This is a genomic window from Allobosea eneae (genome assembly GCF_042657265.1).
In the GTDB taxonomy this organism is placed as follows: Bacteria; Pseudomonadota; Alphaproteobacteria; order Rhizobiales; family Beijerinckiaceae; genus Allobosea; species Allobosea eneae.
The window spans coordinates 54,935-168,222 of record NZ_JBHSLW010000005.1; the positions used below are offsets into that span (position 1 = coordinate 54,935).

101 protein-coding genes (2 of these 101 running past the window's edge) are annotated in these 113,288 nt (G+C 66.9%); 51 read left to right on the plus strand and 50 right to left on the minus strand.

Annotation, left to right across the window (positions count from 1 at the left end; translation table 11 throughout):
* Both ACFPOB_RS01670 and ACFPOB_RS01675 read left to right on the plus strand, forming a co-directional pair.
* Positions 1-337 carry the 3' portion of a LysR family transcriptional regulator gene (locus ACFPOB_RS01670; protein ID WP_377795402.1) on the plus strand. The gene continues 554 nt to the left of window position 1, outside the view, so 337 of the gene's 891 nt are visible here — the last part of the coding sequence; its start codon lies off the left edge, out of view; its stop codon occupies positions 335-337.
* Positions 338-409: 72 nt separating this feature from the next.
* Positions 410-1,243, plus strand: a complete 834-nt coding sequence (locus tag ACFPOB_RS01675) for an AraC family transcriptional regulator (protein ID WP_377795403.1) — start codon at positions 410-412, stop codon at positions 1,241-1,243.
* Between the two features lies 1 nt (position 1,244).
* Here the strand turns inward: ACFPOB_RS01675 and ACFPOB_RS01680 are convergent, their stop codons facing one another.
* Entirely contained in the window at positions 1,245-1,925 is a 681-nt protein-coding gene (locus tag ACFPOB_RS01680) for a DUF502 domain-containing protein (RefSeq protein WP_377795404.1), read from the minus strand.
* A gap of 127 nt (positions 1,926-2,052) precedes the next feature.
* Between ACFPOB_RS01680 and ACFPOB_RS01685 the strand changes: the two genes are divergently transcribed.
* The gene (locus tag ACFPOB_RS01685) at positions 2,053-2,463 is read left to right on the plus strand and encodes a YbaN family protein (RefSeq protein WP_377795405.1); all 411 of its coding nucleotides are present in this window, start codon (positions 2,053-2,055) and stop codon (positions 2,461-2,463) included.
* On the opposite strand, the gene glmS is transcribed toward ACFPOB_RS01685, so the two are convergent.
* Positions 2,450-4,276 carry a glutamine--fructose-6-phosphate transaminase (isomerizing) gene (glmS, locus tag ACFPOB_RS01690; protein ID WP_377795406.1) on the minus strand — a complete coding sequence of 609 codons (1,827 nt, stop codon included), beginning with the start codon at positions 4,274-4,276 and terminating at the stop codon, positions 2,450-2,452. The two genes, ACFPOB_RS01685 and glmS, sit on opposite strands and share 14 nt — an antisense overlap.
* 111 nt (positions 4,277-4,387) lie before the next feature.
* On the minus strand, positions 4,388-5,740 hold the full coding sequence (gene glmU / locus ACFPOB_RS01695; protein WP_377795408.1) for a bifunctional UDP-N-acetylglucosamine diphosphorylase/glucosamine-1-phosphate N-acetyltransferase GlmU: 1,353 nt from the start codon (positions 5,738-5,740) through the stop codon (positions 4,388-4,390).
* Positions 5,741-6,082: 342 nt separating this feature from the next.
* Here glmU and ACFPOB_RS01700 point away from each other — a divergent pair, with 342 nt between their 5' ends.
* Positions 6,083-7,615 carry an OpgD/OpgG family glucan biosynthesis protein gene (locus ACFPOB_RS01700; protein ID WP_377795410.1) on the plus strand — a complete coding sequence of 511 codons (1,533 nt, stop codon included), beginning with the start codon at positions 6,083-6,085 and terminating at the stop codon, positions 7,613-7,615.
* A gap of 92 nt (positions 7,616-7,707) precedes the next feature.
* Entirely contained in the window at positions 7,708-9,810 is a 2,103-nt protein-coding gene (mdoH, locus tag ACFPOB_RS01705) for a glucans biosynthesis glucosyltransferase MdoH (RefSeq protein WP_377796038.1), read from the plus strand.
* Between the two features lie 8 nt (positions 9,811-9,818).
* Here mdoH and ACFPOB_RS01710 read toward each other — a convergent pair whose 3' ends face one another.
* The 7 genes from ACFPOB_RS01710 to tpiA form a co-directional block, all read right to left on the minus strand.
* Positions 9,819-10,694, minus strand: coding sequence for a VOC family protein (locus ACFPOB_RS01710; protein ID WP_377795411.1), 876 nt, complete (start codon positions 10,692-10,694; stop codon positions 9,819-9,821).
* 23 nt (positions 10,695-10,717) lie between these two features.
* Complete coding sequence (locus tag ACFPOB_RS01715; protein WP_377795413.1) at positions 10,718-11,884, minus strand: glutathionylspermidine synthase family protein; 1,167 nt, start codon at positions 11,882-11,884, stop codon at positions 10,718-10,720.
* A gap of 2 nt (positions 11,885-11,886) precedes the next feature.
* The gene (locus ACFPOB_RS01720; RefSeq protein ID WP_377795414.1) at positions 11,887-12,519 is read right to left on the minus strand and encodes a DUF1190 domain-containing protein; all 633 of its coding nucleotides are present in this window, start codon (positions 12,517-12,519) and stop codon (positions 11,887-11,889) included.
* A gap of 9 nt (positions 12,520-12,528) precedes the next feature.
* Positions 12,529-12,930, minus strand: coding sequence for a DUF350 domain-containing protein (locus tag ACFPOB_RS01725; RefSeq protein ID WP_377795416.1), 402 nt, complete (start codon positions 12,928-12,930; stop codon positions 12,529-12,531).
* 320 nt (positions 12,931-13,250) lie between these two features.
* Positions 13,251-14,879, minus strand: a complete 1,629-nt coding sequence (locus tag ACFPOB_RS01730; protein ID WP_377795417.1) for a CTP synthase — start codon at positions 14,877-14,879, stop codon at positions 13,251-13,253.
* 182 nt (positions 14,880-15,061) lie between these two features.
* Positions 15,062-15,469: a preprotein translocase subunit SecG gene (gene secG, locus ACFPOB_RS01735; protein ID WP_377796040.1), complete on the minus strand. Its 408-nt coding sequence runs from the start codon at positions 15,467-15,469 to the stop codon at positions 15,062-15,064.
* A 131-nt stretch (positions 15,470-15,600) separates the two neighbouring features.
* A complete protein-coding gene (tpiA, locus tag ACFPOB_RS01740; RefSeq protein ID WP_377795419.1) occupies positions 15,601-16,362 on the minus strand; it encodes a triose-phosphate isomerase in 762 nt (253 codons plus the stop codon).
* A 149-nt stretch (positions 16,363-16,511) separates the two neighbouring features.
* Here tpiA and ACFPOB_RS01745 point away from each other — a divergent pair, with 149 nt between their 5' ends.
* The 5 genes from ACFPOB_RS01745 to ACFPOB_RS01765 all read left to right on the plus strand — a co-directional run bounded on the left by ACFPOB_RS01745 (position 16,512) and on the right by ACFPOB_RS01765 (position 22,935).
* On the plus strand, positions 16,512-18,422 hold the full coding sequence (locus tag ACFPOB_RS01745; RefSeq protein ID WP_377795421.1) for a SurA N-terminal domain-containing protein: 1,911 nt from the start codon (positions 16,512-16,514) through the stop codon (positions 18,420-18,422).
* A 10-nt stretch (positions 18,423-18,432) separates the two neighbouring features.
* A complete protein-coding gene (gene trpE, locus ACFPOB_RS01750) occupies positions 18,433-19,947 on the plus strand; it encodes an anthranilate synthase component I (RefSeq protein ID WP_377795423.1) in 1,515 nt (504 codons plus the stop codon).
* 218 nt (positions 19,948-20,165) lie between these two features.
* On the plus strand, positions 20,166-21,140 hold the full coding sequence (locus tag ACFPOB_RS01755) for an ABC transporter substrate-binding protein (protein WP_377795424.1): 975 nt from the start codon (positions 20,166-20,168) through the stop codon (positions 21,138-21,140).
* Positions 21,141-21,220: 80 nt separating this feature from the next.
* Positions 21,221-22,144: an ABC transporter permease gene (locus ACFPOB_RS01760; protein ID WP_377795426.1), complete on the plus strand. Its 924-nt coding sequence runs from the start codon at positions 21,221-21,223 to the stop codon at positions 22,142-22,144.
* A complete protein-coding gene (locus tag ACFPOB_RS01765) occupies positions 22,141-22,935 on the plus strand; it encodes an ABC transporter ATP-binding protein (protein WP_377795428.1) in 795 nt (264 codons plus the stop codon). Before ACFPOB_RS01760 ends, ACFPOB_RS01765 begins: the two co-directional genes overlap by 4 nt.
* Positions 22,936-23,103: 168 nt before the next feature.
* Here the strand turns inward: ACFPOB_RS01765 and ACFPOB_RS01770 are convergent, their stop codons facing one another.
* Entirely contained in the window at positions 23,104-24,018 is a 915-nt protein-coding gene (locus ACFPOB_RS01770) for a LysR family transcriptional regulator (RefSeq protein ID WP_377795430.1), read from the minus strand.
* A gap of 107 nt (positions 24,019-24,125) precedes the next feature.
* On the opposite strand from ACFPOB_RS01770, the gene ACFPOB_RS01775 reads away from it, so the two are divergent.
* The 14 genes from ACFPOB_RS01775 to lexA all read left to right on the plus strand — a co-directional run bounded on the left by ACFPOB_RS01775 (position 24,126) and on the right by lexA (position 35,982).
* Positions 24,126-25,319: an MFS transporter gene (locus tag ACFPOB_RS01775; RefSeq protein ID WP_377795431.1), complete on the plus strand. Its 1,194-nt coding sequence runs from the start codon at positions 24,126-24,128 to the stop codon at positions 25,317-25,319.
* Between the two features lie 31 nt (positions 25,320-25,350).
* A complete protein-coding gene (locus ACFPOB_RS01780; protein ID WP_377795432.1) occupies positions 25,351-26,385 on the plus strand; it encodes an aldo/keto reductase in 1,035 nt (344 codons plus the stop codon).
* Between the two features lie 223 nt (positions 26,386-26,608).
* Positions 26,609-26,974, plus strand: a complete 366-nt coding sequence (locus tag ACFPOB_RS01785) for a YciI family protein (protein ID WP_377795434.1) — start codon at positions 26,609-26,611, stop codon at positions 26,972-26,974.
* Positions 26,975-26,976: 2 nt separating this feature from the next.
* Entirely contained in the window at positions 26,977-28,239 is a 1,263-nt protein-coding gene (locus tag ACFPOB_RS01790) for an RNA polymerase sigma factor (RefSeq protein WP_377795435.1), read from the plus strand.
* Between the two features lie 202 nt (positions 28,240-28,441).
* Positions 28,442-29,212: a DUF899 domain-containing protein gene (locus tag ACFPOB_RS01795; protein WP_377795437.1), complete on the plus strand. Its 771-nt coding sequence runs from the start codon at positions 28,442-28,444 to the stop codon at positions 29,210-29,212.
* A 23-nt stretch (positions 29,213-29,235) separates the two neighbouring features.
* The gene (locus ACFPOB_RS01800) at positions 29,236-29,490 is read left to right on the plus strand and encodes a hypothetical protein (RefSeq protein ID WP_377795439.1); all 255 of its coding nucleotides are present in this window, start codon (positions 29,236-29,238) and stop codon (positions 29,488-29,490) included.
* Between the two features lie 121 nt (positions 29,491-29,611).
* Complete coding sequence (locus ACFPOB_RS01805) at positions 29,612-30,163, plus strand: SRPBCC family protein (protein ID WP_377795441.1); 552 nt, start codon at positions 29,612-29,614, stop codon at positions 30,161-30,163.
* Positions 30,164-30,217: 54 nt separating this feature from the next.
* Positions 30,218-30,754, plus strand: a complete 537-nt coding sequence (locus ACFPOB_RS01810) for a DUF1579 domain-containing protein (protein WP_377795443.1) — start codon at positions 30,218-30,220, stop codon at positions 30,752-30,754.
* A gap of 131 nt (positions 30,755-30,885) precedes the next feature.
* Positions 30,886-31,503, plus strand: a complete 618-nt coding sequence (locus ACFPOB_RS01815) for an anthranilate synthase component II (RefSeq protein WP_377796041.1) — start codon at positions 30,886-30,888, stop codon at positions 31,501-31,503.
* A gap of 14 nt (positions 31,504-31,517) precedes the next feature.
* On the plus strand, positions 31,518-32,531 hold the full coding sequence (trpD, locus tag ACFPOB_RS01820; protein ID WP_377795445.1) for an anthranilate phosphoribosyltransferase: 1,014 nt from the start codon (positions 31,518-31,520) through the stop codon (positions 32,529-32,531).
* Between the two features lie 8 nt (positions 32,532-32,539).
* A complete protein-coding gene (gene trpC, locus ACFPOB_RS01825; RefSeq protein WP_377795446.1) occupies positions 32,540-33,352 on the plus strand; it encodes an indole-3-glycerol phosphate synthase TrpC in 813 nt (270 codons plus the stop codon).
* Entirely contained in the window at positions 33,349-33,831 is a 483-nt protein-coding gene (gene moaC / locus ACFPOB_RS01830) for a cyclic pyranopterin monophosphate synthase MoaC (protein ID WP_091828751.1), read from the plus strand. Before trpC ends, moaC begins: the two co-directional genes overlap by 4 nt.
* Positions 33,832-33,833: 2 nt before the next feature.
* The gene (locus ACFPOB_RS01835) at positions 33,834-35,045 is read left to right on the plus strand and encodes a molybdopterin molybdotransferase MoeA (RefSeq protein ID WP_377795448.1); all 1,212 of its coding nucleotides are present in this window, start codon (positions 33,834-33,836) and stop codon (positions 35,043-35,045) included.
* 199 nt (positions 35,046-35,244) lie between these two features.
* Positions 35,245-35,982, plus strand: coding sequence for a transcriptional repressor LexA (gene lexA / locus ACFPOB_RS01840; RefSeq protein ID WP_377795450.1), 738 nt, complete (start codon positions 35,245-35,247; stop codon positions 35,980-35,982).
* Here the strand turns inward: lexA and ACFPOB_RS01845 are convergent.
* Complete coding sequence (locus ACFPOB_RS01845) at positions 35,976-38,237, minus strand: ComEC/Rec2 family competence protein (RefSeq protein ID WP_377795452.1); 2,262 nt, start codon at positions 38,235-38,237, stop codon at positions 35,976-35,978. The genes lexA and ACFPOB_RS01845 overlap by 7 nt on opposite strands.
* Positions 38,238-38,407: 170 nt before the next feature.
* On the opposite strand from ACFPOB_RS01845, the gene gltX reads away from it, so the two are divergent.
* From gltX to ACFPOB_RS01860, 3 genes are all read left to right on the plus strand, one after another.
* Positions 38,408-39,826: a glutamate--tRNA ligase gene (gene gltX, locus ACFPOB_RS01850; RefSeq protein WP_377795454.1), complete on the plus strand. Its 1,419-nt coding sequence runs from the start codon at positions 38,408-38,410 to the stop codon at positions 39,824-39,826.
* Positions 39,827-40,095: 269 nt separating this feature from the next.
* A complete protein-coding gene (gene gltA / locus ACFPOB_RS01855) occupies positions 40,096-41,385 on the plus strand; it encodes a citrate synthase (protein WP_092154089.1) in 1,290 nt (429 codons plus the stop codon).
* Between the two features lie 142 nt (positions 41,386-41,527).
* Complete coding sequence (locus ACFPOB_RS01860; RefSeq protein ID WP_377795456.1) at positions 41,528-42,523, plus strand: Bug family tripartite tricarboxylate transporter substrate binding protein; 996 nt, start codon at positions 41,528-41,530, stop codon at positions 42,521-42,523.
* A 7-nt stretch (positions 42,524-42,530) separates the two neighbouring features.
* Here the strand turns inward: ACFPOB_RS01860 and lpxB are convergent, their stop codons facing one another.
* The 11 genes from lpxB to frr all read right to left on the minus strand — a co-directional run bounded on the left by lpxB (position 42,531) and on the right by frr (position 54,479).
* Positions 42,531-43,706, minus strand: coding sequence for a lipid-A-disaccharide synthase (gene lpxB, locus ACFPOB_RS01865; protein WP_377795458.1), 1,176 nt, complete (start codon positions 43,704-43,706; stop codon positions 42,531-42,533).
* Positions 43,703-44,569: an LpxI family protein gene (locus ACFPOB_RS01870; RefSeq protein ID WP_377795460.1), complete on the minus strand. Its 867-nt coding sequence runs from the start codon at positions 44,567-44,569 to the stop codon at positions 43,703-43,705. Before ACFPOB_RS01870 ends, lpxB begins: the two co-directional genes overlap by 4 nt.
* Positions 44,566-45,375, minus strand: coding sequence for an acyl-ACP--UDP-N-acetylglucosamine O-acyltransferase (gene lpxA, locus ACFPOB_RS01875; protein ID WP_377795462.1), 810 nt, complete (start codon positions 45,373-45,375; stop codon positions 44,566-44,568). The genes ACFPOB_RS01870 and lpxA overlap by 4 nt, the downstream gene beginning before the upstream one ends.
* Positions 45,376-45,427: 52 nt before the next feature.
* Positions 45,428-45,886 carry a 3-hydroxyacyl-ACP dehydratase FabZ gene (fabZ, locus tag ACFPOB_RS01880; RefSeq protein ID WP_377795464.1) on the minus strand — a complete coding sequence of 153 codons (459 nt, stop codon included), beginning with the start codon at positions 45,884-45,886 and terminating at the stop codon, positions 45,428-45,430.
* Between the two features lie 88 nt (positions 45,887-45,974).
* On the minus strand, positions 45,975-47,039 hold the full coding sequence (gene lpxD, locus ACFPOB_RS01885) for a UDP-3-O-(3-hydroxymyristoyl)glucosamine N-acyltransferase (protein ID WP_377795465.1): 1,065 nt from the start codon (positions 47,037-47,039) through the stop codon (positions 45,975-45,977).
* 39 nt (positions 47,040-47,078) lie between these two features.
* Complete coding sequence (gene bamA / locus ACFPOB_RS01890; RefSeq protein WP_377795467.1) at positions 47,079-49,619, minus strand: outer membrane protein assembly factor BamA; 2,541 nt, start codon at positions 49,617-49,619, stop codon at positions 47,079-47,081.
* Between the two features lie 305 nt (positions 49,620-49,924).
* On the minus strand, positions 49,925-51,073 hold the full coding sequence (gene rseP / locus ACFPOB_RS01895) for an RIP metalloprotease RseP (RefSeq protein WP_377795469.1): 1,149 nt from the start codon (positions 51,071-51,073) through the stop codon (positions 49,925-49,927).
* A gap of 22 nt (positions 51,074-51,095) precedes the next feature.
* The gene (gene dxr / locus ACFPOB_RS01900; RefSeq protein WP_377795471.1) at positions 51,096-52,277 is read right to left on the minus strand and encodes a 1-deoxy-D-xylulose-5-phosphate reductoisomerase; all 1,182 of its coding nucleotides are present in this window, start codon (positions 52,275-52,277) and stop codon (positions 51,096-51,098) included.
* A gap of 7 nt (positions 52,278-52,284) precedes the next feature.
* Positions 52,285-53,103, minus strand: coding sequence for a phosphatidate cytidylyltransferase (locus tag ACFPOB_RS01905; protein WP_377795472.1), 819 nt, complete (start codon positions 53,101-53,103; stop codon positions 52,285-52,287).
* Positions 53,100-53,849: an isoprenyl transferase gene (locus ACFPOB_RS01910; protein ID WP_377795474.1), complete on the minus strand. Its 750-nt coding sequence runs from the start codon at positions 53,847-53,849 to the stop codon at positions 53,100-53,102. Before ACFPOB_RS01910 ends, ACFPOB_RS01905 begins: the two co-directional genes overlap by 4 nt.
* Before the next feature lie 66 nt (positions 53,850-53,915).
* On the minus strand, positions 53,916-54,479 hold the full coding sequence (frr, locus tag ACFPOB_RS01915; protein WP_092154115.1) for a ribosome recycling factor: 564 nt from the start codon (positions 54,477-54,479) through the stop codon (positions 53,916-53,918).
* A gap of 339 nt (positions 54,480-54,818) precedes the next feature.
* Here frr and ACFPOB_RS01920 point away from each other — a divergent pair, with 339 nt between their 5' ends.
* A complete protein-coding gene (locus ACFPOB_RS01920) occupies positions 54,819-55,232 on the plus strand; it encodes a VOC family protein (RefSeq protein WP_377795476.1) in 414 nt (137 codons plus the stop codon).
* 161 nt (positions 55,233-55,393) lie between these two features.
* Here the strand turns inward: ACFPOB_RS01920 and pyrH are convergent, their stop codons facing one another.
* From pyrH to ACFPOB_RS01940, 4 genes are all read right to left on the minus strand, one after another.
* Positions 55,394-56,101: a UMP kinase gene (gene pyrH, locus ACFPOB_RS01925; protein ID WP_377795478.1), complete on the minus strand. Its 708-nt coding sequence runs from the start codon at positions 56,099-56,101 to the stop codon at positions 55,394-55,396.
* A 121-nt stretch (positions 56,102-56,222) separates the two neighbouring features.
* Entirely contained in the window at positions 56,223-57,146 is a 924-nt protein-coding gene (gene tsf / locus ACFPOB_RS01930; protein WP_377795480.1) for a translation elongation factor Ts, read from the minus strand.
* A gap of 163 nt (positions 57,147-57,309) precedes the next feature.
* Positions 57,310-58,314: a 30S ribosomal protein S2 gene (locus ACFPOB_RS01935; RefSeq protein WP_377795482.1), complete on the minus strand. Its 1,005-nt coding sequence runs from the start codon at positions 58,312-58,314 to the stop codon at positions 57,310-57,312.
* A gap of 160 nt (positions 58,315-58,474) precedes the next feature.
* A complete protein-coding gene (locus tag ACFPOB_RS01940) occupies positions 58,475-58,786 on the minus strand; it encodes an antibiotic biosynthesis monooxygenase family protein (RefSeq protein ID WP_377795483.1) in 312 nt (103 codons plus the stop codon).
* Positions 58,787-59,440: 654 nt separating this feature from the next.
* On the opposite strand from ACFPOB_RS01940, the gene ACFPOB_RS01945 reads away from it, so the two are divergent.
* Positions 59,441-59,827: a RidA family protein gene (locus ACFPOB_RS01945; RefSeq protein ID WP_377795485.1), complete on the plus strand. Its 387-nt coding sequence runs from the start codon at positions 59,441-59,443 to the stop codon at positions 59,825-59,827.
* A 25-nt stretch (positions 59,828-59,852) separates the two neighbouring features.
* Here the strand turns inward: ACFPOB_RS01945 and ACFPOB_RS01950 are convergent, their stop codons facing one another.
* Positions 59,853-60,962: a branched-chain amino acid ABC transporter substrate-binding protein gene (locus tag ACFPOB_RS01950; RefSeq protein WP_377795487.1), complete on the minus strand. Its 1,110-nt coding sequence runs from the start codon at positions 60,960-60,962 to the stop codon at positions 59,853-59,855.
* A gap of 99 nt (positions 60,963-61,061) precedes the next feature.
* A complete protein-coding gene (locus tag ACFPOB_RS01955) occupies positions 61,062-62,069 on the minus strand; it encodes an ornithine cyclodeaminase family protein (RefSeq protein WP_377795489.1) in 1,008 nt (335 codons plus the stop codon).
* Between the two features lie 147 nt (positions 62,070-62,216).
* On the opposite strand from ACFPOB_RS01955, the gene ACFPOB_RS01960 reads away from it, so the two are divergent.
* Positions 62,217-63,098 carry a LysR substrate-binding domain-containing protein gene (locus ACFPOB_RS01960; RefSeq protein ID WP_377795491.1) on the plus strand — a complete coding sequence of 294 codons (882 nt, stop codon included), beginning with the start codon at positions 62,217-62,219 and terminating at the stop codon, positions 63,096-63,098.
* Positions 63,099-63,138: 40 nt separating this feature from the next.
* Here the strand turns inward: ACFPOB_RS01960 and pncA are convergent, their stop codons facing one another.
* From pncA to dnaE, 3 genes are all read right to left on the minus strand, one after another.
* Positions 63,139-63,762 carry a bifunctional nicotinamidase/pyrazinamidase gene (pncA, locus tag ACFPOB_RS01965; RefSeq protein ID WP_377795492.1) on the minus strand — a complete coding sequence of 208 codons (624 nt, stop codon included), beginning with the start codon at positions 63,760-63,762 and terminating at the stop codon, positions 63,139-63,141.
* A gap of 114 nt (positions 63,763-63,876) precedes the next feature.
* Positions 63,877-64,596: an FkbM family methyltransferase gene (locus ACFPOB_RS01970; RefSeq protein WP_377795495.1), complete on the minus strand. Its 720-nt coding sequence runs from the start codon at positions 64,594-64,596 to the stop codon at positions 63,877-63,879.
* Positions 64,597-64,684: 88 nt separating this feature from the next.
* Positions 64,685-68,152 (minus strand): DNA polymerase III subunit alpha, encoded by a 3,468-nt coding sequence (gene dnaE, locus ACFPOB_RS01975; protein ID WP_377795497.1) that lies wholly within the window; start codon positions 68,150-68,152, stop codon positions 64,685-64,687.
* Between the two features lie 470 nt (positions 68,153-68,622).
* On the opposite strand from dnaE, the gene ACFPOB_RS01980 reads away from it, so the two are divergent.
* A complete protein-coding gene (locus tag ACFPOB_RS01980; RefSeq protein ID WP_377795499.1) occupies positions 68,623-69,543 on the plus strand; it encodes a DMT family transporter in 921 nt (306 codons plus the stop codon).
* A 17-nt stretch (positions 69,544-69,560) separates the two neighbouring features.
* Here ACFPOB_RS01980 and ACFPOB_RS01985 read toward each other — a convergent pair whose 3' ends face one another.
* Complete coding sequence (locus ACFPOB_RS01985; RefSeq protein WP_377795501.1) at positions 69,561-70,340, minus strand: hypothetical protein; 780 nt, start codon at positions 70,338-70,340, stop codon at positions 69,561-69,563.
* Between the two features lie 359 nt (positions 70,341-70,699).
* Here ACFPOB_RS01985 and tssK point away from each other — a divergent pair, with 359 nt between their 5' ends.
* The 6 genes from tssK to ACFPOB_RS02015 are packed head-to-tail and all read left to right on the plus strand — an operon-like array spanning position 70,700 to position 80,701.
* A complete protein-coding gene (gene tssK / locus ACFPOB_RS01990) occupies positions 70,700-72,037 on the plus strand; it encodes a type VI secretion system baseplate subunit TssK (RefSeq protein WP_377795503.1) in 1,338 nt (445 codons plus the stop codon).
* Entirely contained in the window at positions 72,034-73,551 is a 1,518-nt protein-coding gene (gene icmH / locus ACFPOB_RS01995) for a type IVB secretion system protein IcmH/DotU (protein WP_377795505.1), read from the plus strand. The genes tssK and icmH overlap by 4 nt, the downstream gene beginning before the upstream one ends.
* Positions 73,552-73,582: 31 nt before the next feature.
* Positions 73,583-77,248, plus strand: a complete 3,666-nt coding sequence (gene tssM / locus ACFPOB_RS02000) for a type VI secretion system membrane subunit TssM (protein ID WP_377795507.1) — start codon at positions 73,583-73,585, stop codon at positions 77,246-77,248.
* A 14-nt stretch (positions 77,249-77,262) separates the two neighbouring features.
* A complete protein-coding gene (gene tagF / locus ACFPOB_RS02005; RefSeq protein ID WP_377795509.1) occupies positions 77,263-77,955 on the plus strand; it encodes a type VI secretion system-associated protein TagF in 693 nt (230 codons plus the stop codon).
* The gene (locus tag ACFPOB_RS02010; protein ID WP_377795511.1) at positions 77,952-78,749 is read left to right on the plus strand and encodes a PP2C family protein-serine/threonine phosphatase; all 798 of its coding nucleotides are present in this window, start codon (positions 77,952-77,954) and stop codon (positions 78,747-78,749) included. Before tagF ends, ACFPOB_RS02010 begins: the two co-directional genes overlap by 4 nt.
* Positions 78,746-80,701 carry a serine/threonine-protein kinase gene (locus tag ACFPOB_RS02015; protein WP_377795513.1) on the plus strand — a complete coding sequence of 652 codons (1,956 nt, stop codon included), beginning with the start codon at positions 78,746-78,748 and terminating at the stop codon, positions 80,699-80,701. Before ACFPOB_RS02010 ends, ACFPOB_RS02015 begins: the two co-directional genes overlap by 4 nt.
* A 185-nt stretch (positions 80,702-80,886) precedes the next feature.
* Here ACFPOB_RS02015 and ACFPOB_RS02020 read toward each other — a convergent pair whose 3' ends face one another.
* The 6 genes from ACFPOB_RS02020 to ACFPOB_RS02045 all read right to left on the minus strand — a co-directional run bounded on the left by ACFPOB_RS02020 (position 80,887) and on the right by ACFPOB_RS02045 (position 87,314).
* Positions 80,887-81,597, minus strand: coding sequence for an ABC transporter ATP-binding protein (locus ACFPOB_RS02020; protein ID WP_377795515.1), 711 nt, complete (start codon positions 81,595-81,597; stop codon positions 80,887-80,889).
* Between the two features lie 13 nt (positions 81,598-81,610).
* Positions 81,611-82,909: a lipoprotein-releasing ABC transporter permease subunit gene (locus ACFPOB_RS02025; protein ID WP_092154151.1), complete on the minus strand. Its 1,299-nt coding sequence runs from the start codon at positions 82,907-82,909 to the stop codon at positions 81,611-81,613.
* A 16-nt stretch (positions 82,910-82,925) separates the two neighbouring features.
* Entirely contained in the window at positions 82,926-84,269 is a 1,344-nt protein-coding gene (gene proS, locus ACFPOB_RS02030; RefSeq protein ID WP_092154153.1) for a proline--tRNA ligase, read from the minus strand.
* Positions 84,270-84,410: 141 nt separating this feature from the next.
* Positions 84,411-84,911 carry a pantetheine-phosphate adenylyltransferase gene (coaD, locus tag ACFPOB_RS02035; RefSeq protein ID WP_377795517.1) on the minus strand — a complete coding sequence of 167 codons (501 nt, stop codon included), beginning with the start codon at positions 84,909-84,911 and terminating at the stop codon, positions 84,411-84,413.
* A gap of 40 nt (positions 84,912-84,951) precedes the next feature.
* Positions 84,952-87,090, minus strand: a complete 2,139-nt coding sequence (locus ACFPOB_RS02040; protein ID WP_377795519.1) for a methyl-accepting chemotaxis protein — start codon at positions 87,088-87,090, stop codon at positions 84,952-84,954.
* 95 nt (positions 87,091-87,185) lie between these two features.
* A complete protein-coding gene (locus tag ACFPOB_RS02045) occupies positions 87,186-87,314 on the minus strand; it encodes a hypothetical protein (RefSeq protein ID WP_377795521.1) in 129 nt (42 codons plus the stop codon).
* Positions 87,315-87,504: 190 nt separating this feature from the next.
* Here ACFPOB_RS02045 and abc-f point away from each other — a divergent pair, with 190 nt between their 5' ends.
* A complete protein-coding gene (gene abc-f / locus ACFPOB_RS02050) occupies positions 87,505-89,370 on the plus strand; it encodes a ribosomal protection-like ABC-F family protein (RefSeq protein WP_377795523.1) in 1,866 nt (621 codons plus the stop codon).
* 7 nt (positions 89,371-89,377) lie between these two features.
* Here abc-f and ACFPOB_RS02055 read toward each other — a convergent pair whose 3' ends face one another.
* From ACFPOB_RS02055 to ACFPOB_RS02070, 4 genes are all read right to left on the minus strand, one after another.
* Positions 89,378-89,863, minus strand: coding sequence for a DUF2314 domain-containing protein (locus ACFPOB_RS02055; RefSeq protein ID WP_377795525.1), 486 nt, complete (start codon positions 89,861-89,863; stop codon positions 89,378-89,380).
* A 113-nt stretch (positions 89,864-89,976) separates the two neighbouring features.
* Positions 89,977-90,387 (minus strand): hypothetical protein, encoded by a 411-nt coding sequence (locus tag ACFPOB_RS02060; RefSeq protein ID WP_244543163.1) that lies wholly within the window; start codon positions 90,385-90,387, stop codon positions 89,977-89,979.
* Complete coding sequence (locus tag ACFPOB_RS02065; RefSeq protein ID WP_377795527.1) at positions 90,384-90,836, minus strand: DNA polymerase III subunit chi; 453 nt, start codon at positions 90,834-90,836, stop codon at positions 90,384-90,386. The genes ACFPOB_RS02060 and ACFPOB_RS02065 overlap by 4 nt, the downstream gene beginning before the upstream one ends.
* Positions 90,837-90,884: 48 nt before the next feature.
* The gene (locus ACFPOB_RS02070) at positions 90,885-92,384 is read right to left on the minus strand and encodes a leucyl aminopeptidase (RefSeq protein ID WP_377795529.1); all 1,500 of its coding nucleotides are present in this window, start codon (positions 92,382-92,384) and stop codon (positions 90,885-90,887) included.
* 181 nt (positions 92,385-92,565) lie between these two features.
* On the opposite strand from ACFPOB_RS02070, the gene lptF reads away from it, so the two are divergent.
* The 5 genes from lptF to rsmA all read left to right on the plus strand — a co-directional run bounded on the left by lptF (position 92,566) and on the right by rsmA (position 99,359).
* Positions 92,566-93,756 carry an LPS export ABC transporter permease LptF gene (lptF, locus tag ACFPOB_RS02075; protein ID WP_092154168.1) on the plus strand — a complete coding sequence of 397 codons (1,191 nt, stop codon included), beginning with the start codon at positions 92,566-92,568 and terminating at the stop codon, positions 93,754-93,756.
* Positions 93,756-94,841: an LPS export ABC transporter permease LptG gene (lptG, locus tag ACFPOB_RS02080; RefSeq protein ID WP_377795531.1), complete on the plus strand. Its 1,086-nt coding sequence runs from the start codon at positions 93,756-93,758 to the stop codon at positions 94,839-94,841. Before lptF ends, lptG begins: the two co-directional genes overlap by 1 nt.
* Before the next feature lie 36 nt (positions 94,842-94,877).
* Positions 94,878-97,442 carry an LPS-assembly protein LptD gene (locus ACFPOB_RS02085; protein ID WP_377795533.1) on the plus strand — a complete coding sequence of 855 codons (2,565 nt, stop codon included), beginning with the start codon at positions 94,878-94,880 and terminating at the stop codon, positions 97,440-97,442.
* Positions 97,443-97,485: 43 nt separating this feature from the next.
* The gene (gene pdxA, locus ACFPOB_RS02090) at positions 97,486-98,505 is read left to right on the plus strand and encodes a 4-hydroxythreonine-4-phosphate dehydrogenase PdxA (protein ID WP_377795535.1); all 1,020 of its coding nucleotides are present in this window, start codon (positions 97,486-97,488) and stop codon (positions 98,503-98,505) included.
* 62 nt (positions 98,506-98,567) lie between these two features.
* Positions 98,568-99,359 (plus strand): 16S rRNA (adenine(1518)-N(6)/adenine(1519)-N(6))-dimethyltransferase RsmA, encoded by a 792-nt coding sequence (gene rsmA / locus ACFPOB_RS02095; RefSeq protein WP_377796042.1) that lies wholly within the window; start codon positions 98,568-98,570, stop codon positions 99,357-99,359.
* Here rsmA and gmk read toward each other — a convergent pair whose 3' ends face one another.
* From gmk to fabD, 7 genes are all read right to left on the minus strand, one after another.
* On the minus strand, positions 99,360-100,013 hold the full coding sequence (gene gmk / locus ACFPOB_RS02100; RefSeq protein ID WP_377795536.1) for a guanylate kinase: 654 nt from the start codon (positions 100,011-100,013) through the stop codon (positions 99,360-99,362).
* Positions 100,013-100,894, minus strand: a complete 882-nt coding sequence (locus ACFPOB_RS02105; protein WP_377795538.1) for a YicC/YloC family endoribonuclease — start codon at positions 100,892-100,894, stop codon at positions 100,013-100,015. The genes gmk and ACFPOB_RS02105 overlap by 1 nt, the downstream gene beginning before the upstream one ends.
* Positions 100,895-101,035: 141 nt before the next feature.
* Positions 101,036-102,433 (minus strand): endolytic transglycosylase MltG, encoded by a 1,398-nt coding sequence (mltG, locus tag ACFPOB_RS02110; protein ID WP_377795539.1) that lies wholly within the window; start codon positions 102,431-102,433, stop codon positions 101,036-101,038.
* A gap of 134 nt (positions 102,434-102,567) precedes the next feature.
* Complete coding sequence (gene fabF, locus ACFPOB_RS02115) at positions 102,568-103,833, minus strand: beta-ketoacyl-ACP synthase II (protein ID WP_377795541.1); 1,266 nt, start codon at positions 103,831-103,833, stop codon at positions 102,568-102,570.
* A 64-nt stretch (positions 103,834-103,897) separates the two neighbouring features.
* Positions 103,898-104,131 (minus strand): acyl carrier protein, encoded by a 234-nt coding sequence (locus ACFPOB_RS02120; protein ID WP_043236751.1) that lies wholly within the window; start codon positions 104,129-104,131, stop codon positions 103,898-103,900.
* Positions 104,132-104,501: 370 nt separating this feature from the next.
* Positions 104,502-105,239 carry a 3-oxoacyl-[acyl-carrier-protein] reductase gene (fabG, locus tag ACFPOB_RS02125; protein WP_377795543.1) on the minus strand — a complete coding sequence of 246 codons (738 nt, stop codon included), beginning with the start codon at positions 105,237-105,239 and terminating at the stop codon, positions 104,502-104,504.
* Positions 105,240-105,271: 32 nt separating this feature from the next.
* Positions 105,272-106,216 (minus strand): ACP S-malonyltransferase, encoded by a 945-nt coding sequence (gene fabD / locus ACFPOB_RS02130; protein WP_377795545.1) that lies wholly within the window; start codon positions 106,214-106,216, stop codon positions 105,272-105,274.
* Between the two features lie 346 nt (positions 106,217-106,562).
* Between fabD and rpsF the strand changes: the two genes are divergently transcribed.
* The 8 genes from rpsF to ACFPOB_RS02170 form a co-directional block, all read left to right on the plus strand.
* On the plus strand, positions 106,563-107,015 hold the full coding sequence (rpsF, locus tag ACFPOB_RS02135; RefSeq protein ID WP_377795547.1) for a 30S ribosomal protein S6: 453 nt from the start codon (positions 106,563-106,565) through the stop codon (positions 107,013-107,015).
* 2 nt (positions 107,016-107,017) lie between these two features.
* A complete protein-coding gene (gene rpsR, locus ACFPOB_RS02140) occupies positions 107,018-107,263 on the plus strand; it encodes a 30S ribosomal protein S18 (RefSeq protein ID WP_038367644.1) in 246 nt (81 codons plus the stop codon).
* Between the two features lie 150 nt (positions 107,264-107,413).
* On the plus strand, positions 107,414-108,358 hold the full coding sequence (locus tag ACFPOB_RS02145; protein ID WP_377795549.1) for a DUF2232 domain-containing protein: 945 nt from the start codon (positions 107,414-107,416) through the stop codon (positions 108,356-108,358).
* A 37-nt stretch (positions 108,359-108,395) separates the two neighbouring features.
* Positions 108,396-108,959 carry a 50S ribosomal protein L9 gene (rplI, locus tag ACFPOB_RS02150; RefSeq protein WP_377795550.1) on the plus strand — a complete coding sequence of 188 codons (564 nt, stop codon included), beginning with the start codon at positions 108,396-108,398 and terminating at the stop codon, positions 108,957-108,959.
* A 151-nt stretch (positions 108,960-109,110) separates the two neighbouring features.
* Complete coding sequence (locus ACFPOB_RS02155; protein ID WP_377795552.1) at positions 109,111-110,604, plus strand: replicative DNA helicase; 1,494 nt, start codon at positions 109,111-109,113, stop codon at positions 110,602-110,604.
* Positions 110,601-111,731: an alanine racemase gene (gene alr / locus ACFPOB_RS02160; protein ID WP_377795554.1), complete on the plus strand. Its 1,131-nt coding sequence runs from the start codon at positions 110,601-110,603 to the stop codon at positions 111,729-111,731. Before ACFPOB_RS02155 ends, alr begins: the two co-directional genes overlap by 4 nt.
* Positions 111,731-113,131 carry a DNA repair protein RadA gene (gene radA, locus ACFPOB_RS02165; protein WP_377795555.1) on the plus strand — a complete coding sequence of 467 codons (1,401 nt, stop codon included), beginning with the start codon at positions 111,731-111,733 and terminating at the stop codon, positions 113,129-113,131. The genes alr and radA overlap by 1 nt, the downstream gene beginning before the upstream one ends.
* A 107-nt stretch (positions 113,132-113,238) precedes the next feature.
* Positions 113,239-113,288, plus strand: partial view of a CvpA family protein gene (locus tag ACFPOB_RS02170; RefSeq protein WP_092154203.1) — the 5' portion only. Its footprint extends 664 nt past the window's final position; only the first 50 of its 714 coding nucleotides appear in the window; its start codon is at positions 113,239-113,241; the stop codon falls past the right edge of the window.

The window sequence follows — 113,288 nt, forward strand, 5'->3', positions numbered from 1 at the left end:
TGAACTCACTCGCCATCGCTGCATCGGCCACCGCGTCCCCAACGGCAAACTCTATCGCTGGGAGTTCGAGCGGGCCGGGCAGGCGTTGACGGTCGAGGCCAGCGGGTCGCTCATCCTCGACGACGAGGAACTGATGGTGGATTCCGCGATCAAAGGGCTAGGCATCGCCTATGTCGCCAGCCCGGCCGCAGAAACTGCGCTCGCCGAGGGACGTCTTCGCCAGGTTCTGGCAGCTTGGACGCCCTCTTCCGAGCGAGTCGCGATCTATTATCCCGGCCACCGCGCCATTCCGCCGGCACTGCGGGCCTTCCTCGATGTCGCCAAGGCTGCGCGCTAGAAAGCGACAGCAATCCTGATCAAGCAGACGCGCTTCGCCTCCGCCATGGTGCCGGCGTTTCGTGAGTGAGCCATGGACCCGATCAAGAAAGCCCTCTGGTGCATCGAAAGCCGCTTCGCCTCCGAGCTCTCGCTCGACGAGATCGCGGAGGTCAGCGGCGTCTCTCGCTTCCATCTCAGCCGCGCCTTCGGCGTGGCGACCGGCCGCTCGGTGATGCGCTATGTGCGCGAGCGCCGGCTTTCGGAAGCGGCGCGCCAGCTGGCCGATGGGGCGCCCGACATCCTCCAGGTTGCGCTCGACTGGGGCTATGGCTCTCACGAGGCCTTCACCCGCGCCTTCCGCGAGCAGTTCGGCCTGACGCCGGAAGAGCTGCGTTCAAGGCGCGATCTGTCATCCCTTGCTCTCGTGGAGCCTCTGTCCATGCACGCTGCGAACCGCACTCCCCTCGCCGAGCCACGTATCGTCACCAACAAGCCGATGCTGATCGCCGGCTTCAACGGACATTTCTCGGTCGACAACACGCAAGGCATCCCGCTGCTCTGGCAGAGAATCGCCCCGCATTTTGGCCATATCCCCGGCCAGAAGGGCTTCATTGCCTATGGCGCGAGCTATAATTGCGATGATGCCGGCGCCTTCGACTACATCGCCGGCGCGGAAGTCTCATCCTTCAGCGACCTGCCGGACGAATTCGCCCGGCTGAGCGTGCCGGAGCAGCTCTGCGCCGTTTTCGAGCACAGCGGCCATATCACCGGCATCCAACAGACCTTCGAAGCGATCTGGCGCGACTGGCTGCCCAAGTCAGGCCGCGAGCCGGCGATGGGCGTGACGCTCGAATTGATGGATGAGCGCTTCGACGGTGCAACCGGCAACGGCGTCGTCGAGATCTGGGTGCCGCTGAAGGGCTGAACTATTTCGCCCCGTCGGTCAGCGGCTCGCCGGGCTGGATCAGGCCGGCGGACATGATCAGCTTGGCGCCGTCCTCGACCGAGATCGAGAGCTCCACCACCTCCCGCCGCGGCAGATAGAAAAAGAAGCCTGTGGTCGGGTTGGGCGTGCACGGCAGGAAGACGCCGATCTGCTCGTTGCCATCGGGCAGCTTGCCGGCGATCTCGGGCGCCGCCTCCTGGGCGATGAAGACGATCGACCACATGCCCGGCTGCGGGAACTGCACCATGCCGACCTTGCGGAACGAGGTGCCGGACTGCGAGAAGATCGTCTCGAAGATCTGCTTCACGCCCTTGTAGAGGCCGCGCACCACCGGCATCCGGTTCAGGATGGCCTCGCCGGCGCCGATTAGCGTGCGTCCGACCAGGTTGGCGGCGAAGAAGCCGATGACTGTGAGGCCGATCAGCGCGATGACGAGGCCGAAACCGGGCAGCGGGAAAGGCAAATAATTGTCCGGCCAGAACTGCGCCGGCACCAGCGGCTTCACCAAACCGTCGACCAGATTGATGAACCACCAGGTCACCGAGGCGGTGATCGCCAGCGGTGCCGCCAGGACAAGGCCAGTCAGGAAATAGCGCCTGAGCCTGGTGCCGAAGGTCGGCCGCAACAGATCAGGCTGGGCGACGAGGCGCGGATCGGGCATGCGGGCATTCATCGACGATTCGGCTCTCCATCCGCTCTTGCGGGGCGATCATATTGCGCCGCACTATCAGACGATAGCCGAGCAGGAGCCGCTGGCCAGCCCCGATTCGCCGAGATCGACGAGTTTCGTGTCCGAACCTTCCAGACCGCAACCCCGTTGGCACCGGCCGCTTTATCTCGCGGCCGGATGGATCTGCACGCTGCTCGGCGTCATCGGGCTGATCCTGCCGGTGATGCCCGGCACCGTCTTCCTGATCGCCGCCGCTTGGTGCTTCTCGCGCTCCTCGCCGCGCTTCGAAAGCTGGCTGGTCAATCATCCCCGGCTCGGGCCGCAGGTGGTGCGCTGGCGCAAGACCGGTACCATCGCCCGCAGGACAAAATATGTCGCCTGCGGCTCGATGCTGCTGAGCTTCGTCATCGTGGCGGCGACAGACGCGCCGCCGATCGCGCTCTGGCTGAGCGGCGCCGGCCTGATCGCAGCCGGCACCTATGTCGCGAGCCGGCCGGAGCCGGCCGAAGAACACATCACTCGACCGTGACCGACTTCGCCAGATTGCGCGGCTGGTCGACGTCCTTGCCCATGAAGACGGCGGTCTGGTAGGCGATCATCTGGATCGGCACCGCGTAGACGATGGGCGCAAAGAGCGGCTCCATCTCCGGCATGATGATCGTGGCTTCCGGGACAATGCCGCACTCGGCCGCACCCTTGGCGTCGGTGACCAGGATGATACGGCCGCCGCGCGCTGCGACCTCCTGCATGTTCGAGGCAGTCTTCTCGAAGAGTGCATCGTGAGGGGCGATGACGATGACCGGCATGTCCTCGTCGATCAGCGCGATCGGGCCGTGCTTGAGCTCGCCCGCCGGATAACCTTCGGCGTGGATATAGCTGATTTCCTTAAGCTTCAGCGCGCCTTCTAGCGCCAGCGGGAAGGCGGTGCCGCGGCCGAGATAGAGCACGTCGCGCGCCCGGGAGAGCTTGCGGGCGAGCTTCTCGATCTCCGGCTCGAGCGTCAGCGCCTGAGCCATCAGCCCGGGCAGCGCGATCAGTTCCTGGACATAACGCGCCTCCTGCTCGGCCGAGAGTGTTCCGCGGGCGCGGGCGGCGGCGATGGCGAGGCCGGCGAGCGCGGTCAATTGGCAGGTGAAGGCCTTGGTCGAGGCAACCCCGATCTCCGGACCAGCCAGTGTCGGGGCAACGACATCGCTCTCGCGGGCGATCGTCGAGGTCGGCACGTTGACCACCGACATGATGTGCTGGCCTTCCTGGCGGGCGTAGCGCAGGCAGGCGAGCGTGTCGGCCGTCTCCCCCGACTGGGAGACGAAGAGCGCCAGCCCGTTCGCCGGCAGCGGCGCCTCGCGATAGCGGAACTCCGAGGCGACATCGATCTCGACTGGCAGGCGGGCCAGCTTCTCAAACCAGTATTTGGCGGTGAGGCCGGCATAATAGGCCGTGCCGCAGGCGGAGACCGAGAGGCGCGACAGGCTCTTCCAGTCGAACGGCGTCTCGAAAGGCAGCCGGGTCACGCCACTCGCCATGTCGATGTAGTGCGTCAGCGTGTGGCCGACCACTTCCGGCTGCTCGTAGATCTCCTTGGCCATGAAGTGGTGGTGATTGCCCTTCTCCACCAGGAAGGCACCGGCCGCGACGCGCTGGGCACGGCGCTCGACCTGGGTCCCGCCGGCGTCGTAGAAGGTCGCACCCTGGCGGTTCAGCACCACCCAGTCGCCCTCGTCGAGATAGGCGATCAGATTGGTGAACGGCGCCAAGGCCAGCGCATCCGAGCCGAGATACATCTCGCCGTCGCCGATGCCGACTGCGAGCGGCGAGCCCTTGCGGGCGCCTATCAACAGGTCTTCCTGGCCCTCGAACAGGAAGGCGAGCGCGAACGCGCCGCGCAGATGCGGCAGCGCCGCCCCGACCGCGGCGACCGGGTCCTTGCCGCGATCGAGCTCGCGTGTGACGAGATGGGCGACGACCTCGGTGTCGGTCTCGCTGGAAAAGACGTGCCCGTCGGCCTCGAGCTCGGCTTTTAGCTCGCGGAAGTTCTCGATGATGCCGTTATGGACGACTGCCAGCTTTTCGGTGGCGTGCGGATGGGCATTGCTCTCGGTCGGCTTGCCATGGGTCGCCCAGCGGGTGTGGCCGATGCCGATCAGGCCGTCGAGCGGCTCGCTGGAGAGGCGCACTTCGAGATTCTTGAGCTTGCCCTCGGCGCGGCGGCGGCTGAGCCGGCCGCCTTCAAGGGTCGCGACGCCGGCCGAGTCATAGCCGCGATATTCGAGCCGGCGCAGCGCCTCGACCACCTGACCCGCGACGGCCTGCTTGCCGAGAATGCCCACGATCCCGCACATGAACGTGCCTCATCCGTTGATGTCGATGCGCAACGCAATAGTCCGTGGCGGAACAATTGCGAAATCACGTTGAATGTCGAACTGTGAACGAAATGTCTTGAAAATCACCTATTATCGGTCTTTTCGCGCCTTGGCGGCCGCCCGAAAAGCCGAGGCCCAGCCCTCGCGCTCCATCTGCCGGCCGCGCGCGACGGCGAGCGCATCCGGCTTGACGTCGCGGGTTATGACCGAGCCCGAGCCGACATAGGCGCCCGCCCCGATCGTCACCGGTGCGACCAGCGCCGAGTTCGAGCCGATGAAGGCGCCCTCGCCGATGATCGTCTTCGACTTGACGAAGCCGTCATAGTTGCAGGTGATCGTGCCGGCGCCGATATTGGCATTCGCGCCGATCTCGGCATCGCCGATATAGGTCAGGTGGTTGACCTTGGCACCCTCGCCGATCGCCGCCGCCTTGATCTCGACGAAGTTGCCGACCCGCGCGCCCTTCGCCAGCTCGGCTCCCGGACGCAGGCGCGCATAGGGGCCGATCGAGACGCCCTCGCCCACGCTCGCTCCTTCCAGATGCGAGAAGGCGTGGATGACGGCGTCGTCCGCGACCCGCACGCCCGGGCCGAAGACGACGTTGGGCTCGATCAGGACATCGCGGCCGATCACAGTGTCATGGCTGAAGAACACCGTCTCAGGCGCCACCAGCGTCGCGCCGGCCAGCATCACCTCCCGCCGCTTGCGCGCCTGGAAATCGGCCTCCACCGCCGCGAGCTGAACGCGATCGTTGACGCCTTGCACCTCGGCCTCGGGCGCGAGCCGGGCGACCGCCGTGAGGCCCTGCGCACGCGCCACCGTGACGGCGTCGGTCAGGTAATATTCGCTCTGCGCGTTGGCGCAGCCGATCGCATCGAGAATGCCAAGCGCCTTCCCGCCGTCGAGCGCCATCAGCCCGGCATTGCAGAGCGTGATCGCGCGCGTCGCCTCGTCGGCATCCTTGTGCTCGACAATCGCCTCCAGTTCGCCGTCTCTCGTGACGAAGCGGCCATAGCCGGTCGGATTCCGTGCTTCGAATCCCAGCGCAGCGACAGCGGCGCCTCGGTGCAGCGCCCTGCGCAGGTCGGCGAAGGTCTCAGGGCGCACCAGCGGCGTATCGGCGAAGGCGACCAGAACATCGTCATGCTTGGCTGCCAGGCTTTCGCGGGCTGCCAGCACGGCATGTGCCGTGCCCTTGCGCTCGCTCTGGACGAAGACCTCCGCGTGTGGCGCATGTCTCCTCACTTCGGCTTCGACGTCCGGCCGATCGGGCCCGATCACCACGGCGAGGGCATCGGCGCCGGCAGCCGTGACCGCAGCGAGGGCATGGCCGAGCAGAGAGCGACCAGCAACCTCATGCAGCACCTTGGGCCGCGCCGACTTCATCCGGGTCCCCTCGCCCGCCGCCAGCACGACCGCGAGGCAGGTCCGGGTGGGCTGCATTTCCGTCATGATCGTCCCGTCATATGCGCTTCGGGCAGGAAAGCGGCCGCGATCGGCCGTCGTTCCGGATGCAGGCGGCTGCCGCACCGGCGGTGGATAGCCGATTGCGAGCAGATTTGGCAAAGCCCAGCAGAGAATGCGTTCTCCGCGGCCCCGAGCGGACGGATTGGCGCGGCATCGTTTTTGGCATGGCATTGCTGCATGCAAGTCTTCCCTTTTTTCGCCTTTGGCCTTGCACCGCGCTTTTCAGCCCCGCGCGAAATGCTCTAGAAGCGCATGGCGGCGGAGCTTTGCCGGCCCAAGTTGGATGTGATGTCGAAATCCTTGAATCGCCGTCGATTTTTGAGCCTTGCAGCGACCGGCGCCATCGCGCCGCGATTTGCCGTCGGTCCCGCGGCGGCGCAGGCCCCGACGACATGGGCTGGACTGATTCAATCGGTCATCGCCGAAGGCCAGCGCTTCGATCCGGCGCTCGTGGTCGAGGCCGCCCGCGTCCTCTCCCGCCGGCCGATGGTGCCGCTCGTCGCGACCGATCTTCCTGAAGGCTACGCCACGCTGCCTTACGACCAGTATGTCGGCATACGGGCGCAGCCCTTGGGCATGATCTGGGCCGGCGAGAATCGCGGCTTCACCGTAGAGCCGTTGCATCGTGGCTATGTCTTCTCCTCACCGGTCAGCCTGTTCACGGTCGAGGACGACGTGGTCAGGCGCGTCGCCTTCGACCCCGCCAAGTTCAACTATGGTCGCGTGACGCCCCCGCCGCCCGGCACCGATCTGCAGTTCTCGGGTTTCCGGGTATCGGCCGGACTGGAGCGCCCTTATGAGCTCGCGCTTTTCCAGGGCGCGACCTTCTTCCGCTCGCTGGCGCGCGGCCAGAATTTCGGGGCGCTGGCGCGCGCCCTGATCCTGCGGCCGGGCGAGACGCGCGGCGAGGAGATCCCGTTCTTCCGCGCCTACTGGATCGAGCGGCCGAGCCCGGCCGCCGGTGTGCTGATCATCCATGCGCTGCTCGATTCGGAGAGCGTCACCGGCGCGGTGCGCATGACGCTGCGCCCCGGCGACGTCACCTTCATCGATGTCGAGATGACATTGTTCGCCCGCGCCAGTCTCGACCATGTCGGCTTCGGCTGCGTGATGGGCACCTATCTCTCCGGCCCGCAGAGCCGGCGCGGCTTCGACGATCTGCGCCCGGCCGTCCATGAGGTCTCCGGCGTCCAGATGCTCACTGGCAATGGCGAGTGGATCTACCGGCCGCTCAGCAACCCGGCCAATCTGCAGGTCTCGTCCTTCCAGGATTCCAATCCGCGCGGCTTTGGTCTGGTCCAGCGCGAGCGTGATCCGAACGCCTTCGTCGACGACGACCAGCGCTTCGAGCTTCGGCCGAGTGTCTGGATGGAGCCATTGGGGGAGTGGGGACCGGGCTCGGTGCAGTTGATCGAGATCCCTAGCGAATCCGAACTCAACGACAACATCATCAGCTACTGGCGGCCGCGCCAGCCGATCGCCGCCGGCAGCGAGACGACGATCGCCTATCGTCAGGCTTGGTGCTGGCAGCCGCCGGAGCGCCCGCAGCTCGCCACCGCGACCCGCCTGCGGCAGGGACGCGGCTCGCAGGCCCGTCGACGTCGCTTCCTTGTCGACTTCAGCGGCGACCGGCTCGGCGACCCCGCTCTCGTCGCGGCCATCCGCGCCAACGTCACGGCGACACCAGGCACGATCCAGAATCTGCGGCTCTGGCCGTTTCCGGAGCGACGGACCATGCGCGTCGCCTTCGAGGTCGATCCCGGCAGCGAGACGCTCTCGGAACTGCGTCTTGTGCTCGACGCCGGCGGCCAGCCGGTTTCGGAAACCTTGCTCAATCGGTGGACCTGGTGACTGTGGACTTAGCTGCCCGCCCGGCCGAGACCGAGGTCGCGACCGGCTATCCCGCTCCGGTCGAGGCGACGCCGCCCGAGAACCGGCTGGAGATGCCGGTGCAGTCCTTCCGCAGCTGGAGCGCCTCCGAGGGGCGCAAGCCTGCCGCGCCGCAAGCCTGGCGCACGCCGTGGCTGGCCAGACTATTCGTCTTCGGCGGAGCCTGGGCGCTCACCGCCTACGGCGCATGGGAAATGTACAATGTCGTGTCGGTCAGCCGCACGACCTTCCTGCAGTATGTGCTGCTCGTCCTATTCACGGTGAACTTCTCCTGGATTGCGCTCGCCTTCACCAGCGCCATCCTCGGCTTCTTCGCTTTGCTCCTCCGGCTGGTGAAGAGCCCGCGTGCCGAGACGCTGACACAGAAGACCGTCGTGGTCATGCCGATCTACAACGAATCGACGGCGCGGACCTTCGCGGCGGTCGCGGCGATCCGCGAATCGATCGAGGCGACGGGCCTCGGCGCCCATTTCGACTATTTCATCGTCTCCGACACGACCAATCCCGACATCTGGGTGGCGGAGGAGCGCGCTTTCCTGGCGTTGCGCCAGCGGCTGGGGCCGGACGCGCGAATCTACTATCGCCACCGGCCGAAGAACCATCACCGCAAGGCCGGCAACATCGCCGATTTCGTCACGCGCTGGGGCGGGCATTACGAGCATATGGTTGTGCTCGACGCCGACAGCCTGATGACCGGCACCTGCATCGTGCGCCTCGCCGCGGCGATGGAGGCCGACCCCGACGCCGGCATCATCCAGTCGCTGCCGTTGATCATCAACCGCAACACCTTCTTCGCGCGCCTGCAGCAGTTCGCGGCGCGGGTCTACGGGCCGGTTATCGCGACGGGCCTCGCGATCTGGTCCGGCCGTGACGGCAATTACTGGGGCCACAACGCGATCATCCGCACCAAGGCCTTCGCCGACCATTGCGGCTTGCCGGACCTCAAGGGCAAGCCGCCCTTCGGCGGCCACGTCCTCAGCCACGATTTCGTCGAGGCGGCGCTGATCCGGCGCGCCGGCTGGTCGGTCTACATGCTGCCCGACCTGACGGGCTCCTATGAGGAGAGCCCGCCTTCGCTGATCGACATCGCCACCCGCGACCGGCGCTGGTGCCAGGGCAATCTGCAGCATTCGCGCATCATCGGTGCCAAGGGCCTGAAGCTCTCAACCCGCCAGCATTTCGCCACCGGCATGATGGCCTATCTCGCCTCGCCCTTCTGGCTGATGCAGCTCGTGGTCGGCATCCTGATCGTGCTGCAGGTCAATTACGCCAGGCCCGAATACTTCACCGAGGAGTTCAGGCTCTTCCCGATCTGGCCGCGCTTCGACCCAGAACGCGCGCTCAACCTGTTCGGCCTGACAATGGCGATCCTCTTGGCGCCAAAACTGTTTGGCCTCCTGCTGACGCTGTTCGACGGCAAGCTCAGACGCGCCTGCGGCGGCGGCATCCGGCTCGTCCTCTCGGCGCTATTGGAGATCCTGTTCTCGGCCTTCTTCGCGCCGATCATGATGGTGATCCAGTCCGGCTCGGTCTTCCAGATCCTGGTCGGTCGCGACACCGGCTGGAATCCGCAGCGGCGCGACGACGGCTCGATCCCGCTCAAGGACATCGTCCGCCGGCACCGCGCCCACACGCTGCTCGGCCTCGTTGCCGGCCTGTCGGCTTTCATGATCGCGACCTCGCTCTTCGCCTGGATGTCACCGACGATCGTGGGCTTGCTGCTGGCGATCCCGCTGTCCTGGGCCTCGGGCAACCTCGCGCTCGGCCTTTGGCTGAAGCGGCGCGGGCTGCTGCTGACGCCGGAGGAAGGCGACCCGCCGGCGATCGCCCTGCGCGCCAACGCGCTCCAGGCCGAGTTCTCGCAGGCCGGCTTCGACGATGCCGACGGCCTCGGCGTGCTCCACGCCGATCCGATGCTGCGCGCGAACCACGAAGCCATGTTGCCACATGTCCAGTCGCGCCGGCGCGGCGAGATCGAGCCGGACCGCGCCGTGGCCCAAGCGAAGCTCATCGATGCCGAGACGATCGCAGACGCGATGATCTGGCTGAAGCCGAAGGAGCGCATGGTCGTCCTGCACGACCGCGCCTTGCTCGGCCTGCTGGCCAACCTGCCCGAAGGGCCGGCCCGTGCCGGCGCCGAGCCCAGGGCGAGTTGAGCGAAGGGTCAGCCGCGCTCGAAGATGATCGCACAGCCGAAGGCCGCGCTCCCCGGAACGATGAAGCGAGCGCCCTGCTGGCGGTGAGCGATGCCGCGCTCCGAAAGCCGCTGCCGAAGAGGTTCGAAATCCGGCACCGTGACCGCGAAGCCGGCGAAATGAGCCTGTTGCCGACGGCTCTCGCCATCAAGCACGGTCTCAGCGGCGCTGGGAGCCAGCACCTCCAGCCGTCCACGCGGCAGCGGCAGGCGCAAGCCCCCCTCCGGCGTCGCGAAGCTCTCGGCGCCGGCGAAGGCGCTGAGGAAAGCCGTTTGCGTGGCCGGCTCCTGCGTCACCAGAAACACGGCGGATAGCCCGCTCGCGCCATTGTCGTGCTGCTGAAAGGCCGGGTTCCAGAAGTTCTGCGGCTCGTGCTGCTGGCAGACGAAGAAGCCGCACTCCGGCGCAGCCTCATTCTCGGCGAAGGCGAGCGAAAAGGCGACACGGACCTCGCTACCATCCGGCCGGCGTGCCTGCCGTTCGAAGAAGAAGGGCTCGAACTCGCCGATGCCCGCACTGCGAAAGCCTTCGGCATCGCCGGCTGCATCGCGGCTTTCCAGCACCAGCATCGACATGCCCTCGCCGCGCGCCAACGCGTCGCGCACGCAGGCGCCGAATGAGAAATGCCGCGGCCCGTGCGGCGGGATCAGCGTAGCGTCGCCGACCGTGATCAGCTCGAGGAAGGCGCCGGGGAACTGGACGATCCGGTTCTCTGTGCCCCAGGGATGGCGGTTGCGCGCGCCGACGCGGAAGCCAAGATCGGCATAGAAGGCGCTGGCCGCATCGAGATCTGCGACGCCGATCACGAGATGGTCGAGGCCGCGGGCATTGGTCGTGTCAGGCATGGGCCGTCCGTAGGCTTGGTGCGCTACGGCTCGATGAAATGCGGCACGAAGCGCGAGGTGTTCTTGGTGATCCGAGTCGTATCCTCGCGGACGCCGAGCCCGCAAGGCTGCGAGGCGACGAGCCAGGAGCCGAGCACCGGATAGTTGCCGTCGAAATTCGGCAGCATCGCCGTCGCCTGCAGGATGAAGCCTTCGGCGCCGTAGGGACCGTCATCGCTGTCGCGCACCGTCCCACCCTCGACCAAGGTCACATTGGCGCCCTCGCGCGAATAGAGCGGCTTGCGGACATGGCTCGCGCCGAGCTCGGCGCAGCGTGGGTCGCCCTCGAAGTAGGCCGGCAGCAGATTGGGATGGCCGGGCGCCATCTCCCAGAGATAGGGCAAGAGGCCCTTGCTGGAGACCAGCGCCTTCCAGGGCGGCTCGATGAACTGGCAGCGCGCGCCGGCGAGCGCCGAGGCGTACTGCTCCTGGAACAACCACTCCCAGGGATAGAGCTTGAACAGCACCTCGATCGGCAGGCTGGCACCGTCGCAGAAGCGCCCGTCGGCGAGCAGGCCGATCTCCTCGATAAAGGTGAAGCGGGCGTCGATCCCGGCCTGGCTGGCGCAGTCGATCAGATAGTCGACCGTGCCCTTGTCCTCGAAGCTGCCCTGCACGCAGGTGAAATGCATGCGCTCGGGCCTAGGGTTGCGCAGCTGACCGAAAGCCGCGATCAGGCGCTCATGCAGCGAGTTGAACTGGTCGCTGCCGCGCGAGATCGCGCCGCGCGCCATCGCCTGCTCGAGCCAGTCCCATTGAACGACGGCGGCCTCGAACAGCGAGGTCGGCGTATCGGCATTGTATTCCAGCAGCTTGGCCGGCCCCTTGCCGTCATAGGCGAGGTCGAGCCGGCCGTAGAGATTGCGGTCGCCGCGCTGCCAGCTCTCGCGGATCAGCTCCCATTGCGCCTCAGGGATCGCGAGCCGGCGCAGGATCTCGTCATCCTTGAGAGCGCGTTCGACGAAGGCGAAGCAGAGCCCTTCGATCTCGCTGGTCGGCGCCTCGATGTCCTCCTCGATCTGCTTCAGAGAGAAGGAGTAGGCGACGCTTTCGTCCCAATAAGTTTCGCCGTCGAGCGTGTGGTAGGCGAAGCCGAGGCGCTCGACCTCAGCCTGCCAGTCCTTGCGAGGTGCTACCCGAAGCCGTTGCATGATCAGGACGACGAGAACGAGGAGAACGAACGCGACGACGAGCCGAAGCCGCCGCGCGAGGCGACGCTGGGCGTGCTCGCCATCCCCGTCGAGGAGATGTTGCGCGCCACCATCGCCTGGCCGGAGGTTGTCGTATAGGCGCGCGAGCGGCTGCTGCTGCCGCCATAGTAGCCGCCAGATGACGACGAGGACGAGGAACTGCGGGCCGGCTGCTCGCATTCGGGACGTCCGGAGCCTGGCTGGCGCGTGCCGGGTGGACAGGCCGAGCTGGTCGGCGGCAGCAATGGCTGGGCCGCGCCGCCGCCGGACATGAACTGGCGCGCCAGCATGATCCCCGCCAGCGCCGGGATGAAGACCTGGGCATTGTTCCAGACGGCGCTCTGGCAGCCACTCGCGCCGAATTCCTGCTCGCAGGCGGCGCTGCTGGTGAACTTCTTGGCGTCGCGCAGATGGTTGGCGGAGGCCTCGTTGAAGCGCTGCTCGCATTGGCTGGCGCTGAGCTGGTTGGCGGCCCGGCACTCGGCGAGATTGTTGTAGATCAGCGACTCGTCGGTCTCGCCGCCGGAGAGCGACCAATAGGTCGCGACCAGCACCACGCCGGCAGCGGCGAGCCCGATCTGGGTCGAGCGCTTCATCGGCCCCTCCTATAAGGTCATGCTGGCGGCTGCGAGCGTGCCGCTGAGGACCGCGATCACCGCCAGCATCGCCGCCGAGGGAATTCGGTCCTCTTCGATCTTGCGCGACAATTCGGGGATGACGATGCGGGCGAAGCCATAGGCGCCAAACTGGACGACCATGGCGATCACGGCCCAGATCACCAGGTCGGGAATGCTGGCCGCCTGCTCGATCGCCGTCTCGAGCGGCACCGAGAACCCGATGAGGTTGCCGCCGAAGGCGATTGCTGCCGAGAGGTTGCCGCCGCGGATCAGCGCGATCTCGTCATGGTTGGTGAGGCGCATATAGACCGCGGCGAAACCGGCGATCAGCGCAAAGCCGACACAGAAATAGAGGATGAACGCCGGCAATCCGGCCATCGAGATCGTCATGCTGCCGCCCCTTGCATGCCATGATGGTCAAGGGGTTCACTATACGTCAGCCGCGCGTCGGCGCCAGACTGTCGCGGAGTGGATGGGAGCGGCATTGCGCGCCTCGTCTTCGAAAGGAAATGCGAGGCGTGCCTTGTGACGATCAGGGCGGGAATTGCACAGGCGAAGCCGGAGGCATTCCTCTCAGCCCTCATCCTGAGGAACAGTCTTCAGGCTGCGTCTCGAAGGATGCTCCAGATGCTTCCAGAGCCTCCTTGAGCATCCTTCGAGACGCTGCTACGCGGCTCCTCAGGATGAGGGCTGAGCGTGTCCGGAGCCCGTCAGACCAAGCGGCTCTGCACCACCGCCGCCTCGATGAAGCTGGCGAAGAGCGGATGCGGCTCGAACGGGCGCGACTTCAGCTCGGGATGATACTGCACGCCGATGAACCAGGGATGGTCGGGGTATTCGACCGTCTCGGGCAGCAGCCCGTCGGGCGAGACGCCGCTGAAGCGCAGGCCCTTGGCCTCGAGCATCTCGCGATAGCCCATATTGACCTCGTAGCGGTGGCGATGCCGCTCGGAGATCTCGGTCGAGCCGTAGATCTTGGCGATCTTAGTATCCTCAGACAGCTTCGACTGATAGGCGCCGAGCCGCATCGTGCCGCCGAGATCGCCGCCCGAGAAGCGCTGCTCCAGCTCGTTGCCGCGCATCCATTCGGTCATCAGGCCGACGACGGGCTGCTCGGTCGGGCCGAACTCGGTCGAGTTGGCGTCCTTGATCCCGGCGAGCGAGCGCGCCGCCTCGATCACCGCCATCTGCATGCCGAAACAGATGCCGAAATAGGGCACCTTGCGCTGCCGGGCGAAGCTCGCCGCCTTGATCTTGCCCTCGGCGCCGCGATGGCCGAAGCCGCCGGGCACCAGGATGCCGTGGACATGTTCGAGGAACGGCGCCGGGTCCTCCTTCTCGAATACCTCGGACTCGATCCAGTCGAGATTGACCTTGACCCGGTTGGCGATGCCGCCATGGGTCAGCGCCTCGATCAGCGACTTATAGGCGTCCTTCATCCCGGTGTACTTGCCGACGATGGCGATGGTGACCTCGCCCTCCGGGTTCTTGATCCGCTCGGAGATGCGCCGCCAGTTGCTGATGTCCGGCGCAGCCTTGTCGTCCATGCCGAACGCCGCCAGCACCTCGGTGTCGAGGCCCTCGGCGTGATAGGACAGCGGCACGTCGTAGATCGAGGCGACATCGCGGGCCTCGATCACCGCCGTCTCGCGGACATTGCAGAACAAAGCGAGCTTGCGCCGCTCCTCGACGGGGATCTCGCGATCGGTGCGGCAGAGCAGGATGTCGGGCTGGATGCCGATCGAGCGCAGCTCGGCGACCGAGTGCTGCGTCGGCTTGGTCTTCAGTTCGCCAGCGGTCGGGATGTAGGGCAGCAGCGTCAGGTGCACGAAGATGCACTGGCCGCGCGGCAATTGCTGGCTGATCTGACGGATCGATTCGAGGAACGGCAGGCTCTCGATGTCGCCGACCGTGCCGCCGATCTCGACCAGCACGAAATCGTAGCCGTCATTGCCGGAGAGCACGAACTCCTTGATCGCGTTGGTGACGTGCGGGATGACCTGGATGGTGGCGCCGAGATAGTCGCCCCGGCGCTCGCGCGTCAGGATGTCCATGTAGATGCGGCCGGTGGTGATGTTGTCGCCCTTGTTGCAGGGCCGGCCGGTGAAGCGCTCGTAATGGCCGAGGTCGAGATCGGTCTCGGCGCCGTCGTCGGTGACGAAGACCTCGCCGTGCTGATACGGGCTCATCGTGCCCGGATCGACATTGAGATAGGGGTCGAGCTTGCGCAGGCGGACCTTATGGCCACGTGCCTGCAGGAGAGCAGCCAGAGCCGCCGCCGCCAGGCCTTTGCCGAGCGAGGACACCACGCCGCCGGTGATGAAAACATACCGCGTCATGGGAGTTCACCTTTAACGCCTAGAGTTCGATTCGCTAAGCGGGTCGGTGCAGGCCAGTCCTGCGCCTCGCGCTTGTCCACAAAAGAGAAGGGCCGGTTTCCCGGCCCCTGCTAGAGCATGTTCCGCGAAAGTGGGTACCGGTTTCGCGGCCGGAACATGCTCCACTTATCGCCTCGTCCCGGTCACCGTGTCGGTGCGCCCGGCTGCGGCGGCTGTGAGCCGCCTTGTTGGTTCTGCATCCGCTGCAGTTGGTCGAAGACCCCGCCGGCATTCGGCGCGGACGGCGCGCTCGGAGCCGCCGGAGCGGTGGTGCCGGCCGGAGGCGGAGCGCCGTCGATGATCGAGCGCTGCGTGCGGCCATGCGTCGCCAGCACCGCGAGCGCGATCGAAGTGATGAAGAACAGGCCCGCGAGGATAGCGGTGGCGCGCGTCAGCGCATTGGCCTGGCCACGGCCGGTCATGAAACCGCCGACGCCACCGCCGCCGCCAGAACCCATGCCGAGGCCGCCGCCTTCCGACCGCTGGAGCAGCACGACGCCGACCAGCGCGATCACGATCAACAGGTGGATGACGATGAGGACGTTCTGCATGGCTCTCGAAATGGGTATGGCGCGAGCGCCTGCCAAGATGGCGGCATCCCGCGGAACGGCGCTGCCCATAGCATGGGCTTTGCGCCCATGCCACCCGCGATTTTGATGCGTTGTCCCGATGTCCCTTGTGATCAGGCGCAGGCGCGCGCGATCGAAAGGAAGTCCTCGGCCTTGAGACTGGCGCCGCCGACGAGCGCGCCGTCGACATTGGCGACGTTCATCAGCTCGGCCGCATTGCTCGGCTTGACCGAGCCGCCATAGAGCAGCCTGACGCCGGCAGCCACGGCCTTGCCGAGGATGCGCCCGAGCTCGGCCCGGATCGCCTCGTGCATCTCGGCCACGTCGGCGGCGGTCGGAGTCAGGCCGGTGCCGATCGCCCAGACCGGCTCATAGGCGATGACGAGCGAAGCCGCCGTCGCGCCATCGGGCACCGAGCCGCGCAGCTGCTTCTTCACGATCGCCAGCGCCTTGCCGGCCTCGCGCTCGTCCTTGGTCTCGCCCACGCAGACGATCGGGATCAGCCCAGCCGCCAGCGCCGCCTCGGCCTTGGCCTTCACCTGCGCATTGCTCTCGCCATGCAGGGTGCGGCGCTCGGAATGGCCGACGATCGCAAAGGTCGCGCCGGCATCGACCAGCATTGGCGCCGACACCTCGCCGGTATAGGCGCCGCTCGCATGCGCGCTGCAATCCTGCCCGCCGGTCGCGATGCGCGCGCCGATCAGCGAAGCCGTCAGCGAGAACAGCAGCGTCGCCGGCGGGCAGATGGCAAGGTCGACGGCGCGCCGCAGGGCGGCATCGGCGCCCTTGGCGACCTCGGCTGCGATGGCGAGATCCGCCTTCAGCCCGTTCATCTTCCAGTTGCCCGCCACCAGCGGCTTGATCGTTCGCGTCACGGCTGCTCTCCAAATCTTGTCCGTTCGGCTCTAGCAATGCTGTCACATGATCGCAATCGAGGCGGTCGGCGGCGATTGCCGGGAGGCGCGGCTCTTCCTATAAGCGGCGCGCAGCGGCATGGCCGCGAGAGGATCGGGAAGACAAGACCATGATGATGCAGGGCATCCGCAAGGCGGGGCAGAGCTTGATCGGCAAGCTCATCATCGCCGTGCTGTTCGGCTTCCTGATCATCTCCTTTGCGATCTGGGGCATCGGCGACATCTTCCGCGGCTATGGCCGCAACGCCGTCGCCGTGGTCGGGAACACCGAGATCGGCCTCGAGCAGGTGCGAACCGCCTATCAGAATGAGATCCAGCAGCTGCAGCGCCAGCAACGCCGGCCGATCAGCCCGGACCTGGCGCGGGCGCTCGGGCTCGACCAGCGCGTGCTCTCGCGTCTCGTCACCGATGCGACGCTCGATCAGACCGCGACGAAGATGGGCCTCGCCGTCTCCGACGAGACCGTGCGCAACATCCTGTTCAACGATCCCAACCTGAAGAACGCCGCCGGCCAGTTCGAGCCCAGCCGCTTCAACGAATTGCTGCGCGCCATTGGCATGAACGAGCAGCAATTCGTGCGCGAGCAGCGCGCCGCGACGATGCGCCAGGAACTCGCCGAAATGGTGATCGGCGCCGTCACGGCCCCGGGCGCCTTGCAGGAGCTCGGCCATCGCCTGCGCCATGAGAAGCGCGAGATCGGCTACATCACCCTGCCCGAAAGCGCCGCCGGCGAGATCGCCACGCCGACCGACGAGGCACTGCGCAAGTATTTCGACGAGCGCAAGTCGGCCTTCCGCGCCCCCGAATATCGCACTGCCAGCGTGCTGGCCCTCACCGCCGCCACCCTCGCCGATCCCGCCAAAGTCAGCGATGCCGACGCCCGCGCCCGCTACGAGCAGATCAAGACGCAGCGCTTCGGCTCGCCCGAGCGCCGCACCGTCCAGCAGATCAGCTTCCCCTCGATCGAGGAGGCCAAGGCCGCCAAGGCCAGGATCGATGCCGGCGAGACCTTCGAAGCGGTCGCCGCAAGCCGCAACATCGCCACGGCCGATCTCGCGCTCGGTACCTTCACCCGCGAGGGCCTGTTCGATCCGGCCGTGCGTGACGCAGCCTTCGCGCTGGCGCAGGGCGCGGTCAGCGAGCCCGTGCAGGGCGGCTTCGGCGTCGTGCTGCTGCGTGTGCCGACGATCGAGGCCGCTCGCCTCAAGAGCTTCGAGGAGGTCGCCGACGAGGTCCGCCGTGACGTCGCGACCAGCCGCGCCAGCGAGCAGATGACCGAGCTGCACGACAAGATCGAGGACCAGCGCGCCTCGGCCAAGCCGCTGCCCGAGATCGCCAAGGAGTTCAATCTCGCGCTGCGGACATTCGGCCCGGCCGATTCCAGCCTCGGCAAGGCCGACGGCACGCAGGAGACGGCCCTCCCCGGCGGCGACGCGACGCAGCAGGCGATCTTCCGCTCCGATATCGGCGTCGACAACGAGGCGATCCGCCTGCCGAACAATGGCGGCTATGTCTGGTACGACGTCATCAAGATCGATCCGCCGCGCGAGCGCAGCTTCGACGAGGTCAAGGCCGAGGTCGAGAAGCAATGGCGCGCCGACGAGGTCGCCACCCGATTGTCGGCGCAGGCGCGCGAGATCGTGCAGAAGCTCGACGCCGGTGAGAAGCTCGATGCGCTCGCCTTCGCCCAGGGGCTGGCCTTCGAGACTGTCACGCTCGGCCGCCAGGACCAGAGCGAGGCGCTGCCGCGCAACGTCGTCTCGCTGGTGTTCGGCACGCCGGCCGGCAAGGCCGGCTCGGCCGCGGTCGACAATGCCGGCCGCGTGGTCTTCCAGGTCAAGGAAGCGACGGTTACGCCTTATGTCCGCACCGCCGAGGAGGCCGAGAACTTCGTGCGGCTGCTGACCTCCAGCATCAGCGAGGACATCCTCGCGCAGTATGTGAGCAAGCTGCAGAACGATCTCGGCGTGCAGGTCAACCAGGCGGCGCTGCGCAACGCCACCGGCGGCAGCCAGAACTGAAGCGGGACGCATGGATCCGGCCGCCGACTTCGCCCGCTTCGCCGCCGCCTACGCCGCCGGCGAGCCGCAATTGCTGACGCTGTCGCTGGTCGGCGATTGCGAGACGCCGGTCGCCGCCTTCCTGAAGCTGCGCCACACTTATGGAGGTCCAGCGTTCCTGCTCGAATCCGTCGAGGGTGGCGCGGTACGCGGCCGCTACTCGATGATCGGGCTCGATCCCGACGTGATCTGGCGCTGCCATCGCGGGCAGGCCTCGCTGCGCCGCCTTGCTCAGGATGAGGATTTCGTTGCCGATCCGCGCCCGGCCTTCGACTCCCTGCGCGCCCTGCTCGCCGAGAGCGCCATCCCCGATCGCGACGGCCTGCCGCCGATGGCCGCCGGCGTGTTCGGCTATCTCGGCTACGACATGGTGCGCCTGATGGAGCGCCTGCCGGAGCCGAAGGCAACCGGCCCGGGCGTGCCCGACGCCATCCTGACGCGGCCGACGCTGATGGTCGTGTTCGATTCGATCCGCGACGAGATCACGGTGGTGACGCCAGTGCGCCCGCAGGCCGGCGTCCCGGCCCGCGCCGCCCATGAGCGGGGGCAGGAGCGGCTTGACACGGTGGTACGGGCGCTCGAAGGCCCCCTGCCCGACGAAGCCGGCATCGACATCGCCGCCATCCCGCATCCGGACTCGACCTCGAACACCAGCGAGGCCGAGTTCCACGCCATGGTGGCGCGGGCGCAGGAATATGTCCGCGCCGGCGACATCTTCCAGGTCGTGCTCTCGCAGCGCTTCGAAGCGCCGTTCGAATTGCCGCCCTTCGCGCTTTACCGGGCTCTGCGGCGGGTCAATCCGGCGCCCTTCCTCTGCTATCTCGATTTCGAGGCCTTCCAGATCGTCTGCTCGAGCCCCGAGATCCTGGTCCGGCTGCGCGACGGCAAGGTCACGATCCGGCCGATCGCCGGCACGCGCCCGCGCGGCGCGACGCCGGAGGCCGACGAAGCCCTCGCCGACGAATTGCTGGCCGATCCCAAGGAGCGGGCAGAGCACCTCATGCTGCTCGATCTCGGCCGCAACGATGTCGGCCGGGTCGCGGAGATCGGCAGCGTCAATGTCACCGATTCCTTCTTCATCGAGCGCTACAGCCAGGTGATGCACATCGTCTCGAACGTCGAGGGACGGATCTCCGGCGAGCACGACGCGCTCTCGGCTCTCGCTGCCGGCTTCCCTGCCGGCACCGTCTCCGGCGCGCCGAAGGTGCGCGCCATGGAGATCATCGACGAGCTGGAGAAGGACGGGCGCGGCGCTTATGGCGGCTGCATCGGCTATTTCGGCGCCAACGGCGAGATGGACACCTGCATCGTCCTGCGCACGGCGGTCGTCCAGGACGGCCGCATGCAGGTCCAGGCCGGCGCCGGCATCGTCTACGATTCGAACCCGGCCTCCGAGCAGCTCGAATGCATCAACAAGGCGAAAGCCCTGTTCAAGGCGGCCGAAGAGGCCGTGCGCTTCGCCGCCCGTAGCCGGCGAGGCCAGTGATCCGGTAGCAATAGCCTGCATACGCGCAGCCCGAAGACGCATGTCCGCTCACTTGCGCGGCGTGTTTTGGCCCGCGCATATTGCCGGTAGTCGAGAGCGCCACTCCCTAGCCTCTAGGTTGCTTCGGACGGCCCCTCAGCAATCAGAACCGGCCCTGCCCGCTGGCACGAATGCCTGATGCGGACCGACAGGGCTCGGTGACAAATGGAGAGGAAACCATGCGTTTGCGCGCAGCCATGATAGGCAGCGGTCTCGCCCTGGCGCTTCTGGCCGGCACGGCCGCCATCGCCCAGCAGACTCAGAAGGTGACGGTCGCCGTCACCGCCATCGTCGAGCACCCGGCCCTCGATGCCACCCGCGACGGCGTCAAGAAGGCGCTGGAGGAGGCCGGCTACAAGGACGGCACCAACCTGACCTTCCGCTATGAATCGGCGCAGGGCTCGCCAGCGACGGCAGCCCAGATCGCCCAGAAATTCGCTGGCGAGAACCCGAACGTGATCGTCGCGATCGCGACCCCCTCGGCCCAGGCGATGGTCACGGCGACGCAGACGATTCCCGTGGTCTTCACCGCCGTGACCGACCCGGTCGCCGCCCAAATCGTCAAGGACAGACAGGCGCCCGGCGGCAACGTCACCGGCATCTCCGATTTCTCGCCGCTGGAAGCCCAGTTCGACCTGATCAAGGAACTGGTGCCGTCTGCCAAGAAGATTGGCGTCGTCTACAATCCCGGCGAGGCCAACAGTGTCGCGCTGCTCAACGCCGTGAAGGCGCTGGCGCCAGCCCGCAACCTCCAGATCGTCGAGGCCTCGGCCGGCCGCACCGCCGATGTCTCCGCCGCGGCGCAGAGCCTCGTCGGCAAGGTCGATGCGATCTACCTGCCGACCGACAACACCATCATCTCGGCGCTCGGCACCGTGCTCGCCGTCGGCACCGACAACAAGCTGCCGGTCTTCACCGGCGACACCGAGTCGGTCCAGAAGGGCTCGGTCGCCTCGATCGGCTTCGACTATTTCCAGGTCGGCGTCGAGACCGGCGCTGTGGTCGTGCGGGTCCTAAAGGGCGAGAAGCCCGGCACGATCCCGGTCAGCAACGCCAGCGGCAGCAATCTCGTCATCAACGCCAAGGCGGCCGCCGCCATGGGCGTGACGATCCCGGCCGCCGTGCAGGCCCGCGCCAAGCAGGTGATCAACTGATCTGACGAGCGGCGGCGTTCCCGCGCCGCCGCTCTCTTCGGCCGCCTACCCATTCCAGAACAGAACAAGCAGGGCGACCGATGAGTCTCATCGCCACCCTGGGCGCCATCGAGATCGGACTGGTGTTCGCTCTCGTGGCGCTCGGCGTCTACATCACCTTCCGCGTCCTCGACTTTCCCGACCTGACGGTCGACGGCACCTTGCCGCTTGGCGCCGCCGTCGCGGCGGCGATGATCGCGGGCGGGGTCAATCCGCTGTTCGCCACGCTGGCGGCGATCGTCGCCGGCTGCCTCGCCGGCAGCGTCACCGCCTGGCTCAACATCCGCTTTGCGATCCTGCATCTGCTCGCCGGCATCCTGACGATGACGGCGCTGTTCTCGATCAATCTGCGGGTGATGGGCGTGCCCAATATCCCGCTGATGAACCGGCCGACGGTGATCGACTTCTTCGCCTGGCTGAACCCGCTGATCGTCGCGACCGGGCTGCCCGTCCGGCCGACCTTGCGGGTGCTCGCGCTGCTGATCATCGTCACCGTGATCGCCGCTTTGCTCGCCCGCTTCCTCAAGACCGAGTTCGGCCTCGCCATGCGCGCCACCGGCGCTAATCCGCGCATGGCGCGGGCGCAGGGCATCCGCACCGACATGCACGTCTATGTCGGCGTCGCCCTCTCCAACGGCCTCGTCGCCTTGGCCGGCGCGCTGTTCGCGCAGACGGCGGGCTTCGCCGATGTCAGCATCGGCACCGGCACGATCATCGCCGGCCTCGCCGCCGTCATCCTCGGCGAGACGATCTTCCGCACCAGATCGATTGTCGTCGCGGTCTTCTCCTGCCTGATCGGCGCCATCGCCTATCGGCTCGCCATCGCGCTCGCCCTGAACGCCGGCTGGCTCGGCCTGCGCGCCTCCGACCTCAACCTCGTCACCGCCGTGCTGGTCGGCATCGCCCTGATGCTGCCTGGTGTCGCCAATCCGCTGCGCAGCCTGTTCAAGCGGAGCGCGCCATGATCAGCGTCCGGGACGTCCATGTCACCTTCGGGCGCGGCACGCCGCTGGAGAACCGGGCGCTGCGCGGCCTCGACCTCAGCGTGGCCGACGGCGAGTTCATCACCGTCATCGGCTCGAACGGCGCCGGCAAGTCGACATTGCTCAACGTCCTCAGCGGCGATGCCCGGGCCGAGCGCGGCTCGGTCGAGGTCGACGGCATCGACGTGACGCGCTGGCCGACGCCGAAGCGCGCCGGCCTGATCGCGCGCGTCTTCCAGGACCCGATGGCCGGCACCTGCGAGCGCCTGACGATCGAGGAGAACATGGCGCTGGCTCAGGCGCGCGGCCGCGCCCGTGGCCTTGGCGCGGCGCTCGACCGCTCGCGGCGCGCGGTGTTTCGCGACAAGCTGGCGGTCCTCGGCCTCGGCCTGGAGAACCGCCTCGGCGATTCGATGGGCCTGCTGTCGGGCGGTCAGCGCCAGGCGGTCAGCCTGCTGATGTCGACGCTGGCGGGCACCAAGACCCTGCTGCTCGACGAGCACACCGCCGCGCTCGATCCGCGCACCGCCGCCTTCGTGCTCGACCTGACCCGGCGCATCGTCGAGGAGCAGAAGCTGACCGCGCTGATGGTCACCCATTCGATGCGCGACGCGCTCGACCATGGCAGCCGTACCGTGATGCTGCACGAGGGTAAGGTCGTCTTCGACATCGCCGGCGAGCGCCGCAAGGCGATGGACGTTCCCGATCTCTTGCGCCTGTTCAAGCAGGTGCGCGGCGAGGAACTCTCCGACGACAGCCTGTTGCTGAGCTGAGGCTTCCACCGTCATTCCGGGGCGGCGCGAAGCGACGAGCCCGGAATCCATGAACGCTGCGGCGCAGAACTCTCGCTACGGCAATCGCGGCACCTTTGCTTCCCAAATCTGTGTTCATGGATTCCGGGCTCAGGCCTCCGGCCTGCCCCGGAATGACGGTGGGGACTGTCAGGCCCGAATCTTCACATTCCGGGCCAGGAAATCGATGAAGGCGCGCATTCGCGCCGGCACGAATCCGCCCTGCCCGAGATAGACGGCGTGGATCACCTCGATGTCGCCGGGGTTGAAGTCCTCCAGCACCGTGACCAGCCGCCCGGCGGCGACCTCGGCCTGGGTATGGAAGCGGCCGAGCCGGGCGAGCCCGACACCGGCGACGGCGAGCTGGCGCGCGATTTCGCCATCGCCGACCTGGGTGTTGCCGACCGCGGCGATCGAGATTAGCGCGCCGTCGACGCGGAAGGGCCAGCCCTCGACCGAGCGGGCGAAGTTGAAGCCGATCAGGTTGTGTTTCGCCAGATCGCCCGGCGTCCTCGGCTCGCCATGGCGCGCGAGATAGTTGGGCGAGGCGACGACGGCGACGCCGCTCTCGCCGATCTTGCGCGCCATCAGCTGGTTGCCGCGCAAGGGCCCGGGCGCAACGCGGATCGCGATATCGGCCCGCTCCTCGATCAGGTCGACGACCTGGTCGGTGAAGACGAGATCAATCGAGAGCTCGGGATGCTCGGCGAGGAAGGCCGGCACCAGCGGCAGCAGAATTTGGTTGCCGAAGGCGACATTGGCGTTGACTCGCACCCGTCCGCGCGGCGCCCGCCCGGCGGCGGCCTCGCATTCCGCCTCGGCAATATCGGAGAGGATGGTGACGCAGCGCTGGTGGAAGGCCTGTCCTTCCGCGGTCAGCTGCAGCTTGCGCGTCGAGCGATTGACCAGCCTGGCGCCAAGCCTGGCCTCCAGCCGCGTGACCAGCTTGCTCACGGCCGACGGCGTCATGCCGAAGAGCTTGGCGGCCGCGGAGAAGCCGCCGCGCTCGACCACGGCCGCGAACACTTCCATCTCGCCGGAGCGATTGCTGAGCAAAGCGGCCATGGTGAACTCAAGTCACAAGTGATGTTACGGGCGGCATCCTAGTTCAAACCGCTGCATTGCACCATCTGGCTCGGCATCATCTCCTCTCCCCTGGCGCGGAGCCTCCCATGCCCATTGCCGTCTATGCCCTCACCGCCGGTGCCTTCGGCATCGGCACCACCGAATTCGTCATAATGGGCCTGTTGTTGCAGGTCGCCGCCGACCTGCAGGTCTCGGTCGCGATGACCGGCCTGCTGATCTCCGGCTATGCGCTCGGCGTCTTCGTCGGCGCGCCCGTCCTCACGCTGGCTACCCGCAAGCTCCCGCGCAAGCAGGTGCTGATCCTGCTGATGGCGATCTTCACTCTCGGCAATGTCGCCTGTGCGCTCGCCCCGAGCTACGGTCTTCTGATGGCGGCGCGCATCGTCACCTCGCTGGCGCACGGCACCTTCTTCGGCGTCGGCTCGGTCGTCGCGACCAGCCTCGTGCCAGAGGACAAGAAGGCATCGGCCATCGCCGTGATGTTCACCGGCCTCACCATCGCGACCCTGCTCGGCGTGCCCGCCGGCGCCTGGCTCGGCCTGCATTTCGGCTGGCGCGCCACCTTCTGGACCATCGCCGGCATCGGTGTCGTCGCCATGCTGGTGCTTGCCCGCTTCGTTCCGGCCGACAAGGGCAAGGTCGAGGTCGCGCCGCTGCGCCAGGAGCTCGCGACGCTAGCCGACCCGCAGGTGCTGCTCGGCTTCGCCATGACCGTGCTCGGCTTCGGCGGCGTCTTCGCGGTCTTCACCTATATCCAGCCGATCCTGGTCGAGATCACCGGCTTTTCGCAGGAAGCCGTCTCGCCGATCCTGCTGCTGTTCGGCCTCGGCCTGATCGTCGGCAACATGCTCGGCGGCAAGCTCGCCGACCGCAACCTGCCGGTCGCGCTGCTCGCGACCACGGCGAGCCTCGCCATCGTGCTCTTTGCGATGACGGCGGCGTTGCGTTCGCCCATCGCCGTGACGATCTTCGTCGGCCTGATCGGTGCCGCTGCCTTCGCCACCGTCGCACCCTTGCAGATGCGCGTACTCGACAAGGCCGGGCCTGCCGGGCGTAATCTCGCCTCCAGCCTCAACATCGCCGCCTTCAACCTCGGCAATGCCTTCGGCGCCTGGCTCGGCGGCGTCACCATCGAGCACGGCCCGGGACTGGCCGCCGTGACCTGGGTCGCCGCTCTGGTGCCCCTTGCGAGCCTGGTTCTGGCCGTCATCAGCCTACGCCTCGACAGGCGCCCGCAGGTGGCGCTGCAGCCCGCCCCCGCCTCTTGCCCGCAGGCTTGAATATCAAAGACTTCATAGAAGGACATCGACCATGGACTACAGATATCTCGGCCGCTCCGGCCTCAAGGTTCCCGCCCTCAGCTTCGGCGCCGGCACCTTTGGCGGCCAGGGCCCGCTCTTCAGCAACTGGGGCACCAGCGACGCCAAGGAGGCGACCCGCCTCGTCGACATCTGCCTCGAAGCCGGCGTCAACCTGTTCGACACCGCCGACGTCTATTCGAGCGGTGCCTCCGAGGAGGTCCTGGGCGCCGCGATCAAGGGCCGGCGCGGCAAGGTCCTGATCTCGACCAAGCTGACCCTGCCGATGGGCGACGGCCCGAACGATGCCGGCTCCTCGCGCAGCCGTCTGATCGACGGCACCGAGGCCGCGCTGCGCCGGCTCGGCAGCGATCATATCGACCTGTTCCAGCTCCATGCCTTCGACGCCTTCACGCCGATCGAGGAGGTACTCTCGACGCTCGATGCGCTGGTCCGCGCCGGCAAGATCCGCCAGGTCGGCGTCTCCAATTTCGCCGGCTGGCAGCTGATGAAGTCGCTCGCGCTGGCTGAGAAGCACGGCTTCCCGCGCTATGTCGCCCATCAGGTCTATTATTCGCTGGTCGGCCGCGACTACGAATTCGACCTGATGCCGCTCGGCCTCGACCAGGGCGTCGGCGCCCTCGTCTGGAGCCCGCTCGGCTGGGGACGCCTCACCGGCAAGATCCGCCGCGGCCAGCCTCTGCCTGAAGGCAGCCGCCTGCACCAGACTGCCGATTTCGGCCCGCCAGTCGACGATCAGAAGCTCTACGATATTGTCGACGTGCTCGACGAACTCGCCAAGGAGACCGGGAGGACTGTCCCGCAGATCGCGATCAACTGGCTGCTGCAGCGTCCGACCGTCGCATCCGTGATCATCGGGGCCCGCAACGAGACGCAACTGCGCGACAATCTCGGCGCTGTCGGCTGGGCCCTGACGCCGGAGCAGATCGCAAGACTCGACAAGGCGAGCGCGACGGTGCCGCCCTACCCGGCCTTCCCCTATCATCGCCAGGAAGGCTTCGCCCGGCTCAACCCGCCGGTCGTCTAGCTCCTTCTTTTCCCACATCGTCATCCCGGACGCAGCGAAGCGGAGATCCGGGATCCATGCCTGAGCCTTCCCGATAGAGGTTCCGGAATGGGTCCCGGGTCGGGCTTCGCCCGCCCGGGACGACTTTGTCTGGAGGAGTATCGACGCAGCTTGATTTTTTTGCTCCGCGATTGTCGGCTGCCGGCCCAGCCGAACGTCCTTGGCCTGAACCGGAGCGCTGCGCATGCATTACGCCATCCTTTGCTATCATTCCGAAGAGGTCGTCACGGCCTGGACGAAGGAGCAGAACGAGGAGGTCATGGGCCGCCTCGAAAAGGTCCGCCAGCGCATCGCCAAGGACGGCAAGCTCGGCCCGGTCGCGCGCCTGCTGCCGACCACGGCGGCGACGACGCTGCGCAAGGACCGCGATCCGCCGCTGATCATCGACGGCCCCTTCGCCGAGACCAAGGAGCAGTTCCTCGGCTTCTACATCGTTGACGTCGCCGATCTCGACGAGGCGCTCGGCATCGCGCGCGAGCTCGGCGAGGCCAATCCGGGCGGCGCCTTCGAGGTCCGTCCGCTCGCCGTCTACTATCCGGCCGGAGTCTGATCATGGCCGAGATCGCCTGGATCCATGCGGCGCTGACCTCGGCGCGCCCTCAGGCGATCAGCGCCCTGCTGCGCTATTTTCGCGATCTCGACATCGCCGAGGAGGCCTATCAGGAGGCCTGCCTCCGGGCGCTCAGGACCTGGCCGCAGAACGGCCCGCCGCGCGATCCCGCCGCCTGGCTGATCTTCGTCGGCCGCAATGTCGCGCTCGATCAGGTCAGGCGCCAGAAGAAGCAGGAAGCGCTGCCTGACGAGGACAGGCTCTCCGATCTCGGTGACGCCGAGAGCGAGGTCGCCGAGCGGCTCGATGGCGGCCATTACCGCGACGACATCCTGCGGCTGCTGTTCATCTGCTGCCATCCCGACCTGCCGGCGACGCAGCAGGTCGCTCTCGCCTTGCGCATCGTCTCGGGGCTCAGCGTCAAGCAGATCGCCCGTGCGTTCCTGGTCGGCGAGAGCGCGATGGAGCAGCGCATCACCCGCGCCAAGGCGCGCGTTACTGCTGCCCACGTCCCGTTTGAGACGCCCGGCCCGATCGAGCGCGCCGAACGGCTCGCAGCGGTCGCGGCGATGCTCTATCTCGTCTTCAACGAGGGCTATTCGGCCAGCGGCGCCGAGGCCGACCGGCGGCGCCCCTTCAGCGAGGAGGCGATCCGGCTGATGCGGCTGCTGCTGCGACTGTTCCCGACCGAGCCGGAGATCATGGGGTTGCTGGCTCTGATGCTGCTTCAGCACGCCCGTGCGCCGGCCAGGCTCGACGCCGACGGCCAGATCGTCCTGCTCGACGATCAGGACCGGACGCTCTGGGACCGCGAGATGATCGCGGAGGGTCTGGCGCTGGTCGACAAGGCGATGCGCCATCGCCGGCCCGGCCCCTATCAGATGCAGGCAGCGATCGCGGGTGTTCATGCCCGTGCGGCGCGGCCGGACGAGACCGACTGGGCGCAGATCGACCTGCTCTACGCCACGCTGGAGCACATCCAGCCTTCGCCGGTCATCACGCTCAACCGCGCCGTCGCAGTCGCCAAGCTGCGAGGGCCTGAAGCTGCGCTCGCCATGGTCGAGCCGCTGGAACAGCAACTCTCGGGCTATTTCTACTTCTTCGGCTTCAAGGGCTGGCTGCTGGTGCAGCTCGGCCGCGACCGCGAGGCACGTACCATCTTCGACCGCGCCATAGCGCTCGCAGGCTCGGCCAGTGAGGCTGCCCATATCCGCCAGCATATCGACCGGCTGATGCGCGAGAGCGGGCAGGCCGCGGCGGGCTAAGCCGGCGACGGACCAGCGTTGCAGATTCTTTTTGGCGCGATGTCGACCCCGCGCCCGCCCGTTCGTCCTTGCCTCAAAGGGGCGACGAGCGATTGGCCTCGGCTGGATAGGGCCGGGACCAAAAACTCGCCGATGACAACAGCTTGCTTCGAGATCCTGAGGCTCAGGATCGGAAGCGGCCAGCGCAGCGAGGAGACCGACCATGACCCAGACTACCGTCAGCAAGGAAGACTGGATCGCCGCCCGTAAGGCCCTGCTCGTCAAGGAAAAGGCGTTGACGCGCCAACGCGACGCGGTCGCCGCCGAGCGCCGCGCCCTGCCACGCATCAAGATCGAGAAGACTTATGTCTTCGACACGCCGACCGGGAAACAGACGCTCGCCGACCTGTTCCGTGGCCGCAGCCAGCTCATCGTCAAGCATTTCATGCTGGCGCCCGGCCAGATCGAGGGCTGCGTCGGCTGCTCCTTCGAGGCCGACCATGTCGATGGCGTGCTGCAGCATCTCGAACGGCACGACGTCGCCTATGTCGCGGTGGCGCGCGCGCCGCTCCCCGAGATCGAGGCCTATAAGGAGCGCATGGGCTGGAATTTCCACTGGGTTTCGTCCCATGGCAGCGACTTCAACTACGATTTCGACGTCTCCTACACGCCGGAGCAGCTCGCCAGCGCCTTCTACAATTTCGAAACGATCGCCTCGCCGCTGGAAGACCTGTCCGGCCATACCGTTTTCCAGAAGGATGCGGACGGGACGATCTACCAGACCTATTCGACCTTCGGCCGCGGCGCCGAGGAGGTGCTCGGTACCTACATGTATCTCGACCTGACCCCGAAGGGCCGCAACGAGACCGGCCCGGCCGGCAATCTGACCGACTGGGTCCGCCCGCGCGACCGCTACGACACGCCCGGCAAGACCGACATGACCGGCCGCTGGCGAGAGGAGGCCTCCTGCTGCCACGCCCCGGCGGCGGAATAGTCCCTGACGAGCGGGAGGGCGCGATGATCTGTTGCTCCATCGGCGCGGTGACCTTGGCGGCCGGCCTGGCGAAGCGTCGCCAGATCGCCCGGCGGCTCGGCCTCGCCCTGCCGCTCCTGTCGATCGCCTTGCTGGGAGCGGCGGGCCTGTTTCTCGGCCAGCACGCCGGCCACTACGCCGAGCGCGCCCGTCTTAACCAGCGCGACCTGCTCGCCGAGGTCCTGGCAGCGCCACTCTGCAGCGGCGCGCCTGTGGTTGCTGCAGAGCCGAGCAAATGAAGCCTTCAGCCGGCTCGCGAAAAATTTTCGCGCCGGCTGTCGGATCGGCCGAGGCGCCAGCGTCCTAGCAGCAGACGGGCGGAAAGATCGGCCCCGCAACGCCTGCCAACAGGAGGAAACCATGCTCACCTATCTCGCCATCGCCGTGCTCGCCCTTGTCGCCGGCCTCCTCATTGTCGCCGCACGCAAGCCCGATCTCTTCGAGGTCAGCCGTTCCGCGACGATCCGGGCCACACCCGAGCGTATCTTCGCCCTGCTCTCGGACTTCCGGGAATGGGGCGCCTGGTCGCCCTACGAGAAGAAGGATCCGGCGATGAAGCGCAGCTTCAAGGGCGAGACCTCCGGCGTCGGCGCCGTCTACGCCTTCGACGGCAACAAGCAGGCCGGCACCGGCGAACTTGCGATCGTCGAGGTCCAGGCGCCGACCAAGCTCGCCGTCACGCTCGACATGACCAAGCCCATGGCCTGCCACAACCTGATCACATTCAGCCTCACCCCGGCAGAGGGCGGCACGCTGGTGACCTGGCACATGCAGGGCGCCTGCCCGTTCATGGGCAAGGTCATGGGCACGATCTTCAACATGGACCGCATGGTCGGCGGCGATTTCGAGAAGGGCCTCGCCGCGCTCAAGCAGGCCACGGAGCGCCCGCAGCTGGTTGCTGCCGCGGCCTGACCGCAGCGCATTCGACTGTTCACACCAGAGAAGCAAAGCAAAGGAGGATGAGCCATGACCAACACAGCAGAACTCGACAAGCCGCAGGCCGGCGATCTCTCCGGCTGCATGCCGGCCAAGCCCCAGGCGGAGCATGACTGGCTCCTCCAGCTCGTCGGCGAGTGGACCTATGAGAGCGAATGCATGATGGGGCCGGACCAGCCGCCGATGAAGTCTTCAGGCACGCAGTCCTACTCGTCGATCGGCGGGCTCTGGCTCGTCGGCGACGGCACCGGCTGCATGCCCGACGGCAGCCCGGCGACGACCCGGATCACGCTCGGCTACGATCCGCTGAAGCAACGCTTTGTCGGCTCCTTCATCGGCTCGATGATGAGCGGTCAATGGATCTATTCCGGCACGCGCAGCGCCGACGGCAAAGTCCTGACCCTCGATACCGAAGGTCCCGATTTCACCAACCCCGGCAAGACGGCAGCTTATCAGGACATCGTCGAGATCAAGAGCCCGGACCATCACATTCTGTCCTCGCAAACGAAAGGCGAGGACGGCCATTGGGTCCAGTTCATGACGGCGCATTACCGCCGGGTGAAGTGACGCTCAACGCCGACGCAGCTGAAGATTCCGAGGGCGCGGAGCAGCCAGCTCCGCGCCCTCGCGCTTGACCGGGGCGCGCGTTCGGGGGCATGTGCAGCCCTGAGAAACTGGGTGGGAACGGCCTGGACGTGATGCGCATCCTGCTGATCGACAATTACGACAGCTTCACCTGGAACCTGGTCCACCTGATCGGCGGGCTCGGAGCGCAGGTCCACGTGCGCCGCAACGACACGCTCTCGGTCGATGAGGCCCTCGCCGGCGACCATGATGCGATCGTGCTCTCGCCCGGCCCGTGCACGCCCAATGAAGCCGGCATCTGCCTCGATCTCGTGCGCGAAGGCGCGGACAAAAAGCCGATTTTCGGCGTCTGCCTCGGCTTGCAGACGATCGGCCAGGTTTTCGGCGGCGAAGTGGTTCGAGCGCCCCTGCCGATGCACGGCAAGGTCTCGACCATCACGCACCGCGCCCGCGGCCTGTTCCATGGCATCAACGGCCCACTCGAGGCGACGCGCTATCACTCGCTGGTCGTTCGGCGCGAGACCTGCCCGGCCGAACTCTCCATCGAGGCTGAATCCGGCGACGGCATGATCATGGCGCTCTCGCATCGCGACCTGCCGGTGCATGGCGTGCAGTTCCATCCCGAGAGCATCGCCTCGGAGCATGGCGCCACCATCCTGCGCAATTTCCTCGATCTCGCCGAGCGATGGTCGCGCCAGAACGCCAAAGCCGCCCTTTCCGCGACAGCCTGATCGATCGAGTTCTCATGGACGACTTCAAACCCTTCATCGCCAAGGTCGCGACCGGCGCCTCGCTGTCGCGCGAGGAAGCCCGCGACGCCTTCGAATCGATGCTCTCCGGCGAGGTCACGAATGCGCAGGCGGCCGCCTTCCTGATGGCGCTGCGCGTGCGCGGCGAGACCACCGAGGAGATTGCCGGCGCCGTCACCGCCATGCGCGCCCGCATGCTCACCGTCCAGGCACCGGTCGACGCCATCGACATCGTCGGCACCGGCGGCGACGCCTCCGGCTCCTACAACGTCTCGACGCTGGCTTCGATCATCGTCGCCGCCTGCGGTGTCCCGGTCGCCAAGCACGGCAACCGTGCTGCGTCCTCGCGCTCCGGCGCCGCCGATGTCCTGACCGCGCTCGGCGTCAAGGTCGGGCTCGAACCCGCCGGCACCGAGCGCTGCATCGCTGAAGCCGGCGTCGGCTTCATGTTCGCGCCGACCCATCACGCCTCGATGCGCCATGTCGCGCCGGTTCGCACCGAGCTCGGCACCCGCACCATCTTCAACCTGGTCGGCCCGCTCTCCAACCCGGCCGGGGTGAAGAAGCAATTGATCGGCGCCTTCTCGGAGACCTGGCTCGAGCCGATGGTCAAGGTGCTGCAATCGCTCGGCTCGCAGACGGTCTGGGCTGTGCACGGCTCCGACGGGCTCGACGAGATCACCACCACCGGTCCGACCCGCGTCGTCGCGCTGAAGGACGGCAAGATCGATAGTTTCAACATCGCGCCCGAGGATGTCGGCATCGCCCGCGCCAAGCCCGAGGATCTGCGCGGCGGCGAGCCGGCGCAGAATGCTCAGGCTTTGCAGGACGTGCTCGGCGGGGCCAAGACCGCCTTCCGCGACATCGCTGCCTTCAATGCCGCCGCTGCGCTCGTCGTCGCCGGCAAGGCCGCTGCGCTCGGCGAGGGGCTGGCGCAGGCCTATGGCGTGCTGGACAATGGCGAGGCCAAGGCCGCGCTCGCGACGCTCGTCGCAAGCTCCAATGCGTGAGGCTGCCCATGTCCGATATCCTCAGGCGGATCGAGGCCTATAAGCGCGAGGAGATCGCGGCTGCGCGTGCCGCCGTGCCGCAGGCCGAGATCGAGAAGCGCGCCGCAGCGCAGCCTGCGCCGCGCGACTTCATCGGCGCGCTCGAAGCCAAGCACCGCGCCGGCGGCCCGGCCTTGATCGCCGAGATCAAGAAGGCCTCGCCCTCCAAGGGGCTGATCCGCGCCGATTTCGACCCGCCGGCGCTGGCGAAAGCCTATGCCGAAGGCGGCGCCGCCTGCCTCTCGGTGCTGACCGACACGCCCTCCTTCCAGGGCCGGCCGGAATATCTTGGCGAAGCGCGCGCCGCCTCCGGGCTGCCGGGCCTGCGCAAGGACTTCATGTTCGAGCCCTACCAGGTCTTCGAAGCGCGCAGCTGGGGCGCCGACTGCATCCTGATCATCATGGCCTCGCTCGACGATGCCGCGGCGCGCGAGCTTACCGCCACTGCCAAGGCGCTCGGCATGGCCGCGCTCGCCGAAGTCCATGACGAGGCCGAGCTGGAGCGCGCCTTGAGCCTCGACACCAGGCTGGTCGGCATCAACAATCGCGACCTGCGCTCTTTCAAGCTCAACCTCGCCGTCACCGAGCGGCTGGCGCCGCGCGTGCCGAAGGATCGTTTGCTCGTCGGGGAGAGCGGCATCTTCACCCATGCCGATATCACCCGCCTGCAGGCTTGCGGCGTCAACACTTTTCTGGTCGGCGAAAGCCTGATGCGCCAGGCGGACGTGGCGGCCGCGACCCGCCAGCTCCTGACTGGAAACACCACCGAGGCGGCGGCATGAGCCGCCTTACCCATCTCGACCAGAAGGGCGAGGCCCATATGGTCGATGTCGGCGACAAGGCCGAGACTGTCCGCACGGCGATCGCCGAAGGCCATGTGGTGATGCAAGCCGAGACGCTGGCGATCGTCCGCGACGGCGAGGCCAAGAAGGGCGATGTGCTCGGCACGGCGCGTCTCGCCGGCATCATGGCTGCCAAGCGCGCGCACGAGCTGATCCCGCTCTGCCACCCGCTGCTCCTGAGCAAGATTTCCGTCGACCTCTCGATCGACGAGGCCCTGCCGGGTGTACGCGTGCGCGCGGAGGTCAAGCTGACCGGCAAGACCGGCGTCGAGATGGAAGCGCTGACCGCCGTCAGCGTCGCCTGCCTAACCGTCTACGACATGGTGAAGGCGGTCGATCGCGCCATGCATATCGAAGGCGTCCGACTCGTGCATAAATCCGGCGGCAAGTCCGGAACCTACGAGATCGCAGGACCATAGGCATGAGCCTCACCCCCGTCCCGGTCGCGCTCAAGGCGCTGCTCGACAGTGTGCCCGGCCCGACGCCGGCGCAGACGCTGGCGCTGGCGCACTGCGCCGGCCGCGTACTGGCTGAGGACGTCGCTGCGCTCAGGACCCAGCCGCCCTTCGCCAATTCGGCCATGGACGGCTATGCCGCCCGCGCCGCCGACCTGGAGCCGGGCAAGGAGCTCAAGGTCATCGGCGGATCCGCCGCCGGCCGCGGCTTTTCCGGCCAGGTCGGGCCCGGCGAGACGGTACGCATCTTCACCGGCGCGCCAATCCCCGACGGCGCCGATGCGATCCTGATCCAGGAGCATGCCGAGGGCGTCGGCGGCCCGGTCATCCGCGTCACCAGGCCAGCGAGCAAGGGCCAGTTCATCCGCCCGGCCGGGCTCGATTTTCAGACCGGCGAGGTCCTGCTCAAGACTGGCCGCCGGCTCGACAGCGCCGCGCTCGGCCTCGCCGCCGCTGCCGGCCATCCCACGCTTTCGGTCCGCCGCAAGCCGCTGGTCGCGATCCTCGCCACCGGCGACGAGCTCGTCCTGCCGGGCGAGCCGGTCGGCCCCGACCAGATCGTCGCCTCCAACAGCTTCGCCCTCGCCGCGCTGATCAAGCAGGCAGGCGGCACGACGCTCGATCTCGGCATCGCCCGCGACAACCACCCGGATCTGGCCGCCAAGATCGACGCGGCGCGCGCCGCCGGCGCCGATGTCTTGATCACCCTCGGCGGCGCCTCGGTCGGCGAGCACGATCTGGTCCAGGCGGCGCTGAAGGCGCAGGGCATGGCGCTCGGTTTCTGGAAGATCGCGATGCGCCCGGGCAAGCCGATGATGATGGGCCGGCTCGGGCCCATAGTCGCGCTCGGCCTCCCCGGCAACCCGGTCTCCTCGATCGTCTGCGGCCATCTCTTCGCGATGCCGCTGGTCGAGGCGCTGCTCGGCGTTGTCGATCCCGAGCGCGACCGCAGCGAACCCGCCATCCTCGCCGTCGACCTGCCGGCCAATGACGAGCGCCAGGACTATCTGCGTGCCACGATCGAGACGACCGCTGGCGAGCGACGCGTCAGGCCCTTCGCCAAGCAGGATTCCTCGATGCTGGCGAACCTGTCGCGCGCCGAGGCACTGGTGGTCCGCCCGGCTTTCGCCGAACCAGCCAAGGCGGGCGATCCCTGTCGCATCATCAGGCTGCGCTAGTCGAGCCTCGCCTCCTCGCGAATGGTCATCCCGGACAAGCCGCGAAGCGGCGCCGATCCGGGATCCATTCGGTCGCCCGGGATGACAGCCCTCAAATGAACAGGTCCGGCCGCACCGATACCCTTGCGGAACACAAGGCGAACGCGTATGGTGTTCGTGCTTTGTTTCGATTCTAGCCGAAAAGGCGGACGGCGCGACCATGCTGACACGCAAACAGTTCGAACTGCTTCGCTTCATCCATGAGCGCCTGCGCGAATCCGGCGTGCCGCCCTCCTTCGACGAGATGAAGGACGCGCTCGACCTGCGCTCCAAATCCGGCATCCACCGTTTGATCATGGCGCTGGAGGAGCGCGGCTTCATTCGCCGGCTTCCGAACCGGGCGCGCGCCCTCGAAGTCATCAAGATGCCGGACGGCATCGGCGGGCCGCAGGCACAGCGCGGCCGCTTCAGCCCCTCCATCGTTCAGGGCGGCCTTGGCCAGACCCCGCCTGCCCCGGCACCAGCAGCCAATCTGACGAAGCCGCGACCACCGGCTGCCGAAGACAGCGGGCGCTCGACCGTCTCGATCCCGGTCATGGGCCGCATCGCCGCCGGCACACCGATCTCGGCGATCCAGGACCGCAGCCACAGCGTCACGATGCCGGCCGACATGCTCGGCGGTGGCGAGCATTATGCCCTCGAGGTCCGCGGCGATTCGATGATCGAGGCCGGCATCCTCGACGGCGACACCGTGGTTATCCGCAAGCAGGACACCGCCAATACCGGCGACATCATCGTCGCCCTGATCGACGACGAGGAAGCGACGCTGAAGCGGCTGCGCAAGCGTGGCTCGTCGATTGCGCTCGAAGCCGCCAACCCCGCCTATGAGACGCGCGTGCTCGGGCCCGATCGGGTCAAAATCCAGGGCCGCCTGGTCAACCTGTTGCGGCGCTACTGAAGCGCCTCCGCATCCTGTGCCTGCTCCGCAGTTGCGGGTGTCGGCGCGGGAGCGGGTTCAGGCGACGGCTTCGTTTCCGGCCGCGCCCTGGTCCACGGACGCAGGCGGGCGACCTCGTCGGCCGTATAGGCGCGCCAACCGCCGCGGGCCGCATGATAGGCGGTCGCGCCATCGCGGATGAGCGCACTGCGATCAATCAGGCGCGCGGCGCAAGGTGCTGTCCAATAGAGCGATGTCACCACGAGATCGGCGCGCTGGCAGTCCTCGACCAGTGCGATGCGGTCGCGCGTATAGGCTACCGAGCGGCCATCGGGGAGGCGGATGACGCAGCCACGGGCATCGCAGGCGGCGCCCTGGCGCAGAGCGGCGTCGTCTGGCGAGCGGGAATCGCCGTCGGCATGCAGCCATTGCGTCAGGACGAAGCGGCTCGGCTTGCCGGCCAGCACCATCTTGCCCTCCGGCCCGCGCACCAGCACACCCGAGCCGTCGCGCTCGATCAGGATGTCGGGCCGCGACGGCGCCGAGGCCAGCGCCAGTCCGCCGACCAGCGGCAATGCGGCGAGGAAGCGCAGCGCCGTCGTCCACAGGGTCAGCCAAAGCAGCGAGATCGAGAACAGGATCAGCGCCAGCGGCCCGAAGGCCGGCAGCACAATGGTCGAGCGGTCGATGCCGGCGACCCAATGGGCGAGCTGGAGCACGAGGCCCGACGCCCAGCCCATCAGCGCCCAGGCCGGCCAGTCGAGCCCGAACGGATAGGCGAGCACGCCGAAGACGGCGGCCGGCATCACGATCAGCGAGACGAAAGGCAGCGCCAGCGCGTTGCCGAGCAGGCCGAACGGGTTGAAGGTCTGGAAGTGGAAGACGCCGTAGGGCGCCGTCGCCGCGGTCGCGACCATGGTGGTCGTCAGGATGCCGACGGCCGAGAGCCAGAGCGGCCGCAGCGGCCAGGGCCAGGAGGCCGCGGCGGCATCGGGCGCTCGCTCCTGCCAGCGTTCGGCGAAGGCGATCAACGCCGCCACCGCCCCGAACGACATCTGGAAGCTCGGCCCGAGCAGCGCCTCCGGCTCGCGCAGCAGCACGATGATCGCGGCGAGCGCGAGATTGCGCATGGAGAGGGCCGGCCGGTCGACCAGGATGGCGCCGAGCATGACCAACGTCATGATCAGCGAGCGCACGGTGGCGACCTCGGCGCCGGAGAAGACACAGTAAGTGGTCGCGCCAGCCATGGCGGCGAGCGCCACGAGCTTCTTCACCGGCCAGTACAGCGCCGCCGTCTGCGACAATGCCAGCAGCGCCCGCGCCAGCCAGAAGATCGTGCCGGCGGCCAACACCATATGCAGGCCGGAGATCGAGACGATGTGGTAGATGCCGGCGGCGCGCAGGTCGTTGTTGGTCTCCTCGCTGATCAAACCGCGCTTGCCGGTTACCAGCGCTGCCGCCATCGCCCCAGCCTGCCCACCGCCGCTGGTCGCAATGCGCTCGGTCAAGGCGTTGCGGGCCTGGTCGATTGCGACCGCCCAAGCGAGCCGGCGCGGCATCGGGATGGGCGCCGGTGCGAGCGTAATCTTGCCGGCGATATTGCCGACGGCGCCGATGCCTTGGAAAAAGGCGTCGCGGGCGAAGTCATAGCCGCCTGGGCGCGCCGGACCGGGCGGCGGCAACAGGCGCGCGGTCGCGCTGATATGGTCGCCCGGCTTCAGCGTCGTCACCGGCGTGGTGACGCGCACCCGCCGCGGCCTCTGAGCCGGATCGATGCCCGGCAGGTCGGTGACCTGGATGACGATGCGCACGCCCTTCTCGCGCTGCTCCAGCGCCTCGACAAAGCCGGTGAGCTTGCCGACATGGTTGCGTGCGAGGGCAGGCGCCGCGATGCCTGCCGTTCGCCAGGTCGCCGCGGCGAAACCTGCAAAGGCCGCAGTCGCAGCGATGCAGACCGCCATGGCCGCCGGGCGCTGCCGCAGCAGCAGCGCGGCGAGTGCGCACAGCGCCAACCCGGCCAGGGGGGCGGCCAACCCCGGCTCACGATCGGCCAGGAAGTAGAGCAGCACGCCGGCGCCCATGCAGACCGGAAGCCAGTTGAACAGGCGACGACGCTCGATCTCTGTCTCGAGCGCCTGGCGGAAACGGCCGCCCCAATCCTGCAGGGAAAGCGATGCAGGCCAATGGAATCCGGCGGCACGCCGCAAGCGCGCCGGCAAGGCCAGCGCAGCGGCCCGCACCCCGCTACGGCGCTTTTCTGGCCCGTAGGAGAGCATCCGTCCCCCGTCGCGGCTGCGCGATGATCGCGCCTCCTCCCCGCAGGAGGCACTTAACGGCAGCCGGCAAGCCATGTTACAGCGGCGGCGCCGGATGTCAGCCCCGGCCGAGGCCCGCACTGCAACTGCCCTCGCCTTTTGCTTACCCGTTCCGCCGGAGCCTTCCTTTCATGAGTGACACGGTCGTCACGCGCTTCGCGCCGTCGCCAACCGGATTCCTGCACATCGGCGGTGCCCGCACCGCGCTGTTCAACTGGCTCTATGCTCGTCGTCATGGCGGCAAGATGCTGCTACGCATCGAGGACACCGATCGCGAACGCTCGACCGAAGGCGCCATCGCTGCGATCCTCGACGGCTTGGCCTGGCTCGGTCTCGATTGGGACGGGCAGACCGTCTACCAGTTCCAGCGCGCCGCCCGCCATCGCGAGGTCGCCGAGCAGATGCTGGCCGCCGGCAAGGCCTATTATTGCTATGCGACGCCGCAGGAGCTCGAGGCGGAGCGCGAGGCGGCACGCGCCGAAGGCAAGCCGTGGATCTATGACGGACGCTGGCGCGACCGCGACCCCGCGACGGCGCCCGCGGGCGTCAAGCCGGTGATCCGCCTCAAGGCCGAGCGAACCGGCGAGACCGTGGTCGAGGACGAGGTTCAGGGCCGCGTCGTCTGGCAGAACGAGAATCTCGACGACCTCGTGCTGCTGCGCTCGGACGGCAACCCGACCTATATGCTCGCCGTCGTCGTCGACGATCACGACATGGGCGTCACCCACATCATCCGAGGTTCGGACCATCTGACCAACGCCGCCCGCCAGACGCAGATCTACCAGGCGCTCGGCTGGAGCGTGCCGAGCATGTCGCATATCCCGCTGATCCACGGAGCTGACGGCGCCAAATTGTCGAAGCGGCATGGCGCGCTCGGCATCGATGCCTATCGCTCCATGGGCTATCTGCCGGTGGCGCTGCGCAACTATCTGCTCCGGCTCGGCTGGAGCCATGGCGATCAGGAAATCTTCTCCACGCAGGAGATGATCGAGCTGTTCAACCTGTCCTCGATCGGCCGTTCGCCGGCGCGCTTCGACTACGCCAAGCTCGAGAACCTCAACGGCCTTTATATGCGCGAGTCGGCCGATCACGAATTGATGACCGCGCTTAAGGCGATCTGGTCGGAGATCGGCCCGCCGCGTGGCATCGGCACGGAGCCGACCCCGGAGCTGGAAGCCAAGCTGATGGCGGCCATGCCGGGCCTGAAGGAGCGGGCCAAGACGCTGATCGAGCTGATCGACAGCGCCTCCTATCTCTACGCCCAGCGGCCGCTGGCATTGGAGCCCAAGGCGGCCGCGCTGCTGGACGAGGCTGCGCGCCAACGCATGCCGAAACTGGCGGAAAAGCTCTCGGCAGTGTCGGATTGGGCGCCGCCGCCGCTGGAGAGCGCGATCCGCGACTTCGCCGAGGAGAGCGGCGTCAAGCTCGGCCAGGTCGCGCAGCCTCTGCGCGCGGCGCTGACGGGCAAGACCACCTCGCCCGGCCTCTTCGACGTGATGGCGGTGCTCGGCCGCGACGAGGTGCTGGCCCGCCTCGCCGACGCGGCCTGAGCGCCCTCAGAAAGGCTAATGCCCGCTCGGTTGAACCCCTCGCGGAATTGGTCTAGCAACGCGCTGCGGACCGGCTGCTCCGGCTGCCGGTCCGGCATAAAAAATGCTTCAAAATCAGTCCGATGAACCCTTCCCGCTTGCCCGCCCCGACAGTCCCGTCATGGAGCCGTCATCGTGGGACGTTCGGATGACGCGGAATGCGACAGGCAGCCGGCGCCTCCGTCCGACCGGGACTATGACTGAAGAACGAGCCTGAAAGGATCGGATCCATGAGCGGAACTACCAGCCAGTTGGCTGTCGAAGGCAAGACCGTCGACATGCCGGTCAAAACGGGTTCGATCGGGCCATCGGTCATCGACATCGGCAAGCTGTACAGCCAGACCGGCATGTTCACCTACGACCCCGGCTTCACCTCGACCGCGAGCTGCGAGTCGCAGATCACCTATATCGACGGCGACGAGGGCGTCCTGCTCTATCGCGGCTATCCGATCGAGCAGCTCGCTGAACATGGCGACTTCCTCGAGACCTGCTACCTGCTGCTTTACGGCGAGCTGCCGACCGCGGCGCAGAAGGCGGATTTCGACTATCGCGTCACGCGCCACACCATGGTGCACGAGCAGATGGCCCGCTTCTTCCAGGGCTTCCGCCGCGACGCGCACCCGATGGCGGTTCTGGTCGCCTCGGTCGGCGCCATGTCGGCCTTCTATCACGACTCGACCGATATCTCCGATCCGCAGCAGCGCATGATCGCCTCGATGCGGATGATCGCGAAGATGCCGACCCTGGCGGCGATGGCCTACAAGTATACGATCGGCCAACCCTTCGTGTATCCGCTCAACTCGCTGGACTACACCTCGAACTTCCTGCGCATGTGCTTCGCCGTGCCGGCCGAGGAGTACAAGGTCAATCCGGTGCTCTCGCGGGCCCTCGACCGGATCTTCATCCTGCACGCCGACCATGAGCAGAACGCCTCGACCTCGACGGTCCGGCTCGCCGGCTCTTCCGGCGCCAATCCCTTCGCCTGCATCGCGGCCGGCGTCGCCTGCCTCTGGGGCCCGGCGCATGGCGGCGCCAACGAGGCGGCGCTGAAGATGCTCGAGGAGATCGGCAGCGTCGACAACATCCCGAAATACATCGCCAAGGCCAAGGACAAGAACGATCCGTTCCGCCTGATGGGCTTCGGCCACCGGGTCTACAAGAACTACGATCCGCGCGCCAAGATCATGCAGAAGACCACGCATGAGGTGCTGGCCGAGCTCGGCATCAAGGATGACCCGCTGCTCGACGTCGCGATGGAGCTCGAGCGCATCGCCCTGCACGACGAGTACTTCATCGAGAAGAAGCTCTATCCGAACATCGATTTCTATTCGGGCATCACCCTGAAGGCGATGGGCTTCCCGACCTCGATGTTCACGGCCCTGTTCGCGCTGGCGCGCAGCATCGGCTGGATCGCGCAGTGGAAGGAGATGATCGAGGATCCGTCCCAGCGCATCGGCCGTCCGCGCCAGCTCTACACCGGCGCCCCGAAGCGCGACTACACCCCGATCGGCCGTCGCTGAAAGTACGGAACTGAGACAGGCGAGGCCGCGACGGAACCCCGTCGCGGCCTTTATTGTTCCTATCGATTGATGCATCTAACGCACATGACGGTTGCGCTTGGCGCGCTACAGTCGACGACCATTTTTGAAAGGTTCATCGCTCATGTCGAAAGCCGAAGGTCTCAACCGCCGTGGATTTCTCGCTGGCGCGTCCGCCCTGCCCTTCATCGGTGGGGCCGGTTCCGCGTCCGCCCAGGCGCAGTTCCCGACGCGGCCGATCTCGCTGATCGTGCCCTTCGCCGCCGGCGGCTCGACCGACATCGTCGCGCGTCTGGTCGGCCAGAAGATGGGCGAATTGCTCGGGCAGTCGATCGTGATCGACAACCGCGCTGGCGCCGGCGGCAATATCGGTTCGACCGCGGTCGCCCGGGCGCAACCCGACGGCTACACCCTGCTGCTCGGCACGATCTCGACCCATGCGCTCAACCCGGCGATCCTGAAGACCGTGACCTTCGACGCGGTCAAGGACTTCACGCCGATCTCGCTCCTCGCCGTGGTGCCGAACGTCATGGTCGTGCATCCGAGCTTCCCGGCCAAGACGGTGCCGGAGGTGCTGAAGCTCCTGAAGGACAACCCCGGCAAGTATTCCTACGCCTCCTCCGGCGTCGGCACGCCGCTGCATCTGTCGGGCGAGCTGTTCAAGTCGCTCGGCGGCGTCAGCATGAACCATGTGCCCTATCGCGGCGCCGGCCCCGCGCTCAACGACGTCGTCGCCGGCGCCGTGCCGATCATGTTCGACAACCTGCCCTCGTCCGCCCAGTTCATCCGTAGCGGCCAGTTGCGCGCCATCGGCGTCACCACCAAGGAACGCGTTCCCTCCTTCCCGGATCTGCCGACGATCGCCGAGGGCGGGCTCGCCGGCTACGAGACCTACACCTGGAATGCGCTGTTCGGCCCCGCCAACATGCCGCGCCCGGTCGTCGACAAGATCAACGTCGCCGCCAACGACTCGCTCAAGGATGCGCATGTGAAGCAGCGCCTGGAGGACGTCAGCGCGGTCATCGTCGGCTCGACGCCGGAGGCGCTCGGCGAACACGTCAAGGCCGAGCTGGCCAAGTGGGCCCCGATCGCCAAGGCGTCCGGCGCGGTCGTCGAGTAAGCGGCCCTCAGCCGCCTGCCGGCTCCCGAACCAGAGCGAGCGCCGCATCGACGGCGTTCGCTGCCGGGCTCGGCCCGGCGCTGCGCATACTCTGCTCGACTTTTACGAAACCGTCGAGCTGGCGCTGGCGTGCTGGGCCATCCGCGGTCGCGGCGAGAAGCGCATTTGCCAGAGCCTGCGGCGAGGCCTCATCCTGGATGAACTCCGGCACCACGCTCTCGCCGATGATCAGATTGGGCAGGATCACGCTCGGCAGCTTGATCAGGCGTCGCGCCAGCATCGCCTCCCAGGCCGCGCCGCGATAGGCGGCGACGGTCGGCACCTGGGACAGCGCCAGTTCCAACGTGACCGTGCCCGAGGCTGCAAGCGCTGCCCGCGCCTCGCGGAAGGCGGCGAGCTTGGCCGCTTCGCCCATTACGATCTTTGGCTTGATGCGCCAATCGGCTGTGAGCTGCGTGATCGCCTCGACCAGACGGGGCACCGCAGGCAGCACGAAGCGTGCCTGCGGCAGTTGCGCGGCGACGAGCGCGACTGCCTCGCCGAAAGGCGGCATCAGATGCCGGACTTCGGAGCGGCGACTACCGGGCAGGACCAGAATAGTCGGCTCCGCGGCATCGTCGCGGCGTATCGCTTCGTCCGGCCCCGGCCGATAGTCCTGCAGCCGCTCGATCAAGGGATGGCCGACATAGACGGTCTCAGGCCCGCCGAGCCGTTCGAGCGCCGCCGGCTCGAAGGGCAGCAGCGCCAGGATCCGGTCGACATGCGGCTTCATCCGCCGCGCTCGTCCTTGACGCCAGGCCCAGACGCTCGGGCAGACCCAATGCGCGATCGGTATGGAAGGCGCGAGCCGCCTCACCTTCTTGGCGACGCGCAGGCTGAAATCGGGCGCGTCGATGGTGAGCAGGAGGTCGGGCTTGAGGACGGCGGCTGCCCGCGCTGTGTCCGACATCCGGCGCAAGAGCAGCGGCAGGCGCGCCACGACCGGGCCGAAGCCCATCACCGCGATGTCCTCCTGTGGGAAGACGCTGTGCAGTCCCTCGGCGATCAGCGCTTCGCCGCCGACGCCTGACAGTTCCAACGGTCGATCGCCCAGCACCGCGCGCAGCCGTGCCACGAAGCGCGCGCCGAGCGCATCGCCCGAAGCTTCGCCGGCGACGATGAAGAGCCTGAACGGACGGGTCACGCCACGCCCTCGATGAAGAGGCCAGCGGCATCGGCAAGCGTCGCCAGACGGTCGCGATCGCCGATCAGCACGCCGCCGGCCTTGACCGCGATACCGGCAAGGCCGGCGGCTGCGACGCGTGCCACGGTCTCCGGGCCGATCGCCGGCATGTCGACCCTGAGGTCCTGCCCGAGCTTCGGCGCCTTGACCAGCACGCCATCGCCCTTGCCGGGCTTGAGGCGACCTGCCTGGACCAGGCCTGCGACGCGCTCGATCATCGCGTCGGTCCCTTCGGCCGCCTCGACGGCGACGACGCGGTGATCGGCGATGATCGCCGCCTGCCCCATGTCGAAGGGCGAGAGCGTGGCGAGCAGGCTGAAGCCGGTCGCGATCGCCTCGCGCGCGACTGCGGAAGGCTTGTGACGCCCGAGCGCTCCGCTCGGCGCGACGAGATCGGGCGCGATATCGGCCGGTCCGACGACGCGCAGCCCTTGGCCCTCGAAGAAGCTGACGACGCCACGCAGCAGATGGTCGTCGCCCCCCTGGAAGGCGCGGGCGAAGTGAGGCAGGTATTTCAGCGTCGACAATTCCGGCGCCAGCGAACCGAAGCTCGGCCGCGGCAAAGCACCGACCATAACGATCTCGTCGATCTTGCGCCGCTTGATCTCGTCGAGGAAGCGTCCGAGTTGGCCGAGCCGGTATTCCTTGGCGTCGTAGGCGGAATAGTCGGCGGGATCAGCCGCTCCGGCGAGCGCCGCGACGTAGACGCTCGCGCCCTGCGCTGCTGCCGCACCGGCCACCCGTAACGGAAACTCGCCACGACCGGCCAGGACGGCGACGCGCCGTCCCTGCGGCCGACCAGTGTCGGCCGGCTTCGTGCTCACCGCTCGGGAGCGTTCACGTCGCGCGGCATCGAGATGCCGCGATCGCCGCCGGCGCGGATGAAATCGAGGATCTCGTGGATGAGCGGATGGTCGGCGAACTCGCCGGCGACATCCTCCACGCGTTCGGAGAGCGTGCCTTCGTCGGCGAATAGCAGGCGATAGGCCCGGCGCAGTTCGTGGATCTGCTCGCGCGAGAAACCGCGCCGCTTCAGCCCGACGAGGTTGAGGCCGGCCAGATGAGCCGGATTGTCGCGGACCATTCCGAACGGGATGACGTCGAGCAGAACGCCCGCACCGCCGCCAATGAAGGCGTGATCGCCGATACGGACGAATTGCTGCAGGCCGGTGCCGCCGCTGACGATGACGAAATCGCCGACGGTGACGTGGCCGGCGCACATGACATTGTTCGAGAAAATGACGTTGTTACCGATCACGCTGTCATGACCAACATGCGAATTGGCAAGGAACAGGCCGCGATCGCCGATGACGGTGCTCATGCCGCCGCCTTCGGTGCCTGGATTCATCGTCACGCCTTCGCGGATCACGCAGTCGGCGCCGATCGCTAGCGTCGACGGCTCACCTTTGTACTTCAGATCCTGCGGCGGGTGACCGATAGAGGCGAAAGGGTAGATCTTGGTGCGCGGGCCAATCGTCGTGCGTCCAGCGACGACGACATGGCTGATCAGCTCGACGCCGTCGCCGAGGGCGACATCGGGACCAACGGTGCAGAACGGGCCGATCTTGACGCCCGCCCCAAGCTTGGCGGCCGGATCGACGATCGCCATCGGATGGATCGAAGTGGTCATGGCAGAATCCTGCGTCTCGCCAGAAAGCGAAGCGTCCATCGCGGTCCCTCGCTTACACGACCATAGCCGAGAGCTCGGCCTCGGCGACGAGCACGCCGTCGACCTTGGCCTCGCCGCGGTAGAACCAGATATTGCGCTTGTGCGCCAGCTTTGTGAGATGGAAGCGCAGCGTATCGCCCGGAATGACGGGCTTGCGGAATTTCGCCTTGTCGATCGTGGTGAACAGCACGGTGGTGACCGCAAGATCGTCACTGCCACGCGCGCTGACGACGAGCACGCCCGCGGTTTGCGCCATCGCTTCAATCATCAGCACGCCCGGAAAAACCGGACGGCCAGGAAAGTGGCCGGTGAACTGCGGTTCATTGAAGGTGACGTTCTTGATGCCGATGCCGGAGCTGTCTCCGTCGATCTCGACGACCTTGTCGACCAGCAGGAACGGGTAACGATGCGGAATGCAGGCCATGATCTTCTGGATATCGGCCACGCCGAGCGCTTTGGTCGCATCCGTCATCGTGTCTGGTCTCCTCGAACGCCCTGCGCCCCGCGCTCGCGCGCGTCGCCTATATTGCAAGCTGCTTTTGCCGGAAGTCGGCGCGAGATCAAGCGTTTTCGCCGCCGCCGGGGCCCTTGCCACGCTTTGAGACGAGTTGCTTGAGCAAAGCGGCTTCACGCGCCCAGCTCAGCGCCGGCTGCGCGGGATAGCCGCCATAGCGCGCACCACGCGGAACGTCGCCAGCGACCCCGCTTTGAGCCGCGATCTGCGCGCCCATCCCGATCGTCAGGTGCCCCGCTAGCCCGACCTGCCCGCCGAGCACGGCGAAATCCTCTAGCGTGCTCGATCCAGCCATGCCGACCTGGGCGCAGATCACGCAATGCCGCCCGACTACGCAGTTGTGGCCGATCTGGACGAGGTTATCGATCTTGCTGCCCTCGCCGATCACAGTGTCGCGGCTAGCGCCGCGATCGATCGTGGTGTTGGCGCCGATCTCGACATCGTCCTGGATGATGACGCGGCCGACCTGCGGCACCTTCATGTGCCCCTTCGGTCCCATGGCGAAGCCGAATCCGTCCTGGCCGATCCGGACGCCCGGATGGATGATGACACGATTGCCGATCAGGGCCGCCTGCAGCGTCGAGCCGGCACCGACCGCGCAGTCCCGACCGATCCGAACCTGCGAGCCGATGACGGCATTGGGCCCGATCACCGTGCCCGCGCCGATCTCGGCGCCGGGACCGATCACTGCCCCGGGATCGACCGTGACGTCGGCCTCGAGCCTGGCCGTCGCATGCACGAAGGTGCCGGGGGCGACACCGGCCGAGCCGAACATCGAGCCTGGCCGCAGCGCCTGCGGGTGGAAGGTCGAGAGCAGCTTGGCGAAGGCGTGGTAGGGCGCCGGCGTGACCAGTGCGACTGTTCCGGCCGGTACGCGGCCGGCGAAACGGGCCGAGACAAAGCAGAGCCCAGCCGACGTCCCGGCCAACGCCGCGACATATTTCGGATTGTCCATATAGGCGGCGTCGCCACCGCCAGCCGTTTCGAGCGGCGCTACGCCGCCGATCCGGCGTTCGGGATCGACGCCGTCCGGCAGCGCGACACCCGACAAGGAAGCGACCTCGCTGAAGGACAGCGAGGTCGCGATCGGAAAGAAATTGGGATCTGCCATAAGTTGATCCGTTGCGGGGCGCGGGAAGCGCCCCGCCGGTCAGAAGCGGGCGCCGCCCGAGAAGCGGAAGGCCTGGGTGCGGTCGCCGCCGAACTTGCCGGTGATGGTCTGGCCGTTCGGGAGAACCGCCGTGCCGAACTGGCCGTCGTCCTTCGACAGGGCATAGGCGTAGTCGAAGCGGATCGGACCGAGCGGCGACTGCCAGAGCAAGCTGACGCCGACCGAGGACCGGATGACGTTCTTGTCGCGCACGCAGGCCACGTTGCTCTGGTAGCCGGAGACGACCGAGACGTTGAACTGACGCGCTTCCGAACCCGCCGGGCAGGCGCCGAAGCCGGCATTGGTGATCACCTTCGAGCCGCCGTCATAGTTGAACAGCGTACCGGCATCGGCGAAGACCGCGCCCTTCAGGCCAAGATCGCGCGGCAGGCCGAAGATCGGGAACTGCACTTCGAGCGAACCGCCGAAATAGGTGGTACCGCCGAGCGCGTTGCCGGTCGGGTCGTTGAGCGTGTCGCGCGGGCCGATACCGGAGGGCGCGAAGCCGCGCACCAGCGTCGGTCCGAGGAAGTAGTGGTCGATCATGCGCAGATCGCCGCCGCCGGTCGACTGGACATGGCCGGCCTGGACACGCGCGATACCGACGAAGTCCTCGAGGAACTCCTTGTAGTAACGCGCATCGGCGCTGACGCGCAGGAACTTCGAGTCGCCGCCGACGCCCGCGAACTCCGGCTTGATCTCGGCGACGAAGCCGTTGCGCGGGCTCTGGTAGTTGTCGAGCGAGTTGTAGTTGAAGTTCAGGCCGACCAGCGAGGTCAGCGTCGTGCCCTGAGCCTCCTTGACCGCGACAGTCGCTTCGCCGTTCGTCAAGCAGTTGAAATAGTTCGTCGCAGGAACTGCCGTGCCGAAGCCCGGAGTGGTGCCCGGGAGCGGCAAGGAGCAGTCATTGTACGGCTTGTTGACCTCGTTCGGGATCTTGATCTCGGTCGTATAGAGCGAATAGCGCGGCGTGATCGAGAACTCTTCCGTGATCGGGAAGGAGAAGCGGATCTGGCCGCCGGTCACCCGGCTCTCGAAATAGCCGATATTGGTGTTGTCGTTGAACTTCGAGAAGACGTCGAAGCCCGCCGCGATCCGATGACCGAGGAAGTACGGCTCGGTGAACGAGAAGTCGATGCCCTGGGTGCGCTGGCCCATCGTGCCGGCGATGCGGACATATTGGCCGCGGCCGAGGAAGTTCGACTCCGACAGCGAGACTTCGCCGATGATGCCGTCCGAGGTCGAATAGCCACCGGCGATCGAGAACGAACCGGTCGCCTTGTCCTCGACATCGATATTGACGATCACGCGGTCGGGCGCGCTGCCCGGCTCGTTGGTGATGCGGACCTTGTTGAAGAAGCCGAGATTGTTCAGGCGGCGCTCGGCGCGGTCGATGAAGACCTTGTTGTAGGCGTCACCCTCGCCGAGATCGAGCTCGCGGCGAACGACATAATCGCGGGTACGGGTGTTGCCGCGCACATTGATGCGCTCGACATAGACCCGCGGGCCTTCCTCGACGACATAGGTGATGCCGATCTGCCCGCTGGCCGCATCGCGCTCGCCGCGCGGACGGACCTGTGCGAAGGCATAGCCGCGCCGTGCCACCTCGGTGGTCAGGGTGACCAGCGACCGCTCGACCGCCTCGGCGTTGTAGGTATCGCCGCTGGCCGTGTTGACGAGCGATTGCAGAACGGCCGGATCGACGTCACGCAAGCGGGAATCGACCCCGACGTTACCGACCTTGTATTGCGGCCCCTCGTCGACGGCGACGTCGATGACCCAGCCGCCCGCCGCATCGTCGAAGCGGGCATCGCTCGAGACGATGCGGAAGTCGGCGTAGCCGTTCTTCAGATAGTAGCGTCGGATCAGCTCGAGATCGGCATTGATCCGGTCCGGATCGTAGACGTCGGAGGTCTTGATCCAGCTCAGGAAATTCGACTCGGTCGAGCTCATCAGCCCACGCAGGCGCGACGAGGAATAGACGCCGTTGCCGGTGAAATTGATCGACTTGATACCGGTCTTGCCGCTCTCCTGGATGGTGAAGACCACGTCGGAGCGGCCGTTCGGCAGCGGCTGGATACGGCCGCTGATCGTGGCGAGCCCGTAGCCGGCGCGGCGATAGACATCCTTGAGGCGCTCGACGTCGGCGTCGATCAGCTGCTGGCTTAGCGGGCCATTCGCCTTGGACTGGACCTGACCGAGCAGCACATCGCCCTTGAGGCGGCGATTACCCTCGAAGGCGACCCGGTTGATCGTATCGTTCTCCTGGACGGAGACGACGGTCTGCGCCCCGCGGCGGCTGACCTGAACGTTGGAGAACAGGCCCGTCGCCATGAGATTCTGGCGAATCTCCTGCGGACTGCCCGAACCCTGCCCAGTCGCATAGGAGCGGATCGTCTCCGCATCCACACGACGGTTGCCTTGGACAATCACGGACTGCGCGAACACCACGCTACCGCTGACGGCCACCATGACGGCCGCAAGTCCGACTGATCGAGAGAGCCGCATGCGCAAGGACCGGCTCTGAAGCGTCGACGTCATCGGGTCGCCTATTCCATTCTTTGGGTCACCACCCCGCAAGCGGGGAACCTCGCTACAGGCGAGGCTCGGCGACATTGAAGACCAAACGCTTCTACAAAGTTTCCCGCAGGGTGCAAACCGCCATTGTCGTTAACAAAAGATTTTTGCGGGGGTCGTTGCGGAGAGGCCACGCGCACCAGCCTGAAAGGGCGCCCGGCACGCTAAAATCGGCCAGAAAAAGCCACAATCCCCTGTCGCCAGACGGTCTTGAGGATGGACGTCGTCAGCCCGGTGCAAGCTAGTTTGCCGGACGGGTGACCCTGGAATCAGAGCAGCGAGCGGACATGGACGAGGTCGTTCCAGGTCACGAACAGCATCAGCATCAGGACCAGCCCCAGCCCCACCCGGAAGCCAATCTCCTGCGCCCGTTCGCTCAGCGGTTTTCCACGCAGCGCCTCGATCGCATAGAACAGCAGGTGGCCGCCATCCAGCATCGGTACCGGGAACAGGTTCATCAGCCCGATAGACACCGACAGGATCGCCGCGAGATTGATGAGGCCCAGCAGCCCGCCGCTGGAGGCGACGATCCCCGAAACCTGGGCGATTCGGATCGGCCCCGACAGCTGGTCGGTCGATTCCTTCCCCCGGATCAGCTTCGCGATATAATCATAGGTGCGCTCGACCACGAACCAGGTCTCGCTCATGCCGAGCAGCACCGACTGGCCGAGGTTGAAATGCTGGGTCGTCCAGTCCTCGGGCTTCCCCGATGCCTGGACGCCGATGATCCCCAATCGCTGCTTGCCGACCGGCGAGGATGTCTCGACCAGATCGGGCGTCACCGAGAGGACGACGGACGTTCCCCCTCGGTCGACCGTGACGGGGAACGTCTCGCCCGGGCGGACGGAAATCGCCCGTTGCAGGTCGCTGAAGCTCTTGATTTCGCGTCCATCGACCTGGCGAACCAGATCGCCCGATTGCAGCCCGGCCCGCGCTGCCGCGCCACCGACCGTGACGCTGTCGACGCGCGGGGTCAGCGTCGGCTTGCCCATGAAATAGGCCGTCCCGCCGAAGATCAGAATGGCGAGCAGGAAATTGGCGATCGGCCCCGCGGCGACGATCGCCGCCCGCTCCGCGACCGACTGCGCCGGGAAGGAGCGCTCGCGCTCCTCGCGGCTCATGCCGACGAGCGTGTCGGACGTGGTCGAGCTCGTGGCATCGGCGTCGCCGGAGAACTTGACGTAGCCGCCGAGCGGTATCAGCGCGAAGCGCCAGCGCGTGCCGTGCCTGTCGTTGAAGCCGAAAAGTTCGCGCCCAAAACCGATCGAGAAGGTCTTCACGTCGACGCCGCACCAGCGCCCGACCAGGAAATGGCCGAGTTCGTGCACGAACACGACAAGGGTCAGGACGAACAGGAACGGCAGCAGATAACCCAGCACGAAGCTCGCCGCATGCCAGACCGATCCGACGATATCCATAAAACTCTCCAGGCTTCAGTCACTAGGTGACAGTGAAGCGGCCTCCGGACAAGAGCAGGCGGGTCCGGTTTCTCGCATCTTGGTCAACGGCGAGCGCTTCTGTGACGTCGGAAGGTGGCGAGGACGAGGCGCCCGCCATCTGCTCGCAGACGGTCTCGACCAAAGCGGGAATCGCGGGGAAGGCGATGCGCCGATCAAGAAAAGCCGCGACCGCGATCTCGTTGGCGGCGTTGAGTACGACCGGCGCGATTCCGCCTCCTGCAAGGGCCGCCATGGCGAGGCGCAATGCCGGGAAACGGACGAGGTCCGGCCGCTCGAAGGCGAGCGGTCCGGTGGCGACCAGATCGAGGAAGCGGCTTTGCGGCGCGTCGAGCCGACCATCGACGCCGAGGCAATGGGCGGCCGCCACGCGCATGTCCGGCACCGCCATGCCGGCGCTCACCGAGCCGTCGCGGAAGGTGACCAGGCCATGCACGATCTGCTGTGGATGGACCAGCACGTCGAGCTGGTCGGCGCCGAGCCCGAACAGGAAGAAGGCTTCGATCAGCTCCAGCCCCTTGTTCATCATGCTGGCCGAGTCGATCGTGATCTTGGCGCCCATCGCATAATTCGGATGGGCGAGTGCCTGTTCCGGCGTGGCGGCGGCGATCTTCTCCGCCGGCCAGGTCCGAAACGGCCCGCCCGAGGCAGTCAGCGTCATCGTCCGGACCGCCGAGATCGGTTCGGCTCCCAGCACCTGGAACAGGGCGTTGTGCTCGGAATCGAGTGGCAGGATGCGGGCGCCAACGGCATGCGCCCGCGCCATCACGGCGGCGCCGGCGCAGACCAGGCTCTCCTTGTTGGCGAGCGCGACGGTGCGCCCCGGCATCAGGGCAGCGAAGGTCGCCTCCAGTCCCGCCGCGCCGGAGATTGCGCTGACCACGATATCGCTGTCGCGCGCGACCGCTTCGAGCATCGCCCCGCGGCCGGCGCCATGGCGGATGCCACTACCGGCGAGCGCAGCGGCGAGCGCCCCACCCTGCCCTTCATCGGCGATCGCCGCGAAATTTGCGCCGGTCTCGCGAGCGATCTGAGCGAGGCCAGCCGCGTCGCGCCCGGCGACGACAGCGCCGACCGCGAGCCGTTCCGGGTTCTCGGCGATGACGGCGCGCGTCGAGCGGCCGATGGAGCCCGTGGCTCCCAATATGGTGACGGTGCGGCGCATCTGGCGATCAGTGTCCCAACCGCGCCAGATAAAGCAGCAGGCCGGCGAAGACCAGCACGGCCCAATAACCGTCGAGCCGGTCGAGGAAGCCGCCATGGCCGGGTATCAAATGACTCGAATCCTTGGCGCCGAAGCGCCGCTTGATTGAGGATTCGAAGAGATCGCCCGCCTGGCTCGCGACGGAGGCCGCTAGCGAAACGGCAAGCACAGGCCAGAGGCCCGATGGCAGCCCGGGAAAGAACCAGGCCCAGACGGCGGTGCCGCACAGAGTTCCTGCCAAGGCGCCGCCGAGCGCGCCGGACCAAGTCTTTTTCGGGCTGACGCTCGGCATCAACTTCGGCCCGCCCAGGGCCCTGCCGGTGAAATAGGCCGCGATATCGGTGAGCCAGACCACGGCGAAGGTCCAGATGATCAGGGCAAGCCCGATTCCGGGCGCATCACGCAGCGCCGGTGTAACCAACGCGAAGCAGAGAGCATAGGCGACGCCGCAGACTTCCAGCAGCCGCTGATTGCTCGCCTGGGTCGTGACGACCGCGCCGGCGAGCGCTGCGAGCGCAGCAACCCCTGCGAGCGCGGGGCCGCTCAACGGCAGGAAGCCGAGCATGAGCCCGGTGAGGCCGACACCGATCCCACCCGCGACGGCATGCCTGCGGCTGACCATGGCAAGCCATTCATAGGCGACGACGCCGGCGACAGCGGTCCAGATCAGGCGGAAGGGCCAGCCGCCATACAGGGTGACGCCAAGAATAACGACTGCGAGCACCAGCGCCGAGATGACCCGCAGCCGAAGCTCTGATGCGCCCGCGCCGGCGCTACCGCCATTCACGCGACCCCCATCTTGGCTTCGGCCGGCTGACCGACACCGCCATAGCGACGCTCGCGGCGCTGATACTCCGCCAGCGCATCATCCAGCGCCTTGCGATCGAAATCGGGCCAGAGCACCGGCGTGAAGACGAACTCGGCATAGGCCGCCTGCCAGAGCAGGAAATTCGAGATGCGGGTCTCGCCCGAAGTGCGGATCACCAGATCCGGATCGGGCAGAGCGCCGGTGTCGAGATGCGAGGACAGCATGGCCTCGTCTATGGCCTCGGGTTGAAGTCGGCCGGCTGCGACCTCCACCGCAAGGCGCCGCGCCACGCGGGTGATCTCGTCGCGGGAGCCGTAATTGAACGCGACCACCAGGGTGAGGCCCATATTGCCCTGCGTCATCGCCTCGGCGCGCTCGACGAGGGCGCGAAGGTCGGGCGCGAGGTCCTCGCGGCTGCCGATGATACGCACCCGCACGCCAGCTTCGTTTAGTTCGGCGAGGTCGTTCTCGACGAAGCGGCGCAGCAGCCCCATCAGGAACGAGACCTCGGTCATCGGCCGCCGCCAATTCTCGGTCGAGAACGAGTAGAGAGTCAGGACGCGGATGCCGAGATCAGCCGCGTTGCGGACCGTCCGCCGCAGCGCTTCAAGCCCGCGCCGATGTCCCTCCTGGCGCGGCAGGCCCCGCATCTGCGCCCAGCGGCCGTTACCGTCCATGATGATGGCGACATGGGCAGGAACTACCGGGCGCGGGCTGTCTGACATTTAGGTTGTCTCTTCCGGGCAGCCGCCCATGCGTCGATGATACAGGACGGCGCCGCGCCACGCACTTCAGACGTGCAGGATTTCCTTTTCCTTGGCGGCGAGGGCCTGGTCGATCTCGCCGATATGCTTGTCGGTCGCCTTCTGGACGAGGTCGGTCTGCTTGGTGACGTCGTCCTTAGGCATATGCCCGTCCTTTTCGAGCTTCTTGATCAGGTCCATGCCGTCGCGGCGCACATGCCGGACGGCCACCTTGGCGTCCTCGGCATATTTGTGCGCGACCTTGACCATCTCCTTGCGGCGCTGCTCGTTGAGCTCCGGGATGCGAATGCGCAGCACCTGGCCCTCGGTCTGAGGATTGAGGCCGAGATCGGATTCGCGGATCGCCTTCTCCACCGCCTGGACCATGCTGCGATCCCAGACCTGGACCGATAGCAGGCGCGGCTCGGGTACGCTGACCGTGGCGAGCTGGCTCAAAGGCGTGCGGGCGCCATAGGCCTCGACCGTGATCGGATCGAGCACATTTGCCGAGGCGCGGCCGGTGCGAAGCGAAGCCAGGTCGCTCTTGAACTTCTGAACGCCGCCGTCCATGCGGCGATTGAGATCGGCGAGATCGAAAGTGGTCTGGGCCATCGTCTTCAAAACCTTGTCGAAACCCGGCAAACGCAACGCCGGAAATGGGCGCGACCATGGCGAGCAGCCGCCGTAGGGTCAAGGATTTATGCGTCAACAGCATTTCCCCAGCGATCCGGCAAGGGGAAACGCGTCAAGTCGAACTCTACGCGACGTCATTCCGGGCAAGCGAAGCGCAGTCCCGGAATCCATCGTAGAATGCAACGCCCTTCGATGGATTCCGGAGCTGCGCCGCTTCGCAGCTTGTCCAGAGTGGCGGCGCGGAATCGGTGCCAGTCTCGATCGGGAGCCGATCGACACTATCTTGAGCTGAGGTCATCGCCCTCGAAGAGCAAGCACATGCCTCGGCTGAACCGCATCGTCGAAACCGCGCTCTATGTCGACGACCTCGATCGCGCCGCGGCGTTCTACGAGGACCAGCTCGGCCTCTCCTCGATGCTCAGGACCAGGACGCTCTACGCCTACGATATCGGCGGTCAGAACGTCCTGCTGCTGTTCCTGCGTGGCGCTTCGGTGGAGACGCAAGTCTCGGAGCGTGGCAGCATCCCGCCGCATGACGGCAACGGCCCGCTGCACATCTGCTTTGCGATCGACGCCGGCGAGCTGGCCTCTTGGGAGGAGCGGCTCGGGCAGCACGACATAGAAATCGAAGGCCGCATGCGCTGGAACCGCGGCGGGACAAGCATCTACTTCCGCGATCCGGACGGCCATCTGCTTGAGATCATGACGCCGGGCAACTGGCCGAACTTCTGACCACGGCTCTTGGAGCCGCGGAACAACCAGCCCTCATCCTGGGGAGCCGCGCAGCGGCGTCTCGAAGGATGCTTCAGGAGGCTCCGGAACCAGCTGGATCATCCTTCGAGACGGCCCATCGGGCCTCCTCAGGATGAGGGCTGAGAGAAGCGCCGATCAGTTCAGGGCGTGACGTAGGTGGCCCTGCCCTCGCCGCGCAGCACGGCGGCGAGCATGCCCGGCTCGGCGATCGAGAAGACGACGATCGTCAGGCCCGAATCGCGCGCCAGCGCGAAGGCGGCGGTGTCCATCACCTTGAGGTCGCGCTTGATCGCATCCTCATGGGTCAGCGTATCGTAGCGGGTCGCGCTCGGATCCTTCTTCGGATCGGCCGAGTAGACGCCGTCGACCTGCGTCGCCTTGAGCAAATGGCTGCAGTCGAGCTCGGCCGCACGCAGGGCAGCGCCCGTGTCCGTGGTGAAATAGGGATTGCCGGTGCCGCCGCCGAGGATCACGACCTTGCCGTTGCTGAGGTGGTCGAGCGCGCGCTTGCGGGCATAGCTCTCGCAGAGCGAGGGCATCGGCACCGCCGACATGGCGCGCGCCGGGGCTCCGGCGCTCTCGATCGCATGTTCGAGCGCCAGCGCGTTCATCACCGTTCCGAGCATGCCGATCGAGTCGGCGCTGGTGCGGTCGAGCCCTTTGGTCAGCCCCTGCACGCCGCGGAAGAAATTGCCGCCACCGACGACGATGCCGATCTCGACGCCCTCGCGCGAGGCGTGGGCGATGTCCGCGGCCAGGGCCGTCAGCGTCGCGCCGTCGAGGCCATTTCCTGCAGGTCCTGCAAGGGCTTCGCCGGAGAGCTTCACGAGAACGCGTTTAGGTCTCATCGGGGGCTCTCCACTGCTTGCGCCACATCGTCCAGCCCAACCGAATCGGCAGGCCGATATTCTCTACTTACAAAAAAGGCCGCGCGAGGCGCGGCCTTTCTGTCTCCTATCAACGGGCTTGTCAGCCCGTGGTGCCGCCGGCCGCCGCGACCTCGGCGGCGAAGTCGGTCTCTTCCTTCTCGATGCCCTCGCCGAGCGCGAAGCGGGCAAAGCCGGTGATCTTGAGCGGGCCGCCGACCTTGCCTTCGGCCTCCTTCAGCACCTGGGCGACCGACTTCGAGCCGTCATGGATATAGGCCTGATCGAGCAGGCAGTATTCCTTGGCGTAGCTCTTCAGGCCGCTCTCGACGATCTTGGCCAGCACATGCTCGGGCTTGCCGGCATTCTTCTCGGCCAGGATCGCCTTTTCGCGCTCCAGCACCGCCGGGTCGACCGAAGCGAGATCGAGCGCGACCGGGTTGGTCGCGGCGATATGCATGGCGAGCTGACGGCCGAGGCCGGCGAGCTCGTCCCCCTTGCCGCTGGTCTCCAGGCCAACGATGACGCCGATCTTGCCCAGCCCGTCGGCGATCGCGCCATGGACATAGGAGCCGATCACGCCCGAGGAGACCGAGACCTGCGCGACGCGGCGCAGGGTCATGTTCTCGCCGATCGTGGCGATGGCGTTCGCGATGGCGTCGGCGACGGTGCCGCCGCCCGGATAGTGATGGGCGGCCAGCGCCTCGACGTCGCCGCCACGCTCGAGCGCGACATCGGCGATGGTGCGGGCCAGCGCCTGGAATTCGAGGTTGCGGGCGACGAAGTCGGTCTCGGAGTTGACCTCGACCACGACGCCGCTATGGCCGCGCACGGCGACGGCGACGAGGCCCTCGGCCGCAACGCGGCCGGCCTTCTTGGCGGCCTTGGACAGGCCCTTGGCGCGCAGCCAGTCGATGGCGGCTTCCATGTTGCCGTCGGTGGCCGAGAGCGCAGCCTTGCAGTCCATCATGCCCGCGCCGGTCTTGTCGCGGAGTTCCTTCACCATACCGGCGGTGATCGCAGCCATTTGCGTCGTCCTTGCTATCTGGCGGCGCCGCCCGGTGGCGTGCCGCAATTCGAGATCCGTTCCCATTGGCAAACGCCGACGGCCCGTTTCCGGCGTCGGCGCTGCTTGGGCTTAATCAGGTGTCGAAGTGCGACGCGCCGATGACGCGCCGCAAGTCGAAAGATCAGGCGTCGGCGAGATCACGGGCCTGGGCAACCCAGCCCTGGCTCTCGATGCGGCCGGCGAGCTTCAGGTCGTGATCGACCTTGGTGACATCGGCCGGGCTCATGGCAGCGAGCTGCCAGAAGTGGAAGATGCCGCCGTCGTTGAGCTTCTGCACGATCTCCGGGCCCATGCCGGTGAGCTGCATGAAGTCGTCCGGCGCGCCGCGCGGCGCGGTCAGCAGCTCGAAGGACTGGCCTTCGGCAGCGGCCGGCTCGGCGAGCGCGGTCTCGACGACGGGGGTCTCGGCGGCGCCGAGATCGATGCCGCTGTCGCCCGAGGCGCGCGAGATGCCGTCGATGGCCGAGCGGGCGATCAGGTCGCAATAGAGCTGGATGGCACGGCCGGCGTCGTCATTGGCCGGGACCGGGAAGGTGATGCCGTCCGGATCCGAGTTCGAGTCGACGATGGCGGCGACCGGGATGCCGAGGCGCTGAGCCTCCTTGATCGCCAGCTGCTCCTTGTTGGTGTCGATCACGAAGATCATGTCGGGCGTGCCGCCCATGTCCTTGATGCCGCCGAGCGCCTTCTCGAGCTTGTCGCGCTCGCGCGCCAGCATCAGGCGCTCCTTCTTGGTCAGGCCGGTGCCGCCGCCGGAGAGCAGCTCGTCGACCTTGCGCAGGCGCTGGATCGAAGCCGAGATGGTCTTCCAGTTGGTCAGCATGCCGCCGAGCCAGCGGGAGTTGACATAGTACTGGGCCGAGCGCTTGGCGGCGTCGGCAATGGCGTCCTGCGCCTGGCGCTTGGTGCCGACGAAGAGGACGCGGCCGCCGCGGGCGACGGTGTCGCTGACCGCCTGCAGGGCGCGCGAGAGCATCGGCACCGACTGCGACAGGTCGAGGATGTGGATGTTGTTGCGCGTCCCATAGATGAACGGCGACATCTTCGGGTTCCAGCGGTGAGCCTGGTGGCCGAAGTGGGCGCCGGCCTCGAGCAGCTGACGCATGGAGAAATCTGGCAGAGCCATGGTATTCTTGTCCTTCCGGTTGAGCCTCTGGGGAGCGAATGAGCCGGCCATGAACTGGCCAGTCACCGGAACGCCTCGGTGTCGAGGTGATGCTTCCCATGTGGAATGAGGCGCGCCATACACGCGATGGCGCGGGAATGCAAGGCTCGAGGTCGGCTCGTCAGAGCGAACCGACCTCGTAGGCGACCTCATAGGCACCCGGCACCGCCTTATCCAGCAGCGGGCGCACACGCGCCAGATGGCTGGTGAAGCGCTCGTCGCGGGCAAAGCGCAGCGCCGCCTCCTCGCTCTCGAACAGCGTCACCAGCACGACGTCGCGGTCCTCGCGCGAACGGAACAGCCGCCCGCCGATCAGCCCCTCGACCTTGCCGCGCAGGGCATGGTGCTGGGCGAGCTGCAACGCCATGAACTCCGCGAAGCATTCAGGCTTCGGCGTGATGACGCTGATGTTGACGATCGGCTTGTGGGACATGCCCCGGCTCCTTCGGTGCAGATGCAGGAGCCGGATCGATACGGCCTCAACCAAGATTGAGGTCAAGGCCTACCCTGCCAAATGCTGGCAGGAGCCGCCTTCACTGATTTCACTTCGGCAGCGAGGCTGCGGCCTTCAGGACGACATCGCCAATCTGCTTGCAATAGGTCGCGGCCGCGCTGCCCTGCGCCTTGGCCATGGTATCGAGATCCTGGGTCAGCCCATCATCGCGATCGTGCCCTTCTTGCCGACGGCCTCGGCCGTATCGCCAGCGCTCTTGTCGGCCGGGGCGGGATAAGGGCGAGTACCTTGCGCTGGATCTCGGCGACATCGGCGCCGACATGGCCCTTCTCGGCGCAGTGGCTGAGGATGCCGAGCTGGTTGTGGGCGGCCTGATAGGCGGTAGCGAGCTGGTCGGCCTGGCTCTGGGCGAAGGACGGACTGCAGGACCGGACCGCGAAGCGGCACTGGCGCGCTGGTTGTGAAAGCCAGATGTCGTTCCGCCGAGGACCGCACCTTCCGGCCACGGCGCCGGCGGTCACGGAACGCCATCTGTATTTCACCCGGCTGTCGCTTTTCCGCTTCTTCCAGAACAGAGTTCGGAGATAAGTCTCTGCAGGGACATAATTTTCAGGAAGGCAGCAGGATGGAACCATGCAGATGATCGCCCACAATCCAAGCCGCGGCATCTATCCCGCGACCTCCGACTATGCCCATGCAATGGAGGTCGCCGCACCGCAGCGTCTGCTCTTCGTCAGCGGCACGATGGGGCTGGATGAAACCGGGAAGCCCGGCACGACACTGGACGAGCAGCTCGCGCTGATCTGGAGCAATCTGCGCGCGATCCTCGCTTCGGCGGGCATGAGCGTCGACAACATCGTGCGCCTGACCAGCTATCTGCGCGATGCCAGCTTCGTCGAGGCCAATCAGAACGCCCGCCTCGCCGCCCTCGGCGGCCGCGCCATCCCTACCACCGCGATCGTCGCGCAAACTTTGCGCGAGGACTGGCTGGTCGAGATCGAGGTGATCGCCGCGGCCTGAACCGCCGCAGCGATCGTCCGTCGGATCACTTCGTCATGCCATCGGCATAATCGGACTTGCCGCCCTGCCAGCGATAGACGACCAAGCCGGGCTGCAGATTGTCGCCCTTGGCATCGAAGCGAACCTCGCCGACCGCCGTGTCGAAGCGCGAGCCGGTAACGGCCTGCGCGACCGCGCGCGGCGTCGTGGAATTCGCCTTCGCCATCGCCTCGGCGAAGACCTGAATGGTGGCATAGGCGTAGAGCGCCCAGCCTTCCGGCTCGACCTTCCGGGCGCGCATCGCCTGCACGGCCTCGCTCGAAGCAGGGTTCTTGCGTGGATCCGGCGCGAAGGTGAAATGCACGCCGTTGGCTGCGTCGCCGGCTACCGCGACGAACTCGTTCGAGGCGAGCGGGTCGCCGCCGACCAGGTCGAGCCGCAGTGCCTGGTCCGCAGCCTGGCGCATGATCAACCCGGCCTCGGTATGATAGCCGCCGAAGAACAGCACCTCGGCACGCGCTGCCTTCAGTCGCGAGATCAGGGCGCTGTGATCCTTCTCGCCGGCGTTGATCCCTGTATCGAGCGCTATCAGCTGGTTTTCGGCGACGAGCCGATTGCGGACCTCGCTCGCGAGTCCAGCCCCGAACGAACTCTTGTCGTGAACGATCGCAATGCGGCGGCCGGCAAATCTCCTGACGATGAACTCGGCTGCTGTCGGCCCCTGCTGATCGTCACGCCCGCCAATGCGAAACAGCGCCTTCATGCCGCGCTCGGTGATCTTCGGATTGGTCGAGACCGTGACGACCACCGCACCGGCTTCGGCATAGACCTCGCTCGCCGGCAGGGTCGAGCCCGAGCAGAAATGCCCCGCGATGAAGCGAACCCCGTCGCCGACCAGCTTGTTCGCGACCGAGACCGCCTGCCGCGGGTCGCAGGCGTCGTCGGCGACGACGAGCTCGAGCTTCTCGCCACGCACGCCGCCCTTGGCATTGATCTGGGCGACCGCCGCTTCGGCGCCGGCCCGCAACTGATCGCCGAAGCTCGCGTTGGCGCCGGTCATCGGCCCCGCCAACGCTATTCGCACCTGAGCGAATGCCGGCACCGAAACGACGGCTGAAAGCCAGGACAGCATGATCGGCCCTATGATCCTGTGCATGGAACTGCCTCCGTGATTCCGGCCATGCCGGCTGGTTGACGGACGCGAGCGTCAGCGGCGCCGGACGGCGCGCCTGGCCGGCCCGATGGATTGCGACGATCAGAGCGTGATGTACTGGGCGATGCCCTCGGCGCGGGCGCGCCGATAGACGATGTCGGCTGCGACGAGGTCCTGCATGGCGATGCCCATCGCCTTGTAGAGCGTGATCTCTTCGGCGTTCTCCCGGCCCGGCCGCGTCCCGCAGAACAGCTCGCCCAGCATCGTCGCCCGCGCAGGATCGACGTCGCCGAGTTCGGCACAGCCGACCGGAGGCGCCTTGAAGGCCTGCTCCGTTTCGACGAAGAGTCTTGCCCGGCCGAGCAACGCGATCGGCAACTCTCCGCGTGGCGGCGCATAGCCGACCGAGGAGACATGAGTGCCGGGCCGGACCCAGTCGCTGGCGATCACCGGCTCGTAGGCGTGGCTTGCGAGGCAGACGACGTCCGACCCGCGCACCGCCGCCTCGACATCCCGGACAGCCCGCGCCCCGGGCCAGTTCATCGCCAGCCTTTCGGCGTCCTCGTAGTGCAGAGACGCAATCCGGATCTCGTCGAAATCCCGCACCAGCGGTAGCAGGCGCAGATGCTCGCGGCCCTGCACGCCGGCGCCGATCAAGGTCGCGATGCGGGCGTCCGATCGCGACAGCGCGCGAACGAACAGGACGGCCGATGCCGCGGTTCGAATCGCGGTGATGTGGGTCCCATCCATGATGCAGACCGGCGCACCGGTCTGCGGATCGAACAGCATGACCACTGCGAGGTGGTTCGGCAGATCGATGTCGAGATTGGCTTCGAAGACGTTGACGATCTTCACTGTGAGATTCGCGCCTTCCCTCCAGGCCGGCATGGCCAGAGAAAATCCCTTCTCGGGCACTGTGAGTTCCGGCCGGTCGGGCGTTTGGACCTCTCCGCGAGCCAAAGCGGCGAAGCCATCGGCAAGGCCATCGAGCAGTTGCGCCGGGTCGAGCAGGCGAACCACAGCAGCCTCGCTGAGATGCAGCACCAGCAAGGCGCCTTTCTCGATCTCGGCAGCGCTGCGTCTCGTGGTGGTGGATGCGGTAAAGGTCATGTCTTCCTCGATTGTCTCAGCGCGCGGCTTGGGTAAGCGTTTGCGGCCGCTCACATTCAAGTTATGTTTGGCGCCATGCTACGCTGCTCAAAAATGAGTTTTTTGCAGAGGCTATAACTTGAGATTATGCAGATGCGCCGGAAGCGAATGACGTCGCTGACCGCGCTGAGGGCCTTCGAGGCCCTGGCGCGAACCTTGAGCTTCACCAAGGCGGCAGATGAACTCGGGGTCACGCAGGCGGCGGTCAGCCGGCAGATCAAGGTGCTGGAAGAGGCTTTGTCGGTGCGGCTGCTCCATCGCGAGGCAACCGGCAATCGCCTGACCGACGCGGGCGAAATCCTGTTCGCCGGCGTCTACGCCGCCTTCGAGACGATCGCGCAATCGGTCGAGCAGGTCACGGGCAGCGGCGCGCGTGAAATCCTGAATGTCAGCGTTGCGCCCTACTTCTCGGCTGCCTGGCTCACGCCGCGTCTGATGTCCTTCGTCAGGCGCCATCCCGAGATCGACCTGCGGCTGCACTATTCCTATCACCCGGCAGACCATCGCCGCGAAGGCATCGATATCGGCATCAACTGGGGCAGCGGCGCCTGGCCGGGCGTGCGCGCCGAGAAGGTGCTCGACGGCTCGCTCACCGCCGTGCTCGCTCCCGCCCTCTTGCAGGAGGTCGGGCCGATCGGCGATCCCGCTGAATTGTTGCGCCTGCCGCTCTTCCACGAGTTCGAGTTCGGGCACTGGCGTGCCTGGGCTGGCGCTGCCGGCAGGCCGGACGCAGTGCTGGCCGAGGGACTGCGGCTCAGCGACTCGCACGCCTTGCGCCGCGTCGCCTGCGACGGACATGGCGTCGCGCTGTTCTTCGCCGAGCTTGTCCGCGACGACCTCGTGCAGGGGCGGCTGGTGCAGCCCTTCCCGGTCAGCGTCCATATCGGAGCGGATTATTTTCTGAACTATCCGTCCGGGACCGAACTGCCGCGCAAGGCTCGCCTGTTTCGCAACTGGCTCATGGACATGCTGGCCGGTTCAGAAGAGTGACAAGCAGCGCCGCAGGGCAGCCCCGGTCACGCGACCCAACTCAATGCAGATCGGCGAGCTGCATTCGCCTCACCCCGCGCGCCGTCATCTCCACCCAAGCGCGATCGAGCGAACCGTCGAGATCGATGGCGCGGCAAGCCTCCTCGATGACGACTGTCTCGAAGCCGTGTCGGGCCGCGTCCTGCGCCGTCCAGTTCACGCAGAAGTCGGTGGCTAGGCCGACGACCACGACACGAGCGACGCCGCGCTCCTTGAGATAGCCGGCGAGGCCTGTCGGCGTGGTGCGGTCGGCCTCGACGAAGCCGGAATAGCTGTCGACCTCGCCGCGGCAGCCCTTGCGGATGACCGCCTGCGCCATGGAAAGGTCGAGAGCGGGGTGAAAGGCCGCGCCCGCGCTGCCCCGGACACAATGCTCCGGCCAGAGCACCTGCGCCCCATAGGGCATGGCGATCGTCTCGAAGGGTGCCTTGCCCGGATGGCTTGACGCGAAGGAGGAATGCCCTTCCGGGTGCCAGTCCTGCGTCAGCACGACCGTGCCGAACCGCTTGCCGAGCGCATTGACGAGCGAGACGATCTCGTCGCCGCCCGAGACCGCCAGGCTGCCACCGGGACAGAAATCGTTCTGGAGGTCGACGACGATCAGTGCGGTCCTGGCATCAATCACAGACTTCCCCTCACCAGAGCATTTTTGAGCGAAGTGGGCACCGGTTCGCGTGGAGAAAATGCGATAAAACAAAGAGCTTGAGCATTTCCGTGATTCTGAGAAATGCGGAAATGCTCAAGTGGCGGTCCGCGTCATCCGGGTGATGCCCTTGCGGGCGGCGAACATGCGGCCATAGACGTCGCCGGCGAGATCGGGCCGGTAGCAGCGCTGCTCGAGCAGCGGGTCCCAGATGTGCTCGACAGTGTCGATCAGCTCGAAATCTGCTTCAAGGCGCGTCTCCAATTGCAGGCGATTCTTGCGATTCTGGTATTCGAGCAGCACCAATGAGGTCTTCGACAGATCGAGATGGTCGAGCACGTCGCCCTCGCCGCCCTCGATGTCGATCTTGACGATATCGGCCGAAGGCAGGCTCGCCGGATCGACCACCGCGACCTCGTAGCGCTCGACCATGGCATCGGCGACGAAAGTGTCGCCGGCATAAGAGGCGAGCCCAGATTCACCGTCGCCGGCGAAGCGGCTGAGGAAGGTCGCGGTTGTCTGGCCGCCGGGAAACAGCGCCGCGTTGACCGTGACGATGTCGCGGCGCCGATCCGTGTTGCGCTTCAGGAGTTCGTAGGTGCCGGGATGCGGCTCGTAGGAGGTCACGGTGCTGCCCGGCCAACGCGCGCTCGCCCAGAGCGCGAACGAGCCGACATTGGCGCCGATGTCGAGAATGTCGAGGCCGACACCGTCGAAGCCGCATTCGTATTCGCCCTCCAGCACGTCCTTGATCGCCCAATGCATCGCCTCGGGCACGGCAAGGCTCATCGGAATGCGCGCGACATACTGCTTCATTCGCTCCCCCCGGAGGCGTTGGTTGCTGCACGCACTCTGAGGCCGAGGTCGCCGGCTACGCAAGAGCAGGACGAGCTCTGCCGCGACCTCAGCGCAATTCGACGTTCACCACCCCCGGCGCGGCGCGCACGGCATTGGCGAGCTGCTGGTTGACGGGATAGCGCCCCGGCAACTCGATCTCGATCTCCTGGGCGCCGTCGTCGAGGATCATCACCAGCGAGATCTTGCCATCGGAGCGTACGCCGTCGCGGGGCTTCACCCGCTCGGCAATCGAGGACAGCGCCTTGTCGTCGCGCAGGAAGATGCAGAGGTCCTGCTTCTGCCGGCCGGCGAGATCATCAAGCCGCTCCACATCCTCGATGCGAGGCCTGACCTCTTCACCGTCGAGCACAGCCGAGAGCCGGATGACCAGCGCTGCGCCCGGCTCGAGCAGCTCGCGATAACGCTGCAGCCCTTCCGAGAACAGGATCGCCTCGAACTGGCCGGTCGGATCGGAGAGCTGGACGATGCCCATCTTGTTGCCGGACTTGGTCCGCCGCTCCGACCGGTCGATGACGGAGGCCGCAACCTTGGCGATCGAGGTGCCGCTGGCGCGCACATTGCGGGCAAAGTCGGCATAGCTCTGCACCCGCAGGCGCTTGAGCACATGCTCGTATTCGTCGAGCGGGTGGCCGGAGAGGAAGAAGCCGACCGCCTCGTGCTCGCGCTTCAGTCGCTCGGCCGGGGCCCAGGGCTCGAAGGGCGGGATGCGGAAGGCTTCCGAGTTCCCGCTGCTGCCGAGCATATCGAGCTGCCCGGCTGCGGCCTCGTCGCGAACGCGGTTCGAGAGCGCCAGCATGCCGTCAACCGCCGCCATCGCCTTGGCCCGCTCCGGCTCGATCTCGTCGAGCGTGCCGGCTGAGATCAGCGCTTCGATCGTGCGCCGGTTGACCAGGCGCGTATCGATCCTTCGCGCGAAATCGGCGAGGTCCCGGAACGGTCCTTCCTTGGTCCGTGCCGCGACGATCGACTCGACCGCGGCCCGGCCGACCCCCTTGATCGCGCCGAGCGCATAGCGGATCGCCCCGTCGGCGACGTCGAAGTCGACGCCGGAGCGGTTGATCGAGGGCCGCTCGACCTTGATACCGAGCCGCTCAGCCTCGCGCCTGAATTCCGAGAGCTTGTCGGTGTTGCCGATGTCGAGCGTCATCGACGCCGCCATGAACTCGACCGGGTAATTGGCCTTGAGATAGGCGGTCTGGAAGGCGACGACGGCATAGGCCGCAGCGTGGCTCTTGTTGAAGCCGTAGTCGGCGAACTTGGCCAGCAGGTCGAAGATCTCGGAGGCCAGGTCCTTCTTCAGCCCGTGCTCGATCGCGCCCTTCACGAAACGGTCGCGCTGGGCGTCCATCTCGGCCTTGATCTTCTTGCCCATGGCGCGGCGCAGCAGGTCCGCTTCGCCGAGCGAATAGCCCGACAGCGCCTGCGCCACCTGCATCACCTGTTCCTGGTAGACGATGATGCCATGCGTCTCCGACAGGAACGGCTCCATGCCGGGATGAAGATAGGTCGGCTCCTCCAGCCCGAGCTTGCGGCGGCAATAGGTCGGGATGTTGTCCATCGGGCCGGGACGATAGAGCGCCACCAGCGCGATCAGGTCCTCGATCCGGTCGGCCTTCATCTCGACCAGCGCCTTGCGCATGCCGACCGATTCCACCTGGAACACGCCGACCGTCTCGCCGCGCGCCAGCATCTCGTAGGTCTTGGGGTCGTCGAAAGGCAACTGCGCCAGGTCGACATGGATGCCGCGCTGGGCGATGAGCTGCACCGCGATGGTCAGCGTCGTCAGCGTCTTCAGGCCGAGGAAGTCGAACTTCACCAGCCCGGCCTGCTCGACCCATTTCATGTTGAACTGGGTGACGCGCATGCCGGTGCGCGGATCGACCGACAGCGCGACGAGCTGCTCCAGCGGCCGGTCGCCGATGACGACGCCGGCGGCGTGGGTCGAGGCGTGACGGTGCAGGCCTTCGAGCTTCTGGGCGATTTCGAGCAGGCGCCCGACCACCGGCTCCTCGGCTGCCGCTTCCTGCAGCTTGGGCTCGCCGGCGATCGCCTCCGGCAGCGTGATCGGCTTCGCCGGGTTCTGCGGCACCAGCTTGGTCAGCTTGTCGACCTGGCCATAGGGCATCTCCAGCACGCGGCCGACGTCGCGCAGCACGCCGCGCGCCTGCAAGGTACCGAAGGTGATGATCTGGGCGACGCGCTCCTCGCCATAGCGATGCTTGACGTACTCGATCACCTCTTCACGCCGATACTGGCAGAAGTCGATGTCGAAGTCCGGCATCGAGACGCGGTCGGGATTGAGGAAGCGCTCGAACAGCAGGCCGAAGCGCAGCGGATCGACGTCGGTGATGGTCAGGGCATAGGCGACGAGCGAGCCCGCGCCCGAACCGCGGCCGGGGCCGACCGGGATGTCGTGATCCTTGGCCCATTTGATGAAGTCGGCGACGATGAGAAAATAGCCCGGGAATTTCATCCGGGTGATAATCGAGAGCTCGAAATCGAGCCGCTTTTCGTAGTCCTCGGTGGTGAAGCCGGTGGCCGGTCCATGCTTGGCCAGCCGCGCCTCGAGCCCCGCCTTCGCCTGGCTCTCCAGCTCGTCCGCCTCATCGCGCCCCTCCTCGCCGAAGCGGGGCAGGATCGGCTTGCGCGTGCCGACGCGCCAGGAGCAGCGCCGGGCGATCTCGACGGTCGAGGCCAGCGCCTCCGGCAGGTCGGCGAAGCGCCGCTTCATCTCCTCACGGCTGGCGAAGAAATGCGCCGGCGACACCCGCCGCCGGTCGCCATCGGAGAGCAGGCGCCCCGCCGCCACCGCAAGCAGCGCGTCATGCGCCTCGAAATCGGCCGGCTTGGCGAAGAAGGGCTCGTTGGTCGCGACGATCGGCAGGTCGTTGTCATAGGCGAGCCTGAGCAGGCCGGCCTCGACCGCAGCCCCATCTTCGCGCTCATGGCGCTGGATCTCGACATAGAGCCGGTTGCCGAAGATCGCCGTAAGGCGCTTCAGGCGCGCCTCGGCCTGTGCCGGCTGGCCGGCGCGCAGGGCGAGGTCGAGCGGTCCACCGGCGCCGCCGGTCAGAGCGATGACGTCGCTGTGATAGGTGGCGAGATGATCGATCCTCGCGACTGGGCTACCGCCCGAGGCGGCGAGACAAGCCTCCGTCACCAGCTTCATCAGATTGCCGTAGCCGGCCTCGCTGGTCGCCAGGAGCACGACATGCGGCGCCGCGCTCTGGAGCGGCTTGCGCCCGCCAGTCTCCTCGTCGGCGAAATCGACCGAAAGCTGCACGCCGGCGATCGGCTGGATGCCGGCGCTCGCCAGCTTCTCGGAGAATTCGAGTGCGCCGAACAGATTATTGGTGTCGGTCAGCGCCATGGCCGGCTGGCCGTCGCCGGCGGCGAGCTTGGCGAGCGCGCCGACCTGGATCGCACCTTCGAGCAGCGAGTAGCTCGAATGGACATGCAGATGGACGAAGCCGACCTCGTCCTGAACCTGTGTAACGTCTTTGCGGTCGGTCATCGCGCCCTCCGGCGCGCCGTCCGTTCAGCCGATGGGCCGAGCGAGAGGACCTGCGCCGATTCTTGATCCCAGGAGCATGCTCCGAACCGCTTATTGCGCGCCACCCCTGCCCGGTCGAGCCGCCCCATTTGCGAGACTGTGGATGCCGTCGCGCACGGCGTGCAGCTCCCCTCGCAAGGAACCGCTCAGACATGCGGCCCCGAAGCCAGCGCAGCCCAGACCCAGATCATTCCAACGAAGAGCGCGAGTGCCAGGAACTCCACGGCTCCGGCCATCAGCTTGCGGGCAATCACCATGTCCGATCTCCAATGTTCTTTGTATGTTCACATTAGTTTTTTATTTGTTCTCGTCAATATCGCAAGGTCAGTGCTCATCACGAGGTTCGGCACGCGGTTAACGCAGGTTTACCCGCGCTGCAGAAGCGTTAACGGCAGTGCCGTCAACGGGGCGGAATCGGTTAGGGTTCGCCCATGACCCCTTTTCCCGATCAGACGCATCGCAAGCGGCGCGACGAGATGCTCGGCATCCTGCTCATGGCGGCGGCGATGCTGATCATCCCGACCTCCGACGCCATCGCCAAATATCTCAGCGGCGCCCATTCGCCGGCCTTCCTCAGCTGGTTGCGCTATGTCGCGGCGCTTGGCTTCATCCTGCCGGTCGCCTTGCTCCAGCACGCACGAGCGCCGGGACCGGCGCGCGCTCCAGCCTCGCAGGGTCGATACTGGCTCGCCCAGATCCTGCGGACCGCCTTTCTCGTCACGGCGATGACGCTGTATTTCGTGGCGATCGCGCGCATTCCGCTGGCCGATGCGCTCGGTGCTTATTTCATCGCCCCGATCGCCGCGACCCTGCTCGCCGCGATCGCACTGCGCGAGCGACTTGATCGACGCAGGCTACTGGCCGTCGCGCTCGGCTTCCTCGGCGCCATCCTGGTTGTGCGTCCGGGGAGCGAGACCAGCGCCGACACCTTGATCGCACTCGTCTCCGGCCTCTGCATGGCCTGCTATCTGGTGCTGACGCGCGCCACTGCGCAGGATCGGCCGCCGGTGACGACGCTGGCGATCCAGCTTTCCCTCGGCATCCTGATGCTGCTGCCCTTCGCCCTGCTCGACTGGACGATGCCGGCGCGCGAGGGACTGGTGCTCATCCTGCTGATGGGCCTCGTCTCGACTCTCAGCAATCTGATGACGATCAGCGCCTTCCGCCTGGCGCAGGTGCAGACGCTCTCGCCCTTCGTCTATCTCGAACTGATCGGCGCGACAGCGCTAGGGTTCTTCATGTTCGGAGACTTGCCCTCACCAGCGACCTGGGCCGGGATCGCAGTCATCGTCGCAGCTGGGCTGATCGTCGCGACCGCACGCCCCGTAGTAGCGCCGCCGGCGCAATCCTGACCGCCCGCTGCGGCACGCTATTTCACCAAGCTGCTCAGCGCGCTGACGATCGCGCGTGGCTCGATCTCGGTCGGTGTCTCGTCGAAGGCGGCGCGGTAGTAGTCGAGCATGCTGAGCTGCTCGAAATTGTTCCAGATTTCCTCGTCGTTCATCGCCTGGCTGCGCTCCTCGAGATTGAGGATCATGCCATAATCCTCCGGCCCGGTGCCGTAGACCAATGGCGGCGGCAGCGGCTCGGAACGCAATTCGTTTTCCGCCGCGGCGATCGCCGCCTGCGCACCCGGTACCCAGACGCGATGATAGGCATTGCTGACATCGCGCTCGGGATCGCCCGTGCCGATCAGCACGGCGCGACAGGCCGCCGCGAAAGCGTCGACCATGCCGTTGCGCTCGGCCAGCCGGTCGGCCGCATTGTAGTTGGCGTGGATCGGATCGACATAGGCGAATTCGTTCTGCAGCAGCCGCGCCGGCTCGCCCTGCAGGAAGAGCCAGGGGTAGGTGTTGTCGATCAGGATCTGGCCTGGCAGCAGATGCGCCGCCTGGTTCTCGCCGGAGGCGCTGAAGAACTGCTGCTCGGCCCCCTTGCAGGTCACGTTCGGATTGGGCGTCAGCGGCAAACCGGGCCGGTCCGGCATCCGGATCGCCGCCATGTAGACCAGAACCTTGGCGAGGCGTGCATTGCGTGAGCGCCCGTGCCAGACGGCCTTCTCGGTGTCGGAAGAGAAGCGCTGCACCCTCAGCAGGCGGAAGCGCTCTTCGGCCGCGACGGCCCGATCGGGAGAACGGCGACGCCCCATCTCATTCGCCTGCGATGACAGAGGGCTCGCACATCGCTGTGACAAGACCGACGTGCAAGGCGAGTTTGCCTCCGATGATCACAAGAGGGCTCCCGAGCGCTGGCTGTAGCACGCCGGGCAAAGGATGGATCGCGGGATCGAGAATGCGTGCAGCGGGATCTCTAGGCATCGGACACCTTCATGGCTCGCTCGGTTCGGAGCTTGGCTCCCGCCGGCCGGGCCAGTCAATGAATCGACATGTCCCAGCGAAAACCGCCTTGTGGCAGGCAGAGGCAATCTTGCCCTCCCCCATACGAATGGTGACGCTCGGGAACGAGCTGTATAGTGTTCTGCCTTGGCCTTGAGATAGCGAGAGCCGGATGTCGTGGTACAGTAAGGTTGTCTGGTCCGAAGGCTTGTTTTTGCGGCCGCATCACCTGCAGCAGAACGATCGCTATCTCGAGAATCTGCTGGAGAATCGCGTCCGGCACGTCACGCCTTATCCGTGGGGGTTCTCGGTGCTCGAGATCGACCGCGACCTGGCGCAGCAGAGCCGCATCGGGCTCAGGCGCGCCGTCGGCGTGATGCCGGATGGCACGCCTTTCGCCATGCCCGACAACTCGCCGTTGCCGCCTGCGATCGAGGTGCCGGAGAACGCCGCCGGCCAATACGCCTGGCTGTCGCTGCCGCTGGCCGCGTCCAACACCCGCGAGGTCGAGGACAGCCTGAACGGCTCGGCCAGCCGCTTCTATCCGGCGACCGAAATGCTGATCGATTCGACCGCCTCGCTGCGGGTCGAGGAGGAGATCGACATCGCCCATCCGCGCATGGGCCTGGAGCTGCGCAAGACCGGCAAGCCAGGCTATGTCGGCCTCGCGCTCGGGCGGATTCTGGAAGTGCGCGACCGTGCCATCCTGTTCGACGAGAAATTCGCCCCGCCGGTGCTGCTCTGCTCGGCCCATCCGGTCGTGGACGGCTGGATGGACCGGGTCATCGGCTGGATCGACAACAAGCTCGAAGAGCTCGCGCGCTACGCCGCCGACCCGACCGCCGGCGGCGGCCTGCAGAGCGCCGACTATTTCATCCTGCAGATGCTCAACCGGCACATCCCGGTGCTGAAGCACATGCGCGGCTCGCGCTTCGTCCATCCCGAGCGCCTGTTCGTCACCCTGCTCGCCATCGCCGGCGAGCTCGCCACCTTCACCACGGCCGAGCGCCGCGCCCGCGACTACCCGGCCTATGATCATGACGACCTGGAGGGCTGCTTCACCCCGGTGGTGCGCGACATCCAGGACTTCCTCTCGGCCCAGCTCGGCCGCCGCGCCATCCGGCTCGAAATCGTCGAGCGGGCGCAGAACGCCTTCATGTCTACGATCCGCGACCGCGCTTTGATGCGCAATGCGACGCTGATCCTGGAAGTGGCGGCGCGCCGGCCTCTGACCGAGATCCAGTCGCAGTTCCCGCATCTGTTCAAGGTCGGCCCGAACACCAAGATGAACGAGATCGTCCATGCCCATCTGCCGGGCATCAATCTCGTCCACCTGCCGACGCCGCCGCCCCAGATCCGGGCACTGACCGACCACGTCTATTTCTATCTCGACCGCACCTCGCCGCTCTGGCCGGAATTCAGCTCGGCGAGCTCGATCGGTATGCATTTCTCCGGTGACTGGCCCGATCTCGAAATGGAGCTCTGGGCCGTGCTCGAGGGCAGGCGATGAGCAATGACGGCTCCGATCCGTTCGGCCGCTCGGACCGGACCTTCATCCGGCCGAACCCGGCGGGACGGCGCGTGCCGCCGCCCTCCCGCCCGGCTGAGACGCCGGGCTACCCACCGCAGGGGCAGCCCTACCCGCCCCCGAACGCACCCTATCCACCTCCGCCTGCCGGCTATCCGCCGCCGCCCTCGCCCTATGCGCCCTCCGGTGCACCGCAATACCCGCAGGCAGCCCCTTCGCCCGGCGTGCCCGGCGGCGAGGAATGGATGTCGCAGCCGCAGCCGCGCCCAAGTGCGCCGCCGCCGCAGCCGCAAGGCTATGTGCCGCAGGCCCTGCCCAAGCGCGAGCAGATGCTCACGCCGAACACCAATCCACTGCTGAAGGCGGCCGGGCCGCTTTTGCTCCTGCTCGGGCGCCTGCGCGCCAACCTGTCCCGCGCGCCGGCGACGCAGATGATCGGGCAGGTCGGCGAGACGATCGAGGCCTTCGATCATGAGGTTCGCGCAGCGGGCTTCACCGCCGAGCAGACGCGCACGGCCAAGTACATCATCTGCGCCTTCGCCGACGACATCGTTCAGAACATCCCGGGCGAGGACCGGCATGTCTGGACGCAGTACAGCATGCTCTCGCGCTTCTTCGGCGAGCGCATCGGCGGCGTGCGCTTCTTCGAGGAGCTCGAGCGCGCCAAGCGCGATCCATCGGTCAATTACGACCTGCTCGAACTGATGCATGTCTGCCTGGCGCTCGGCTTCGAGGGCGTGCACCGCACCTCCGCCGGCGGCGCCGCCAATCTGCAGATGATCCAGCGCAACCTGTTCGAGACGCTGCGGCGCGTGAAGCAGCCCGATCCGGAATTGTCGCCGCGCTGGCAGGGCCAGGCCCTCACCGCCCGGCTCGCCGGCTTCAGGATCCCGGTCTGGTCGGTCGCTGCCGTCGCCGCGGTCGCCGTGCTCGGCCTCTATTTCATCTTCCGCGCCCTGCTCGGCGGCAATGCCGAGGCCTCGGCCAGCGCGCTGCTCGCAGTCCATCCCAAGGGCGACATCGAGATCATCCGGAAGGTCGCAGCGAGGCCGCCGCCGCCTTTGCCGCCGCCGGCACAGCCGCCGAAGGTCTGCGGCACGGTGCAGCCGCCGATCACCTGCGAGGTGACACCGAACCTGATCATCGTGCGCCTGATGGGCATCACCTTGTTCGATCCCGGCCAAGCGGTGGTGCGCAATGAGTTCCGCCCGCTGATCGATCGTATCTCGACCGTGCTCAACGAGGAAGGCGGGGCGATCAAGGTCGTCGGCCACTCCGACTCCGATCCGATCCGATCCGCCCGCTTCCCCAACAATCTCGAATTGTCGAAGGCGCGCGCCGTAGCGGTCGGCGACCTCCTGAAGACCAGGCTAAAGCAGCCGGACCGCATCAGCACCGACGGCAAGGGGCAGGACGTGCCGATCGACACCAACGCGACCGCGGCCGGCAAGGCGAAGAACCGACGTGTCGAAATCCTGATCCAGCGCAACGGCTAGGGCGGATGACGGTGCAGGAGACGGGTAGACGATGAATCTCGCGACGTGGCTCAGGATCGCAGCCATCCTCGTCGGCGCCCTCGCGCTGACGCTGTTGATCTGGTTCGGCGGCCCATTCGTCGCCTTCGGCGAGGTGCGCCCGTTCGAATCGGTCTGGGTCAGGCTGCCGATCGCGATCGTGCTGATGCTCGGAGCGCTCGGCTGGATCGCCTGGATCGTGATCAAGCGGCGCAAGGCCGTCGCCGCGCTCTCCGACGCGATGGCCAAGGAGGAAAGCCAGACCGGTGACGGCGCCGCGCTCTCGGCCGCCATGCGCGATGCGCTGGCGACGCTCCGGCGCACCCGCGGCAAAGATGGCGGCGATTATCTCTACGATCTGCCCTGGTACGTCATCATCGGCCCGCCCGGCGCCGGCAAGACCACGGCCCTGGTCAATTCCGGGCTGAAGTTCCCGCTCGCCCGCGGCGGCCAGACCCCGGCCGCCGTCGCCGGCACCGGCGGCACCCGCTATTGCGACTGGTGGTTCGCAGAGGATGCGGTGCTGATCGACACCGCCGGCCGCTACACCACGCAGGACACCGACACCAAAGCCGAGCGGACGAGCTGGCTTTCCTTCCTTGATTTGCTCAAGGCCAACCGCCCGCGCCAACCGATCAACGGCGTCATCGTCGCGATCAGCATTGAGGACCTGCTGACCTCTTCGCAGGAGGAGGTCATCGCCCATGGCGACGCGATCCGTGCCCGCCTGCTCGATCTCAACGAGCGGCTGAAGGTCGATTTCCCGGTCTATGCGGTCTTCACCAAAGCCGATCTGATCGCCGGCTTCAACGAGTTCTTCGCCGCGCTCTCCGAGCCGCAGCGGCGCATGGTCTGGGGCCATACCTTCCAGACGCTCGACAAGACCCGCAACATGATCGGCGACGTGCCGCCCGAATTCGACGCGCTGATCGAGCGTCTGAATGAGCGCCTTTCGGATCGCCTGCAGGACGAGCACAACCCGACCTCGCGCGCCAAGCTCTTCGGCCTGCCGAGCCAGATGGCGACGCTGAAGCCGGTCATCATCGACTTCCTCGGCCGCGTCTTCGAGCCGACGCGCTATCAGTCGAGCGCGACCTTGCGCGGCTTCTACTTCACCTCCGGCACCCAGGAAGGGACGCCGATCGACCAGCTGATCGGCGCCCTCTCGCGCAATTTCGGTAGCGACCACGCCGATTCCGGCTCCTATTCCGGCCGGGGCAAGAGCTTCTTCCTCACCGACCTGATCCAGAAGGTGATCATCGGCGAATCCGGTTGGGTCTCGACCGACCTGCGCGCCGCACGCCGCTCGACCCTGCTGCGCATCGCCGGCTTCAGCGCGATCGCGCTGGTCTCGCTGGCGCTCGGCGGCATGTGGTGGACGAGCTATGCCCGCAACAGCGACCTGATCAACCAGACCAATTACGGCCTCGCCGATTATCGCTCCAGCGCCGCCCCGGTGCTGCAGGAGACCACTCTCTCCGACCGCAATTTCAGCCGCATCCTGCCGCTGCTGCACAAGCTGCGCCACATGCCGGCGGGCTATGCCAACAAGGACGAGCCGACGCCGGTCGCCGCTACCTTCGGACTCAGCCAGCGCGAGCGCCTGCAGTCGGCGACGCAGGAGAGCTATCACCAGGCGCTGGAGCGGCTGCTGCGCTCGCGCATCATCTTTCGGCTGGAAGAGCAACTCGAGGCCAACGTCAACAATCCCGGCTTCATCTACGAGGCGCTCAAGGTCTATCTGATGGTCGGCAGCCGCGCTCCGCTCGACCGCGACCTCGTCCTCGCCTGGATGCGGCAGGACTGGGCCGAGAACCTCTTTCCCGGCGCCGCCAACGCCAAGGGGCGCGAGGCGCTGGAGGAGCACCTCGTCGCCCTGCTCGATCTCGACGACGGCGCTGAGCCAGTCGTCAAGCTCAACCAGCCGCTGATCGAGAGCAGCCAGCGTACCCTGCGCCGGCTCAGCATCGCCGAGCGCGCCTACGAGCTGCTGCGCACGCAAGGACGCAACGCCGCTCGCGACTGGGTTGCTGCGATCCGCGGCGGCTCGGATGCGCGGCTGGTCTTCGAGGGCGTCTCGGGCGAGGATCTTGACACGATCCGGGTGCCCTACTTCTACACTTATGACGGCTTCCAGAGCGCCTTCGTCGACCGGCTCGGCGATATCGGCGAGCGCATCGAGAAGGAGCGCTGGGTCCTCGGCGACAATGCCGACCAGGCGGCGATCACCTCGCAATATGCCAGCCTGTTCCAGGACCTGCTGAAGCTCTACGCGCGCGACTTCACTGCCTCCTGGCAGCGGGCGCTGCGCCGGCTGAAGTTACGGCCTCTCAACGCCGACAAGCCGAAATACATCGCGCTTTCCGCCATCGCCGCACCGACCTCGCCGTTCAAACAGCTGTTGGAATCCATCCGCGACGAGACGCAGTTGACCAAGGAGCGTGCAGCGGCGAAACGGCCGGCTGGCGCGCAGGCCGCCGAAAAGATGGCCGGTCAAGTCGCGGACCATGCCGCCAAGACCCTCGAGCAGCGCGCCAATTATTCGCTGAGCCGCCTCGGCACCAGCCTGCCACTGAGCGCCCCCGGCGTCGACCGCGTGCTCTCCGGCGGTGGCGGCGGCGAGGCGCTCGGCGCCAATATCGAGGCGCAGTTCAAGGCCTTCCACGTCCTGGTCGAGGGCGATGGCGGCAAGCGGCCGGTCGATCAGGCGCTGCAGATCTTCGCCGAAATCAACCAGAACCTCGCAATGGCCGCCACCACGCCGGCCCAAGCTGCCGCCGCCAATGCGGCGCTGGTGCCATTGATCGCCTCGCTGCGCGGCAACTCCTCGCGCTATCCGGCGCCGTTCGATGCGATGATTGTCGCAGCCGTCAATGATTTCGAGGGCGACGCGACGACCGCTACCGTCTCGCAACTGCGCCAGGCGCTCGCCAGCGAGATCACCGGCCGCTGCTCGAGCTTGCTCGCCAACCGCTATCCCTTCGCCAAGGGCAGCACGAGCGAGATCGGCCTCGCCGACTTCGCCCAGCTCTTCGCCCCGGGCACCGGTGCGATGGACAAGTTCATGAAGGAGCGGCTCGACCCCTATATCGACAAGTCAGGCCAGAACTGGAGCTGGCGCCAGGACAGCCGTGTCGCCCGCGCGCTTTCGCCAACGACGCTGCGCGAATTCCAGCGTGCCAACGACATCCGCGAGGCCTTCTTCCCGACCGGCGGCAACCTGCCGAATTTCCAGATGGTGGTGGTGCCGACCAGCCTCTCCTCCGACGCCTCAGGCGCGAAGCTTGAGATCAACGGCTTCACCGTGGCGAGCCAGCAGGGGGTCAATACGCCGACGCCGGTGATGTGGCCGGGCGGCGGTCTCGCCAAGACCTCGATCACGCTGACGATCGGTGGTGGTGCTGCCAACAACAATGCCGGCGGCATCTTCGGCGGCGGCTTCTTCTCCAACAGCCCGACGCCGGCGGCGCCGACCGAGGTGAAGATGTTCGACCGCTCCGGCGTCTGGTCCTTCTTCCGCCTGCTCGATGCCGGCTCAGTGCTGCGCCAGGGCGACAATGTCGTGTTCACCCTCGCCGCTGGCGGCCGCCAGGTCGGCTACCAGTTCGGCGTCGGCTCGCTGAAGAACCCGCTGGTGCTGCCGGCGCTGCGCGAAATCCGCTGTCCGACGGGGATTTGAGCATGAGCTGCGGGTTGTTCGGGAAGCTTCCGGGCAAGCGGGATTTCATCGCGCTGAATGCGCCGACCGCCTTCCTCTCAGCCTATGAGCCCTGGCTCCAGGGCGGGCTCACCGCCAGCCGGGTCGAGCTCGGCACGCGCTGGCAGGATGCCTTCCTCAACGCGCCGATCTGGCGCTTCTGGTTCGGTAGCGCCTTTTGCGGCACGACCGTGGCCGGCGCCTTCATGCCCTCGGTCGACGGCATCGGCCGCTATTTCCCGCTGACTGTCTTCGCTCTCGCCGGCCCCGGCGCCGCGATCCCGCCGCCCGAGCTCGATCCGCAGGACACCTGGTTCACGCAGGCCGAGGACTTCCTGCTGCGCGCGCTCGAACCGGAGGCCAGCTACGAGGCCGTGGCGCAGGCGCTGGGGGGGCTCGCAACGCCCAATGACGACCTCAAGGCCGCCCCGCCTGTCGACATGGTGCGTCTCTCCGACGGCACCATCGTCAGCGCGCTCGATTCCGCCAGCTTTCCTGCCCGGCTCTCGGCGCTGCGGATCGAGGATCACACCCGTTCCTATGCCCATGCCAGCTATCTCTGGACCATCGGCGGCAACGATTTCGAGCCGCTCGCTCTCGTCGGCCAGGGCCTGCCCAGCCCCTATCTCTACACCGGTCTCCTGACCGGACGCTTCGACGCCTTCCTCGGCGCAGGATCGACAGCATGAACGAGCACCGCGCCAGCTCCTGTTTCGAGACGGGCGCGGTCAGCCACGCCGGGCGCGTGCGCAGCCATAACGAAGACAATCTGGTAGTGCGGCCCGAAAATGGTCTTTGGGCCGTCGCCGACGGCATGGGCGGTCATCAGAACGGCGCCATGGCGAGCGCTACCGTGGCGGCCAGCCTGTCGGCGATCGGCGCAGCCGGCTCCGCCGCCGAGCTGCTCGACCGGCTCGAACGCGGCGTGGTCGAGGCGAATGCGGAACTGCGCCGCAAGATCCGCGAGCATGACGGCGCCACCATGGGCGCGACGCTGGCCGTGCTGCTCGCACATCAGCGCCACTTCGCCTGTGTCTGGTGTGGCGACAGCCGGGTCTATCTCGTCCGCAGCGGGCAAATCACTCAGGTCACCCGCGACCACACCGAAGCCCAGGACATGATCGAGCGCGGCCTGCTCACCGTCGAGGAGGCGCGGACCTGGCCACGGCGCCACGTCATCACCCGCGCCATCGGCGTCCACGACCGGCCCGAACTCGACATCGACCATGGCGAGCTCGAAGGCGGCGACGTCTTCGTGCTCTGCTCGGACGGGCTCACCGACCATGTCCGCGACGAGGAGATCCTGCGCGCGGTCGTCTCCAGCGGCGCGCAGGCCGCCTGCGACGCCCTGCTGGCGCTGACGCTGGAACGCGGCGCCACCGACAATGTCACCGTGATCGTCGTGCGCTATCATCACGACGGCGGAAGCGAAAAGACGCGCTGGGTGCCGAACATGCGCCGGCGCAGGAGCGATGCGCCATGAGCGACCCCGACCGCACCGTCTTTCTGCCGCGCACTGGCCTGGCGCCTGGCGTGCGGCTGAACGGCATCTACGAGATCGAGCGCCTGATCGCGACCGGCGGCATGGGCGAGGTCTATCAGGGCCGCGCCATCCAGACCGGCGACGCCGTCGCGATCAAGATCGTGCGCTCCGACATGGCGCAGGACGCCAACGTCATCACCCTGTTCCGCAACGAGGCGTCGGCACTGCACAACCTCTACAACGAGGCCATCGTCCGCTACTACGTGTTCACCGTCGACCCGGCGACGCAAGCGACCTATCTCGCCATGGAGTTCGTCGACGGTCAGTCGCTTTCCGACCGCTTGAAAGATGGTCCGTTGTCTCTGGAGGAGGCCGATCTCCTGCGTCGGCGCATCGCGTCCGGCCTGCAGGCCGCCCACCTGCTCGGCATCACCCATCGCGACGTCTCGCCCGACAACATCATCCTGCCCGGCGGCCAGGTCACCCGCGCCAAGATCATCGATTTCGGCATCGCCAAGTCGAAGCTGGCCGAGAAGACGGTGATCGGCTCCGGCTTTGCCGGCAAGTACAACTACGTATCGCCCGAACAGCTCGGCCTCTACGGCGCCGAGGTCACCGGCAAGTCGGACATCTACAGCCTCGGCCTCGTGCTCGCCGAAGCGCTCGGCGGCCGCCCGCTCGACATGGGCGGCACGCAGATGCAGATTCTGGAGAAGCGGCGGCGCGTCCCCGATCTGGCCGCCATCGACAAGCGCATTCGCCCGCTGCTGGCGCGCATGCTCGCGCCCGATCCGAAGGACCGGCCGGCCGACATGGCCGAGGTCGCGGCATGGCAGGCCAAGGGCAGCGCGAGTTCTGCAGGCGGTGGTGGACGCAGCTTTCCCTGGGCGCTGGTCGCCGGCGTCGCGGCGCTCGCCCTGCTTGCCGGAGGCGGGTTCCTCGCATGGAAAATGCTGGGCGGCAACACCCCGGTCCAGCAGGCGATGAACGCCCCGCCGCCGGCCTTGAGCGACGATCGCCCGCCGGCATCACCCGGCGCGGGATCGAGCAGTCCGCCGCCTGAGCTGACACCCGCGAACCCGCCGCCGGCCAGTGCGGCTCCCTCGCCGCAGCCTGCGAGCCAAAGCGAGCCGCCAGCGCTCCAACCGCCGGGGGCTCCGACGCAGACCGTGCCGACGCCGGTTCCGCCCTCTCCACAACCGCCCGCGCCTGCCCCGCCGGAGCTGAACCCAACGCCGACGCCACCACCGGCCAGCCCGGCCTCGACGACCGCCCCGCTACCGGTGCCGACGCCGACACCGCCAGCCATTGACCCGGAGCCACGCACGGCCGCCGAGCGGACGGCACGCTATGTCGCGGATTATGATGGCGGGGCCTGCTTTTTCCTGTGGCCGACGACGATCGCCGACAAGCGCGCGGCGATCGAAGGCTTCGGCAGCACGGCCGAGCCCTTCGTCAGCTTCGACGCCGCCTTCAAGAAGGCTCAGGGCTACGAAGCGCAGATCAGCCTGCGCACCGTCACGTCGGCACAATGCCCGATGGTTGATTTCCTGCGCCAACTCGGCCGTGGTATCGACCGTAGCCCGGTGATGCAGATCGGCGCTTTCACCATGAAGAGCGGAGACACGCTCTCCGGCTCGGTCGAGACCGACCCGGGCAAGAACCTCGACATCCTGCTGATCGGCGATGACGGGCTGGTTTACAACCTTGCAAACTATACGCGCCGGGAAGGTCGCAGGGCGAGCTTCAGCCTGAAGCTGGAATCGACGGCAGCGTCCGGCGCCCCGGTCAGGCCGCAGACCGTGCTTGCCCTGGTGAGCCAGTCGCCGCTACCGACGCTGTCGGGCCCCAACCCGGCTCCCGCCGGCGACGTCTTCCCGGGCCTGCACCAGGACATCGCCCGCGCCGGCGGTAAGGTCGGTGTCGGCATCAAATATTTCCGGATCGAGTGAGCGCCGCGGTCGTTTCGCGGCAGAGCGAAGGCCCGAGCCCCATGCACCTATGCGCCTGCTCAGGAATCCTTCGAACGAAAGCGAGTTTATCGCTTACAGCACGTTCCGATCTGATTGCACCGCAATCAGATCGGTAAACCGTTCTCTATCAATAATTTAGAGACTGATTCACCGATCAGGTCGAATCAGTCTCTAGCTGGTCGCGCCAAAGCCAGCGGCACCACCATCCCGTCGCGGATCGTGACCTGGCGGTCCATGCGGGCGGCAAGGTCGAGGTTGTGCGTCGCGATCAGCGCCGCCAGGCCCGAGGCGCGGGCCAGCGCCACCAGCGTGTTGAACACGTGCAGCGAGGTGTGCGGGTCGAGATTGCCGGTCGGCTCGTCTGCCAAGAGCACGCGCGGCGCATTGGCGACGGCGCGGCCGATCGCGACGCGCTGCTGCTCGCCACCCGACAATTCACCCGGCAGATGATCGAGCCGCTCGCCGAGGCCGAGGAAGCTCAGGAGCTCGGTCGCGCGCGATTCCGCCTCGGCCTTGCCGAGCCCGCGAATGCGCTGCGGCAGCACGACGTTCTCCAGCGCGGTGAATTCCGGCAGGAGATGGTGGAACTGGTAGACGAAGCCGATCTCGGTGCGCCGCAACCGGGTCAGGCCCTTGTCGTCGAGCTGCGAGGTCGGCACGCCGCCGATGAAGACCTCGCCGCCATCGGGGCTTTCGAGCAGGCCGGCGACGTGAAGCAGGGTCGACTTGCCGGTGCCGCTCGGCGCGACCAGCGCCACGAGCTCGCCCGGCCAGATCGCGAAATCGGCCTTGCGCAGCACCTCGAGCGGGCCGTCGGACTGGGGATAGTAGCGCTCGATCTGGGAGAGGAAGAGCGCCGGGGTCTCGGTTGCCATCAGCCTGCGTTCCTCAGCCCATCCGCAGGGCTTTGACGGGGTCGAGCCGCGCTGCCTTCCAGGCCGGATAGAGCGTCGCCAGCAGCGACAGGACGAGTGTCATCACCACCACGGCGGCGACCTCGCGCCAGTCGATCACCGAAGGGATGTCGCTGAGGAAGCGCACGGTCGGGTCCCAGGGGTTCACGCCAAGCAGGCTGCTCAGCCCCTTGTTGATGGTCTGGATGTTCTTCGCGAAGACGACGCCAAGAATGAAGCCGGCGATGGTGCCGAACACGCCGATCGCCGCGCCCGTAATCAGGAAGACCCGCAGCACAGTGCCGCGCGAGGCGCCCATTGTGCGCATGATCGCGATGTCCTCGGTCTTGTCCTTCACCAGCATGATCAGGCCCGAGACGATGTTCAGCGTCGCGACCAGCACGATCAGGGTCAGGATGATGAACATCACATTGCGCTCGACCTCGAGCGCATTGAAGAAGGTGCGGTTGCGCTGGCGCCAGTCCGACAGCACGAGCGGGCGCGGCGCGTCCTGCTCGATCCGGTCGCGCACCGCCTGCGTCTGGTCGGGATCGTTGATGAAGATCTCGATGACGTTCACGTCGCCGTCGCGGTTGAAATAGGCCTGGGCTTCGCCGAGCGGCATGAAGACGAAGGAGGCGTCGAACTCCGACATGCCGATCTCGAAGATCGCCGTGACCGGATAGGCCTTGATCCGCGGGGCCGTGCCGAAGGGCGTCGAGGCGCCGCGTGGGGTGACGATCGTGATGGTGTCGCCGACCTGCAGGCCGAGCGACCCTGCCAGGCGCCGGCCGATCGCGACACCATTGGCGGTGGCAAAGCCATCGAGCGTACCCTGGCGGACATTGCTCGCGATGAAGGGGATCGACTTGATGTCCTCTTCCGAGATGCCGCGCACCAGAACGCCGCCATTGCCGACCTGCGAGGAGGCGAGCGCCTGCCCCTCCACCAGCGGGATCGCCAGCTTGATGCCCTGGATCTGCCGGAGCCGCGCCGCGACCTGCTCGTAGTCGTCGAGTGGCCGGTCGATCGGGGTCGCGAAGATGTGCCCGTTGACGCCGACGATCTTCTCCAGCAGCTCCTTGCGGAAGCCGTTCATCACCGACATCACGATGATCAGCGTCGCGACGCCGAGCAGGATGCCGAGGAAGGAAAAGCCGGCAATGACCGAAACGAAGCCCTCGCGCCGCCGCGTGCGCAGATAGCGGCCGGCGAGCAGCCATTCGAAGCCGGCGAAGGCCTTTGTGCCGGTCGGCACGCTCCCGGCGGCCGGAGCCTCGGCGACGGCGCTCATGACCGTCCTCCTCCGCTCACGCGCTCGCCTCCGCGCCCTTGCCGGGGAACCGCGCCAGCGCCGCCTCGAGCGAGACCAATTCGCGCTCGCCGCCGGCGCGGCGCTTGAGCTCGACCTTGCCCTCGGCCAGCCCCTTCGGGCCGACGATGATCTGCCAGGGGATACCGATCAGGTCGGCGGTAGCGAACTTGCCGCCCGGGCGCTCGTCGCGGTCGTCATAGACCATGTCGTAGCCCTTGGCCGCGAGACCCTTGTAGAGCTGGTCGCAGGCGCCATCGGTCGCGGCATCGCCGGTCTTGAGATTGAGCACGGCGATGTCGAAAGGCGCGATCTCGTCGGGCCAGACGATGCCGCCCTCATCATGGCCAGCCTCGATCAGCGCGGCGACGAGGCGGCTCGGGCCGATGCCGTAGGAGCCCATATGGACCGGCACCAGCTGCCCGTCGGGACCTGTGACGGTCGCGCCCATCGGAGCGGAGTACTTGGTGCCGAAATAGAAGATATGGCCGACCTCGATGCCGCGAGCCGAAACCTGGCTTTCGGCGGGGATCGCCGCGAAGGCATCCTTTTCGTGCATTTCCTCGGTCGCGGCATAGAGGCTCGTCCACTTGTCGACGATGCCCTGCAGGCCGGGGACGCTGTCGAAGTCGGTGTCCGCGGCCGGCGTTGCGAAGTCGAGATAGTCCTTGTGGCAGAAGACCTCGCTCTCGCCGGTCGAGGCGAGCACGATGAACTCGTGGCTGAGATCCCCGCCGATCGGACCGGTATCGGCGCGCATCGGGATCGCCTTCAGGCCGAGCCGCGCGAATGTCCGCAGATAGGCGGTGAACATGCGGTTATAGGCATGGCGAGCACCTGCCTGGTCGAGATCGAAGGAATAGGCGTCCTTCATCAGGAACTCACGGCCGCGCATCACGCCGAAGCGCGGGCGGACCTCGTCCCGGAACTTCCACTGGATGTGGTAGAGGTTGAGCGGCAGGTCCTTGTAGGACTTGACGTAGGAGCGGAAGATCTCGGTGACCATCTCCTCATTGGTCGGGCCGTAGAGCATCTCGCGGTCGTGCCGGTCCTTGATGCGCAGCATCTCCTTGCCATAGGCATCGTAGCGCCCGCTCTCGCGCCAGAGATCGGCCGACTGGATGGTCGGCATCAGGATCTCGATGGCGCCCGCGCGGTTCTGCTCCTCGCGCACGACGGCGCTGATCTTGTTGAGAACCCGCAAGCCGAGCGGCAGCCAGGAATAGATGCCGGCGGATTGCTGGCGGATCATGCCGGCGCGCAGCATCAGCCGGTGCGAGACGATCTCCGCTTCCTTGGGCGTATCGCGCAGGATCGGCAGGAAATAGCGGGACAGGCGCATCGGAGCACTCGTTGGAGGACGATGCGCCAGGACCGCGCACCGATTCAGATTAGTCCAGAGACACCATCGGCGTTTGCAAATTGCAAACGCTAATGCACATCGCCATCAGGCAAATGCACATCCATGGCGTTTGCGCAGGCGTCAGCGCTCGGCGAACTTGGCTTTCAGCCTGTCGCGGACAATGGGCGGAACGAAGGCGGAAACATCACCGCCCATCGAGGCAACCTGACGCACCAGCGTCGCGGTGATGTGGCGGGCCGGCGGCGTGGCTGGCAGGAAGACAGTCTGCAGCTCGGGCACCATGGTGTGGTTCATGCCGGCGAGCTGCATCTCATAGTCGAGATCGGTGCCGTCGCGCAGGCCGCGCACCAGGATCGTGGCGCCGAGCCGGCGCGCCGCGTCGATGGTGAGGTCGTCGAAGGTGACGACCTCGAGCATCACGCCTGATGCAGACGCGATCGGGCCACAGATCTCGCGCAGCAGTTCGGCCCGTTCGTCGGCAGTGAAGATCGGCGTCTTGCCGGGATGGATCCCGATGGCGAGGATCAGCCTGTCGCACAGCCGGCAGGCGGCCTCGATCATATCGACATGGCCATTGGTGACGGGGTCGAACGACCCGGCATAGAAGGCGGTGTGGCTCATGGCCTGAGCGTTAGCCAACGTTGCCAGCCTCGACAAGCGTTCAGGCGACGCGGAGTTCACCAATGACGTGATCGACGCGCGCATTCAGCGCCTGGGCCAGCGCGGTCAGTTCGCCCGCCGCCTTCAGCACGGCGTCGGACGCGCCGGCGGTGTTGCGCGAGGCGAGCGCGACTTGGCTGGTGGCCTGGCCGATCAGGACGATCTCCTGCGTCGCAGCCAGAACGTCCGCAGCGATGGCATGGGCCGCTTCGTGCTGGCGCTGCATGGTCTGGCTGGTGCGGCGCGTTGCCTCGTTCAGCTCCTGCACGAAGGCGCGGATTCCAGCGATGCCGTCGACGGTCGCGGCAGTCGCCTGATTCATCGCCTCGATATGGCGCGCAATGTCTTGCGTTGCATTGGCGGTCTGCGTCGCCAGCGACTTCACCTCATTGGCGACGACGGCGAAGCCTCTGCCGGCTTCGCCGGCGCGGGCCGCCTCAATGGTGGCGTTGAGCGCGAGCAGATTGGTCTGCCCGGCGATAGCCGAGATCAGCCCAACCACCTCCGAGACCCGCGCCGCGCCGTTGGACAGGCCATCGACGACCCGGCTCACCGAATCCGCATGCTCGCGCGCCTGGCCCGCAGTCGCATCGGAAGAGCGGACCTCCCCGGCAAGCGCGTCGACGGCACCGAGCAGATCCTGCGCCGCGCGCTCGATCGACTTGACGCTGCGGATCGCGTTGCCGGTCGCGCTGTCCGTATCGGCCGCACCGGCCTGGGCTTCGCGCGCGCCTTCGGCGAGCTGATGCGCCGTCGTGCCCAGGGTTTCCGCGGAAACCGAGACCGAGGCCGAAACGGTCCTGACCGAATCTTCGAGCTCGCCCGCCAGCTCGTTCAGCAAGGCCCGTTGATGCTGCTCGGCCTCGGCCCGGCGCGTTTCCTGCTCGGCCTCGCGGCGCCGGGCTTCACCGCGCAGGGTTCCGCGGATCAGCTCGATCGACTTGGCGATGCCGCCGATCTCGTCGCGGCGGCCGGCTCCGGGAATCGCCTCTTCGGTCCGCCCCGCAGCCACGCCCGCGAGCCGGTCGGAGAGCCGCGCGATCGGACGCGCCACCGACCAGCCGAGCAGGATCGCGATGCCGAATAGCGGCAACAGCACCAGCAGGCCGGCGGAGACGACGGCGCTGCGGATCGTGCGTACCACGGCGAAGGCGCTCTCTTCCGGCTCGGTCAGCCAGAGCAGCCAGCGCCAATCGCCGATCGCCACCTCTTCACCGCTCGCGACCAGGGCCTGGCCGTCATGGCTGGTCATGCGGATGAGCGTCTTCTGCGTCTGTGCGCCCAGGCGACTGCGGTCGAGCGTCTCGCGCGGCGAGGCGCCGTTGCGCCGCGCCGCAGGGTTCGAGCGCATGAACCCGTCGGAGCCGACGACGAAAATCCTCTCGGCACTGGAACCCATCGGATTGAAGGCGAGCACATCATCGATCAGACGCGTATCGACGGCGATGACGATCGTCCCGACCTGCTGGTCCTCGCCTGCCTCTGCGTCGTAGAACGGCGCCGCCAGAAACGCACGCGGATCGCCGCCGACCGGATCGTAGGGCGAAAAGTCGAGCACCACCTGTTCGCCGGTAGCCTTGCCACGCGCCATCGCGACGGATCTGGCGAGGGCGGTACCGGCCAGATCCTCATCGCTCAGCAAGCGGCCGAACTCCGGTCCCTTAGTGACGCTGTAGACCACCCTGCCCTTGCGCGAGACCAGATAGATGTCGGCGTAATTGAACTGCTTCAGCGCTGCGGCATAGGTCTCGTGGATCGGCACATGACGCCACGAATAGCCATGTTGATGCTCACGCCCAGTGCGGGCGATGCGTTCGGCCAGAGGCAGCGAGCCGTCACCCTGATAATGGCTGAGGATGCTCTTGTAGTCGTGCTGGCCGAGCTCCATCCATTTGCCGATCTCGTCGAGCGCCGAGACGGTGAAGGCGCTGCGGGCCTGGACGGCGAGCTCGGCGCGCAGCTGCGCCCAGCGCCGCTCGATGGCGCGGACATGACCTTCGGCCAGAGCGTGCATGCGCTCGCGGACGGCCGCTTGCGCCCAGTTCGACACCGCGACATAGGCCGCCGAGCCCACCGCCAGGGCGGCCAGCAGGGCCAGGGCCAGCATGGCGACCGGAAGCCTGATTCTGAGGCTGAACACGAATCAGGTCTCCGCCCGGCATCGACTGTTTCGAAACAGCCAACACCAGCGCGGTTAACGTTGCTTGAAGCGCAGGACGCGCCGCAGCCGCCTTATTAGACGCCGGGCAACGGCGAAAAGGCGGCGAGCGCAGCGGCGCTGCCGAGGACCAGAGCGAGCAGCGCGACGACGACGGCTGCGAGCGATACCCGGCGCGGTCGCCGGACCAGAGAGCCGAATTCCATGGATGCTCTTTGCGAATCAGTACGTTACCTTGCCCATGCATGCCCAGTCCGCTCGGCCACGCAGTGGCGGAAACATGGTGAATCCATGGCCATGCCCCTGGGGCAGCCGTGCTCTCGCGGGCCGCTCCGACGATTTCCTGCGGTTCCGCCGTTTCCCGCCGAGCAAAAAGCAGGCTAAACCCCGCTCGCCATGCTGACCCTGAACGACATCACCTACCGCCTCGGCGAACGCCTGCTGCTGGACAAGGCCAGCGCCTTCCTGCCGACTGGCTCGCGCGTCGGCCTTGTCGGGCGCAACGGCACCGGCAAGACCACGCTGTTCCGCATCATCACCGGCGATCTTTCGCCCGAAGGCGGCAACGTCGCCCTGCCCAAGGGCATGCGCATCGGCGGGGTGGCGCAGGAGGCCCCAGGCGGGCCCGAAACGCTGATCGAGGTCGTGCTGGCCGCCGATACCGAGCGTGCGGCGCTGATGACGGAGGCGCAGAGCGCGACAGACCCGATGCGGATCGCCGAGATCGAGACGCGGCTCGCCGATATCGGCGCCCATTCCGCGCCCGCTCGGGCCGCGACCGTATTGTACGGGCTCGGTTTCGACGAGGAGGCGCAGCAGCGCCCCTGCTCCGACTTCTCGGGCGGCTGGCGCATGCGCGTCGCGCTCGCAGCCGTGCTGTTCTCCGAGCCCGACCTGCTGCTGCTCGACGAGCCGACCAACTATCTCGATCTCGAAGGCACGCTCTGGCTCTACGACTATCTCGAGCGCTATCCGCATACGGTGCTGGTCGTCAGCCACGATCGCGAATTGCTCGACACCTGCGTCAATCACATCCTGCATCTCGACCAGGGCAAGCTCACCATCTACCGTGGCGGCTATAGCGACTTCGAGAAGCTCAGGGCCGAGAAGCAGGCGCATCTCGCCAAGGCACGCGAGAAGCAGGAGGCCGAGCGCAAGCACCTGCAATCCTTCGTGGACCGCTTCAAGGCCAAAGCATCGAAGGCCAGCCAGGCCCAGTCGCGCGTCAAGCGCCTGGAGAAGATGCAGGAGATCGCGGTCATCCAGGATCGCGACGTCCAGCCGTTCAATTTCCCCGCCCCCGAGCGGCCGCTCTCGCCGCCGATGATCGTGCTCGAGAGCGCCAGCGCCGGCTATGGCGAGCGCAAGGTGCTGCAGCGGCTTAACCTGAGCCTGGCGCCGGACGACCGCATCGCGCTGCTCGGCTCCAACGGCAACGGCAAATCGACCTTCTGCAAGCTGATCGGCGGGCGGCTCGCGCCGCTTTCGGGCGAGATGCGGCGCTCCTCGAAGCTGCAGACGGCCTATTTCGCCCAGCACCAGCTCGACGAGTTGCGGATGGAAGACACGCCGGTCGGCCATATCCGCGAGCTGATGCCGGATGCGCCCGAAGCGCGCGTGCGGGCGCGCACCGCGCAGATCGGCTTTCCCGCCAACAAGGCCGACACGCCGGTGAAGAACCTCTCCGGCGGCGAGAAGGCCCGATTGATGCTCGGCATCGCCACCTTCGGCGGCCCTCACCTGCTGATCCTCGACGAGCCGACCAACCATCTCGACATCGACAGCCGCACCGCGCTGGTCAACGCGATCAACGACTATCCCGGCGCCGTCATCCTGGTCAGCCACGATCGCTTCCTGATCGAGGCCTGCGCCGACCGGCTCTGGCTGGTCGGGGACGGCACCGTGAAGAGCTTCGACGGCGACATGGACGATTATCGCGACTTCGTGCTCGGTCGCGACAAGCCGGCCCAGCGCGGCAAGCCCGATGCCGAAGCCGCAGGCAAGGCCGAGGAGCGCAAGGGCGCGGCGGCAAAGCGCCAGGCACAAGGACCGCTCAGGCAGAAGCTCAACCTCGCCGAGGCACGCATCGCCAAGCTGACCGGGCTGATCGAGAAGGTCGACGGCGCGCTCGCCAACGGCGCCTTTGCGCGTGAGCCGGACAAGGCGCTGCAGCTCTCGCGCCAGCGCGGCGAACTGACCGAGGCGCTGGCCGCGGCCGAGGAGGAATGGTTGACGCTGAGCGAGGAGCTGGAGAGCGCCTGACGCCTTCTCAAGGCAGCGGCGCGAGCTTGAGGCCGAGCTCCCGGACCTGCGTCGGGGTGAGCTTCTTGATCGCGACGCGGGTAGTGTAGCTGCCGTACATCTGGCCGCCCGACATATAGTTCCAGTCGCTGACCATCGCGCTGCCGGTCCGGTAGCTGTCGCCCTTGTTCAACTTGTCGAGATGGACGGGATCGTTCGCGATCCTGCCGACGAAGACATCGCCTTCGATCGCCGTCAGGTTCATCCAGACGTGCTCGCGTCCGCGGTCATAGGGGATCGCGACCTTCACGGCATGGCGCTCGCCCCTGCCAGCGCGATAGAGCGCGACGAAATCCGGCAGCGTCCTGCGGGCTTCGGCGATCGCGTGGTTCATTTCGCGGTCCGAGGAGCGGAAGTCGATCACCTGCGCCGCCACGGGCGACACCGCCATCAGCGCAGCGCCTAAAAACCCAAGGCCACCGGGCACCACCCGCCTCTGCCATTCGACCTGCATCTCGCCACTCCCGCCTCTGCGCCTTCGGCCGTTCCGATCAACTCAGAAACGAGCCATCGATCGAACGGTTGCTTTGGTCGCGTCAGAGACGAAATCTTCGGCCGGCTGCTGTATCAGCCCTGCTGCTCCGGCTGGCCCGGCTTGACGATCCGGCTCAGACGGTTGTCGGTGAACAGGTAGATCTCGCGATTGCCCGGCTCGGAATAGAGCACCTGCACCTCGCGCTGGCCCCGGCCATTGTCGCCGATCAGCACGTCGGTCGGCCGCTTCGCCTTGAGCCTGACGAGCTCGCATTCGGTGATGCCGACGGCGATCTCCTTCGGCAGCGGGCGCGTCGAGGGATCGAGCGAGACATCGGCGCTGCATTCGCCCTCCGGCGTCAGCATCGCTTCTTGAGTCGAGACGCGGGCCGAGGCGCTGCTGCTGCGCGTGCCGCGCTCGTCGGAGACGAAGGAAAACCCGCCCATATCGACGGAGCAGCCGGCGAGCGCGGCCGCCAGAGCCAGGGCAACAGGAACTTTCACGCTTTTTTCTCCCAGCGGCCGGTCTCGTCCTGCTGCCAATAGGTGGCGGCGATGCCGAGCGTCCGCAGCTTTTTCCAGTCTTCACGGGCCGAGGCGAGCGCATTGGGATCGTCGCCGTCGAACATCAGGATGACGCGCTCGTAGGCGTCCAATGCGTCGGGAATGCGGACACCGTCAACGCAGAAGCGCACCTGCGCGCCGTTCGGGTTGTCGGAGTTCGTGGTGAGCACGATCGGGTTCGCAGCGGCATCCGGCTCGGCGGCCGTCGCATGCGGCAGGAAGGATTCGTCGGCATAGGTCCAGAGCCGGTCGTCGAGCCCGGCGAGGCGCTCGCGGCTCGACAATTCGACCACCGCCTTCCAGCCGCGGGAAAGTGATCGCTCGAGCAGGGTCGGAAGGACCTGTTCGAGCGGGCGCCCCTGCAGATGGTAGAACAGAACCTCGGCCATAATCCTAAGTCGGCTCAATCCTTTGCATGAATCGGTTGATGAGCCGAATCAGCTTTCGTAATGGTCCGCGACCAGACGGTGGAGCAGGCGCACGCCCCAACCCGAACCCCAGGACCGGTTGATCTCGCTGTTCGGCGAGCCCATGCCGGTACCGGCAATGTCGAGATGCGCCCAGGGCGTGTCGTTGACATGGCGCTGCAGGAACTGCGCCGCCGTGATCGAGCCGCCATGGCGTCCGGCCGAGTTCTTCATGTCGGCGAATTTGGAATCGATCATCTTGTCGTAGGCCGCCGAGAGCGGCATGCGCCAGACCGTCTCGCCGGTCGCCTTGCCGGCAGCCGTCAGCCGCTCCGACAATTCGTCGCTGTTGGAAAACAGCCCGGCATTCTCCTGCGCCAGCGCGACCAGTATCGCGCCGGTCAGCGTCGCCAGATTGACCATGAAGACCGGCTTGAAGCGTTCCTGCGTGTACCAGAGCACGTCGGCGAGGACGAGCCGGCCTTCCGCGTCGGTGTTGATGATCTCGATGGTCTGTCCGGAGAGCGAGGTTACGATGTCGCCAGGCCGCTGGGCCTTGCCGTCCGGCATGTTCTCGACCAGGCCGATCACGCCGACGGCGTTGACCTTGGCCTTGCGGGCGGCCAGCGCCTGCATCAGCCCGGTGACGCAAGCGGCGCCGGCCATGTCGCCCTTCATGTCCTCCATGCCGCCGGCTGGCTTGATCGAGATGCCGCCGGTGTCGAAGGTCACGCCCTTGCCGACGAAGGCGACCGGCTTGTCGCCCTTGGCGCCGCCGTTCCAGCGCATCACCACGACGCGGCTCTCGCGATGCGAGCCCTGGCCGACGCCGAGCAGGGCGCGCATGCCGATCTTCTTCAATTCCTTCTCGTCGAGAATCTCGACCTCGATCCCGAGTTTGTCGAGCTTTGCGGCGCGTTCGGCGAACTCCTCGGGGAAAAGGACGTTCGGCGGCTCGTTCACGAGATCGCGAGCGAACTCGACTCCGCCGGCGATCGCTTCGCGTGCCTTCAACGCCTTCTTGACCGCAGCCGGATCGGTTACGCGAAGCGTCACGGACTTCGGCTCGGCCTGGTCCTTGTCGCGGTCGCGGCTCTTGGTCTTGTAGCGGTCGAACACATAGCTCCTGAGGCGCAGGCCGAGCCCGATTTCGGCGATCTCGTCGGCAGACAGCTCACCCTCGGGCAGTGCCGCGATGATGTCGGCGCTGCGGCCATTGCCGAGACGGCCGGCAATGGCGCCGCCGAGTGCGGCGAAATCGAGCTTTCCGCGCTCTGATTCCGGGCCGATTCCGATCAAGATCAGGCGCTCATAGCCCGCGCCGTCCGGCGCGAGGAGCGCAAGGCCGGACAAGGCCTTGCCCTTGAAGCGCTCCGCGGCAGCGGCGCGCGCGATCAGCGCATGGGCACCCGAGCCGATCCAGTCCTCGGCCGTCTTCGGCGGTGCCAGCCTGTCCGAAACGAGGATGACCAGGTCCTCCCCGGCAATGGCGTTCAGGGCTTTGACCTCAAGCTTCAGGCGCTGCGACATCGAAGGCTCACGGGCTGCAGGATGGAGATGACGGGAAGAGCTGACCGGGCTCGGGGCTCGCAAAGGCCACAAACGATTCCCGTTTGCGCCATGATCGAAGCTATACCATAGGGAGTTCGAGGCGAGCCGTCCAAGGGGAGCGCCTTCGTCAAGGATCGCAGGCCCCAGGACCATTCCCCTCGTGCGTTTCGGACTTCTCGACCGCTACATTCTGAAGATCGCCGCCGGCGCCGCGGTGATTCTGCTCGTCGGCCTGACCAGCGTGATCTGGGTGACGCAGGCCCTGCGCGAGGTCGACCTGATCACCGGCAAGGGCCAGACGGTCCTGATCTTCTTCACCGTCACCTTGCTCTCGCTGCCGGCGCTGATCGCCGGTATCGCCCCCGTCGCGCTGTTCATGGCGACGCTCTACACGCTCAACAAGCTCAACAGCGATTCCGAGCTCATCGTGATGAACGCGGCCGGCGTCGCGCCCCGCCGACTGGCGCGGCCCTTCATCGCGCTGACGTTGCTGACCTCCGTCCTGGTCGGCTGGATATCGCTGTCGGTGATGCCTGCCGGCTTCCGGGCGCTGCGCGACCTGATCACGCTGATCCGCGCCGACTTCGTCGCCAACGTGGTCAAGGAAGGGCAGTTCGTCGCGCTCGATTCCGGCGTCACCTTCCATTATCGCGAGAAGCAGGGGCAGGCCCTGCTCGGCATCTTCATGCAGGACCGGCGCGACCCCAACCAGCCTGCGGTCTACATTGCCGAGCGTGGCCAATCGGCCGAGGCCGACGGCAATAGCTTCCTGATGCTGGAAAAAGGTACGATCCAGCGCGAGAGCCGCAGCCAGAACTCGAGCTCGATCATCTCGTTCGAGCGCTACGCACTCAATCTTTCCGCGCTGACAGGCGATGCCGACGGCGTCGGCGGCGAGGACGGCGCCAAGGTGATCTATAAGCCGCGCGAGCGTACGACCTGGGCGCTGCTGACGCAGGATACGAACGAGCCTTACTACAAGTACCAGGAAGGACGCTTCCGCGCCGAGCTGCACAACCGCCTATCGGCGCCGCTCTATCCGATCGCTTTCGTATTGGTCGCCCTCGCCATCCTCGGCGAGGCGCGCACCACCCGCCAGGGCCGTGCCGCCGCGATCCAGATCGCCATCTTCCTGGTCGGCGCCATCCGGATCGGCGCCTATGCCGCCTGGACCGCCAGTGTGCGCTCGCCTTTCGCGGCCACCCTGCTCTATATCCTGCCACTCGCCACGATCATCCTGTCGGCGTTCGCCATCGGCTTGGGCGCACACACCCGCCTGCTCGTCGACCGGCTGACCGAGCCGCTGGTTGCTCCTTTCGTTGCGTTGGCAGCGCGATTCCGGCGGGCCTGATGCTGCTGTTCACGACCTTCGGCCGTTATCTGACGCAGCGCTTCCTGCGCGCGATCCTGAGCGTGTTCGGTACGTTCTTCTTCCTGATCGCGACCCTCGATTTCGTCGAGTTGATGCGGCGCGCCGGCGATTCGCCGACCGCGACGACCCCGAGCATCATCCAGCTGGCGCTCTACCGCGCTCCCTCGGTCGCCGAGCAGATATTTCCCTTCGCCGTGTTGTTCGGCGGCATGTTCGCTTTGCTCAATCTGAGCCGAAAGCTGGAGCTGGTCGTGGCGCGCTCGGTCGGCATCTCGGCCTGGCAGTTCCTGCAGCCGGCAGCGTTGGTCGCGGGGCTGGTCGGGCTGGTCTCGATCGGAATCTATAACCCGATCGCCGCCGAGCTGAAACAGCGAGCCTCGGCGCTCGAGGCCTCGCTCTTCATCAGGACGGGTCAAACGCTCGGCAAGGAGATCTGGCTTCGCCAGCGCAGCGTCGATGGCCAGGCGATCATCCGGGCCGCGGCCGCGCTGGAAGGCGGCGTCGGACTTGCCCAGGTCGCCTTCTTCACGTTTTCGCCAGATGGCGGCTTCAGCGAGCGCATCGAGGCGAAACAGGCCGTGCTCTATCGGGGCTATTGGGAGCTGTCGGAAGTTCGTGTCGTCTCGGCCACGGAAGAGCCACAGAGCTACTCGACATATCTCGTCGCGACGACGCTGGAGCCGGATCAGGTGCGACAAAGTTTCACTCCGCCTGATTCCGTCGGCTTCTGGTCGATGCCGGCCGTCCTCGACCGAACCTTGAGGGCTGGGCTCGACACGACACGCTACGAATTGCGTTATGAATCCCTCAAAGCACGGCCGCTGCTGATGATCGCAATGATCTTGGTCGCAGCATCCGTTTCCTTAAGATTTTTCCGGTTTGGTGGTGTGACCAGACTGGTGGTAGGTGGCGTTGCGGCTGGGTTCGTGCTCTATGTTGCGACGCAGTTATCTGAGGAGCTGGGCTCATCGGGCATCGTCAACGCCTCGGTGGCCGCGTGGCTGCCCGCAATCGTGGGCACGCTGCTTGGCGCGCTTGCCCTCCTCCATCAGGAAGATGGCTGAGAATACGGTGGCTATGGTTAATTTTGGATTGAGTTCATGGCTTCCGGCGTAAGACGCGTCATGCGCCTTGCGGCTGCGACCGCGCTGGTGACGACACTCGCCCCGGTCCTCGGCTGGACGAGCCTGGCCTATGCCCAAACTCCGGCGGCCAAGCCGCAGGAGCGTATGGTCGTCGATGCGCGCGAGCTCGTCTACGACAAGGACAACAACACCGTCTCCGCAGTCGGCGATGTCCAGATTCTCTACCAAGGCCGCACGATCGAAGCCGATCGCGTCGTCTATGACCGCCAGAGCAAGCGCGTCGTGGCGACCGGCAACGCCCGCATCACCGAAGCCAACGGCACTGTGATCACCGGCGACCGCTTCAATCTGACCGACGATTTCCGCGACGGCTTCATCGACTCGCTGCGCGTCGTGAACACCGACAAGACCCGCTTCTCGGCGCCGCGCGCCGAGCGCACCGACGGCGAGGTCTTCGTCTTCGACAAGGGCATCTACACCGCCTGCGAGCCCTGCGTCGATCAGCCCGAGCGCCCGCCGTTCTGGCAGGTCCGCGCGGCTCGGATCATCCACAAGAAGTCCGAGCAGATGATCTATTACGAGGATGCCCGGCTGGAGTTCGCCGGCGTCCCGATCGCCTATGTGCCGTTCATGTCGGGACCGGACGCGACGGTCAAACGCAAGACCGGCTTCCTGGCGCCGAAGTTCATCAACACCTCGGCGCTGGGGTTCGGCGTCGGCCTGCCCTATTTCATCAATCTGGCGCCGAACTACGATCTGACGCTGACGCCGACCTATCTTTCGCGTCAGGGCCTCCTGGGCCAGGCCGAATGGCGGCATCGCTTCGTCAACGGTTCGTACGGCATCCGCGTCGCCGGCATCTTCCAGCGGGATCAGGACGCCTTCCTGAAAGGCCCGCTCGGCGGGGGGGACGACAAGTTCCGCGGCTCGGTGGAGACCTTCGGCAAGGTGTTCCTCAACCCGCGCTGGACCTTCAGCTGGGATATTGCCGGCTCGACGGATCGCTACTTCTACAAGAATTACCGGATCCGCAGCGAGAGCATCACCGCGACGAACTACCTGCAGGAATCGACCTCGACCGTCGCGCTTAACGGCCAGAGCCCGAATGCCTGGTTCGACATGCGCGGCTATTACTTCCAGCCGCTGACCTACAACGACTGGCAGAAGCAGCAGCCGATCGTGGCGCCGGTGGTCGACTACAACAAGCGGATCCATAAGCCGTCGATGATCGGCGGCGAGTTGTCGTTCACGGTCAACCTCACCCATCTGACCCGCGAGGCGGCTTCCTTCAAGGAGCTTCCGGTCCAGAAAACCTATCTGATCTCCAGCCCGGGCAATGCGGCGACGGGCGATCCTGCCTATTTGCTGTATGACGGGTGCGCGGTCTATCAGAAGGACAAATGCTTGGTCACGGGCCTTGCGGGCTCGATCGCAAGGGCGACCGCGCAACTCGACTGGCGGCGCAACATCGTCGACCCGATCGGCCAGGTCTGGACGCCTTACGCCTCACTCAGAGCCGACGTGTTCTCGATCAACCCGAACACGACGAAATACTTCAACGCCAATGTCACGACGATCGCCGATGCCTCGGACGAGGTCTTTGGCCGCGCGATGCCGGCGGTCGGCCTGATGTATCGTTTCCCCTTCGTCGCAACGACCTCCTGGGGCACCCACATCGTCGAGCCGGTCGCGCAGGTCGTGGCACGCCCGAACGAGACGAACAGCTTGCGCGTCGCCAACGAGGATGCGCAGAGCCTCGTCTTCGACGACACCAACCTGTTCGAGTGGAACAAGTTCTCCGGCTTCGACCGCGTCGAGGGCGGCAGCCGCGCCAATATCGGCCTGCGTTACAGCGGCACGTTCGGCAAGGATTCTTACGCTAGCCTGCTGGTGGGCCAGTCCTATCACCTCGGCGGTCGCAACTCCTACGCAAGCGGCGACCTGGTCAATACCGGCCTCAATTCGGGACTGGACACCCGCCGTTCCGACTTTGTCGCCAAGGCGCAATATCAGCCGTTCAAGGGCCTGCTGCTCCAGGGCGGCGGCCGCTTCAACGAGAGCACCTTCGAGGCGCAGCGAATCGACGCGTCGGCTGCGTTCAATTACAGGTTTCTCTCGACGACGATCGGCTATGGCCGTTACGAGCCGCAGCCCGACCTCGGCATTCCGCGCCGTCGCGAAGGCCTGAGCCTCACTCAGAGCATTTCCTTCGCCCAGTACTGGAGCGTGCGCGGCAGCGTTCTGTTCGATCTCGACAAATACAAGTACGACCGCGAACGCTATCGCGAGGCGTTGGCACTTCACCAGCAGTACCCCGCCTGGGTTTCCAATCCGGTCTATCCGAACACCGGCCCGCTCCAGGCGGCATCGACCTCGGTGGGGGTACGCTATCAGGACGAGTGCACGATCTTCGACGTATCCTATACGCAGTCTTACGCCGATCGCGCCGTCAACGGCTCGCGGTCGAGCGACACGCGGACCGTCATGTTCCGCCTCGAACTGCGCACGCTCGGCGAGATCAGCTATTCGCAAAATCTCGGCTCGAGCAGCTCGGGCGACGGTGTCGCCTCCAGCAACTGACGACCTTGCCGACGCTGTCGAAGGCAATCGGGAAGGCGCGCTCGTGAGCGTGCGCCTTCTGGCTTTGACGCAAGGCGATCCGGCCGGGATCGGCCCCGAGCTGGCGCTCGCCGCCTGGCGACTGCGCGAGGAACGGGCCATTCCGCCCTTCGCCTATCTCGGCTCGGTGGCGGTGCTCGCCGGGCTGAACGAGCGGCTCGGCCTGCGCGTGCCGGTGCGGCCGGTCGGCTGGGACCAGGCCGAAGCCTGTTTTGCGACAGCTCTGCCGGTGATCGCGCTCGAAAATGCCCCGCTGGCCCGAGCCGGAACGCCCGATCCGGCCAATGCAGTCGGCGTCATAGAGGCCATCGAGCGGGGTGTCGAAGCGGTCGAGACGGGGCGAGCTGCTGCGCTCGTCACCAATCCGATCGCCAAGAGCGTGCTTTACGCCGCCGGCTTCCAGCATCCCGGCCATACCGAGTTCCTGGCGGAATTGGCGGGCCGCGGCCGCGAAGCGACACCGCGGCCGGTGATGATGATCTGGTCGGAAGAACTCGCCGTCATTCCGGTGACGATCCACATCCCGTTGGAGGCGGTGCCACGGCAGCTGACGACGGAGCTGATCGTCGAGACTGGCCGGATCGCCGCATCCGACCTCACGCGCCGGTTCGGCGTCGCGCGTCCGCGACTGGCTCTGTGCGGGCTCAACCCGCACGCTGGCGAAGGCGGCTCGCTCGGCAAGGAGGATGCGGCGGTGATCGCGCCGGCCGTCGAGCAGTTGCGGGCGCTCGGCATCGAGGCGAGCGGCCCCTACCCGGCCGACACCCTGTTTCATGCGCGGGCACGTGCGGGCTACGACGTGGCGCTCGGCATGTATCACGACCAGGCGCTGATCCCGATCAAGACGATCGCCTTCGACGAGGGCGTCAACGTCACGCTCGGCCTGCCCTTCATCCGGACCTCGCCGGACCACGGCACCGCTTTCGACATCGCCGGCAAAGGCATCGCGCGGCCGGATAGCCTGTGCGCCGCCCTGCGGCTCGCGGCCCGCATGGCGGCGGCCGAGCGCGGAGAGCCGATGTGAGCGGCGCAACCAGCCAGGACGGGCTGCCGCCGCTGCGCGAGGTGGTCGAGCGCCATGGGCTGATGGCGCAGAAGGCGCTCGGCCAGAACTTCCTCTTCGATCTCAATCTGACCGGTCGGATCGCCCGGGCCGCCGGCCCGCTCGAAGGCCAGACCGTGGTCGAGATCGGCCCCGGCCCCGGCGGGCTGACCCGCGCCTTGCTGGCGAACGGAGCAGGCCGCGTCATCGCCATCGAGCGTGATCGGCGCTGCATGCCGGCACTGGCAGAGATCGCAGCCCATTACCCGGGCCAGCTCGATGTCGTCGACGGCGATGCGCTTGCGGTCGATCTCTCGAATCTGCTCGGCGGCAATCCGGCCCGGATCGTCGCCAACCTGCCCTATAATATCGGCACGCCACTGCTGGTCGGCTGGCTCAGCGCGGAGCCTTGGCCGCCCTGGTGGAGCTCGCTGACGCTGATGTTCCAGCGCGAGGTCGCAGAGCGCATCGTCGCGACGCCGGAGCAGCGCGCCGCTTATGGCCGCCTCGCCGTGCTCGCCAACTGGCGCTGCGAGACGAAGATCCTGTTCGACGTGCCCAAGACCGCCTTCGTGCCGCAGCCGAAGATCACCTCATCGATTGTCCAGCTGGTGCCGCGCCTTGAGCCGGAGCCCTGTGACCGACGCTTGCTCGAACGCGTGACGCTCGCGGCCTTCGGCCAGCGCCGGAAGATGCTGCGCCAGAGCCTGAAAGCCGTGCTCCCCGACCCAGCGGCTATGATCGAGGCTTCTGGCCTGTCGCAGACGATGCGAGCCGAGGAGGTCCCGGTCAGCGGCTTCGTCGCGCTCGCCAACGCGTTTGCTCCGCGGGGCTGATCAGTTGACCTGCTCGCTCAGCAGGCCCTCGACGAAAGCGGGCATGCCGGTGGCGCGGCTGCGCTTCAGCCTCTCTGCCGCCAGGATCGAGCGGACAGACTCATAGGCGGCGCCGAGATCGTCGTTGATGATGACGTAGTCGTAGACATTCCAGCGCGCGATCTCGTCGCGGGCGTTGGCGAGGCGGCGCGCGATCACCTCCGGCGCATCCTCGGCGCGCCGGACAAGCCGCGAGCGCAATTCGGCCATGGACGGCGGCAGGATGAAGATCGCGACGACGTCCTCACGCGCCTTCTCCAGGATCTGCTGGGTGCCCTGATAGTCGATGTCGAACAGGACATCGCGTCCGGCCTTGAGTGCGTCCTCGACCGGCTTGCGCGGCGTGCCGTAGCCATTGCCGTGGACCTCGGCCGATTCCAGGAGATCGTCGCGATCGCGCAGCTGGTCGAAGGCCTCGCGATCGATAAAGCGGTAATGGACGCCGTCGATCTCCGAGGGACGTCGTCCGCGTGTCGTCACCGAGATCGAGAGGTCGAGATTCGTCTCCTTCTGCGACAGCGTCCGCGTCAGCGTCGACTTGCCGGCGCCGGACGGCGAGGACAGGACCAGCATGAGGCCGCGGCGGGCCGGGCGAATGAGATCGGCCATCGCCATCACTCCACGTTCTGGACCTGCTCGCGCAGCTGGTCGACCGTCGTGCGCAGCTCCAATCCGATCCGCGACAGGCCGGGATCGCCGGCCTTGGCGCAGAGCGTGGAGGCCTCCCGGCCGAATTCCTGCGCCAGGAAATCGAGCTTGCGGCCGATCGGGCCGCCCTGGGCGAGTAGCTCGCGCAGCGCCGCGACATGGGCGTGGAGCCGGTCGATCTCCTCGCGGATATCGGCCTTTACCGCCAGAAGCGCGGCCTCTTGGTGCAGGCGCTGCGGCTCCAGCGCGGTGCTCGCTTCAAGCAGAGCAGCGACCTGCCCGGCAAGACGGGCGCGAATGGCTTCGACACTGCGGCCGGGATGACCTTCGGCTTCGACCGTCAGGCGGGCGATGCTGTCGAGATGGCCGGAGATGATCGCCTCGAGCGCCCGCCCCTCGGCGAGCCGCGCCTGCTTCAGCGCCGCGATCGTCTCCGCCAACGCTGCCAGCACCGGCTCGTCGAGCTCCGACAGCGCATCGCCGCTCTCGTCGGATAGCTCGACGACGCCGCGGATCGCGAGCAGGCCGTCAAGTGTCGCAGGGGCGATGCCGCCCGGCAGCTTCACCTGGCTTGCGGCCTCGATCAGGGCGGCGAGCGCCTCCTGATTGATGCGCGGGCGCGGGGCCGACGCTTCGCTGGTGATCGCCAGGCTGACATGGAGGGTGCCGCGCGCGAAGGCGGCGGAGAACTGCTTGCGCGCCGCTTCCGATAAGCTTTCAAAACCCGGGGGAACGCGGACACGGACATCGAGGCCGCGGCCATTGACGCTGCGAACCTCCCAGGCGAAGGCGTGCGCCCCGGTCGTGCCGGCCGCGCGCGCGAACCCCGTCATGCTTTCGATCGCCATCGGCGCCTGTCTTCCTTCTCGCAACCACATGCTGGCGCGAATTCAGATCGTTCGGCGGGAACGGCCAAGCGGAATGCGCGACGCGCGCGGACCCTATTCAGGCCCGGCACCGACGACAAGCGGCAGATGTGGACAGCTCGGTCAGGGCTTCAGCTGCGGGACCTGCTTGGGGCTGTTGAGATCGAAGGTCTTGTTCAGCAGCGGATCGCGCGCCGTGCCTTCGGAGGCGTCGAAGGCGCGCGCTCTCGTGCCAGCCGGACCGTTAGCTGCGCCGGCCTGAACCGGCTGAGCTGCGGCCGCACGGCGATTGCCGGGAACCGGGAATGTCTCGGGCTCGGACGGGTCCGCTGCCTGATTGTCCGGGCGGCCGGCGGCCGGCGCCTCGGTGCGCTGGTCCGGCCCCTGCGGCGGCTCGGCTCGGTCGACGCCACCATCGACGGCAGGCCGGCCGGACTCGCGCCTTGCCGCTTCAACCTGGCGCCAGCGCGCGACGTTGCGGTTGTGCTGCTCCAGGGTCTCGGCGAAGGCGTGACCACCACTGCCGTCCGCGACGAAGTAGAGATCCTTGGTCCGTGAATGGTTGACCACCGCTTCCAGCGCCGCACGGCCCGGATTGGCGATCGGTCCCGGCGGCAGGCCGTCGATCACATAGGTGTTGTAGGGCGTCGGCTGGGTGATCTCGGAGCGCGTGATTCCACGCCCGAGCGTGCCCTTGCCGCCGACGAGGCCGTAGACGATCGTCGGGTCGGATTGCAGCTTCATCTTGCGGTTCAGCCGGTTGATGAAAACGCCGGCGACGCGCGGCCGCTCATCCGCCCGCCCCGTCTCCTTCTCGACGATCGAGGCGAGGATCACCAGCTCGGCCGGTGTCTTGATCGGCAGGTCGGCCGGACGCTTGGCCCAGACCTCGTTCAGGATGCGGCGCTGGTCGCGCGTCATCCGGTCGACGATGGCCTGACGGGTCGAGCCGCGCTGGAACTTGTAGGTGTCGGGCAGGATCTGCCCCTCGCGCGGCACCTGGATGACGTCGCCGGCGAGCAAATCGTTCTGCTGCAGGCGAGCCATGATCTGCTCGCTGGTCAGTCCCTCGGGGATGGTGATCGAATGCTCGACCGCCTTGCCCTCGGCGATGACGTCGAGAATGTCCTTCTGGCTGGCGCGCGCCTTGAACAGGTATTCGCCAGCCTTCAGGCTGGCCGCCTTGCCAGAGGTGTAGGCTGCGACCTTGAAGGCCCAGGGGTGCTCGATCAGCCCCTCGCGCTGCAGCAGGTCGGCGATCTCCGTCACCCCGCTCTCTTTCGGGATGATCAGGACACGATCGGTGGCGAGCGGTCCCGGCGCCTTGCTGCGGCTGTCGAGATAGGCGATGCCGCCGCCCAGCGCTCCGGCCAGGACGAGGGCCGTCGTGAACAGACCGCTAAGGAGGGCGATGAAGGGCGAGCGTCGGCGTTTACGCACCTTCGGCGGCGGAGCCGGCGGCGCGACGGGCTTCAATGCCTCGTTGGGACTCCGCGGCGCGACGCGAGGCGGCTGACTCATGATGCTTTCGCCCGATTCCCTGACATCGCGCGCGGCGATGCCGGCGTCGATCCAATCTACTGGCTGTGCCGGCCGCATACTGGCACGGCGGCGGCGACAGGCTAGCGAAAATTGTGGCGAAAGCGCGCTTGTCCTCAGTCGGCCAAGCGACGCATCACCAGCGAGGCATTTGTGCCGCCGAAACCGAAGGAATTCGACAGGGCGACGTCGACCTTCCGCGTCTTGGCCTTGTGCGGCACGAGGTCGATCTCGGTCTCGACGGACGGATTGTCGAGGTTGATCGTCGGCGGCACGATCTGGTCGCGGATCGCCAGAACCGAGAAGATCGCCTCGATCGCGCCGGCGGCGCCGAGCAGATGGCCGGTCGCCGACTTGGTCGAGGACATCGCCGGACGCTGCGGCGCATTCGCGAGCAGACGCTCGACGGCGCGCAGCTCGATCTCGTCACCGACCTGCGTCGAGGTGCCATGCGCGTTGATGTAATCGACATCCGAGGCGCGCAGACCCGCGCGTTTCAACGCCGCCTGCATGCAGCGATAGGCGCCGTCGCCATCCTCGGAGGGCGACGTGATGTGGTAGGCGTCGCCCGACATGCCGTAGCCGACGATCTCGGCATAGATGCGCGCGCCGCGGGCCCTGGCGTGCTCGAGCTCCTCGAGCACGACGACGCCGGCGCCCTCGCCCATGACGAAGCCGTCGCGGTCCTTGTCATAGGGGCGCGAGGCCTTTCCGGGCGTCTCGTTGAAGCCGGTCGAGAGTGCGCGGCAGGCGCAGAAGCCGGCGATGCCGATGCGGTTGATCGCTGATTCCGCGCCGCCCGCCAGCATGACCTCCGCATCGCCGAGCGCGACCATGCGGGCCGCATCGCCAATGGCGTGGGCGCCGGTCGAGCAGGCGGTGACGACGGCGTGATTCGGCCCCTTCAAACCATGCTCGATCGAGACATAGCCGGCGGCGAGATTGCTGAGTCGGCCGGGGATGAAGAATGGCGAGAGCCGGCGCGGGCCGCGCTCCTTCAAGAGGAGCGAAGCGTCGTAGATCCCGCCGAGCCCGCCGATGCCGGAACCGATGGCGACGCCGGTCGCGATCTGGTCCTCGTAGCTCTCGGGCTTCCAGCCGGAATCGCGCAGCGCCTGCGTCGCCGCGGCCATGGCGAAGATGATGAAATCGTCGACCTTGCGCTGCTCTTTCGGCTCCATCCAATCATCGGGATTGAAGGTACCGTTCGAGCCGTCGCCGCGCGGTACGATGCAGGCGATCTGGGCCGGCAGGTCGGAGACGTCGAAAGTGTTGATCGGGCCGGCGCCGCTCTCGCCAGCCAGAATGCGCGACCAGCTCGGCTCGACCCCGCAGCCGAGCGGGGTCACCATGCCCAGTCCGGTGACGACGACACGTCGCATCAGTCTTCCTCAATTCAGCTCCGGCGCGTTGGAGCGACTCCAGCGCGCCGGGGCCAAGGCCTTGTCAGGCCGACTTCGACAGGAACTTGACCGCGTCGCCGACGGTCACGATCGTCTCGGCCGCGTCGTCCGGAATCTCGACGCCGAATTCTTCCTCGAACGCCATGACCAACTCGACCGTGTCGAGGCTGTCCGCGCCGAGGTCTTCGATGAAATTGGCGCCCTCGACAACCTTCTCCGGCTCAACGCCGAGGTGCTCGATCACGATCTTCTTCACGCGCTCGGCGACATCGCTCATGGGTCTTTCCCTCAAACCTCGAAAACACACCGCTGAATGCGACGCGTGGGTGAAAACTGATTTCCCGGCCCGGATCCTTCGCCTGGCGGCGGACCACGCCGGGAGTTCATGGCTGCACAAACGCAACAACCGGGCCGGCGTCAAGTCCCAAGAGCACGCGCCGATCAGATTGCAACCCAATCTGATCGGATCCCGCGTTCTCCAACAGGAGAGCGGAGACGGATTCACCGATCAGGCTGATTCAGCCTGATCGGATCCGGCTCCAGACACCGATCGGCGCTTGGCCGGCTGGGTCATTAACACACTCGTAATGGGCTGGCGAGAGCGCAGCTCAAACCTCCAGGCATATCAAAGAATCCAGCTAACCGTCTTAGATCATTGTCATTCCGCCGTTGACATGCAGGGTCTGCCCGGTCACGTAACCGGCCTCTTCGCTGGCGAGATAGGCCACGGCGGCGGCGACATCCGCTCCCTGCCCGAGACGGCCCATCGGCACGTCGGCGAGAATGCCCTCGCGCTGCTTGTCGTTCAGCACATCGGTCATCGGCGACTCGATGAAGCCGGGCGCGACGACGTTGACGGTGATGTTGCGGCTCGCCACTTCCGCGGCCAGCGACTTCGACATGCCGATCAGCCCGGCCTTGGAGGCGGCGTAATTGCCCTGCCCCGGATTACCGCTGGTGCCGACGACGGAGCCGATCGAGACGATGCGGCCATAACGCCGGCGCATCATGCTCTTCACCGCCGCGCGCGAAAGCCGGAAGGCGGCGGTCAGATTGACGGCAAGGACGAGGTCCCAGTCCTCGTCCTTGAGACGCATGAAGAGGTTGTCACGGGTCACGCCGGCATTGTTGACGAGGATGTCGAGCCCGCCGAGCTTCGCTTCGGCCGCCGGCACCAGCGCCTCGACCGACTCGCGATTCGACAGATCGCAAGGCGTAACCTCGGCCCGCTCGCCAAGCTCGTTCGCCAGCGCCTCGAGCGCCTCGACACGCGTGCCGGACAAGGCAACGGTCGCACCCTGGGCATGAAGCCGGCGCGCGATCGCGCCGCCGAGGCCACCAGTGGCGCCGGTGACCAGCGCCTTCTTTCCCGTCAGATCGAGCATGATGCCTCCCTTGTCCCCGGCTTTGGTGCCGGTCAGCCCTTCTGGGCCTTGTAAGCCGCGACGTCGTCGGGCGAGCCGATCGACGCTGCCGCAGTTCCTGCCGCGATGCGCTTGACCAGGCCGGCGAGCACCTTGCCCGAGCCGACCTCATAGAACTGGGTCACGTTCGCCGCCGCCATCGCCTCGACGCATTCGCGCCAGCGTACGGTGCCGGTGACCTGTGCCACCAGCGAGGCGCGGATGGCGGCGGGATCGCTGAGCGGCGCGGCGCCGACATTCGCCATCACCGGCACGACCGGCGCCTGCATCGCGACCTCGGTGAGCGCCGCCTGCATGGCTTCGGCCGCCGGCTGCATCAGGGCGCAATGGAAGGGCGCGGAGACCGGCAGCAGCATGGCGCGGCGCACGCCACGCTCGCCAGCGAGCGCGATCGCCCGCTCGACCGCCGCCTTGGCGCCGGAGAGCACGACCTGCCCGCCGCCATTGTCATTGGCCGCCTGGCAGACCTCCCCCTGCGCAGCATCGGCCGCGATCGCACGGGCCTGGTCGAGCTCGACGCCGAGCAGCGCCGCCATGGCGCCCGCCCCGGCCGGCACCGCCTTCTGCATGGCGTCGCCGCGGATTCGCAGCAAGCGAGCCGCATCGCCGATCGAAAAGGTGCCGGCCGCAGCCAGCGCCGAATATTCGCCGAGCGAATGGCCGGCGACGAAGGCGGCGTCGTTCTTCAGCGAGAGGCCGGCCTCGGCCTCGAGCACGCGGATCGCGGCGAGGCTCACCGCCATCAGCGCCGGCTGGGCGTTGGCGGTCAGGGTGAGCTCCTCGCCCGGACCTTCCCACATCAAGGTGGAGAGATTCTGCGAGAGCGCGGCATCGACTTCGTCGAAGACGGCGCGCGCCACCGGAAAGGCTTCGGCGAGCGCCTTGCCCATGCCGACCGCCTGCGAACCCTGCCCTGGAAAGATGAAAGCCGTCGTCATGCCGCAATGGTCCTGAAAAACGATGCTTGGTTAACAAGTTGGCGCGCACTCGCACCGTGCAGCCGGCCAAGTCAAGGCGGTTATGCGACGAAAGTGGAGCTTTACCGGTATTTCCCGATGTTTTCGGCTTGCATGATCCACCGTCCCACTGTAACGACCGCCTCGGTTTGTTCGGCCGGAGGCTGAACGGACGGCGAGGCAATTCCCGCAAGGAAGCGTTTCGTAGGCTCCTCATCGAAGGGCCGCCGTCCCGTGTCTCCGCCTTCGAAGAAATCCTGTCGGGCCTTTATCCAGGGCTCGGAGGGCTCCGCGTCGAACGAAACCGGTGAACGAAGAAAGGCCAATCATGGCATTGTACGAGCACGTTCTGCTCGCGCGGCAAGACGTCAGCGCGCAGCAGGTCGAGGCCCTTGTCGAGCAGTTCAAGGGCATCGTCGAGGCGAATGGCGGATCCGTCCCCAAGGTCGAGTACTGGGGCGTGAAGTCGCTGGGCTATCGCATCAAGAAGAACCGCAAGGCGCATTACTCGCTGCTGAACATCAACGCTCCCGCGGCGGCCGTCGCCGAGATGGAGCGCCAGATGCGCATCAACGAGGACGTGCTGCGCTTCATGACCATCCGCGTCGAGGAACTCGAGGAAGGTCAGTCGGTCATGCTGCAGAAGCGCGACCGCGACGAGCGTAGCGATCGCTTCGACCGTGGCCCAGGCGGCGGCGACCGCTTCGATCGCGGCCCGCGCCGCGAGCGCCCGCGTCGTGAAGACGAAGCGACCACCACCGAGACCGCTGGGGAGGCCTGAGCATGTCGACTGCATCCGCCGGCGCCCGCCGCCCCTTCTTCCGCCGTCGCAAGTCCTGCCCGTTCTCGGGCGAGGGCGCGCCGAAGATCGACTACAAGGATGTGCGCCTGCTCTCGCGCTACATCTCCGAGCGCGGCAAGATCGTGCCGTCGCGCATCACGGCCGTTTCGGCCAAGAAGCAGCGCGAGCTCGCCCAGGCGATCAAGCGCGCCCGCTTCCTCGGCCTGCTGCCCTACGTCATCCGCTGAGCGGGTGAGGAGTTCCCCGGCGGCGCCCAGCGCCGCCGGGTTTTCGATTTCACGTGAACTTTAGTCGCCAGGCGGTGAAAACCCGTCTGGTATGTTGAGGCCACAGCCTCTCACCCTGCCCTTTTCGAGCAGCGGGACAGCAGGACGGATATGCTTCCCATCGTCGGCATCGGCGCCGGGCTGGTCTCAGCCCTTCTGTTCACAGTGGTGATCACCGGATCGCCGCTGGCTCTGCTGCTGTCCTATGTCGCCCCGCTCCCGGTCCTAATCGCCGCCCTCGGTTGGAACCACCGCGCCGGGCTGGTGGCGGTCGCCGCCGGCACGCTCGCCGTCACCGTCGTGCTCAAGCTCTCGCTCGGGCTCGCCTTTGCCATCGGTGCTGCCCTCCCGGCCTGGTGGATCGCCTATCTTGCTTTGCTCGCCCGCGGCGACGGCCAGGGCAACAGCGAATGGTACCCGCTCGGGCGCCTGCTGGTCTGGATCGCCACCGTCGCGACCCTCGTGACAATCGGCGGCGCGCTCGCGATCTCGACCGATTTCGAGACCTATCACCGCGTGATGACGCATGGCCTGCAGCTCGTGCTGACGGGCGGCCAGGGCATCGGCCCGGTGGTGCGCCTGCCGGCCGGCGTCGACGCCGGCGAGCTCGCTGCCCGGCTCGCCGCGCTGGTGCCCGCTGCCGCCGGCGCCTCCTTCGTGCCGATGATCGTCGCCAATCTCTGGCTTGCGGCCAAGGCGGTCCAGCTCTCCGGCCGACTACCGCGGCCCTGGCCTTTCATTCCCTCGACCCACCTGCCGCCGATGGCCGTGGCCGGCCTCATCGGCGGCATTCTGCTGAGCCTTGCCGGCGGTTTCGTCGGCCTTGCCGGCGCGGCTCTCTCCGGCGCGCTGATCGCCGCCTTCGGCCTCTCGGGGCTTGCCGCCGTGCACGATCTCAGCCGTGGCAAAGCCTGGCGAGCGCCGAGCCTGTTTGCGCTCTACCTCGCGCTGGTGATCATGCTGATCACCATTTTCCCATTCCTCGCGCTGCTCGGCATCGCCGACGCGCTGATCGACCTTCGCCGGCGCAAGCCGCCGGCGTCGCCCGCTGCCTGAACCCAACGTCTATTCGTAAACTCGAAGGAGAAGACCCATGGAAGTGATCCTGCTCGAACGCGTCGCCAAGCTCGGCCAGATGGGTGAGACCGTCCGCGTCCGCGACGGCTATGCCCGTAATTTTCTGCTCGCCCGTGGCAAGGCCCTGCGCGCCACCGAAGAGAACAAGAAGCGCTTCGAGACCCAGCGCGCCCAGCTCGAGACCCGCAATCTCGAGCTGAAGCGCGAGGCCGACTCGGTCGCCGAGAGCCTGAACGGCCAGTCGGTCGTGATCCTGCGCCAGTCGGGCGAGTCCGGCGTGCTGTACGGTTCGGTCTCGACCCGCGACATCGCCGAGGCGCTGAGCGCTGCCGGCTTCACGGTCGACCGCAACCAGGTCACGCTCAACACTCCGATCAAGACCCTCGGCCTGCACACCGTCCCGGTCGTGCTGCACCCTGAAGTCTCGGTCACCGTGACCGTGAACGTCGCCCGCTCCGCCGAGGAAGCCGAGCGCCAGGCCGCCGGCGAGAACGTCACCGCCCGCGAGGAGTTCGACCTCGACGATCTCGGCCTCGAGGTCGGTGCGGCGCTGGCAGAGGCCGGCGACGACGACCGCTGAGCCCTTTCAGAGGCTTGCACGAGTCAATGGGCGCCGTGGCAACACGGCGCCCTTTTTCATGCGCTGTGGACAGCGTGCAGAGTTGGCAGTAATAGACATGTTCCTACTTTGTTCATGTTCATGACTCCGCGGCATTGACCTATCCAGAGCCATGTCCAGCGCCACCGCACTCGTCGCCCGCCTCGAGACCAACCAGGAGGTGAACTTCCGCGTCCAGCCTCATAACATCGAGGCGGAGCAGGCGCTGCTGGGCGCCATCCTGGTCAACAACGACGCCTTCTACCGGGTCTCGGACTTCCTGCAGCCCGAGCACTTCTTCGAGGAACTGCACCGGCGCATCTTCGAGCTGATGAGCAGCATGATCCGGGCGGGCAAGATCGCGACGCCGATCACGCTCAAGACCTTCGTCGGGGAAATCGATCTCGGCGGCATCACCGCGCCGCAATATCTCGCCCGGCTCGCGGCCGAGGCGACCACCGTCATCAACGCCGCCGACTACGGACGCACCGTCTACGACCTCGCCATCCGCCGCCAGCTGATCGGCGTCGGCGAGGAACTGGTGAACGTCGCCTATGACGCGCCGGTCGAGATGGCGCCGCGCGAGCAGATCGAGGACGCCGAGCGCAAGCTCTACGCACTCGCCGAGAAGGGCCGCTACGAGGGCGGCTTCCAGAAATTCGACGGAGCGTTGCGGCTGGCCATCGACATGGCTGCGAGCGCCTTCCAGCGCGCCGGCGGCCTCTCCGGCATCGCCTCGGGCCTGCGCGATCTCGATGCGCGCATGGGCGGCCTGCAACGCTCCGACCTGATCGTGCTCGCCGGCCGCCCGGCCATGGGCAAGACCTCGCTGGCCACCAACATCGCCTTCAACATGGCCAAGGCCTGGCGCGGCGAGCGCCAGGAGGACGGCTCGATCAAGTCGGTCGACGGCGCCATCGTCGGCTTCTTCTCGCTGGAAATGTCGGCCGACCAGCTCGCCACCCGTATCGTCGCCGAGCAGTCGGGCATCTCCTCCTACAAGATCAGGCAGGGCCGCATCACCGAGGCGGATTTCGCCCGGTTGACCGACGTCGCCGCCCAGATCGAGAAGCTGCCGCTCTATATCGACCAGACAGGCGGCATCTCGATCGCCCAGTTGGTCGCCCGCGCCCGAAGGCTGCAGCGCCAGAAAGGGCTCGACGTCCTGTTCATCGACTACCTCCAGCTGCTCTCCGGTTCGTCGAAGAAGGGCGAGAACCGCGTGCAGGAGCTGACCGAGATCACCACGAGCCTGAAGGCGCTGGCCAAGGAGCTCAACGTCCCGATCATCGCGCTGTCCCAGCTCTCGCGCCAGGTCGAGAACCGCGACGACAAGCGCCCGCAGCTCTCGGACCTGCGCGAATCCGGCTCGATCGAGCAGGACGCCGACGTGGTGATGTTCGTCTACCGCGAAGAGTACTATCTCAAGGCCAAGGAGCCCCGCCCGGGCACCGACGAGCACAACAAATGGGTGATGGAGATGGAGGCCGCCCATGGGTTGGCCGAGCTCATCATCGGCAAGCAGCGCCACGGCCCGACCGGGACCGTCGCCCTGCAGTTCGATGCCGACGTGACGCGCTTCTCCGACCGCGCCGACGAAACCCATCTGCCGGAACGCCTCGAATGAGCGCCTTCGACACGCCCGAGAATGCCGGCCATGGCGGCGTTCTGACGATCGACCTTGGCGCGCTCGTCGCCAATTGGCGCATGCTGGAACAGCGGGCCGGAACGGAGGCGGCCGCCGTGGTCAAGGCCAATGCCTACGGCATCGGCATCGAGCCGGCGGTCACCGCGCTGACCAAGGCCGGCTGCAAAACCTTCTTCGTCGCGCATCTCTCGGAAGCAATTCGGGCCCGCGCCGTCGCCCCCGACGCGACGATCTACGTGCTCAACGGCCTCGCCCCGGAGACGGGCGGCGCTTACGCCGAGCACGATCTCTCGCCGGTGCTGGGCTCGCATGAGGAACTGCTCGAATGGGCGGGCTTGCGGCAGAGCGGCGCCAGGGTCAGGCCGGCAGCGCTGCACCTCGATACGGCGATGAATCGGCTCGGGCTCTGGCCCGGCGAAGGGCTCGATCTTGCGCGCGAGAAGAGCGGTGTCATCGCCGCCGCCGGCATCGGGCTGGTGATGAGCCATTTCGCCGCCTCGGAGGTGGTCGACGACCCCGCCAATGCCCGGCAGATCTCGGCTTTCGCTGAGATCGCCGCAGCGTTTCCCGGCGTGCCGGCGTCCTTGCTGAACTCCTCCGGCCATTTCCTGCCGGGCTGCCCGTCCTACCAGCTCACCCGGCCGGGATACGCCCTCTATGGCGGCAATCCGACGCCCGGAAAGCTGAACCCGATGCGGCGGGTCATTGGCCTCGAAGCGCAGATTATTCAGTTACGCGAGGTCGAGGCCGGGACGCAGGTCGGCTATAACGGCACCTGGACGGCGAAGGACCGGCGCAAGCTCGCGACCATCTGCCTGGGCTATGCCGACGGCTATCCGCGCAATGCGAGCTGGACCGATCGCTCGCAAGGCGGCTCGGCGCTGGTCGGCGGCGTGCGCTGTCCCTTCGTCGGCACGGTCTCGATGGACCTGATCATCGTCGACGTGTCCGAAGCCCCGCCCGAGGCGGTCAGGCGCGGCGCGCCGGTGACGCTGATCGGCGGCGAGCTCGACCTCGAAGCGGTTGGTGCCGGCGCCAAGACGATCGGCTACGAGATCCTGACCAACCTCGGCCGCCGCCATGCGCGGCGCTATGTCGGGCTGTAATGGCCAAGCGCGGCCCGACTTACATCTGCCAGGCCTGCGGCGCGGTCTACCACCGCTGGCAGGGCAAATGCGATTCCTGCGGCACCTGGTCGTCGCTGTCGGAAGAGGCGCAGGCCGCGCCGGTCCCCGGTGGTGGCCGCGTGCCCTCTGGCGGGCGGGCTCGCGGCCGCATCTTCGCGCTGGAGAGCCTAAAGGGCGAGACGCAGGATGCGCCGCGCATCGTCTCGGGCATCGGCGAGCTCGATCGTGTCACCGGCGGCGGTTTCGTGCCGGGCTCGGTCCTGCTGATCGGTGGCGATCCCGGCATCGGCAAGTCGACCTTGCTGATGCAGGCCTGCGCCGCCATGGCGATGACCGGCCGGCGCGTCGTCTATGTCTCCGGCGAGGAATCGACCAGCCAGGTCCGCCTCAGAGCCCAGCGCATGGGCCTCGCCGAGGCGCCGGTCGACCTCGCCGCCGAGACCAATATCGAGGACATCATCGCCACGCTTGGCCAGGGCGAGCGCCCTGCCCTGGTGGTGATCGATTCGATCCAGACCATGTGGTCCTCCGAGGTCGAGAGCGCGCCCGGCACGGTAACGCAGGTGCGCGGCTCCGCGCAGGCGCTGATCCGCTATGCCAAGACCTCCGGGGCCTGCCTGATCCTGGTCGGCCATGTCACCAAGGACGGCCAGATCGCCGGGCCGCGCGTCGTCGAGCACATGGTCGACGCCGTGCTATCCTTCGAAGGCGAAGGCACGCATTCCTTCCGCATCCTGCGCGGCCAGAAGAACCGCTTCGGCGCGACCGACGAGATCGGCGTCTTCGAGATGACCGGCGCCGGGCTCTCCGAAGTCGGCAATCCCTCCGCCCTGTTCCTCGCCGGGCGCGACCAGGATGCGCCGGGCGCCGCCGTGCTCGCCAGCATCGAGGGCACGCGGCCGGTCCTGGTCGAAATCCAGGCGCTGGTCGCCCCGAGCGCGCTCGGCACGCCGCGCCGCGCCGTAGTCGGCTGGGAGAACAGCCGCCTCGCCATGGTGCTGGCGGTGCTCGAGACGCATGGGGGCTTAAAGCTCGGCCAGCACGACGTCTATCTCAACGTCGCCGGCGGCCTGCGCGTCGGAGAGCCGGCGGCGGACCTTGCCGTCGCCGCGGCGCTTGTCTCCTCGCTCACCGGCGCGGTCCTGCCCTCGGGCGCGGTGCATTTCGGCGAGATCGCCCTCTCAGGCGCGATCCGGCCTGTCTCCGTCGCGGCGGCGCGGCTGCGCGAGGCCGCAAAGCTGGGTTTCGAGAGCGCTGTCCTGCCCGCTGCAGGAGCCGATATCGGCGATGGCAACGGCTTGAGATTGCGGCGCCTCAGCCATGTCGGCGAACTCGTAGCGGAGATTGCTGCAACAGCTCCTCGCCGCGGTGCAAAATGAGCCGACTGCATGGGTGACGCGCGGCACGCGAGCTTGTATAGCAAAACCCGCCCGGCCCACCAGTTTGACGCGCGCCGGCCCCGATTTTGCAGCGAAGCGGCCCTGACATGCCTGTGACCATTCTCGATCTCGTCGTCATCGGCGTGGTGTTGATCTC

Excerpts from the sequence above, each read along its gene's own strand:
- ACFPOB_RS02020 (WP_377795515.1), bottom strand. The coding sequence starts at position 81,597 with ATGGCAACCGAGACCCCGGCGCTCTTCCTCTCCCAGATCGAGCGCTAC.
- ACFPOB_RS01980 (WP_377795499.1), top strand. The coding sequence starts at position 68,623 with ATGACCCCTTTTCCCGATCAGACGCATCGCAAGCGGCGCGACGAGATG.
- fabF (WP_377795541.1), bottom strand. The coding sequence starts at position 103,833 with ATGCGACGTGTCGTCGTCACCGGACTGGGCATGGTGACCCCGCTCGGC.
- abc-f (WP_377795523.1), top strand. The coding sequence starts at position 87,505 with ATGCTGACCCTGAACGACATCACCTACCGCCTCGGCGAACGCCTGCTG.
- ACFPOB_RS02145 (WP_377795549.1), top strand. The coding sequence starts at position 107,414 with ATGCTTCCCATCGTCGGCATCGGCGCCGGGCTGGTCTCAGCCCTTCTG.
- ACFPOB_RS01710 (WP_377795411.1), bottom strand. The coding sequence starts at position 10,694 with ATGCCTGACACGACCAATGCCCGCGGCCTCGACCATCTCGTGATCGGC.
- ACFPOB_RS01940 (WP_377795483.1), bottom strand. The coding sequence starts at position 58,786 with ATGTCCCACAAGCCGATCGTCAACATCAGCGTCATCACGCCGAAGCCT.
- ACFPOB_RS01725 (WP_377795416.1), bottom strand. The coding sequence starts at position 12,930 with ATGACGATCTCGATGGCCGGATTGCCGGCGTTCATCCTCTATTTCTGT.
- ACFPOB_RS02065 (WP_377795527.1), bottom strand. The coding sequence starts at position 90,836 with ATGGCCGAGGTTCTGTTCTACCATCTGCAGGGGCGCCCGCTCGAACAG.
- tssM (WP_377795507.1), top strand. The coding sequence starts at position 73,583 with ATGAATCTCGCGACGTGGCTCAGGATCGCAGCCATCCTCGTCGGCGCC.
- rseP (WP_377795469.1), bottom strand. The coding sequence starts at position 51,073 with ATGGATATCGTCGGATCGGTCTGGCATGCGGCGAGCTTCGTGCTGGGT.
- radA (WP_377795555.1), top strand. The coding sequence starts at position 111,731 with ATGGCCAAGCGCGGCCCGACTTACATCTGCCAGGCCTGCGGCGCGGTC.
- ACFPOB_RS01815 (WP_377796041.1), top strand. The coding sequence starts at position 30,886 with ATGCGCATCCTGCTGATCGACAATTACGACAGCTTCACCTGGAACCTG.
- rplI (WP_377795550.1), top strand. The coding sequence starts at position 108,396 with ATGGAAGTGATCCTGCTCGAACGCGTCGCCAAGCTCGGCCAGATGGGT.
- mdoH (WP_377796038.1), top strand. The coding sequence starts at position 7,708 with ATGCCGGTGCAGTCCTTCCGCAGCTGGAGCGCCTCCGAGGGGCGCAAG.
- lpxA (WP_377795462.1), bottom strand. The coding sequence starts at position 45,375 with ATGACCACTTCGATCCATCCGATGGCGATCGTCGATCCGGCCGCCAAG.
- ACFPOB_RS02015 (WP_377795513.1), top strand. The coding sequence starts at position 78,746 with ATGAGCGACCCCGACCGCACCGTCTTTCTGCCGCGCACTGGCCTGGCG.
- fabZ (WP_377795464.1), bottom strand. The coding sequence starts at position 45,886 with ATGACGGATGCGACCAAAGCGCTCGGCGTGGCCGATATCCAGAAGATC.
- ACFPOB_RS02055 (WP_377795525.1), bottom strand. The coding sequence starts at position 89,863 with ATGCAGGTCGAATGGCAGAGGCGGGTGGTGCCCGGTGGCCTTGGGTTT.
- icmH (WP_377795505.1), top strand. The coding sequence starts at position 72,034 with ATGAGCAATGACGGCTCCGATCCGTTCGGCCGCTCGGACCGGACCTTC.
- rpsR (WP_038367644.1), top strand. The coding sequence starts at position 107,018 with ATGTCGACTGCATCCGCCGGCGCCCGCCGCCCCTTCTTCCGCCGTCGC.
- ACFPOB_RS01805 (WP_377795441.1), top strand. The coding sequence starts at position 29,612 with ATGCTCACCTATCTCGCCATCGCCGTGCTCGCCCTTGTCGCCGGCCTC.
- ACFPOB_RS01760 (WP_377795426.1), top strand. The coding sequence starts at position 21,221 with ATGAGTCTCATCGCCACCCTGGGCGCCATCGAGATCGGACTGGTGTTC.
- ACFPOB_RS01985 (WP_377795501.1), bottom strand. The coding sequence starts at position 70,340 with ATGGGGCGTCGCCGTTCTCCCGATCGGGCCGTCGCGGCCGAAGAGCGC.
- ACFPOB_RS01795 (WP_377795437.1), top strand. The coding sequence starts at position 28,442 with ATGACCCAGACTACCGTCAGCAAGGAAGACTGGATCGCCGCCCGTAAG.
- ACFPOB_RS01970 (WP_377795495.1), bottom strand. The coding sequence starts at position 64,596 with ATGAAGCAGTATGTCGCGCGCATTCCGATGAGCCTTGCCGTGCCCGAG.
- ACFPOB_RS02105 (WP_377795538.1), bottom strand. The coding sequence starts at position 100,894 with ATGGCGATCGAAAGCATGACGGGGTTCGCGCGCGCGGCCGGCACGACC.
- trpC (WP_377795446.1), top strand. The coding sequence starts at position 32,540 with ATGTCCGATATCCTCAGGCGGATCGAGGCCTATAAGCGCGAGGAGATC.
- gltX (WP_377795454.1), top strand. The coding sequence starts at position 38,408 with ATGAGTGACACGGTCGTCACGCGCTTCGCGCCGTCGCCAACCGGATTC.
- ACFPOB_RS02045 (WP_377795521.1), bottom strand. The coding sequence starts at position 87,314 with ATGGAATTCGGCTCTCTGGTCCGGCGACCGCGCCGGGTATCGCTCGCA.
- dnaE (WP_377795497.1), bottom strand. The coding sequence starts at position 68,152 with ATGACCGACCGCAAAGACGTTACACAGGTTCAGGACGAGGTCGGCTTC.
- ACFPOB_RS01955 (WP_377795489.1), bottom strand. The coding sequence starts at position 62,069 with ATGACCTTTACCGCATCCACCACCACGAGACGCAGCGCTGCCGAGATC.
- ACFPOB_RS01680 (WP_377795404.1), bottom strand. The coding sequence starts at position 1,925 with ATGCCCGATCCGCGCCTCGTCGCCCAGCCTGATCTGTTGCGGCCGACC.
- ACFPOB_RS02010 (WP_377795511.1), top strand. The coding sequence starts at position 77,952 with ATGAACGAGCACCGCGCCAGCTCCTGTTTCGAGACGGGCGCGGTCAGC.
- gltA (WP_092154089.1), top strand. The coding sequence starts at position 40,096 with ATGAGCGGAACTACCAGCCAGTTGGCTGTCGAAGGCAAGACCGTCGAC.
- glmS (WP_377795406.1), bottom strand. The coding sequence starts at position 4,276 with ATGTGCGGGATCGTGGGCATTCTCGGCAAGCAGGCCGTCGCGGGTCAG.
- bamA (WP_377795467.1), bottom strand. The coding sequence starts at position 49,619 with ATGACGTCGACGCTTCAGAGCCGGTCCTTGCGCATGCGGCTCTCTCGA.
- trpE (WP_377795423.1), top strand. The coding sequence starts at position 18,433 with ATGGATCCGGCCGCCGACTTCGCCCGCTTCGCCGCCGCCTACGCCGCC.
- gmk (WP_377795536.1), bottom strand. The coding sequence starts at position 100,013 with ATGGCGATGGCCGATCTCATTCGCCCGGCCCGCCGCGGCCTCATGCTG.
- ACFPOB_RS01775 (WP_377795431.1), top strand. The coding sequence starts at position 24,126 with ATGCCCATTGCCGTCTATGCCCTCACCGCCGGTGCCTTCGGCATCGGC.
- moaC (WP_091828751.1), top strand. The coding sequence starts at position 33,349 with ATGAGCCGCCTTACCCATCTCGACCAGAAGGGCGAGGCCCATATGGTC.
- proS (WP_092154153.1), bottom strand. The coding sequence starts at position 84,269 with ATGCGCCTGTCCCGCTATTTCCTGCCGATCCTGCGCGATACGCCCAAG.
- ACFPOB_RS01910 (WP_377795474.1), bottom strand. The coding sequence starts at position 53,849 with ATGTCAGACAGCCCGCGCCCGGTAGTTCCTGCCCATGTCGCCATCATC.
- rsmA (WP_377796042.1), top strand. The coding sequence starts at position 98,568 with ATGGCGCAGAAGGCGCTCGGCCAGAACTTCCTCTTCGATCTCAATCTG.
- ACFPOB_RS01765 (WP_377795428.1), top strand. The coding sequence starts at position 22,141 with ATGATCAGCGTCCGGGACGTCCATGTCACCTTCGGGCGCGGCACGCCG.
- ACFPOB_RS01720 (WP_377795414.1), bottom strand. The coding sequence starts at position 12,519 with ATGAAGCGCTCGACCCAGATCGGGCTCGCCGCTGCCGGCGTGGTGCTG.
- frr (WP_092154115.1), bottom strand. The coding sequence starts at position 54,479 with ATGGCCCAGACCACTTTCGATCTCGCCGATCTCAATCGCCGCATGGAC.
- ACFPOB_RS02025 (WP_092154151.1), bottom strand. The coding sequence starts at position 82,909 with ATGAGCGCCGTCGCCGAGGCTCCGGCCGCCGGGAGCGTGCCGACCGGC.
- alr (WP_377795554.1), top strand. The coding sequence starts at position 110,601 with ATGAGCGCCTTCGACACGCCCGAGAATGCCGGCCATGGCGGCGTTCTG.
- ACFPOB_RS01960 (WP_377795491.1), top strand. The coding sequence starts at position 62,217 with ATGACGTCGCTGACCGCGCTGAGGGCCTTCGAGGCCCTGGCGCGAACC.
- ACFPOB_RS02070 (WP_377795529.1), bottom strand. The coding sequence starts at position 92,384 with ATGTCGCAGCGCCTGAAGCTTGAGGTCAAAGCCCTGAACGCCATTGCC.
- tssK (WP_377795503.1), top strand. The coding sequence starts at position 70,700 with ATGTCGTGGTACAGTAAGGTTGTCTGGTCCGAAGGCTTGTTTTTGCGG.
- ACFPOB_RS01835 (WP_377795448.1), top strand. The coding sequence starts at position 33,834 with ATGAGCCTCACCCCCGTCCCGGTCGCGCTCAAGGCGCTGCTCGACAGT.
- ACFPOB_RS01950 (WP_377795487.1), bottom strand. The coding sequence starts at position 60,962 with ATGCACAGGATCATAGGGCCGATCATGCTGTCCTGGCTTTCAGCCGTC.
- ACFPOB_RS01745 (WP_377795421.1), top strand. The coding sequence starts at position 16,512 with ATGATGATGCAGGGCATCCGCAAGGCGGGGCAGAGCTTGATCGGCAAG.
- ACFPOB_RS01780 (WP_377795432.1), top strand. The coding sequence starts at position 25,351 with ATGGACTACAGATATCTCGGCCGCTCCGGCCTCAAGGTTCCCGCCCTC.
- ACFPOB_RS01755 (WP_377795424.1), top strand. The coding sequence starts at position 20,166 with ATGCGTTTGCGCGCAGCCATGATAGGCAGCGGTCTCGCCCTGGCGCTT.
- ACFPOB_RS02120 (WP_043236751.1), bottom strand. The coding sequence starts at position 104,131 with ATGAGCGATGTCGCCGAGCGCGTGAAGAAGATCGTGATCGAGCACCTC.
- rpsF (WP_377795547.1), top strand. The coding sequence starts at position 106,563 with ATGGCATTGTACGAGCACGTTCTGCTCGCGCGGCAAGACGTCAGCGCG.
- ACFPOB_RS01675 (WP_377795403.1), top strand. The coding sequence starts at position 410 with ATGGACCCGATCAAGAAAGCCCTCTGGTGCATCGAAAGCCGCTTCGCC.
- lptG (WP_377795531.1), top strand. The coding sequence starts at position 93,756 with ATGCTGCTGTTCACGACCTTCGGCCGTTATCTGACGCAGCGCTTCCTG.
- ACFPOB_RS01785 (WP_377795434.1), top strand. The coding sequence starts at position 26,609 with ATGCATTACGCCATCCTTTGCTATCATTCCGAAGAGGTCGTCACGGCC.
- pyrH (WP_377795478.1), bottom strand. The coding sequence starts at position 56,101 with ATGAGACCTAAACGCGTTCTCGTGAAGCTCTCCGGCGAAGCCCTTGCA.
- ACFPOB_RS01920 (WP_377795476.1), top strand. The coding sequence starts at position 54,819 with ATGCCTCGGCTGAACCGCATCGTCGAAACCGCGCTCTATGTCGACGAC.
- ACFPOB_RS01790 (WP_377795435.1), top strand. The coding sequence starts at position 26,977 with ATGGCCGAGATCGCCTGGATCCATGCGGCGCTGACCTCGGCGCGCCCT.
- coaD (WP_377795517.1), bottom strand. The coding sequence starts at position 84,911 with ATGAGCCACACCGCCTTCTATGCCGGGTCGTTCGACCCCGTCACCAAT.
- ACFPOB_RS01945 (WP_377795485.1), top strand. The coding sequence starts at position 59,441 with ATGCAGATGATCGCCCACAATCCAAGCCGCGGCATCTATCCCGCGACC.
- dxr (WP_377795471.1), bottom strand. The coding sequence starts at position 52,277 with ATGCGCCGCACCGTCACCATATTGGGAGCCACGGGCTCCATCGGCCGC.
- fabD (WP_377795545.1), bottom strand. The coding sequence starts at position 106,216 with ATGACGACGGCTTTCATCTTTCCAGGGCAGGGTTCGCAGGCGGTCGGC.
- secG (WP_377796040.1), bottom strand. The coding sequence starts at position 15,469 with ATGCAGAACGTCCTCATCGTCATCCACCTGTTGATCGTGATCGCGCTG.
- ACFPOB_RS01935 (WP_377795482.1), bottom strand. The coding sequence starts at position 58,314 with ATGGCTCTGCCAGATTTCTCCATGCGTCAGCTGCTCGAGGCCGGCGCC.
- tsf (WP_377795480.1), bottom strand. The coding sequence starts at position 57,146 with ATGGCTGCGATCACCGCCGGTATGGTGAAGGAACTCCGCGACAAGACC.
- trpD (WP_377795445.1), top strand. The coding sequence starts at position 31,518 with ATGGACGACTTCAAACCCTTCATCGCCAAGGTCGCGACCGGCGCCTCG.
- ACFPOB_RS01770 (WP_377795430.1), bottom strand. The coding sequence starts at position 24,018 with ATGGCCGCTTTGCTCAGCAATCGCTCCGGCGAGATGGAAGTGTTCGCG.
- glmU (WP_377795408.1), bottom strand. The coding sequence starts at position 5,740 with ATGCAGCCCACCCGGACCTGCCTCGCGGTCGTGCTGGCGGCGGGCGAG.
- ACFPOB_RS02155 (WP_377795552.1), top strand. The coding sequence starts at position 109,111 with ATGTCCAGCGCCACCGCACTCGTCGCCCGCCTCGAGACCAACCAGGAG.
- ACFPOB_RS01800 (WP_377795439.1), top strand. The coding sequence starts at position 29,236 with ATGATCTGTTGCTCCATCGGCGCGGTGACCTTGGCGGCCGGCCTGGCG.
- ACFPOB_RS01715 (WP_377795413.1), bottom strand. The coding sequence starts at position 11,884 with ATGCAACGGCTTCGGGTAGCACCTCGCAAGGACTGGCAGGCTGAGGTC.
- lpxD (WP_377795465.1), bottom strand. The coding sequence starts at position 47,039 with ATGGCAGATCCCAATTTCTTTCCGATCGCGACCTCGCTGTCCTTCAGC.
- lexA (WP_377795450.1), top strand. The coding sequence starts at position 35,245 with ATGCTGACACGCAAACAGTTCGAACTGCTTCGCTTCATCCATGAGCGC.
- ACFPOB_RS01845 (WP_377795452.1), bottom strand. The coding sequence starts at position 38,237 with ATGCTCTCCTACGGGCCAGAAAAGCGCCGTAGCGGGGTGCGGGCCGCT.
- ACFPOB_RS01730 (WP_377795417.1), bottom strand. The coding sequence starts at position 14,879 with ATGACGCGGTATGTTTTCATCACCGGCGGCGTGGTGTCCTCGCTCGGC.
- fabG (WP_377795543.1), bottom strand. The coding sequence starts at position 105,239 with ATGCTCGATCTGACGGGAAAGAAGGCGCTGGTCACCGGCGCCACTGGT.
- ACFPOB_RS02085 (WP_377795533.1), top strand. The coding sequence starts at position 94,878 with ATGGCTTCCGGCGTAAGACGCGTCATGCGCCTTGCGGCTGCGACCGCG.
- ACFPOB_RS01810 (WP_377795443.1), top strand. The coding sequence starts at position 30,218 with ATGACCAACACAGCAGAACTCGACAAGCCGCAGGCCGGCGATCTCTCC.
- ACFPOB_RS01860 (WP_377795456.1), top strand. The coding sequence starts at position 41,528 with ATGTCGAAAGCCGAAGGTCTCAACCGCCGTGGATTTCTCGCTGGCGCG.
- mltG (WP_377795539.1), bottom strand. The coding sequence starts at position 102,433 with ATGAGTCAGCCGCCTCGCGTCGCGCCGCGGAGTCCCAACGAGGCATTG.